We start from the raw sequence: 113,211 nt of genomic DNA, 5'->3' as shown, positions 1-113,211 counted from the left end.
TGCGGTCCCAGCCGGTAGGTCACCGCCTCGATGAGGGTCGCCCCCTCGCCCGCCCGAGCACGCCGGACGGCGTCGCCGACCGTCTGCCGGACGGCGACGAGATCGTTGCCGTCGACCAGGTCGCCGTGGATGCCGTACCCGGGTGCGCGCGACGCGAAGGTCTCCGCGGCGGTCTGCCGGGATCGGGGAGTGGAGATCGCCCAGCCGTTGTTCTGGAGGAGGAAGACCACCGGAGCTTTGACCACCCCGGCCAGATTGCATGCCTCGTGGAAGTCGCCTTCGGACGAGGAGCCCTCGCCGAAGAAGGCCAGCACGACGCCGTCGGTGCCGTTCAGCCGCTCTCCCCAGGCGAGCCCGACGGCATGCGGGAGTTGCGCGGCCAGCGAGATCTGCACCGGCAGCATGCGCACACCCTCTGGAATGGCATCGCCGGCGGGATTGCCCAAATAGTGGCAGAATACGTTCGCGAGTGGAAATCCATGGCGGGTGAGGGCGGTGAGTTCACGGTACTGAGGCACCACCCAATCCCGCCCCGGATCGAGCTCCAGCACGGCTCCGGCAATCGCCGCTTCCTGCCCGTGCGCGATGGAAAGGGTCCCGAGTCTTCCTTGGCGCTGCAGGCTGGTCGCCTTCTCATCAAAGCGCCGCATCAGGGTCATAAGGCGGTACGCCTCGACCAGGTCGTCCCGCATGTCTAGGTCAGTTGACTGACGCATTACTCAAGCATACCAGTTTGTATGCAAGATTGTACACGGGACGCCCGCCCTTTTTACATCGGCTTGGACAGCATCGTGTCCCGCGCCTCCTCTATGTGCTCACGCATCAGCCGCTCGGTACGCTCGGCGTCCCGGGCCAGCATCGCGTCCACTATCGCCTGCTGACCACGAATCGACTCCAGCAACTCCTCGTCGGTATACGTCCCGGCAAGCCGGGTGTTGAAGTAGTATTCGCGGCTCTGCTGGATCAACGCGAGCAGGCGCTGGTTCTTGCACGTCGCCAGAATGTGGTCATGAAACGACCTGGTCAGCTCCACGGCACGCGCCCGCAGTTCCTTCACGTCGAGGCGGGCGGCCTCGTCATGAACGCTCCGGACGACCTTGAGCTCCTCGTCGGTGGCCCGCATGGTCCCGAGTCGGACGGCCCATCCCTCCAGCCCAGCGCGTACGTCGTAGATCTCGCGGATCTCCTCGGGGGTGTGCTCGTGCACCACCCACCCGCGGCGCACCCGGCGCACGAGTCCCTCGGCCACAAGGCGCTGCAGGCACTCGCGGACCGGCGTGCGACTCACACTGAGAAGCTCCGCAAGGTCGGCCTCGACCAGCCGCTCATTCGGCCGGAACTCCCCGGTTATTATCGCCTCTCGAAGCCGCTGATGAAGCTCCTGGAACCGATTGGACTCGCTTTTCTGCGAGGCTTCGGAACCCATTCCGATAACCCTCTCCTCACAACTATAATCTGTATTAACCGAATCGGCAGGCACCGGCCCGCTTGGCAGAAAAATCTGCGAGTCGGCGCTCCGCCAACCGATAGGCCGCGCCGAGCGGCGTGATTCTCTCGGCGTCCGCCACCTGGAAGGTCTGCCTGATTCGATCGCCGATGGCATCGACCTTGGCGAGCGCCCGCCTGGCCACAAAGCCTCCCTTTCGCAGGCGATCGGCATCGTAGATGGCACCACCGGCGTTGGCAATGAAGTCCACGCCGTAGATGATCCCACGATCCACCAACTCGTGCGCATGCCGATCTTCGGCGAGCACATTGTTGGCCGAGCCGACCACCACCTTAGCTTTGATCTCACCGATCGTGTCGTCGTTGACAACGGCACCCAGCGCAAACGGGGCGAAGACGTCGACGTCCTGCCGGTGTATCTCCTCCGGTGCGACCGGCCGGGCCCCCGACTCGCGGGTCACCCTCGCCACGCGGTCGTCGTCGATATCGGCGATGATCAGTTCAGCGCCCTGGTCCGCCAGCATGCGGGCCGCCTTCTCACCGACCATCCCCAGCCCCTGCACCGCGATCCGGCGGCCGCGCAGGTCGCCGCGCCCCCATGCGCGTTCCGCGCACGCGCGCATCGCGGCCACGGTGCCGCGTGCCGTCGCGTAGGAGATGTCGCCCACGCCGCCGAGATCTTCCGGCAGCGTGTTGACGTGGTCGGTCTCGGTGAAGATGTGCTCCATGTCGTCGAGCGTCGAACCGACGTCGGCCCCGATGCGGAAGCGGCCGCCCAGACTCTCGACGACCCTGCCCACCGCACGCATCCTGGCTTCGCCCTCCACGGGGCCCAGCGGCTTGCCGACGAGAACCGCCTTGCCCCCGCCGAGGTCGACGCCGGCGGCGGCGTATTTCAGCGTCATCCCCTGCGCCAGCCGCATCGCGTCGACGACGGCGTCCCGTTCTGAGGCATAGGGCCAGATGCGAAGCCCTCCGGCGGCCGGCCCCAGCGCGGTCGAGTGGATGGCCACCACCAGCCTCATCCCGGCGGCGGCGTCGCTGGCCACGACGATCTGCTCGAAGCCGCCGGCCTCCAGGTCGGAGAAGCCCAGCCCGGACGACAGGTCGGAGGATTTGTTCAAGGTCGTGAATTCCATGTCTTCCCTCTAGATAGCGGCGGCCGCGGTGAACGCGTCCTGCACGGCGGACTCGACACGCCGGGGACCGAGCACGTCGCCGACGAGCAGGACCTCGGTGTGCTCCTTGAGCCGGTAGGCCAGCGAATCGTCCGGCCGGGCGCCCGTGGTGACCACGGCATCGACCGGACGCGAGCTCTCCGCGGACGTGAACACGTTGCGCAACCGGAGGACGGAGGAGCCGTTCCCCGCGCGGAGATCGACCGGGGCCCATCCGGGCAGCAGCTCGGCGCCTCCGTCCAGCAGGTCCTTGTACACGTCCTCCAGGGTGTGGTGTTCGAGGTCGCCCCCCACCACCGGACGCGAGGAGGTCACGGCGACGGTGGCGCCCTTGGCCTGGAGGTGGGAGGCGACGAACAAGGCCTGGCCGCGGTGGTCCTCGTCGACGACCACGACACGTCCGGACGGCGGCTCGGGCATGGCCATCACCTCGGCGGCGCCGAGGGCGCCCAACCTCCCCCAGTCACCGGACGCCGACACGGCGCCGGTCGCCACGACCACGACAGCCGGATCCAGGTCGAGCACCGTGGCGACGTCCGCCGAGACACCGGTCCGGACGTCCACCCCCAAGCGGTCGATCTCCGAGACCCACCAATCCCTGGCTCTGCCGAACTCCCCACGTCCCGGGGCCGCCGCGCACGCGGAGAGCTTGCCTCCGAGGTGCTCGTCACGCTCCAGCAGGACGACCTCGTGGCCGCGGGCGGCGGCGACCCTGGCCGCCTCCAGCCCCCCGGGTCCACCGCCGATCACCACCACGCGGCGCGCCGTGGCGGTAGGGGTGGTCTCCACCTCGGCACGCTCGCGCTCGTGCCCCGTCACCGCGTTGTAGACGCAGCCGATGGACCTGCCCTTGTGGAGTTCCCCGACGCACATCTGCACGCAGCCGATGCATGGGCGAATCTCGTCCCTGCGCCCCTCAAGGGTCTTGCGAACGATGTGCGGGTCGGCGATATGGGCCCTCGTCATCCCGACCACATCGGCATGGCCTTCGGCGAGGACCTGCTCCGCGTGCTCCGGGTCGACGATGCGCCCCACCGCGAACACCGGAAGCGACACCCGCCGCTTGACCATGCTCGCGTACGGCACCATCACACCGTGCGGGTGGTGCATCGTCGGAATCGGCGAGTCGAAGAATCCGGCTGACACGTTGACGTAGTTCGGAATTCCGGTCTTCACGAGCAGGTCGATGACTTCGAGCGCCTGGGGCTCGTCCATCCCGCCCTCGATCTCGTCGCTCGCGTTGACCCGGATTCCGATGATGTGCTGGTCACCGATCGCGTTCGCGATCGCCTGCAAGATCTCGCGAGCGAAACGGGCTCGCCTCTCGGCCGTCCCCCCGTACTCGTCGGTACGCCGATTTGTCAGCGGCGACAGGAAAAGGTTGACGAGCTGGCCGTGCCCGCAGGAGAGCTCCACGCCGTCCATTCCGCCCCGGATGGCCCGCGCGGCGGCGGCTCCGAAGGCCTCGACGACCTCGCCGATCTCGCCGACGGTCATCTCGTGGGGAATGCGCCCCTCTCCCTGCACCGAAACCGGCGAGGGAGACCATGCGGGTTCCGGCCTGTCGTAGATCCGCTGCGCGAGGTGCCCGAGCTGGGCCTGGACGAGGCCGCCGTGCTCGTGAACCGCATCGGCGACGGCTCGATACCTGGGAATGATCTCGTCATCGACGTTCCGGTACACCCCGTACGGGAGCGGCGAGCTGGAATGCACGATCGACGTGCCCATGGTCATCAGGGCCGCGCCGCCCCGGGACCGCTCCGCGAAGTAGGCCGCATCACGTGCGCCGGGGAACTGCCGATCGTCCACATAGAGGGTCGTATGAGCGGTCACCTGAACCCGGTTGCGAAGCGTCCGGGGACCGAGATCGAGAGGTTGGAAGAGGTACTCGAACGAGGCTGGGAGCTTCTGCATACGAGACGGCATACAGAACAGTATATAACTCGTGGAAGCGGTGAGTCCAGGTATACGGGCTGTTGAGAGGCCTGCGGACCGAGGCGTACATCGCCCGGAAGTGGCGAAGGCACGCGGCTGCCGAGGCCCTGCCACGGCGGCCGCCGGAGCGCGTCTCCCCCCGACGGCCGCCACTGCATCGTTACAGCTGGATCGACTTGACCTGCAGGTACTCTTCGACACCGAAGGTTCCGAATTCGCGGCCGATGCCCGACCGTTTGTAGCCGCCGAACGGCGCCAGCGGATTGAAGCGCCCACCGTTGACGTCGACCTGCCCGGTCTCCATCTCCCTGGCGAAGTCGAGCGCCCGTTCCCGGTCCTTCGCCCAGACCGCACCGGCGAGCCCGTAACTCGAATCATTCGCGAGTTCGAGGGCCTCCTCCTCGGTCTCATAGCCGAGGACCGCGAGAACCGGGCCGAACACCTCCTCCCGAGCGATCCGGGAATCGGGTGGCACGTCGACGAACACCGTCGGCCGAACATAAAACCCCCGGTCCAGACCGTGCGGCCGGTCCACTCCCCCGATCAGGAGCTCGCACCCATCGCTGACTGCGCCGTCGATATACCGCAGCACCGATTCCCGTTGACGCGCCGACACCACGGGGCCCATCCGGGTCGCGGGGTCCATAGGGTCACCGGGTTCGTTCGCCACCGCGTATTTCGCTATCAGTTCGCGGGTCACGTCCAGCCGGGACCGGGGGACCAGCATCCTGGTCCAGGCGCTGCAGGTCTGGCCCGCGTTCATGAAGGCGTTCGCCACACCCACCTTGACCGCGACCGGCAGGTCCGCATCCTCCAGGATCACGTTCGCCGACTTACCGCCGAGTTCCAGGGTCACCGGCCGGACCAGGTCGGCCGCCAGGGATCCGATCCGCCTGCCGGCATCCGTGGAACCGGTGAACGACACCATGTCGACGCCCGGGTGGCGCACCAGCGCCTCGCCGGACTCCGCGCCCCTGCCGATCACGAGGTTCACGACACCGTCCGGCAGGCCGGCCTGCTCGATGATCTGGCACAACGCGTACGTGGAGAGCGGCGCCTCCAGGCTCGGTTTCAGGACCACCGTGCACCCCGCGAGCAGGGCCGGGGCGAGCTTGGCGATGATCTGGTGCAGCGGGAAATTCCACGGCGTGATCGCCGCGACGACGCCGCGAGGCTCTCTCACCACCAGCGAGTTGCCCACTTCGGTGCTGAACCGCAGCGAGTCGGCGATCGTCCGGTGCGACTCGAGGACGGAGATGGGCAATCCGGTGTGGACGCCGCGCCCCAGCCTCACCGGAGCGCCCATCTCGGTGGCGATCAGTCGGACCAGCTCGTCCTGCCGTTCCCGCATGCCTTCGGCGATCGCCAGGATGTGCGCCAGGCGCCGTTCCACGGGCACTGTGCGCCATCCGTCGAACGCACGGCGCGCCGCGGCCACGGCATCGTCCAGATCCTTGGCGGAACTCGAGACCACGACCCCGGCCGGTTCCTCCGTGGCGGGGTTGACGACCGCGATCTCCGCACCGGACGCTCTGACCCACTGCCCGCCGATGTACAGATCTTTCCAGCTGATCATGTTGCCCTTCATGTCGGTGTAGGGACGTCACACGACGGATCACAGAAGGTTCGGCTTCCCGACGTCGGCGGAACTCTCCGGAAGGCCGTACTTCTTCAACGCGCGCGCGATGACGCCCTCCTGCCGGAGCGAGGCGATGTCCTCGTTGAGTGCCTTGGTCATCGCGTCGTTGCCCTTACGGTGCGGCCATCCCGCCTGACCTGGCGAGCTGGTCGCCGCCACTCGTGGATCCGCCGGCGGCACCCGCATTTTCAGGTTCTCTTTCCGGGTCGTCTTGATCATGTTCGTCGCTCCGGCCGCTCCATCGATGGCGACCTGCAGACGCCCCGCGGCGAGATCCTGGAACATCGCCGCCTCGGTGGGGAAGACCTTCAGGTTCCCGCCCAGCAGCTTCTTCATGTCCTCGTTCCAGAGGTTGCCCTCGAAGGTGCCCACCTTCTTGCCGACCACGTTGTCCACGGTGGCGACGGTTCCGCCCTCCGACACCAGCACCATCGCGTCGCTGTAGAGCGGGTCGGTGAGGTTCAGAGCCTTCGCGCGCTCCCTGGTGCGGTACCAGTCACCGGCCGCCAGGTCCGCGCGTCCCGCTTGCACCGCCGGGATCACGCCTGCCGCCGCCTGCTCGATGAGCTTGATCTCCAGGCATTCCAGCTTCGCCACCTCGCGCAGCAGTTCCCCCTCGACGCCTTCCAGAGTGTCGCCGCGGACGATGGTGGCCGGGGAATAGGTGTACGAGGAGACCGTAAGGAAACCCTTTTCAAGGGTCTCGAATTGGTGTTTCGCCTTGCAGTCCGAAGGAACCGAGCCACTCCCGGCACCGCAACCGCTGACTGTCGTGGCAAGCACCACTGCTGCGAGCAGCCCGCCGCCAATTCCTCTACAGTTCATGAAGACTCCCTGGTTGGAGGGTCAGAAGACTAGGAAGGATGAGCGAGACGACGCTCCAAGGCGCGCACCAGGGCGACGCCCGGCAGAGTGACCGCGGCGAACAGCACCGCTGCGAACCCGAGGGACTGCGCATAGTGGAAGGTCCGGGACCCGATCGCGTACGACTGGCTGAGCAGTTCCGGCACCGCGATGGTGAAGCACAGGGTGGTGCCCTGGAAGATGAGGATCGCGAAATTGATCAGCGGCGGCATCGCGATGCGCAGCCCCTGCGGCAGGATGATGAAGCGGAACTGGTCCACCTGGCTCAGACCGGCCGCCTGGGCGGCCTCTCGCTGTCCGGCGGGGACGGCCTGGATACCCGACCGCATGATCTCACTGGTATACGCCGCGGTCGTCAGCCCCAGCCCCGCCACGGCCGCGACGAAGGATTCCAGTTTGAGGTCGACCTGTGGCAGCCCGAAGTAGAGGAACTGCAACAGCACCAGCGCCGGAGTGCCCCGTCCGACCTCGACGACGGCGATCGTCGAGATCCTGAGAAGAGCGTGCGAGGACGAAGCCAGTACCGCAAGGAGCAGGCCGAGGGGGAGTCCGACCGCGAGACTCGCCACCGTCAACTCGACATTGACGAGAAGCCCCTTCAGAAGCGTGGGAAACTGTTCCGCCCAGTCGGCGAGTAGCCCGCTCATCGCGCGAACCCCACTCTGAAGCGACGGTCCAACCGGCGTGAGAACAGTGCGAGCGGGACGCTGAGCGCGACGTACAGGACGGCGGCGATAGTGAAGATCGTCAGCCCCTCGAAGGTCAGTTGGGTCTGCGTGTTCGCCAGGTAGGTGATCTCCACGACGCCGATGATCGAGACGATCGAGGAATCCTTCAGCAGGGCGATGGCGAAACTCGTGGCGGGTGCGACGACGGCGCGCATGGCCTGCGGGGCGATGATCTCGGCGAAAACCCGCGCCTCACTGATTCCCAGTGCACGCGCGGCTTCCCACTGCCCCTTGTCGACCGCCAGAAGACCACCGCGGTAGACCTCTGCCATGTAGGCGCAGGAGACCATGCCGAGCCCGAGGATCCCGGCTGTGAACTTCTCCAGCTTTATAACGTCCTGCGCGAGTCCGTAGTAGATGAAGAACAACCATGCGACCGGCGGGACCGCACGCAGCAGGTCCACCACGAACTGCACCGGAGCGCGGACCAGAAGAAGACGCGAACGCCGCAGCAACATGAGCGGGACGCCGCCGACCACACCGATGAGAAGCGAGCCGAACGTGATGAGGAGAGTGCCCGGGATGCCCTCCGCGAGGACCGTGAGATGATCCATGATCTCACCGATCCAGGATCGCCCGTAGGAAACGACGGGTCCGGGGATGAGCCGGTTCGCGGAGAAGGTTCTTCGGGGGTCCCGACTCCAGGATCCGGCCGTCGGCCATCACGACCACGGTGTCGGACACGTCCTCCGCGAAGGGCAGCTCGTGCGTCACCACGATCATGGTCATGCCATCAGAGGCGAGTTGCCGCATGACGGCCAGCACGTCCAGGCCCAACTCGGCGTCGAGCGCGGAGGTCGGTTCGTCGAAGAGCATGACGGTCGGATCCAGTGCCAGCGCACGTGCGATGGCGATGCGCTGCTGCTGACCTCCTGAGCACTGGCTCGGATGCGCGCCCGCCTTGTCGGCGAGCCCCACCTGCTCCAGCAGCATCATCGACCTGGCGTCCGCATCGGCTTGGCTTCGGCCGAGGACACGCCTCTGGGGCAGCGAGATGTTCCGCAGCACCGTCAGGTGCGGGAACAGGTTGAACGACTGGAACACCATGCCGACGCGGCGGCGCAGGTCAGCCAGATCTCTGCCGGTAAGGCAGCCCTTCGGGCCGCAGGCCTCCGTCCCGTCGACGAGGATGCGCCCGCGAGTGGGGGTCTCCAGAAGGTTGATACAGCGGAGCAGCGTGCTCTTCCCGGCGCCGCTCGGCCCGATGATCGCGACCACCTCGCCGCGGCCGATGTCCAGTGAGACATCGTCAACGACGGCGCGTCCTGCGAACTCCTTGCTGACGGACTCGATGCGCACGGTCGCGGACGAGGCCCCGGCGGCTCGGCCCGGCTCAGCGCCCGCGGCCTTGCGGGGAATGTGACCTGGGCTACTCTCGGAGGACATTGCCGTATGCTAAACAGCATGCAGCTATGCATGCAAGAGTTGGAGCTGGGATAGGACCCGCCGATTCACAGCCTGCTCCCTCGACCGAGGGCATCATTTCGAGCGCGCATCCCCCGACCACCGCATCATGCGGCACGTGGGCACGTCCACAGTCGCCCATGGGGGCGACCGTGTGCTGATCGGACAGCTCCAGCCGTTCCACCCCAGCACGCCGGCCACATCAGCGACGCAGCCGATGGCCCGGTTCCGGCCACCGCTGGCCGCGTCCCGGCGTGCTCAGGAGCCGGTGGGGAGTGGGTCCTTGGTGAGGCGGGCCGCGAGCCAGTCACGCACTTGCTCCCCGGACTCGTGCAGCGCGGGGACGGTCAGAGGGTCATTGGCGAGGGCCCCGTCCACCCAGCAGCACCGCTGCAGGACGGTCACCTCGGGGGCGTCGTCCGGCGTCAGCCGCGGACGCCGATTCCGTGCGGGTCGTCGTCACGGGCGCGGACGCCATCGGGTCCGACCTCAAGCTCTGGAGCATCGGTGGCGTGATCATTCACCACTGTGACGGCGCGGAGTCCTTGGCCGACGATCGGAAGGGTGAACCGTGTGGGTGCCCTGAGTTGCTGGCAGATCGGAAGGCCGAGGCCAAGGCTGGGCGGGGTCCCAAGCCCGACACCAGCACCAGTTTCCGTCTACTCGACGTGCCCGGCCTCGGCAGGTTCCAAATGCGGTCGGGCAGTTGGGACCTGCTCCGCGTGCTGCATGAGTATGTGAGCGACCTTGACGGCATTCGGCGGGCCGCGGCGGTGTGCGCCCTCACGCTGGAAACGGTCACGTTCGTTCCGAAGGGCGGCCCCATGGGGGACAAGATCGTGAGCTACAAGAAGCCCGCTCTCAAGGTCGACTGACCGTACGAAGGTGCATCGGAGCCGGCGTGACCCTACGTGACGAGTCTGGTGTGGACGGCGCGGGTAGTTGCGTGGGAGGCATGGCCACGACATGCAGCGGGTAGCTACTGTGTAGCGCAGCGTGGCAGGTTGCCGGGCGAACACAATCCGCTTATCCCTGCCCACCTCTTAGACCAGCGAAAACGCCCCGGAGCCCCACGGCTCGGGGCGTTGTTTTTGACGGCAACGCAGCTTCCGCGACGGCAGACGGTCATCACACATCAGCGCAAGGCCGACGAGGCGCCGCCCCGAAGCGTGGTCTCTCGCGCAGCGAAGGAGCCAGGATCACGCACCGAGGCACCCTGCAACGTCAACTTCAGAACGTGATCTGAGTATGATGGTGGCATGAGCACCGCAGCGGACGCAGTGACCTTCTCAGACTTGTCGCGCAACCCCAAGTCCGTAGCCGAGCGCGCCGCGCGCCTCGGCCGGCTGCGTGTCACCCACCGCGATGCCCCCGACTTCTACCTCACGGCCGCTGACCGGGAAGAGCAGCGCGATGAGAGTCTGACGACCGCGTCACGGATCTTTCTGGCGCTCATGAAGCATGATCCGAGCGCTCGGGCTCTGCTCCTTGCCATGCCCGACGTGTTCCCCTGGATCCGTCACCTGAGCGTTGAAGAGGTCCGCGCCTTCACCGTGGAGCTGATCGACGCCCTGTCCGACGCCGCCGAACTCGATCTCGACACGAATGCTCAAGAGGTCATCACCGGCTGGCGCGCCACCGCCCGAATCAAGGCAGATCCCACGCAACACGAGGAAGCCCTTCGGGCGACCTCTGGTGACTTCGGTCCAGTTGAGGTAACGCCTTGAGCCCCAAGCGAGGCGACAGGGTCACCGTCCCACCGCCAGACGACCAATGGGATGTCCGGTTCGGCACCAGCGAGGCGGTACGAGGCTGGGAAGAGCTATGCCGTCTCGCTCTGTCGAACACACGCCGATGCCTGGAGACCCTACGCGCGGAGCCGCGCTCCCGCGCCAACCACGAGCGCCAGCACCGACTCCGCGGAGACCTCGCCACGCACCGGCACAACGGTCGGGACCTCGAACAATGGGAGTACGAGGTCACGAGCGGCGGACGAGTCCGCTACGTGATCAACGATGACGACCGTACAGTCTGGATCGTCCACGCATCCCCGCGCCATCCCAAGGACACCGACCGGTGACGGCAACCCTGACGGCAACGACGGCAACCAACCGGCACCGCGGGCGCACGTCGGGCACCGTCTGACCTCGGTCGACAGGGCGGCCGCCGGGCGGTTGCCACTTCTGAAAGCGGAAGGTCGGCGGTTCGACCCCGCCCTGCCCACCTCTTAGACCAGCAGAAACGCCCCGGAGCCAACAGGCCCGGGGCTTCGTTTTGACAGCAACGAGCGATGCCCCACGGCGGACGGTCGAGGATCATCGCACATAGATCGCCCCCGGCCAGGGCCACCAACGGATTCGGGGCTGGACAGACTCGGTTTCGAGACTTACCGTCGATGGTATATATCATCAATCGTATGTTCGAGATCGAGATGGAGCCTGAGGTCGTCACGTGGCTGGACACGCTGACGTTCGCCCAGTATCAGCGCGTCATGCGCAACGTGGACGACTACCTGGTCGACCGAGGTGACATGCTCGATGGAGACCACACCAAGGCACTACGCGACGGAGTCCGCGAACTGCGCGTCCACCTGGAGGACACGGCCTGGCGAATCACGTACTGGCTACCGACCGGGCCTGGCCGCTTGATCGTGTTACTGACGGTGTTCCAGAAGGTTCGCAACGACGCGCAACCACGGGACGTGGAGCGAGCAGTGAACGCACGACGGGTCTGCGAGACGTCCCATACAGGACCAGCAGACCATGTCTACGAAAGGAGCGAGTGATGGCCGGGCACACCCGTTGGAAGCTTGACCGTGAGCGGCGGCTGCGCGAGGGAGCACCCAGCCACCCCGAGTACGACCTTGCCGGCCTTGACCTCCGGCTCGGCGACATGATCCGCGAGCGCCGCAGGGAACTGGGGCTCACCCAGGCAGAGGTGGCCGAGCTCGCAGGCATCACACAGCCCGCGTTGTCGCGCATTGAGGGCGGTGGAGGTGTGCCAACCCTGGCGATGCTGGACCGGATCGCCAAGGCCATGCACACCACGTTCACCATCACCGTTGGCGAGCACGCAGCAGCGTGACCCAACCACCCTCAGGACGCTTCGAGTCGGCCCGGTGGCGCAGAGCCAAGCCAGCTGACAGCAACGGTGACAGCAACAACGGCATTCGACCCCTACCGTCGGCACATCTCGCCCACCGTCCAACCTCGATCGATGCTCGCGCGGCAGGGGTGTTGTTATAGCTGAAAAGCGGAAGGTCGGCGGTTCGACCCCGCCCCTGCCCACCTGGTCCTCTGACCAGCGAAAACACCGGTAACGGGTTGATCACCGTACTATCTCCCGATGGGTACCGCCCGTACGCGGCGCCCGAAGGACCTCCGAGCAGGTACCTTCCAGCCCGCGATCAACTCGTTCACCCTCCACCTCAACGCCGAGGGGAAGTCCCCGAAGACCGTCCGCACCTACGCCGAAGCGGCGCAGTGGTTCGCGGCCGCTACACCCATGCGGGCACCGGCCGACCGACCGGACGTGGCGACGGCCGCCTCTACCTGCGCGTTCCGATCCGGGAGGAGGACGAGGCCAAGCGTCAGGTACAGGCGAGATGCGACCCCGAGCACAAGCTCTGGCATGTCGCGGCGAACGTGCCGAGGACCCGCCTGAGCCGCTGGCTTCCCGGTGGCACGTGACACACGCGCGGCGTTTCGTCACATGGCGCGGCCTTCCACCGCTCTTCGGGATGGCCGCCACCGTTCGGTGCTGTTGTCTCCCGTTGGTCCGAACGACGCACGGACGGTGGCTAAGGTGAACCTCGTCCGCGGAGCAGCGCCCGAGCCGCGCCGACCAACCAACGGCGACGACGGCGTGGCCCGGACTGGGGAAGAGATCGCGCCGACCGGGGGGATGTGATGGAGCCGCAGAACGCGAGGCCGTTCGCGCACCTCGATGCGCCGCTGTCGGACACCTACCGGCGCGTCATGGGCGTCTTCGTGGAGAACAAGCGGCGGTTCGTCGTCCATCTGAGGCCCGAGGACGTGGCCGAGGCGCTGCGCCGCGACGGTGGTTCCGGGCTCTCTCAGGAGACGGTCGACAAGGCGCTGGGCAGCCTGGCCGAGTGGGGGAACCTGCGCGCCGATCCCGACACCAGCCGGGTCACCACGGTCGAGGACTTCTACCGGGCCCGGCACCTCTACCAGCTCAGCCGTGAGGGCGAGGCAGCGGAGCGGGCGCTGGAGGTGTACGAGCAGGAGATCGGCCGCCGGGGAGAGCTCCAGGCCGTCGCGCTGGAGGATATCCGCGTGCGGTTGCGGGCCCTGCGCGATCTGCCGGGGCATCCCGACCCCGCCGTCGCCCACAACCTCCTTCTGGAGCTGATGAGCCGGCTGGACAGCCTCGCCGCGAACGCGAGCGCCTTCATGAGCGGGTTGCAGCGCACCATCGAGCTCCAGGACGTCGACGAGGAGGCATTCCTGGCCTACAAGGACCGGCTCATCGCTTACCTCGAAAGGTTCGTGTCCGAGCTGGTCGTCAAGCACCACGACATCGCCACGACCTTGCGTGCGCTGCCGCCCGAGCATGTGGCGGCCCTGCTCGCGGCAGCCGCGGGACGCGAGGCCGCCGATGCCGTGCCGGACGGGGCGGCGAGAGCGGCAGAGGAGACGCCGTCCGCCGCCGTGAGCGCCGCCACCGGGGAGAAGCTGGCCGCCTGGGAGAGCCGCTGGTCGGGGCTGTGGTCCTGGTTCGTGGGCGGGCGCGGGCATCCGTGCCAGGCCGATCTGCTCCGTACCCGGGCGCGTAAGGCGATCCCGGATCTGCTCGCCACGATCAGCGTGCTGCAGGAGCGCCGTGCCGGGCGCAGCGACCGGTCCTCCGACTTCCGGGCGCTGGCCCGGTGGTTCGCCCAGTCCCCCACGGAACAGGACGCGCACCGGCTGTGGCGGGCGGCGTTCGGGCTGTCGACGGCGCGCCACCTCACCGCGGAACCGGGAGCTCCGATCGCCGAGGTGCCCGCCGCCACGAGCTGGCTGGAGGCTCCGCGCGTCGAGGTGTCGGCACGGCTGAGGGCCGCGGGTCACTACGCCAAGCGCGGCGCGCCGAAGGGGGTGCGTGACCGTACCGCCGAACGCGAGTCGCTCGCCCGGGAGGTGGCCGCCGAGCGGGAGCAGACCGAGGCGGCACGCCGCCGGCTGGCGACCGGGCGGACGGCCCGGCTCAGCGAGATCGGCCTCCTGGACCGCCAGGAGTTCGCCCTGTTCCTGCGGCTGCTGGGCGACGCGCTCGCAGCCGGCCCGCCCGGGCCGGACGGGGCGATCCGCACGCGCACCTCCGACGGCGCGCTGGCGGTGACCCTGAGACCGGTGGGCGGCCTGGCCGAGGTCGAGACGGAGGACGGCGTGCTGCGCGGCCCCGACCACGAGCTCACCATCGTCGACCTCATGACCGGCCCGGAACCGATGGCGGTCCGCTCGTGACGGGCGCGCTGACCGACGTCCTGGAAGCCCAGCGGGACGAGGAGCGGCGCCGCGCCGTCCGGATCCTGCTGCGCACGCCGCTGCTCACGCCGCGCGACGCCGAGTACGCCCTCGTGCGCCGGCACGCCGGGTACCTGGCCCAGTGGTTCGCGCGGGAGGCAGGCTGGTCGCTGCACACCGACCCCGGTGTCGCCCGGCTCCGCAAGGTGCCCGGCGACCTGGGCGACGGGAGCCGCGCCGCCCGGGTCCGCGACGGCGGAGCGCGCGCCCGGGAGCCGTTCAGCCGGCGCCGCTACGTGCTGGCGTGCCTGGCGCTGGCCGCGCTGGAGCGCGCCGAGGCCCAGGTCACGCTCGGCTGGCTGGTGGATCGGGTCGTCGCGCTGGCCGCCGACGAGGAGATCGCCCGCGCCGGCATCGTGTTCACCATGGAGGACCGGGACGAGCGCGGCGACCTTGTCGCGGTCGCGCAGTTGCTTCTGTCGCTGGGCGCGCTGGTGAAGGTGGCCGGCGACGAGCAGGCGTTCGTCAACCGGAGCGGCGACGCCCTGTACGACGTGGACCGCCGCGTGCTGGCGGTGCTGCTGGTGGCGCGGCGCGGACCGTCGCTGGTGGAGACCCGCGGGCATGATGAGAGGCTCACCGCGATCACCGGGGACCTGCTGCCCGACACCGAGGACGGCCGCAACCGGATGATCCGCCACGCCCTCACCCGGCGGCTGCTGGACGACCCGGTGCTGTACTACTCCGACCTGTCTCCTGAGCAGCGCGCCTACCTCGACATGCAGCGCGGTCCGTTGCTGAAGCGATTGACGGAGGGGACCGGGTTCCTGGCGGAGGTCCGGGCCGAGGGCATCGCGCTGATCGACCCGACCCGGGAGGCAACCGACTTCGGGATGCCGGAGGAGGGCACTGAGGGGCACGCGACGCTGCTGCTGGCCGAGTTCCTCTCCGACCGGCTTCGAACGGGTGCGCCGACCGTGGCGGTTGAAGAGGCGGAGCGGCGCATGGTCGAGCTCATCGGCGAGCACAAGGCGCACTGGCGCAAGAACGTCCGCGATCCCGGCGCCGAACGGGCGCTGACCACCCACGCGTTGCACCGGCTGTCCGCTCTCGGGCTGGTGCGGCTGTCCGCCGAGGAGGTCGTGCCGCTGCCGGCGCTGGCCCGCTTCGGATATCTCGAACCCACCATCGTCGGGAAGAGGGAGAAGTCATGACGGCCGGCGCCAATCTTGATGCGGACGGCTCGTCCCTGGCTCCGAACGCATCGGCGGAGTTGCCGGTGGCGCGCGCCGCGCGATGGCAGCCTCTGCGCACGGGCCTGGTCGACCTGTTCTACTACGACCACCAGGAGTTCTGGTTCCGTGACGGCCGGGTGCTGTTCCGCGGCAACAACGGAACCGGCAAGTCCAAGGTGCTGGCTCTGACGCTCCCGTTCCTGCTGGACGGCGACCTGACGCCCAGCCGGGTCGAGCCCGACGGCGACCGGGGCAAGCGGATGGAGTGGAACCTGCTGCTCGGCGGCCGCTACGACGAGCGGCTGGGGTACACGTGGCTGGAGTTCGGCCGGGTCACCGAGGACGGGGAACGCGCCTACCTCACCGTCGGCGTGGGGTTGAAGGCGGTCGCGGGGCGCGGCATCGCCGACCGCTGGTTCTTCGTGACCTCGCAGCGGGTCGGCCAAGACCTGTTCCTCATCGGATCCGGAGGCGCGGCGCTCACCCGGGACCGGCTCACCGAGGCGATCGGGTTGCACGGCCAGGTCACCCAGCGCGCCGAACGGTACCGGCGGATGCTGGACGAGCACCTGTTCCATCTGGGCGAGGAGCGCTACGACGCGCTGATCAATCTGCTCATCCAGCTCCGGCAGCCGCAGCTGTCCAAACGCCCCGACGAGAAACGCCTCTCGGCGGCTCTGTCGGACGCCCTCACGCCGCTCGACCAGGCGGTGCTGAGCGACATCGCGACCGCGTTCCACGACCTGGAGCAGCAGCGCGCGGAACTGACCGGCCTGCGCGACACCCGCCGCCACGTGGCCCGCTTCGTCGACCGGTACCGCCGCTACGCCTCGGTCGCCGCGCGGCGGCAGGCCCGCGAGCTGCGCACGGCCCACAGCGCGTACGAGGCTGCGCAGCGGTCGCTCGCCGGAGTGCGCGAGGAGATCGAGCGTGCTGGCCGGGAGGAGGCGGAGGCCGCCGAACTCCTGGAGACGGCCCGCATCGAGCACGCCGAGCAGACGGCGGTCCGGGAGGAACTCGGCTCCGACCCGCGGCTGAAGAACTTCGCGGACGCTCAGCGGTACGCCGAGCAGGCCGAGCAGGACGCGGCGAGGGCCCGGCAGACCGCCGAGCGGGCCGAAAAGACACGGTCGGAGCGGAAGGCCCGGCACGACAGGGCCATGGATGAGGTCGAGCGGAGCGCCGCGGCCCTGGCCGAGGCGCGCCTTCCCCTCGACGCCGCCGCGGACCTCGCCGGGATCTCCGGCCCGCACGCCGATGTCGCCTTCGATCCGTCCGCGGAGGCGACACTGATCGCGGCGGAGCGGGAGCTGGCACGCCTCGCCGACAGCCGAGCCGAGGCCGTCGCGCACGTGACGCGGCTGGCCGGCAAGGCGGCACGCGCCGAAGCCGAACTGGCTCAGGCACGGCGCGTCCTCGGGGAGCGCGAGTCCGACCGGGACGCCGCCGCCGACGCTCTCGGCGAAGCACAGGACGCGCTGGCAGAGGAGACGGGGCGGCACATCGGGCAGTGGCGCGACTTCGGGCGCTCGCTCACCGAGCTGACCGTCCCCGACCCGGCCGACGTCGACCTGGAAGGCTGGGCGGAGACCCTGGAAGGCCCCCATCCGCTGCTGGCCGCTGTCCGGACCGCGACGGAGGAGGCGCATCAGGCCCTGGCCACCGAACGCGCGGCCGCCGAAGCCGACCTGCGGGCCGCCGAAGCCGACCTGCACGACCTGACCACTGAGCGGAAACGTCTGGAAGCGGGCGTCATCGACCGTCCGGCCGTCCCGCACACGCGCGGCGCGGACGTCCGAACCGGTCCCGGGGCGGCCCTCTGGCAGGTCGTGGACTTCGCCGCCGACCTGAACCCCGGCGAGCGCGCGGGCCTGGAAGCGGCGCTGGAGGCGTCCGGCCTGCTGGACGCCTGGATCACCCCTGACGGCGCACTTCTGGACCGCGACGCCCACGACGTGGTCGTCCAGCCGGGGAGCATCGCCGGCCGGCCGCTCACCGCGGCGCTCACCGTCGCGATCGACCCTGATGACGTCCAGGCCGTGGCACTGGCACCCGGCACCGTGTCGGCCGTCCTGGCAGGCATCGGGCTGGGCGAGCAGGACGCCCCCGGCTGGGTGGACACCGCAGGCCGCTGGGGCGTCGGCCCGCTGCGCGGAGTCTGGGCCAAGGAGGCCGCCGGGTATGTCGGAGCGGGCGCTCGCGAGGAGGCGCGGCGCCGCCGTCTGGCGGAACTCGCCGAACTCGTCGAAGCCGCCGAGCACGCCGCCGCCGGGGCCCGCGCGGCCGTCGAGTCCGTCGAACGCCGCCGGGGCGTGCTCGCCGCCGAGCTGCACCGCGAACCGTCCGACCAGCCGCTGCGCGACGCGCACAGCGCCGTCACCGGCGCTGCCCGGCAGTTGGAGAAGGCGCGTGCCCGGGTAGAGAAGGCCACCGACGACGCGGACTGGGCCCGGCGCGACCACGAAGCCGCCGCCGCCGAACGCGACCAGGCCGCGGCCGACGTCGGCCTGCCGGCCGACCCGGACAGCCTCGCCGCGGCCGGGGCGGCGCTGGAGGACTACAGGCGGGCCGCGGCGGGGCTCCTCGCGGCCGCGCGCCGGCACGCGGACCGCCTCGGCGAGCTGGCGACCTGGACCGAGGAGCTCACCTCCGCGGCCTCCGCGGCGGCGGAGGCCGGCGGCCAGGCGCGCGCGGCCGAGGTCCGCGCGGCGCAGGAGCGCGGCCGGCTAGAGGCCCTGCGCGAGTCGATCGGCGCGTCCGTCGAGGAGCTGCGCCGGCGGCTCCAGGACAGCAGGCGGCGCATCGCCGAGCTCGACGCCGAACTCCGCCGACTGGATGGCGAGCAACGCCGGGCCGGGCAGGCACACGCCAGAGCACAGGGACGCGAGGAGCAGCTCACCGAGCAGCTCACCGGAGCCGGAGGCCGCCGGGACGACGCCGTCACCGAGCTGCGGCGCTTCGCCGCGACCGGCCTGCTCGCGCTCGCCTGCGACGTGGAGATCCCCGGCACCGGCGACGCCTGGGCGGCCGACCCCGCGGTCCGGCTCGCCCGCCGCGCCGAGGAGCGCCTGCGCGACGTCGACGACGGGGATGAGGCGTGGCGCCGCGTCCAGGACGAGATCACCCGCCACTACTCCGACCTGTCGGAGGCGCTGTCGCGGCACGGGCACCACGCGGTGGCGGGGCTGGACGACTGGTTCGTGGTCACCATCCAGTTCCAGGGCCGGGAGCGTGCCCCGGGCGAGCTGACCGAGCTGCTGGACGGCGAGATCGGCTACCGCGAGCGGATGCTGACCGCCAAGGAACGCGACCTGCTGGAGGAACACCTGATCAACGACGTCGCCGGCCATCTCCAGGAGCTCATCACGGAGGCGGAGGCGCAGGTCGGGTTCATGAACGCCGAGTTGGAGGAGCGTCCCACCTCCACGGGCATGCGGCTGCGGCTGCGCTGGGAGCCGAGCCCGGACGGCCCCGCCGGGCTCGCCGAGGCCCGCGCCCGGCTGCTCCGGCAGAACGCCGACCTGTGGTCGCCCGCCGACCGCGGCGCCGTCGGCGACTTCCTGCAGCGCGAGATCGAGCGGGTCCGCGCCGAGGACGAGCACGGCACCTGGCAGGAGCACCTGCGCCGGGCGCTGGACTACCGCTCCTGGCACCGCTTCGTCATCGAGCGGTACCAGGACGGCCGATGGCGCAGCGCGGTCGGACCGGCCTCCGGCGGTGAGCGCGTGCTGACGGTGTCGCTGCCGCTGTTCGCCGCCGCGTCGGCGCACTACCGGTCCGCCCACCCGCACGCGCCGCGCATGGTGGCACTGGACGAGGCGTTCGCCGGCGTGGACGACGACGCCCGCGCCAAGTGCCTCGGTCTGCTCACCACCTTCGATCTGGACGTGGTGATGACCTCCGAACGGGAGTGGGGCTTCTACGCGACCGTCCCCGGCCTGGCCGCGCACCACCTGGTCCGCCGCGACGGTGTGGACGCCGTGCACGTCACCACCTGGGAATGGGACGGGCGCGAGCCGGTCCGTGTCGAACGCCGCGCCGCGATCAGGCCGCCCGCGCCGCGCGCACCCGAGCCCAGTCCGGATTCCGAAGGGCTGTTCTGACGGTGTCCGCGGCCGTCGATCTTCCCCGGTTGCGCCGGACGCTCGGCGATCCGGACTTGGCCCGGCTGGTCGCGGCGCTGGCCCGCAGGATCGAGCTGGGGCGTCCGCTGACCGGGCGGCTGATCCTGTCGCGGCCGTCCGAGGCCGAACTGCGCGCGATCCGCGCCCTGCTGGGCTCCGGCCGAGCCGGAGTGCGAGGCGGCTCGGTCACCGTCCCCCTGGACAGGGTCGCCGCGACGCTGGCCCAAGCCGCGATAGCACCCGACCTGCATTCCGCCGTCCAGGCCCTGGCGGGGCCGATCACACCGCGAGCCGTGGCGGCGGCCGCCGAGGAGACGGCACGGGACGCGGCGGAACAGGCACTGGCGGCGGGACGACACGCCGGAACAGCCTGGTACCGGGCGTGGGCTGAGGCACTGACCACCGACGGGACGCTCACTCGGCTGGTCCACCGTGGCGAAACCACGCTTCTCGGCGCGGCCGTCTCCGTCCTGGATCTACTGCCCGCCCCCGGTAGCCCGCTGCCGGTCATCGCCGAACGCGCCACCGGAGACACCAAGGCGCTGTCCGGCACGCCGCTCGCCGGGCTGGTCCTGCGGGCCCTCGTCCACCGCGCGCAGGCCGAGCAGCCGCGCGGCGCGGAAGCGGAACGGGCCCTCTGGGAATCCGCAGGCGTCATCATCGACGACCTCTCCAGCCAGGTACTGGTTCTCGGCCTCGCCGCGGACGGCGAAGGTCCCCTGGCCGATTGGCTGACTCAGGCAGCCGCCAGGCGTACCCCCTTCCGGATCACTCTGCACCAGCTCGTCACCATGCCGATCGAACGGACCGCCACGGTCGTGCACGTCTGCGAGAACCCGTCGGTGCTGCGCGCTGCCGTCTCCGCTCCGGTCGCCATGCCGCTGATCTGCACAGAGGGAATTCCCTCGGCGGCCTGCAACCGGCTGCTGACGTCCATCGCCGGAACCGGTGCGCGGATCCGCTGGCGCGGCGACTTCGACTGGACCGGCCTGCGCACCACCGCCTCAGCGATCGACCGCTACGGCGCCGAACCCTGGCGAATGTCCACCGCCGACTACGAAACCGCTCTGGCCGCCGGGGACTCCGAGCCCCTGCGCGGCTCCCCCGCATCCAGCCCTTGGGACTCCGTCCTGGCCACCCGGATGCGCCAGGCGGACCGCGCTGTCATGGAAGAGCGGCTGGTCCCCCTACTGCTCTCCGATCTTGCGGAGACTGCACCAGGTGAGCCCGCCATGACCATCTCGCGACCCGAGCCAGAGGCATGACTGCCACACACAGTGAGTAGTCATCTAATAACACAGCGCGGTAGTCTGACGGAAACACAATCCGCTTATGGGGTTCTCGCTCATGAGCGACCTAGGTTTTCGCACATCAGTACAGCGCTCGGACGCTGTGACCTGAAAAGCGGAAGGTCGGCGGTTCGACCCCGCCCCTGCCCACCACATCTGACCAGCGAAAACGCCCCGGAGCCATGAGGCCCGGGGTGTTGTGTTTGACGGCAACCGACGTCATCAGGAAGCGGACGGTCAACCCTGCAGTATGAGCTAGAGGTTATATTGGTTGAGTGCCCTGGGACGTCATCCTCCTCGAACCAGCGAAAGCTGGTTCCTCAAGCTGTGTGAAACAGAGACGGAACTGCGGCCTTAGTCGAGCAGGCCATCGACAGGCTGGCCGAGGTCGGACCGACGCTGGGACGGCCACTGGTCGACACACTGGAACACAGCGAGCTACGCAACCTCGAGGAGCTGCGGCCCGGCAGCCGAGGACGGTCGGAGATCCGCATGCTGTTCGTCTTCGATCCGGACCGGGCAGCGATCTTCTTGGTGGCCGGAGACAAGGCCGGGCAGTGGTCACGCTGGTACGACGAGGCGATCCCGCTGGCCGAAGCCCGCTACGCCGAGTACCGGGCAGCGAAGGATAAGGAGAGCGGACGATGAGCACCGGACGCCGCTGGCAGGACATCAAGGCCGAAGCACACCGCCGCAACCCCGAACTGGCCGCCCCCGAGCGCCAGGCCCAGGCTCGCGCCGAACTGGACGCCTACGTCGCCGGCCACCACCTCAAGGAGCTTCGCAAGGCCATCGGCAAGACACAAGCCGAGGTCGCCCAGATCCTGGGGGTCTCCCAGTCCCGCGTCTCCCAGATCGAAAACGGCAACCTCGAAGCCATGGAGCTGGAAACGCTCCGTGCCTACGCCACCGCACTCGGAGGACACCTGGACATCACCGTCAGCGTCGGCCCCCACTCAATCAAGGTCGCCTGACAACGCCAAGCGGTGACGGCAACCTTGACGGCAACGACAGCAACCAAGCAGCACCACGGACGCACGGGCATGTTCCGTCTGGTCACGTCTCGCGCCGCCGTGCACGGCCGCCCCAGCAGCGGGAGCCCGAGACGAGAGCAAGTCAGCACACCGAGAGAACGCCGCCCGCACCTGCCGCGTAGACGAGGCAGGACTTCAGCGTATCTATGCGACGGGCAGTCGAGCGTGTGTGACTGGAGGAACCCCGTGGTTCCCCCAGACCCCTTCCTGGACCCGGGGCACTTATTCGCGCGAAATCGTCTGGCACGGGTTCGGCACGGGTTGGCTGCCGTTCGCGCGAATAAGCATCCCGGAGCGTCGTGCGTCTGTGGCGGTTGGGAGGGGGTTGGAGAGTACTTTCAAGACTTGGGGTTCGAAAGCGTCTGTGTTCGGTACTTCTACGCGCCCCGCTGCGGTTCGAACTCCGCGGTGAACTCCTCCCAAAGCCCGCCGATGTCCTCGTGCAGGCTGTCGAGGTGGCGGTCGGTGTGTTCACCGGTCGGTGTGGACTCCACCAGGCACCAGCCGGGAAGTTCGTCGCGGAGCCCCATGGGCGGGTATCCGTCGGGATCCTCCGGGTCGTGGTCGACGAAGTCGGAGTCCGCCAGCCGATAAGCCAGGTCGAAGGCGGTCGCATGGGCGACCCGACTGGCAAAGAGCGCCAACGTCCGTGGCTCGATGCCCGCAGCCTCGAACTGCGCCAGCGCGTCGGGGTTTCGCGGATCGGCGAGCACCTGCTCCACGGCGCCGGGCTGCTCCCACTGCGCCACCACCTGCCGGACGCTGCGCAGAAACAGGAAACGGGCCAGCTGCGGAATGTCCTCGTCCATTTCGGAGTCGGCCCAGACCTCCGGATCCGCCGCACCCAGAGCCGTGAAGACCCGGACCAGGTGGGCACGGCGCTCCTCAGGGTCCTGATGTTCGTCAGTCATGGGCTCAGCATGCCAGAGCCGTGGGGAACGTCCTCGGGAGTCCTATCGGCGCACACAAATTCGCCCTGGAGCTGCATCCCGACTTCAGCAGCGTTTGCGGCGTGACTGATCCGCGCGAACACGAGCAGACCAGCGCTGGTGGTGCTCCGCATCCCGGCCGACCCTGACACGACCTCGCCGTGGTAGTTGAACCATGGTACAAGTAGTACGTTGGTTCAACTATTGGGGGAGGTGTGACGAGCATGGGACAGCCGGCGCGCGCTGGGTGGCGCGAGTGGGTCGGTCTTGCGTTGTTGGCGTTGCCGACGCTGCTGCTGGGGCTCGATGTGACGGCGCTCTACCTCGTCGTTCCGCACCTGGCCGCGGATCTGGATCCGACTGCGGCCGAGACGCTGTGGATCATGGATGCCTACGGCTTCTTCATCGCGGGCTTTCTGATCACGATGGGGACCTTGGGTGACCGGATCGGACGGCGCCGGTTGCTGGTGATCGGGGTGGCGGCGTTCGGCGCAACCTCGGTCTTTGCGGCGTTCGCTCCAAGTGCCCTATGGCTTATCGTGGCGCGGGCTCTGCTGGGGGTGGCCGGCGCAACGCTCATGCCCTCGACGCTTTCGCTGATCAGCAACATGTTCACCGAGGTCCGGCAAAGGGCGTTGGCGATCGGGGTGTGGGCGACGGTGTTCGCCCTTGGGATGGCGGTAGGCCCGGTCGCGGGTGGGGCACTGGTCGCCGGCTTCTGGTGGGGTGCCGTCTTCCTCATCGCCGTGCCGGTTGCTGTGCTGGTGCTGGCCGGTGCGCCGGCGTTGCTGCCGGAGTATCGGACCTCCACGGGTCGTGTCGACCTGCTGAGCGTTGGGTTGTCCCTGGCGGCGATGTTGCCGATCATGTACGCGACCAAGCATGCGGCCGTCCGCGGCGTCGACGTCCAGGCATTGGCCGCCGTTCTCGTCGGTGGTAGCGCCGCGGTCGCGTTCGTCCGTCGTCAGTTGCGCCTGAATGAGCCGCTGCTGGACATGAAGCTCTTCACCAGCCGGGCCTTCTCCGCAGCGCTATCCGTCATGTTGGTCGGCCTGGTCGGTTTTGGTGGAGTGATGCTCCTGGTCACCCAGTACCTGCAGCTTGTCGAGGGCCTCTCGCCGACGGCGGCAGGGCTGTGGATGGGCCCGCCCGCACTGGCCATGCTCATCGGTGCCATCGGCACACCGCTCATGGCCCGTCGCGTCTCACCTGGTGTCGTGATGTCGGCCACCCTGGCGCTGTCGGTGTCCGGATATGCCCTGCTCGCCCTCGTTGGGACCGACAGCAAGGCGAGCGTGATCGCTGGATTCACGTTCGCTTACCTCGGACTCGGCGTCATCGCCGCGCTTGGTACCGACATCGTCGTGGGCGCCGCGCCTCTGGAGAAGTCAGGATCGGCGGCTGCACTCTCGGAGACCGTTCAAGAACTCGGCATCGCGGTAGGGGTCGCAGTCCTTGGAAGCCTCACCACCGTGATCTACCGCAGCCGGGTCGAGGCCCCGTCCGGGTTGTCCCCATCCGCGGCCGATACCTACAACGACAGTTTTTCCGGAGCCACCTCCCTCGCGGACCAGTTGCCGGCCTGGGCTCTCGACGACGCACGAACCGCGTTCACCAGCGGACTCAACATCGTCGCCGCGGGAGCAGGCACCGCCATAGCGGTTGCCTCGCTCACCTGCTTCATGACATTGCGTCACCTCCAGCCCCTCGGCAATGCCGACCCTGAGGCGGAGCCGGTAGCCTCCACAGCGGGAGCGACGATGACTGGTGAGCAAGATGATGGCGGCTGAGAATGACACTGCCGATGGACGCAAACTGCGGGGTCAACGCCGCCGGGCCCAGATCATCGAGGCAACGCTCGCGATCGTCCGCCGCGACGGCGCCACCGGTGTCACCCACCGCACCGTCGCCAAGGAGGCGGGGATCACCACCAGCTTGACCCTCTACTACTTCGCGACGTTGGACGACCTGTTGGTCGCCGCCCTGACCAGCGTCACGGACCAATACACCCACCGCATTCGTCAACTCATCGAATCCGAGGACGACCCGCTCGACGGTCTCGCTCACCTCATCGCCGAATCCGCCGGCCCGGGCCGGGAGCGTGCACTCGCCGAACGGGAACTGTCGACCCTGGCCGCTCGCCGACCCGTCCTACGCCCGGTAGCACGACGCTGGCGCGACAACGTCGCGGAACTTGCCCGCACACAAACGGACGACCCCGATGCGATCGAAGCCGTCGTCGCCCTGTCCGACGGCCTGTGCGCAGCCATCCTCCTCAACGACGACGAGGCCGACCCACACCACATCCGCACTGTCCTCAGCAGAGCACTACAGCGAACTCACCCATAGGAATTACGCCTCGGAGCCGCGACGCCGGGACCGTTGTCGTTGACGGCGGACGGTCGAACTCACCAGCACCGTCGGCGAGCACGCGGCACGCAGCGAGAGTTCTGCTCCCCACCGACCCGTGCGCGACGTCGGCCACCAGCCACTTGCGGTTGCGGACGGTCACGAGCTGTCCCTGTCGACGATGACCACGGTGTTAGCACCGGACTCGCAGTACTTGTCACCCTTGAAGGCGCAGCAGCGGGGCATGTCGCGGGCAGTGTCTATCCCACGCTTGCGGGAAAGGCACTGTGCTCGGACGCGGTTGATGCAGGCCCGGACGTCGCGCACTCGCAATTGCGGATCTTGTCGGTTGTTTCTGCCACGATGTCGGCATGCAGCAACCGACGCGGACGGTGGAGGAGCCGGTGTGGTTTGCGGCCGCAGACGGATACGAGATCAGGCTCGAAGGCACGGAGTTGGTGTGCCGTGACGACCAGGGGAGAGTGTGTGAGCCGATCCCTCGGCAGGTGCTGGAGAGCAGGTTCTATCCGGCCTGGGCGCTGATCCACGACCCGGGCGACGCCGAAGCGGCACTCGGTATCGTCGCCGGCCTGGAGCGGGCATCGCGCAAGAAGTCCAGCGACGCGGCGTCCTCGTACGAATGGATGGCCCGTGATCTGCCCGCTTCGCACCTGCCGGTCTTCTGGGAGCACGTCGGCCGCGCTTTGATCACGGCGGGTGATGCCAAGCGTGCCGCCACCGCGTTCGGCCGGGCGCGCGAGGCGGAGAAGGCGCAGGCACTACCGGTCGATGGGACGGTCTGGTTGGAGGCGCACCTGGAGTTCGCCGCGGCCGGGGCGTTGAGCGCCAAGACGGCCGGCGGATTCGTGGCCGGCCTGCGCGACCGGTTCGAACCAGAACATGCCCTGGAGGCGCTGGTCGAGCTGGCGATGGTGCGTACGCGGAACGGGTCGCCGCCGTGGCCTGAGCTTGCCCGGCAGCTCACCTCGCTCGCGCGGGCGGCCGGCCGTGACGCGACCGCAGAGCAGCAGAAGCTCATCGAGCGGCTGCTGCCGCTGCCGGCGGTCCGCGAGGCCCCGTTCGCGCTGTGGAAGGCGTGGCGGCCGGCGCTCGTCCCACTCGCCAAGTCCTCACCTCGAGTGCGGGCCCTGCTGCTCGACCTGTTCCCGAGGGTTGACGACATCGACGGCTGGTGGCTGGAGCTACTCGACGAAAGTACGGCGCTGGCCGCCCTGACCGGCGAAGCCGCCGCAGACGGCGTGGAACCCCTCGACGGCGCAGCCGGCTGGCTCACGCGTGCTGTCGTGCATCCGCAGCGTGTTACGCGCAACCGTGTCGGTCGGCCTATACCGAGGCAGCTCACGGCGCTCATTCCCAGGATGAGCGCCCGGCTCGCCGCCGAGGGAGTTCCCGTACGGCTGGACGGCCCGGACCGCTGGGACGGTCCACACGGGTGGGATCGCTACCTGCGTGTGATCAAGGTCCGGGTGCTGGAGGCATGCCTTGCACACGGCGTGCCGGTGGCGGCCCCGACCAAGGAGGCGTTGCTCGGCCTCGCCGATTGGATGCGCGACCGTGATCCCGATGAGGACATCCCCGCGCTGGCCGCCCACCCCGACTTCGCACCCCTGCTGCGCGAAGCGTTGGACCGCTATCGGGATAAGGGCGACCTGGCACGGGTCCCCGCGCTGCACTCACTGCTTCAGACAGCGGCCGGTGAGCGGCGAACAGGAGTCGATGGGATTCCTCGGCACCCGCTGGACGATGCCGAGGTTGAACGCGCGTTGTACGGGCTGGCCCCTTATGGCTTCGGTAATACCGGGATGCTCCATGGCGTCCAGATCACCGGCGGCCTCCTGGACGGCTCACTGGACCCCAACGACCTTGAAGCGGACTGGTTTCCGGTAAGCAGCCGCTCATGGAGGTATTTCATCGGCCGGATCGGGGCCGTGGCGCTCAGGGCAGTGGCCGCCTCGACCCGGCACGAACGTCGTGAGCGTCTGCTGGCTCTGCTGGAGGTTTGGGCCGAGACGCCTTTTGCCGCCCCGGACGCTCGACTGCGTGTCGGTGTGGCAGAGACCGAACCAGCCGACCGGACCGTCGTCCACGACGAGCACGGGGTGGCCGTCAGGCTGGACTGGGCCGGTGAAGGCCGGCATCACTTCATCGGCCTGCGCACCGGTGCTGCTGAAGCACCGGCACCAGGACCCATCGTCGAGGTGGCCGGCGTCCCACAGGGGTGGGGCGGAGCCGGCCGGCTGCGCCACCTCGTCTCCCTCGTCCGGGACCGTGGTCCCATGCCGTGGGACCGCGAGGCCGTGGCCCTGCTCGCGGAGCGCACCGGACTGAGCCGCGCCGCGGCGACGCTCACCCTCGCCGGCATCCCCGGCCGAGACAGCTACAGTCCACCCTTTCTGGACGCGGATGAACGCAAGATACTGCGGATCACGGCTGCGGAAGCCGATGACGCCTGCGGGGAGCTCCGCAAGCTCACCACTGAGCAGCGCCTCGACCTGCTGGCCGATGTGCTGCCCGCCGACCCGGCCGATCTGTGGAAGCCGGGCGCGCTGCGTGATGTGGCCGAGCGGGTGGCAGAGAAGTGGGTCACATGGTTCGGCCGCAAGCCCCGCGTGCCGGAGGAGACCCTGACCGCGGCCAGGACCCTCACCACGACCATGTCCGCCGCCGAAATGTGCGCGACCCTCTCCGCCCCTCATACCGTCCCCGCTCTCACCACCGACCTGAACACTTGGCTCCAAGAGACGGATCATTACGGGTGCGAGACCACCAGCGGCAACACGCAGGCTTCGACGTTCTACGTCTTCCTCACCGACCTGGGAGTGGGTGTCCGCTGGGCTTACGCCGAACTGCCGGCCGGTGATCCGGTCCGAAACGGCGCTCCCGAAGCGGTGGAGCTCCTGCGTGCGCGACTCGACCATCCAGGACTCCTGCTGAGTGCTGGCAGCCTCGATCACGGCCAAAGAACGATCGAGGATCTGCGCGGTCGATTCGGGGACAAGCCCTACCGGGGTCCGTCGCCGCTCGGCGTGGACAGCGTCGACGATGGACTGACCATCGCCACCTTCGACAAAGACCGGCGGGGCGATCTCGACCCCTCGCTGTTCTTCCGGCCCTCGCTTTTCGGCGACGACGCGCGTTCCCGGCTTCTGCTCGCCGCGCTTTGGTGCAAGTACGCGGATCTCAGGGCTGTCGAGTGGCTGCGCAGCGGCGGCTGTACACGCATGATGGAGCGGATAAGGGCCAATGACCTGCCCGAGGGCGCGTACGAGGCGAACCCGCGGGCCAGCGTCCCCGACCTTGTGGCGCAGGTGGGCGAGCGGTTCGGCCTGGAGCCCGATCCAGCCGCCCTCTACCTTCAACTTTTGACGCTCCTGGAACCCACCGACCGGAACGTACGCCGCTGGAACGGATGGAAACCGGACCGGCATAAGAACGCGATCACCGCACTGACCGGACGCGGCATGGTCATCGAGGCCAAGCGGGCACGCGCCGGACGCGGGGTGTTCCTGCCAGGTACCTGGGCCAAAGGAGACAAATCCCATCTCCCGATGGAGGCATGGAAGGCGCAGTTGTACGGGCTGTCGCTCTCCTTTGACGGCGACAAGGTCTGGGGCGACTTCCAGCTGAGCAGACCATTGCCCGATCTCTACGCCGACGCCTGGCAACGCATCCTGGACGGCGATCAACCAGGATGAACCTGGACATCGGGCCTCGCCGCCGCGCAGCCCCACACCGACTTTGTGAAGGCGTTAGGGCTTGTTGGGGGTGGTGATTTTGGCTTGGGCGTCAGCGATCAGGTTGGCGGCGTGGGAGCCGGCGGCGTAGCGGGCCGCGTTGATGGCGTCGGTGGCCGCGGCTAGCGGATCCGGGTTGGTCGCGTGGTGCAAGGCGAGCCAGACCCAGCGGTGTTCGCCGTCGCTCAGTTGGGAGCGGCGGGCGCGTAGGTGCGCGTCAGGGGTCAGGGTGCGGGCCGCGACGCTGGCGGTTATGTCGGGGTCTTCGCCGAGTCCCCCGTAGCGGGCGGCCTCCGCGACGGCCTCGATGCGGGCCAGGTCCTCGGCGGTGATGCCGTGGCCGGTGAATCGCTGCACGGCGACCATGCCCATCATGGGCTTGCGGCGATGGTGGTCGCCGAAGTCGAGGCCGTCGAGCGTCGCGGTGAGGTGTGGTGGCGCGCCGAGGTCGCCGAATGGTTCCTCCGACAGCAGCACTTCGCCGTGCTCGGCGAACAACAGCCGGGTCAGCATATTGACGTTCCAGTACATGCTGGCGGCCCGCCCGCCGGCGGCCCGCCCCTGGCCGGACGCCGGAGCGTAACCGAGCCACGGCGTGGAGCCCGAAGGCCGGTCCATGGACTGGCCATGTGCCTTCGATGGTTGCCCGCAGCCGACCGAGTTCGGCCGCCGGTGTCTTCGGAGTGCGGGCAACGACCAGCGGAATCGCCGCGGCGACCGACTAGGCCAATTCGTCCAGTACCGCATCAGGAACCTCGACCACAGCACCCCCGGCCGCCAGCATGCATGGCTCCCTTCACCAGCACCTGCCCGGCCGCGGGCGACGCATCGGGACGTCCTCGACCCGCAGCACTGCCTCGCATCACCCAGCAGTCAGAGAACACTGCTGGTACCCGATCCTCCGTCTTGCCAGAGCGGAGGTCCGCGACGCCGTCCGCGAGCGATTCACCCAGGTTTTCCGGGAGGACCCCTGGTTCGGCCTGGGGCACAATAATTCGGGATTGACCTAGCGTCGGCAGATCACCGGGCGCCGATTCTCGCTGCGGCTCACCTGGTCTGACGGAGGGTGCGGGTTTGCGGCAGCTGTTGGGGTGCCTTGCGGCGATGGTGCTGCTGGCGTTGTTCGCTGCGGCGGTGTTCGGCATGTCGTGGGCGATCGCCGACGGGCCGGACGGCATACAGAGATGGGCGCTGATCCTGGTGTTCATCGTTGCCGGTCTGGTGGTGATGGGGCTGTGGATGGCGCTCCTGTTGGCCGGTGCCGGCGCGCGCACCGTCGGACTGGGCATTGCCGTGGTGGCCGGAGTCGTCGCCTTGATCTTCGCCGGTACAGTTCCGGCCTGGTACAGCGAGCGGCTGCTGCACGAGCGCGGACGGGTCGCCACCTGCCGGGTGGTGGCCATCACCGAGGTCGAGACCATGAACGGGTCCGGCACCGCCTACCGGTACCGGTTGGCCTGTGACGGCAGTGGCACCTTCTGGGTAACGCGATCCGACCGCACTCTGCGTGTGAACCAGGGCGTCCCCGTGCGCCACGACCCAGAGGGAAGGTCGGACGAGGCCGAGCTGGTCGGCGACACTGCACGCATGAAGCCGCAGGACATCGCCTGGACCGCCGGTGCCGAACTCGGCTTGATGGCCCTCGCGTCCCTCGTCGTGATCGCGACCGGCCGACCTGAACCACCGGAAGGGACCGACCCCGCCGATTGACCGAGCGGCCGAGTGCTGCCGGGGGCTGCATGCCCCGAGTCATTCGGGCAGGGAGTGGAGGTAGGTCATGAGGGCCTTGCCGCGCGGGGAGAGGCGGTAGCCGGTCTCCAGACTTTCGGTGAGGCCGAGGTCTTTGAGGCGGCGGACGTCGGCCTTGAGGGGGAGCTTGTCGCGGTCCAGGCGTTCGGCCAGGTCCTGGGCGCGCAGGCCGGGGTGCTCCTCGATGAGGCCGAGGACCTCGCGGGTCCAGGGGCCCCGGCGGCCGCGGTTGTCGATGGTGTCCAGGGCGGATTTGATGTCGGCCAGTTCCTGGTCGGTCAGGTCGTCGTCCGCGGCCAGCTCCGCTCGGGGGTCGGGGCCGCCCAGATGGAGCATGACCCGGTGGTAGCCGCCCTGCTTGGTGCTCTTGGACAGGGCGGTGAGCAGGGCCGCGCGGTTCTTGAAGCCCGAACGCCGGGCGTCCTCCTCGGTGATCTCCTCGGGGGTGACGGCCGTGACCGAGTCGATGACGATGATCCCCGCCCACGTGCGCTGGGTGCTCCCCGCCCTGACCGGCGGCTTGGCCCACACCCGGAACACCCGGTCGATCCGCCCGCCTGCGATCCCCTCAAGGACCTCCCGCCTGAACAGCATCGTCCCCTCCCAACACGACTCCTGTTCTGCATTCTTCTCGCAAGCGGCACCGATCTCCTGCCCCACAGAGACGCGAGGTGTCCAGTTGAGGCCCGACGTGGACCCGGGTGACCTGGTGAAGGCCTCTACTCCGGCGCTGAGCGCGCATGACCAGGCCGCGGGCGTAGGTCGTGGGGTTGGAGGTCTGCTGGGAGGAGTTGTTCAGTGAGCAGGCGCCGGAGACGGGCGGGGCCGTTGCACCAGGTGCGCACGAGTCGCCAGCCGTGGAAGTAGGCGAGGATGTAGACGTTCATGCCGGGGGTGGCCAGGATCTTGCGGGCAGCGGCCAGTTCGGTCTGCCGAGTAGGGCCCAGCGTGACAGGTAGTCGGCGATCTGGTCTTCGGGGCGGCCGTCGGCCGCCATGAAGGCCGCGTTGGCCCAGACTCCCCACAAGATCGTTCTTGCGTGGTGGATGGTGGCGAGGTCGGCGCCGTCGGGCCGCATCGTCGAGGCGGCCATCGGGCTGCTGGACGCCGAACGACAACGACGACTTCGACGGCCAGTTCGCCCTCGCGCTTCAGATGATTCTCGACGGAATCGAAGGCCGACTCAGCTGAAGGTTCGCCGCGGTCGAGGGGTTACTTGGTCTCTTCGGCCAGTGCTACGAGGATGCCCGCAGGGCCTCGGACGTAGCAGAGCCGGTAGCTGTTCTCGTACTGCACCAGTTCGCCGAGGAGTTCGGCTCCGTGGTGCCGCAGACGGTCGAGGATGTCGTCGATGTCCCTGACGGCGAACATGATGCGATGTGCGCCCAGCATGTTCGCGGGAGCGTGCGGGTCACCCTCGTGGACCGACGGCGCATGGTACTTGGTCAGCTCGATCCGGCCGCTGCCGTCCGGGGTGCGCAGCATCGCGATGTCCGTTCGGACTCCTTCGAGCCCGAGGAGGCGCCCCCCTGCCCTCCAGTGTCGCCTCGCCTTCCAGCTCAAGGCCGAGCTCGGCGAAGAACGCCGTGGCGGCCGCGAGGTCGTCGACGACGATGGCGACGTTGTCCATGCGCTGGATCGTGGCCTGCCGGCCGGTGTCCTCCATGACGGTCCTTTCCGGGTTCAGGCGCGCTCGCTCTGGCGCGCCATGAGCTCCTCGATGGCGGTGGGCAGCGTGGTCTCGAAGTCGATCAGCTTGGCCCAGGTCGGCTTCACGACGATCCGGACCATGCCGTCGTAGAGCGACTGCACGCCCTGCTCCCACTCGGCCCGCTGCTCCGGCGTCATCTCGTACGTGCCGTTCCACTGGAGGTACTCCTCCGGGATGCCGTCGACGACGTCCAGCTCCGCCGTGCCGCGCAGGAGCAGGACCTTCGGCGGGTGCGCCTCGGTGTCGATGGTCAGGGCGACCGCGGGGTTGCGGCGCAGCGCCGGCAGTTTGCGCGCGTTCTTGGCGGTGCACATGACGATCTCCGTGCCGTTCCAGTGGATCCCGATCGGGATCGAGCGGGGGGTGCCGTCCAGCGCTACGTACGCCAGCCTCGCCAGGTCGCGGGCCAGCAGTTCCTGGCTGTATGGACGGTTCAGTACCTCGTCGATGGCGTTCTGGTCCATGGTCGAGCTCCTCAGTTGTAGTAGCGGCGGGCGCTGGACCCGACGCGGGAGATGTCGGTGCCGTAGATGTGCAGGCTGATGGCGGTCTCGTCGCCGACGTTGCGGATGCGGTGGATGTCGCCGGGCGGCGCGAAGCCGCTGACCTCGCCGGGCTGGTTGTCCCGTGTACCGATGGGGTCGAGCGCTTCGTCGAACAGTTCCTCGTGCTCGATGCCCGACAGGACGCCCACGACGCACCAGGTGATGTGGTCGTGGATCCGGGTGCTCTGCCCGGGGCGCCAGACCAGGCCGAGGACGGAGAACGCCCCGTCCGGCTCGACGTGCAGCAGGTGGCCCGCCACCCGGTCGGGCAGGCCGAGACGCTGCTCGGGCGTCAGGATCTCGGGGCCGGGCAGGTGCGCGCGGAGCCGGTCGGCGACCAGGTCCGCAGTGTCCGTCCAGCCGGCCCGCAGGTCGACCGCCCGGCGCACGGCCGCGACGAGATCGGTGATCGCCGATGTGCGGATCATGGCGCGTCCTCCTTGGCGGAACGAGTTCGTCCCGCTCAGCGTCCCGCGGCCCGACTCATACGTCTAATGACAATGCTTGGGCCAACTCATGCATATTCTTGATGCATGCTGGATATCGTGCGGCTACGGGTTCTCGCGGCGATCGCCGCGGAGGGATCGGTCACCAAGGCCGCCAAGCATCTGAACTACTCCCAGCCCGCCGTCAGCCGCCATCTGGCCAGGCTGGAGGCCGAGACCGGGGCCAGGCTCGTCCAGCGGGTCGGCCGGGGCATCCGGCTCACCCCCGAGGGCGAGCACCTGGCCCGCCGCGCCACCGAGATCGTCGGCCGGGTCGACACCGCCGCCGCGGAGCTGTCCGCGCTGGTCGGCCTGCAGACCGGCCTGGTCAGGGTCGCGGGTTTCCAGTCGGCGCTGGCCGCCCTGGTACCGCACGCCGCCGGCATCCTGCTCCGCGAGCACCCCGGCCTCGAACTGCGCCTGATCGAGTCCCACCCGCGCGTGGCCCTCGACCTGCTGCGGGCCGGGGAGGTCGACGTCGCGGTCGCCTTCCGCTACGACGACCCGGCCCCGGACGACATCCGCGCCGCGCACCTGTTCGACGACCCGATGTACCTGCTCAGCCTTGACCCCGGCCAGACGCTGGAGGGCAACCGCGACTCCGCCTGGATCGCGGGCTGCGAGAACTGCCGCCGCGAGTTCCTGGAGGCCTGCGACAAGGCGGGTTTCACGCCGCCCATCGCCTACACCGCCGACGACATCATCGTGAACCAGGCACTGGTCGCGGCGGGCATGGGCGTGACCACCATGCCGGGGCTGGCGCTGCGCACCCACCGCGCGCCCGGCATCGAGGCCAGCGTCCTCCGCGACTTCCGGCGGCACGTCTACCTCGCCACCTACGGCGATCCGCCGGACCCGCCGGCGACCACGGCCTTCATCACCGCGCTGCACCACGCCGTCGAGCAGATCCGCCCTGGCGAGCCACTCCCGCCCGCGCCTCGCCCAGCTCAGGCGGAGTGACGTCACAGGCCGTTGACCGCCAGCCCCGAGCCACCTCGCCCTGGCAGCCCACCTCGGCACCGGAGATCGACACGTTCTTCTTGCAGAGCACCCCGATCACGCCCGCGCAGAGCAGGAAGCGCACGACCTGGTCCTCCGTCAAGCTGACGGAAAAAAGCCCCAGCTCCATCGCACGATCATTTATCCCGCCGCCTGGGCAAAGACATTTACGGGGCCCGACGTCGGGCGAAGGGCTCACATGTCGCCTGCCCCTGTCGAGCGTCGCGCCCCGCCCGGAGACGCGAGGAGCTCTCGAAGAGATCTTGAACCTCTTAGAGTTTAGGGTTGTCTAAACATTTAGGAAGAGCTAAAGTGAGTATTGCCCTCCGAGACAGAGGAGATGAAGATCATGGTGTTCCGAAGCCGGCGCGACGGTGCAGAGGGAAGTCCCGACATGCACACCCAGAGCACCCTCACGGACACTGTGATCAACGAGGTCATCTGGTACATGCGCGAACACCAGATCCAGCGTTCTCAACTCGCCCAGAAGATGCATGTCTCGCCGGGACGAGTCAGCCAGATCCTGTCCGGTGGAGAGAACGTCACCCTCAAGACCCTGGACAGCATGGTGACCGCACTCGGAGCGCGCATGGAGGTGCAGATGCACCCGTGGAACGACGGAGTGCTGCCGACCTCCTTCGAGGTCAGGTAGAGGCCGTCTCCACGTCCGACCCGGGACCTGCCTCCTCCCCCGGAGCCCAGCGAGACCGTGCTGATGAAGGCGACGGCGTCTCCGCGGAGCGGCCAGAAGAGGAGGCAGGACTCCAGGAGAACTGCTCCAGCGAATACCGCCTGCGGTAGGCATACAAGATCATGTCTTGAAGATCCTGCATCGCATCGGAGCAGAGCTTGCGACCCAACCGGCTCAGTTCGCCCTGGGAGGCGAGGCCGTGATAATTGCCCTCATTGAGCAACCCGTGTTGCCGCAACTCTTCGATCACCTGATCACGGCTCGCGGGAGGATCCTGGTAGCACAATGACGCCACATGGATGCGGTTGTGTATCGCCTCCTCCAGGCGGATCAGATCAGCACGGCGTCTTGAGGGTGATTCATCTTCGCCGGCCTGCCGGATGATCATGGCGAAGAAGTGACTGGCCGCTGCTTCGATCTCGTCGGGCTCCTGCACCTTCCCTAGCCATTTGGGGTCGTTGAACCACTGATCAGCCCAGGCCAGCCGATCCCCCCGGAACGAATTCTCGAAACGATGAACCAGCAGCGCGATCCCCACACTCGCGATCATCACGAGATGTGTAGGAGGGGCATTGGTCACCTGTTTGGCCTGAACGCTTCGCTTGACCTCGCCGGCCAGCAGGGCTCCTACGAGTGCCACGGACGCCCCGATTCCCCAATAGAGCGGCGGCGCCAAAGCAGTGACGTTGCCCAGCACCGTGGCCACTGTCGCAGTGCTGAGGATGATCGCGATCGCCCACCAACGGCTTGATCGCCCGAACAGCTTGTGCTGCTCGTCGCGGCACCGTGCCTCAAGGCACAAGAGGGCCGCGATGCCGGACACGATGAAGGATGCGCCGTACCCCGCGGCGGCTGCGCCTGATGGCTGTAGCATCCCCGTACCTCCCGCCGTCCCCGTAATGATCGTCATTGGCGGGTCGTAGCGATCATTCGGTCTTCGATCACCTGCTCTGTTCCATCCGCACACCCCTGATGTCGTTCATCTTTACTCTCCTAATGCCCCAAAAGTACAGAGAGTCGTTGAACTTGGGACCATCTGGCCCCGCAAGCAGCCGAGCGCTCTCGATACTTGCGCTCCTACCAGCGAAAACAGCACTAAAGCAGCGTTTGCGTACTTTTACCTATAGGGCACTCGTGGATTTCAACGCGCGAAGACAGCGAGGACTGCCTGCGGAGTGCGGCGGGCTGGTGGGTTCGGTCGCGCGTCGGGGATGCTGGGTGTGTGGAGTATGTGTCGAGGGTGCCGCGAGCGCCGCTGGACGAGCTGATCGACGACCTCTACTACCTGGAGGGCGTGCCGCCGTACTTTCGGCTGCACCCTGTCGGTGGGCGTGCACTTCAAGCCATGGGGGGCCGCGCCCTTTCTGCCGATGCCCGCGGCCGAACTGTGCGACCGTCCGGTGACGGTGGAACAGGTCTGGGGCCGCGCCCGCATGGCCGAGCTGCGGGACCGTCTGGCCTCGCAGGCCGGGCCGTGCGAGATGCTGGCGCTCCTTGAGGACGAGCTCATGCGGCGGCTCCGCGAGACCGCCGGCCTGGGGCTGGTCCGTCGCACGAGCGGCGTCATCGCGGCGGCCACGGGAGCGGTGGCGATCGGCGACCTGGGCGCGGCGGCCGGTGTCAGCAGCACCCACCTGGCGCAGCGGTTCAAGGAGCTGATCGGCGTCACGCCGAAGCGGCTCGCCCGCACCTACCGCTTCGCCGCCGCCGTCAACGCGATCGACCCCACCGGGCCGGTCGACTGGGTCGACCTCGCCGGTCGCGCCGGCTACTTCGACCAGGCGCACTTCGGGCACGAGTTCCGGGCCTTCACCGGTCTGACGCCGACCCGCTACGTCGAGCTCCGGCGGCGGTTCCTGCGCGAGCATTCCGGCCATGCGCTCGACGTCGGGCTGCTTCCGGCCGTTTGATTCCTTACAAGAGCCGGCGATTCCCGCCAGGCCATGATGGGCACTTCCCGAGCGGAGGAGGGCCCATGGGCAAGGTGGTCATGTACGGCACGGTGTCGGTGGACGGCTTCATCGCGGACGGTGACGACCAGGTCGGACCGCTCTTCGACTGGATGTCCAGCGGTGACGTCCCGTTGGACGACTCCGGGGTGGTGAAGGTGTCGCAGGCGTCCTACGACTACGTCCGTCCGTACTGGGACGAGATCGCGGTGACGATCGTCGGCCGTCACGTCTTCGACCTCACGGACGGCTGGGGCGGCACGCCGCCGGCCGGGGTCGACCACATTGTGGTCGTGTCGCACCGGCCCGCGCCCGAGGGCTGGGACGCTGGAGCGCCGTACCACTTCGTCGACGGCGTCGCGGCCGCCATGGCCACCGCGCAGAAGCTCGCGGGCGACCGCACGGTCGAGGTCGCCGCCGGCGACGTCGGCGGGCAGCTGCTGGCCGCGGGGCTCGTCGACGAGGTCGCCATGGAGGTCGCGCCCGTGGTGTTCGGGTCCGGCAAGCGCTACTTCGGGCCGGTCGACGCGCAGCACCTGCTGGAAGACCCCCACGTCGTGATCCAGGGCGACCGGGTGCTCCACCTGCGCTGTCGCGTGCGTCGCTGAACGGAGGATCACGGCTCTCCGAGCGCCGCCCCCGCGACACGGTCTGACTTTTGCGGGCATCTACCGCAAGGGTTAACATCCGTCTAATGTCTAATATTAGTTAGACTGTCCACCACGGTGCGGGAGCGGTGTCACTGATGCGAGAGATCGCGTTCATCGGCGTCGGCACGATGGCGGCGCCCATGGCCCGGCGGTTCGTCGAGCGCGACCTGCGGGTCCGGCTGCTCGATCCCGCGCCGGAGGCCACCGCGCCCTTTCGAGGCGAGGCGCTGGTGTCGATCCACGAGGACGTGGGAGACCTGATCGACGGGGTGGACGCCGTCCTGCTCAGCCTGCCCACGCCCGCGGCGCTGCTGGACGTCGGTGAGCGGATCGCCGCCGGTACGGCGGCCGGCACTCTCGTCATCAGCACCTCCACCACCGGGCCCGCCGCCGTGAAGAAGGTCGCCTCCACGCTGGCCGCCGCGGGGGCAAGGTTCGTGGACGCTCCGGTCAGCGGCGGTGCGGCCGGCGCGCGCAAGGGCACTCTGACCGTCATGGTCTCCGGGCCACCGGACAGCGTCGCCGGATGCGCTCCCGTCTTCGACGTCATCGCCGAGCATGTGGTCCCCGTGGGCGCCGAACCCGGGCAGGCCCAGGCGGTGAAGCTCGCCAACAACCTCCTGTCGCTGGGGGCTCTGGCGATCACCGCGGAGGCGACCGCTCTCACCGGCGAGGCCGGGGTCCCGCTGGACGTCGCGCTCGGCGCGCTGAACCTCGGCTCCGGACGCAACTCGGCCACCGCCGTGAAGTTTCCCGAGTACGTGCTGACCGGGAGCTTCGACTTCGGCTTCCCCGTCGAGGGTGCCCTCAAGGACGTGACGCTCTTCGGCGACCTGGCCGCCCAGTTCGGGCTTCCCGTGCCGCTGGCGCGGGCGGTGGCGGACTGCTGGCGGCTCGCCGTGGAGCGGGGTTACGGCGACCAGGACTGCACGCGCATCGCGACCATGTACGAGGAGATGGTCGGGACGCCGGGCGAGAAGGACGAGCGGTGACGGGCACGGACGGCGGGCCGGCGGCGGCCGTCCCGGGGGTCGGCGACCCGGTCGAGGATCCCTGCCTGACGTTGTGGCGATGGGCCCGCGACAGCGCCGAGGCGGCCGACGGTGCCACGCTGGAACGCGCCGCGGGGTGTGTGGCGGCCGCCGTCACCGACATGGTGCTCTCCGCGCGCGTCTCGCGCCACCGGGCGGCCGCGGCGGCGCTGGCCGGCGCGCCCGGCGCCTGCACGGTGAGCGGCCTGCCCGAGCGCGCCGCCATGGCCGGCGCGGTCCTCGCCAATGCCTACCTGATGCACGCGCGGCTCACCGACGACTCGTTCCGGGTCGCCGCGCATCCCGGCCTCGCCGTCGTGCCGGTGGCCTTGGCGGCGGCGGAGGACACCGCCCACCGGACGGGACGGCCGGTGGACGGGGCGCGGCTGCTGCGAGCCGTCGTCGGTGGGTACGAGTGCGCCTGCCGGCTGGCCGACCGGCTGCTGCCCGAGGTGTCGCACCGGGGCTGGCGGGTCACCTCGATGATCGCCCCGGCAGCGGCGGCCGCCACGATGGCGCTCACCCTCGGTCTTCCGGACGAGGACGCCACCGCCGCGCTGGGGCTGGCGTCCTCCGCCGGCGGCGGGCCGCTCGGCGTCGTCTCGGCCGCGGGCGACGCCTGGCGGCTCCAGCCGGCGCTCGCCGTGCAGGCGGGCGTGTCGGCGGCCGTCGCCGCGATGGCCGGCCTGCGGGGCGGGACGGGAGCCCTGGCGGGGCCCCATGGCCTGTACGGGTTGTTCGGTGACGGGGCGGAGGCATGGCCGCGGGCGCGGGGGGCCGCCGTCCATCACGTCACCTTCAAGCGGTATCCGGTCGCGATGTACGGCCAGTCGATCTTCGATGCGTTCCGGGGGCGGTCACCGGTCAGCGGGTCGGCCGAGCGGGTCACCGTCCGCGTCGCGCCGTTCGCGGCCGGATACGGCGGCGGCCAGAAGGCGTCGGCGGACTCGATCTCCAGTGTGGAGGGGATCGTCCTCGCGGCGGTCCGGGAGTTCCATCCGGATCTGCGGACGAACGCGGCCTCGATCGCGGTCATCGGCGACCCGGCGCTTCCCGATCTGACCGCGCGGATCGATGTCGTGCTCTCCGACGGCCGGCGGCTCGCCCTCGTGGGCGACGGCGACACGAGCGGCTGGGAGCCGGCGGATTTCGAGCGTCATTGCACCCGGTCGCTCGGGGACGCCGGCGCCTCGCTGTGCCGGTCCGCGGCGGCGCTCCCGGAACAGGGCGACGTGTCCCGGCTCTTCGCCTCGTGGCGCGCGGCCCGCTGAGCGGAGCAGGGTCAGGGGGATGGCCCACCGCGCACAGCGGAGGGGGCTCAGGGACGGAGCGCCCCTGAGCCTCCCGCACGCCGTGCGCGCCGGTGCCCGCCGATCAACCGACGCGAAGCTTCTCGATGTAGCCGATCGTCTCGTCCACGCTGACGACGTCCGCGTACTTCATGTGCATGTCGAACAGGTTGACCTTGTGCGAGATCTGGCTGCGGTCGGCGCAGCACTCGAACGGGAGGACGACGTGGAAGTTGTACTGGAAGGCGTCCAGCACGGTGGCCCGCACGCATCCACTGGTCGTCATGCCGGTGACGATGACCGTGTCGCATCCGGCCTGGATCAGGTAGGAGGCCAGCGGGGTCCCGAAGAACGCGCTGGGCCGCGCGCCCTTGGAGATGACGATCTCACCGGGTAGCGGAGCGATCCCGTCGGCGATCACGTCGCCGGGCGGTGTTCCTTCCGGGAGCGGCTCGGGGTCGGAGGCCAGTTTCCAGCGCCCGCGCTCCAGGGGCAGCGGCTCGTGGTCCGGCTCAGCGTAGGCCTTGGTGAAGAAGACCGGCAGCTCCGCCTCCCTGGCGGCGGCCAGGAGGCTCGCGTTGGCGTCCACGGCCGGGTAGCCCGTCGGGCTCCAGCCTGTCCGGTAGGCCGAATCGACGAATGCCCGGGTCATGTCGACGACCACGACCGCCGGGCGGGCGCCGGCCGTCAGCGGGCGCTCCACTCGATCGAATTCCCGTCCGAAGCTCGCAAGGTCCTCGTCGGGGATGACACCGTCCCATGGTTTGTTCGCTGGACTCACGTCGCTCTCCTCGTCGCAGCCGGTGGCCGAGGGCGGGCCAGGCCGGGCCTGGATCCTCAACCTGACCTCGTTTGAGCTGGTCGCTATCTGTTCGACATTAGCCTCGATGCATTCCTAGGTCAATAGATTCCGTGGCTACCCCTGCCGTCATTGACATTATCGCCATGCCTGACTAATGTTCGACTTTAATCAACTGTCATCCTGGCCGCCCCCAGCTCTGCCCGACCCTCGGGAGCTCGACGGGCGCCGGGTCGAAGGAGAAGCGATGACCGACCACACCACCGGCGGTGCGGCACCGCACGCCATCCGCGGAGGCGTCTGATGGACCTCGGCATCGGTGGACGGTCGTACCTCGTGACGGGCGGCACCCGAGGCATCGGCCTCGCGACCACCCGGCTGCTGCTGGAGGAGGGCGCCGCCGTCACGGTCGCGGCGCGGACCACGGAATCGATCGAGAAGGCGACCGCGGAGCTCGGCGAACATCCGCGCGCCGCGTTCGTCCAGACCGATCTTCGCGACCCCGGCGCGGGCGAGGCGGCGGTGACGGCCGCCGCCGAGCGGTTCGGCCCGCTGGACGGAGTGGTCAACAACGCGGCGGGCTTCGGCGTCCACGAGGACCACCCGGACCGGACCGCGTGGACCCGGCTGTTCGAGCTCAAGCTGCTCGGCTACGAGTCCGTCGTCCAGGCGGCCCTCCCCCGCATGCGCGACGGCGGCGGCATCGTCAACATCTCGGGGATCGCCTCGATGCGGTACATGCCCCGGTCGCCGCACGTGGCCGCGATCAACTCGGCCGTGGAGGCGCTGTCGCGCCACTACGCGGCCCAGCTCGCCGAGCGCCGGATCAGGGTCAACACCGTCGTTCCCGGGGTGACGGCCACCGACCGCTACGAGCGCCGCGCCGAACGCCTCAGCGAACGGGACGGCTCCGGCATCGAGGCGGCGCGGAAGGCGCTGGACGAGCGGGTCCCGCTGGGCCGGGTGGCGCGCCCGTCCGAACTCGCCGCCACGATCGTGTTCCTGCTCTCGGACCACTCCGCGAGCACGACCGGCGCCACCGTCGTCGTCGATGGCGGCACCGTGGCCGTGCCGGACGCGCAGATATAGCCCGGCGGGGGCCCGTCGTCCGGGCCCCCGCCGCACCCGTCGCGGCGTTCCGCGGTTCAGCGTTCCGGCCAGATCCGCCCGTCCGGCAGCGGATCGAGCGACGGGGCGCCGAGGGCGCCGGGCGGCCGGCGAAGGGCGGGATCCACCGGGAGCGGCAGCGCGCCGACGTCGAACCCGTCGCCGACGAGCCGATGGTCCGAGTCGGTGTCCACCAGCCCGGCCGCGGCGGCCTCCTCGAAGGTGGCCACCACGACCGAGCACACGTCCTCGCCGTCGAACAGTTTCCGCCAGTGCTCGGCGGGACGTGCCCCGATGAGGCCGCCGATCACCTCGATGACCCTGCTCTCCTGCCCGCGCTCGTCCAGGTACTCGGCGGGCAGTTCCAGCAGGCTCGCGAGGCGTTCCCAGAACTTCTGCTCCAGAGCGGCGACGGCGACGTGCCGGCCGTCCGAGGTCGCGTACACCTGGTAGCGGGGGCTTCCCCCGGTGAGCAGTTCCCTGCCCGGCACGGGCCAGCCGTCACCACCCTGGTACGTCGCGAAGTAGCCGTAGGCCATGAGGTGCAGGTTGCGGGTCATGGAGATGTCGAGATGGCATCCGGTGCCCGTCGCGTCGCGCTGCCGCAGGGCGAGAAGGATGTTCATCACCGCCGGATAGGTCCCGCCGGCGATGTCGGCCAGCACCGTCGGGGGAACCGGGGGCTTTCCGGCACCGTCCACGACCACGCCGAGCAGGCCCGTCTCGGCGAGGTAGTTCAGGTCGTGTCCGGCTCGGCCCGCGTCGGGACCGTGCTGCCCGTACCCGGTGATCGAGCAGTAGACGACGCCCGGGTTCAGCGCGCGCACCCGCTCGTAGCCCAACCCGAGCCGGTCGGTGACGCCCGGACGGAACTGCTCGACGACGATGTCGGCCTCGCCTGCCAGGGCCAGCACCCGATCACGCTCGGCCGGGTCCTTCAGATCGGCGGCGAAGGCGCGCTTCCCCCGGTTCAGCACCGCGTAGTTCGCGCTGGCCTCCCCGAGGACGGGCCGGTAGGTGCGCATCTCGTCACCGCGCCCCGGCCGCTCGATCTTGACGACGTCGGCGCCGGCCTCCGCGAGCAGCAGGGTGGCCAGCGGCCCCGGCAGCAGGGTGGACAGATCGAGCACGCGCACTCCGGACAGCGGACGGGCGGATGTCATGGCGTGTTCTCTCCCGACGTGATGAGTTCGCGGAGCCGGAACTTCTGGATCTTGCCGCTCTGGGTCGTCGGGAGCTCGTCCAGCACCATCAGCCGTTCCGGCAGGTAGTGCTTGGAGAGGCCGCCGGCCAGCAGGTACTCGCACACCGCCGGCAGGTCCAGGCTCGCCCCCGGTCGCGTCACGAGGACGGCGCAGGACCGCTCCCCCAGCCGCTCGTCCGGATAACCGACGACCGCCGCGTTGAGCACGTCCGGATGGTCGAACAGCAGGGTTTCGACCTCGGTCACGGGGATGTTCTCCCCGCCGCGGATGATGATGTCCTTGCTCCGCCCGTGCAGGGACAGCCATCCGTGTTCGTCCACGCCGGCGGTGTCGCCGGTCTTGAACCACAGGCCCGGCAGGAAGGACTCCCGCGTGGCGTCCGGACGGTCGAAGTAGCCGACGGACACGCCGGGCCCGCGCATCAGCAGGTCGCCGACCGCTCCCGGCGGCACCTCGGCCCCGGTCGCGTCGACGACCCGCACCTCGGAGCCGGCGAAGGCCGACCCGTCGGTGCGCTGGATCTCCTCCGCCTCGGCGGGCGTGGCCGACGTCATGATGCCGCACTCGGTCATCCCCCAGGCCGGGGCGATGTAGGCGCCGAGGGCCTCGCCCGCCTTGGCCGGCAACGTCCTCGGCACCGAGGAGCCCGCGATGACCAGGCACTCCAGGGGGCAGTCCGGATCGCCGGCGAGTTCCGTGCGCAGCATGTCCTGCAGGAACGTCGGCGCGCCGAAGAACGCGGTGGTCCGCTCGGCGCGGATGATCTCGACCGCCTGGACCGGGTTCCAGGACTCCATGTGCACCCCGGTGCCGCCGAGGTGGACGGTGAACAGGACGCCCCAGGCGAAGCCGGAGTGGTGCCCGACGGGAGAGGCGACCAGTTGCACCATCGGATCGCCGAAGGTCTTGGGTCCGAGGTGGTCGGCGAGGGCTTCGAGCGGATAGACGAGCGTGTCGTGGGTGTGCATCGCACCCTTGGGCTCACCCGTGGTGCCGGACGTGAAGCCGAGGTAGCACAGCGCCTCCGGCGCCGGCGGGGCGAACGTGCCGGGGGGCGCATCGAGGAACGAGGTCCACGCGTGCTCGCCCTGCCGGAGCTCGGCCCCGTCCTCCTCGAACACCACGAGGTGTTCGAGGGTGGGGATCTCCTCCCGCAGGCGGCGCGCCATCGCGAGGAGGTCCGTGCCCCGCCACTGCCGCGGAACGACCAGCACCTTCGCCTTCGAACGCCGGACGATCGCGGTCACCTGGCGCTCGCCGTAGGACACGGGCACGCCGGTGTAGACCGCGCCGATCTCGTTGACGCCGAAGATGAGCGAGGCGTACTCCACCCAGTTGGGGAGCATCAGCGCGACGGCGTCGCCGCCGCGCACGCCGATGGCGGCCAGCGCCGAGGCCACCTTGCCGGCCGCGCGGTCGAACTCCCGGTAGCTCATCCGTACCGGCGGGCCGGAGGCCCGGTAGCCGACCAGCGCGACACGTTCGGGATACTGGGCCGCCGCGTCGGTCAGCAGGGAGCGGAGCGTCCTGCCCTGCCAGAAGCCCGCCGTCCGGAACGCCTCGGCGTCGGCCTCGGTGAGCGGGGTGTACTGGCCGCGCAGTCCATTCTCCAGCGAGCCCGTCATGACGGCCTCCTCTCAGAGTCGGTCGGCGAGGGGCCCGCCAGGGCCGCCGCCGCCGTGCGTCGGGCGGTCGCCACATCGCAGGCCGCGCGCAGGGACAGCGCGTCCCGGAGCATGCGCTCTACCTGATACTCGGTGAGATATCCGTATCCCCCATGGGACTGGACGGCCGCCGCGCACGCATCGATCGCCTGCTCGCACGCGGAGGCGAGGACCGCGGTGGCCTGCCAGACCGAGCGGTCCCACGGCCGCAGCACCTGGAGCCACGCGGTGGTCACCGCCTGGGAAATGGAGAACAGGGCGTCCCGCACGGTCGGCAGGGCCGTGAGAGGGGCGCCGAACTGCACCCGCTGCGCGCTGTAGGTCAGCGCGGCCTCGGCCGCGGCCTCCGCGATCCCGGTGGCGACCGCGGCGGCGCCGAGGCGGAGCCGGACCCGCGCCGCGTCGGTGTCGACCCCGGCGATGAGCGCGCCCGCCTCCCGCACCGGTCCGACGATCTCGGCGGACGCGGTCAGGGCGCCGTCCAGGCCGGTGCGCCGCAGACGTTCGAACCGCAGCGCCTCGGCGGGGAGCACCAGGACCGAACCGTCACCGACGACCACGACGCGGGGCCGCTCCCCGGCCGGGTCGATGCGGTCGATCCGCCCTGAGATCATCCCGTCCCTGAGCGTCAGGCGCACCACGTCGGAGTCCTCGTCGACCACCGCCACGGCCGTGTCCCCCGCCTGGACGGCCACGGCGGCCTGCGTGCCGTCCAGGATTCGTGCCGCGACACCGGCCTGGACCGACGCCCAGGCGAGCGCGGGCCAGCTCCGCGCGAGGCAGGCGAAGGCGACGGCCGCGAGAGCGTCCACTCCCTCGCCGCCGCCCGCGCCACCGGTCTCCCCTGACGCGTCGCCGGCTGCCAGCGTCCACACCCCCAGCTCGGCGAGCCGGCGGCGGACGGCCGCGACCTCGTCCGGACGCTCGTCGGACACGCGTTCCCTCGCCCCGGCCACGACCGCGCCGACCATGTCCGCGAGGTCGGCCTGCTCGGCGGTCAGGGCCGGCGCGTGGCGGGTCATGACCAGAACCTCCGCGGGTCGGGCTCGCGGCGCTCGGCGAAGGCCGCGTTGGTCTCGTGCGCCTCGTCCGTGGTCAGGTACACGCTGAGGTACTGGTCGTGCGCCATCCTGGCCTGCCCGGCCACGCCGTTGTGCCGGCCGGAGAACGCCGACTTCAGGGCGCCGAGCGCCATCGGGCTGCGGGCGGACAGCTCGCGCGCCACGGCGGCGGCGCGGGCCCGCAGCTCGGCGGCCGGCACGACCTCGTTGACCAGGCCCATCTCCAGCGCCTGCGCCGCGGAGTACTTGCGGTTCAGGTACCACATCTCCTTGGCCCGCTTGCGGCCGATCGTGTCCTCCAGGTACCAGGTGCCGTAGCCGGCGTCGAAGCTGCCCACCATCGGGCCGACCTGGCGGAACACCGCGCTGTCCGCGGCGATGGTCAGGTCGCACACGGTGTGCAGCACGTTGCCGCCGCCCACCGCGAACCCGTTGACCGCGGCCACGACCGGCTTCGGGATCGTGTCGATCGCCTGGTAGACGTCGACGATCGGCAGCACCTGCGACTGGTCGAGCGAGGTCGCCTCGTCGTGCTCTCCGCCGATGCAGAAGAACTTCTCGCCGGTGCCGGTGAGCACGGCGGCCCGCAGTCCCGGGTCGAGCCGGAGACGCTGCAGCGCGTCGAACAGTTCGAGGCAGGTCTGGTGGCGGAGCTTGTTGCCCTTGTCGGGCCGGTCGATGCCGATCTCCAGGACGGGGCCGTCGCTCCGCACGACGATGTCGGTGTAGCCGGTCATCGGACGTCCTCCCCGCCGGTACGGAAACCCTGGCCGCTCTTCCTGCCGAGGTGACCGGCGGCGACCATCTGCCGCAGTAGGGGCGGCGGCGCGAACCTCGGATCGAGCGTGGCCTCGTACGCGCTCTGCGTCGCGTGGAGATGCACATCGAGCCCGATCAGATCGAGCAGCTCCAGCGGCCCCAGTCTGTGGCCGAGCCCGAGCCGGACGGCCGTGTCGATGTCCTCGGCGTCGGCGAGCTCGCCGTCGTACTCGGCGATCACATCGTTGAGATAGGGCATCAGCAGGTGGTTGACGAGGAAGCCCGGACGGTCCTTGACGATGATCGGCTCCTTGCCGAGCGAGCCGACGAAGGCCACCAGCCGTTCGACGGACTCGGGGGCGGTCTGCAGGGCGCGGACCACCTCCACGACCTTCATCAGCGGTGCGGGGTTGAAGAAGTGCAGGCCGGCGAACCGCCCGGGACCGGGCACCGAGGCGGCCAGATCGGTCACCGACAGCGCCGAGGTGTTGGTGACGAGCAGCGCGTCCTCCGCCACCACCGCCGCCACCGCGCCGAACAGCTCGCGCTTCACCTCCGCCCGCTCGGTCACCGCCTCGATCACCAGGTCGCAGCCGGCGAGTTCCGCGGCGTCGGTCACCGGCCGGATGCGGGCGAACGTCCCGTCCCGCTCGGCCTGCGTGATCTTGCCGCGCTCGACGCCGCCGTCCAGGAACGTTCCCAGCGCGGCCAGGCCGGCATCGAGCCTGCTCCGGTCGGTCTCCAGAGCCGTGACCTCGTAGCCGGACGCCGCGGCGACCTGGGCGATGCCGGAGCCCATGGTGCCGAGCCCCAGCACGGCCACCCGTCCAATGTCAGACATGCGCAATCTCCCCGCTCAGGAGCCGAAAAGCCGGTTGTCGTCATAGGTGTAGAAGCCGCGCCCGGTCTTGCGTCCGAGATCGCCGGCGGCGACCATCCGGTCCACCATGGGCGGCGGGAAGAAACGCGGATCGCGCAACTGCTCGTACAGCCTCGTGGCGACCTGCTGGTGGATGTCCAGCCCGACCACGTCGAGCAGCCGGAACGGCCCCATCGGGTGGCCCAGCGCACCGGTCACCGCCGCGTCGATGGACTCCCTGGTGCCGAGGCCCGACTCCAGCGCGCTGATGCAGCTGTTCTCCCAGGGGATGAGGAAGCGGTTGACGATGAACCCCGGCCGGTCCTTGGTGACGACGGTGGTCTTCCCGAGGCCGGCCAGGAACTCGACGGTGGCCTCGTGCGCCCAGCCGGCGGTGTGCCGTCCGTCGGCGACCTCCACGAGCTTCATCAGCGGCGCCGGGTTGCAGTAGTGGGTGCCGACGACCCGTTCCGGACGCCTCGATCCGGACGCGATCGCGGTCACCGACAAGGTCGAGGTGTTGGTGTGGAACAGGGTGCGCTCCCCGACGATCCCGTCGAGCTCCCCGAACAGCTCCCGCTTCGCGCCGAGGTCCTCGTAGATCGCCTCGATCACCACGTCCGCCGCGGCGATGGTCTTCAGGTCGGTCGTGCCCTCGATCCGGGCGGCCGCCTCCCTGGCCCGCTCCTCGGCCATCTTGCCGAGCCGCACGCTCTTGTCGAGGAATCCGCGGACCGCTCCCACGCCCCGTTCCAGGTTGCCCTCGTCGCGGTCGTGAATGATCGTCCGGTGGCCCGCCCGTACGGCGACGGTGGCGATCCCGGACCCCATGGTCCCCGCCCCCAGCACTGCCACGGTGCGTCCCTGCGTTGTCACGTCGTGCCCTCCTGTCCGAGGTGTGGCGTAGTCATCGGACGATCTGACCGCCGTCGATGACGATCGTCTCTCCGGTCATGAAGTTCGAAGCGTCGCCCGCGAGCAGCAGCAGCCACGGCGCGAGCTCGCCGGGCTCGCCGAACCGGCGGGCCGGAATCGCCTTGTACACCCGCGCCGCCTGGTCCGGGTCGGCGCGCAGCTCGGCGTTCATGGGGCTCGCGAAGTAGCCCGGGGCGAGGGCGTTGACGCTGATCCCGTACCGGGCCCACTCGATCGCCATCGTCTTGGTGAACGCGATGACGCCGCCCTTGGACGCCGCGTAGGCCGCGAAGCCGGCGACGCCGATCAGCGCGTGGTTGGACGCGATGTTCACGACCTTGCCGAACCTCGCCGGGACCATGTACCGGCCGGCCGCCCGGGTGGCGAGGTACACGCCGCGCAGGTTCGTCGCGATGATCCGGTCCCACTCGTCCGGCTCCTGCTCCAGGAGGGGCGTGGTGGCGACGATGCCCGAGTTGTTCACCAGGACGTCCAGCCGGCCGAAGGTCTCCACCGTGGTGTCGACGAGGTGGTCCACCGCCTCGGCGTCGGTGACGTCCGTGGGGCATGCCAGGGCCTGCCGCCCGAGTTCCTTCTGCTCCTGGACGAACGCGTCCAGCTCGTCGCCGGACCGCGCGGCCACGCAGACCGTGGCCCCGGCATCGGCCAGTGCCGTGGCCATCGCCCGTCCGAGGCCGCGCCCCGCCCCGGTGACGATGGCGACCCGGCCGTCCAGCGGCCGTTCCCGCGCCGTGGTCATGGTCATGTCCGCTCCTCAACTGCCCGCGCGGTGTCGCGGGCGATCAGCAGCCGCTGAATCTCGTTCGTGCCGTCGTAGATCTGGGTCACCTTCGCGTCCCGGAGGCAGCGCTCGACCCCGAGTTCGGCGAGGTCGCCGTAGGGGCCGAGGATGCGCATCGCCTCGCGGGCGGCCTGCCAGCCGAGATCGGTGCAGGACTGCTTCATGATTCCGATCTGCCCGGCCGGTGGAGCCGCCGCGGCGTCCACCTGGCGCGCCACGCTGTAGAGCAGGAGCCGCCCCTGCAGGATCCGGCCGCGCAACGCGGCGAGGGCGGACGCGGCCTCGGCGGGCGGGCGGGGGCCGTGCAGCGCGGTGAGGGCGCGCAGCGTCCGTGCGTACGCGGCGCGGGCGAGTCCCACGCCCTGCGCCGCCGCGCTGATGCGCGACTTGGTGACCGAGTTCATCACGATGCGCCAGCCCCCGCCGGGCTCACCCAGCAGATGATCGGCGGGCACCTCGACCTGGTCGAAGAACAGCTCGGCGGTGGTCGACCCGTGCATGCCGAGCTTGTCCAGCGGGCCGCCCCGGGACAGTCCGGGCCACCGGCCGTCGAGAACGAACGCGGTGATGCCGTCCCGCCCGCGCGACCGGTCGACCGTGGCGAAACAGATGATCACGTCGGCCCGGTCGCCGGTGGTGATGAACGTCTTGCCGCCGGACAGCCGGTACCCGCCGTCGTGCGGGACGGCGGCGGTCCGCAGGCTCGCCACGTCGCTGCCCGCGTCCGGCTCGGTGATGGCGAGCGCACCGTAGGCCCGCCCGCTCAGCAGTCCGGGAATGTAGCGCTCGGCCAGGTCCTCCGTCCCGGCCATCATGATCGGGTACGCCGCGTGCATCTGCGTCATGTAGACCAGGCTGGTGGCCGCGCATCCGGCGGCGATCTCTTCCACGGCCGCGGCGTAGGCGACGTTGCCGTCCCCGGTTCCCGACAGTTCCTTCGGGAAGAGCAGGCCGGCCAGGCCCGCTTCGGCGAGGGCCTGGTAGCTCTCGTGCACGAACGCGTGATCCCGGTCCGCGGCGGCGGCCCGGGGGGCGACGTCCCGGGCCACCACCTCCCGTACCGCCGCGCGGACGGAGAGCTCCCGCGCGTCCAGGAGCGCGTCCGCCGCCGACTCGTCGAGAGCGCGGTGGAAAGCGAGGTACGCCGCGGGGTCGTCGTCCAGGTCGAGCGTGAGAACCGCGGGACTCATGGCGCACCGCCTTCGTTTCCGGGCCGTGCCCGGCCGAAGGACGGCGGCCGTTTCTCCCGGAACGCCGCCACCCCCTCGGCCGCCTCGCTCCCGCCGATGGCGAGGGCGGCCAGGCGGGTCTCGAAGGCGAGGCCGGCGTCCAGCGGGGTGTCCATCCCCGTGTCGACGGCGTCGATGATCGCCCTGCGGGCGGCCGGGCCCCGGGAGGCGACCCGGCGCGCGGTGTCCAGCGCGAGCGGCAGCAGCGCCTCGCGTTCGACCGGCGGCAGGACCGTGATGCCGAGCTGGTGGGCGCGCTCGGCGTCGATCCGGTACCCGGTGAGCATGACGTGCCGGGCCACGGCGGGCCCCGCCACGCGGGCGAGGCGCTGGGTCCCGCCGTAGCCGGGGATCAGCCCGAGACCCGCCTCCGGCAGTCCGAACGCCGCACCGGCCGAGGCGAGCGCGAACGAGCAGGCGAGGACGAGCTCGAACCCGCCGCCGAGGGCGAGCCCGTTCACCGCGGCGATCACCGGCACCGGGCACCGCTCGATGCCGCGCAGGACCGCCTGCCCGGCCCGCATCACCGGGGCCGCCTCCTCGGCGCTCAGCCCCGCCAGGTCCGCGAGGTCGGCGCCCGCACTGAACGCCTTCTCCCCGGTTCCGGTGAGGACGATGGCGTGCGTGGTTCCGGACGCGGCCAGTGCGGCGATCTCGTCCCCGAGGCGCCGCAGGGTCTCGGCGTTCAGCGCGTTGTGCACCTCCGGGCGGTCGATCCGGACCGTGGCCACCGTGTCGTCGCGTTCCACCACGACGGACTCCCCGCTCATCGCACCGCCTCGTCCCGCGCGCCCCCGACCTCGATGGCCCCGCATCCGGCGAGCCGGGCGATGTCGGCGGGGCCGAAGCCGTGCTCGGCGAGGACCTCGGCCGTGTGGGCGCCGAGCTCGGGGTACCGCGCGTTCCGGGGCCGCGGCATCGACGCCAGCCGGAAGGGGCTGTGCACCGTGCCGGCCCCCGCCGTGCCGGGGACCGGCAGCAGGGACCCGCGGGCCACGACCTGCCGGTCGGTGACCACCTCCGACACCCGCTGCACCAGGGAGCAGGGGATGCCCGCGTCCCCGAGCACGCGCTGCCATTCGGCCGCGGTGCGCTCGGTCGTCCGTCCGGTCACCAGGTCGATCAGCTGCTCGCGATGGGCGCGCCGGCCCGCGTTGTCGGCCAGGTCGGCGCGCTCGGCGAGTTCGGGCAGGCCGATCGCGACGCAGAACCGCCGCCACATCGCGTCGTTGCCGATGGCGATCACGAGGTCGCGGTCGGCGGTCGGGAACGACTGGTACACCGCCAGCACCGAGTCGGTGCCTCCGCTCGGGGAGGGTTCCGGCTCACCCGCGAGATGGGCGGCGACCCGGGGCGCCATCACCGCGAGGGTGGAGTCGAGCAGCGACACGTCGATCAGGTCGCCGACGCCCTCCGAACGCTGCCGCACCACCGCCGCGTTGATCGCCAGCGCGGCGCACATCCCGGTCACGATGTCGGAGAGCGCGGTGGACACGCGCTGCGGAGGACCGCCCTTGGCGCCGGTCACCGACATCAGCCCGGAGCGGGCCTGCGCGGCGAGATCGTAACCGGGCAGGGTGCGGTCCGGTCCGTCCAGCCCGTACCCCGACATGGCGCAGTAGATCAGCCGGGGGAAGTCCGCCCGCAGCCGCTCGTGGTCGATCCGTAGGGCCTCCAGCTTGCTGGGATTGAAGTTCTCCATGAACACGTCGGCCTGGCCGATGAGCGTGCGCAGTGTGGCCAGCCCTTCGGGGACGCGCAGATTCACGACCACCGACCGCTTGTTGCGGTTGGCCGACGCGAACCAGGCGGAGTCCGCTCCGACGAAGGGCGGGCCCCACGAGCGCGCGTCGTCGCCGGTTCCCGGGCGCTCGATCTTGATCACGTCCGCGCCCAGGTCCGCCAGGTACATCGAGGCCGTGGGGCCGGCGTACGAGGTCGTCATGTCCACGACCCGGAGACCGCGCAGCGGTCCGCCCGCCGGTTCCGGCTGCTGAGGGACTTTCATGAACACACCTTATAATGTCCGACATTTCCGCGCATCAGAGACCCTTCGCGGGAGCGCGAACGGCGCCGGCCCTGCCTCCCAGGCGGGAGTCGTTGACGATGTCGTCCCGGTAGGTCTCCCGGGCCGAGTAGATCGCCACGAACGACAGGAGGGAGGGGATGAGCATGTACAGCGACAGCGGCCAGGCGTCCCCCGCCCAGGCGAACAGCGCCGCCGAGACGAACGGCACCGGCCCGCTCCACATCATGCTGCCGACCTGGTAGCTGATCGCGGATCCGCTGTAGCGCAGCCGGGTCTCGAACAGTTCGGACAGGAAGCTGGCGATCGGCGCGTACGTCAGCGTGTGCACGACCGGGATGGCGATCACCATCGCCACGATGATCGCGAGCGTGTTACCGGTGTTGAGCAGCCAGAAGAACGGGAACGCCTCGAGAACCGCCAGCAGGCTCCCGGCGAGCAGCACCGGCCGGCGTCCGAACCGGTCGGCCAGGGCCGCGGCGAACGGGATGGTGAAGACCTGGATCACCGCGGCGATGCAGACCGCCAGCAGGATCGTCCCCTTGCTCGCACCGCCCTCCTCCACGCCGTAGCGCAGCGCGAACACGGTGGGCATGTAGAAGGGGATGCTGTTGGCCGCCATCGCGAGCACACCGATGACCACGGCCTTGCCGTTCCGGCGCACCACTTCGCTCGCGGGGAACCGCGCCTCCCTGCCGCGGTCGCGCACGGCCTGGAACGCGGGCGACTCGGTGATCTGGACCCGGATGTACAGGCCCACCACGAGCAGGACCGCGCTGGCGAGGAAGGGGAGGCGCCAGCCCCAGCTCATCATCGCGCTCTCCGGAAGCAGCCCGATGAGGTAGAAGGACCCCGTGGCCAGGACCAGGCCGACCGGAACGCCGCACAGCGGCCAGCTGGCGTAGAACGCCCGCTTGCGGGCCGGCGCGTGCTCGGCCGCCATCAGGACCGCGCCACTCCACTCGCCGCCGATCGCCACTCCCTGCATCAGGCGGGCCAGCACCAGGAGCACCGCCGCCCAGATGCCGATCTGCTGGTACGTCGGCAGCAGGCCGACCACCGCCGTCCCCGACCCCATGATGGCCAGGCTCAGGACCAGCATGCTCTTGCGCCCGAATCGATCACCGAAGTGACCGAAGATCACCCCGCCCAGAGGGCGCGCGGCGAAACCGACCCCGAAGGTGGCGAACGCGGCCAGGGTGCCGGCCAGCGGGTCCAGCGAGGGGAAGAAGAGCTTGCTGAAGACCAGGGCCGAGGCCGTTCCGAAGATGTACATGTCGAAGAACTCGATGCAGGTGCCGATGAAGCTCGCGAACGCGACCTTCCAGACCGGCACGCCGAACGACGGGGCTGGAGTGACCATGCCGACGCCCTCCTGAGGTTGTCCCATGCGCGTTGTGGCTGGTAACCCGGAACCGTAGGTCATTTTACCTGTCTGTACAAGGTCCAACTTTTACGCGACAGAGAAGAAGCCGCCACGGTGTACCCGTGACGGCCTCGGTGCGGACGGACGTGTCAGTCGCTCACATGGGTGGCCAGATGCCCGCGCAGGTAGGTCAGATGCTCGACGATGGCGGCCTCCGCCGCGTCCGGGTCCTTCGCCGCGACGGCCTCCACGATGGCGCTGTGCTGGCGCACCGTCGTCCGGCCGACTTCGGGAGAGAGATCGAGGTAGTGGACAGGCTCGGTCTCGTGATGGAGGGCCGCGACGAAGGAGGAGAGCACGCGGTTCCCCGAGGCGTGGGCGATCAGCGAGTGGAACTGCTCATCGAGCTTGGGGACGTCCGGAGAGTCCACCGACGCCGACTTCTGGCGTCGCACGATGTCCCGGAGGCGCTCGAGATCCTCCTCCGTGCGGTGGACCGCCGCGAGCCGGACGGACGGGACTTCGAGGTACTGCCGCACCTCGGCGACCTCGGCGAACTCGATGCTGCCGAGCTTGAGCAGGTTGTGCACCGAGTCGATGACCACCGTGCCGAGCGAGTGGTGATCCACCGACTGGACGAAGTTCCCGCCGCGAGATCCGGGGATCTTGTAGATCAGCCCTTGCGTGGTCAGCGACCTCAGCGCCTCCCGTAGGGTCGTCCTGCTGACGTTGAACTGCCGGGCCAGCTCGGCTTCGGGCGGCAGCATGTCGCCGCTCTTGAGCTCCCCGGACAGGATGGTCATCCGGATGCGCTCCTCGACCTGCTCCCTGGGGCGGAGCACCTTCTGGCCGATGACCCGCGTCCCGGAGTACCGTTGACCAGCCACGATAAAGTCCTACCCATCCTCGATCATTATATGATCAGTATACAAGGTGTTTGTCGGACAGAGACGCAGCTGTCAAGACGCGGCTGGACGGGCATGGGACGCGGGTCGATCCGAGCGTCGCCTCTCTCTTCCTCGCACTATCTGCTCGTGTGACCGGGCTTCCCGCTTGGAAGGCGGCATCGTGCTCGAACGGTGAGGGGCCGCCCTCTGTGAGGGCGGCCCCTGAAGGGTGGTCGTCGGTCAGACGGCCGCGGGTTCGGCGATCTCGCGGTCCTTGGGGGCGGGCTGGTCGCCCGGGGCGCCGCGCAGCGGGGTCTCGCGGATGAACCAGGCGGCGACGATGGCCAGCAGGGTGAACGCGGACGCCCAGAGGAAGACGTTGTGGACGCCCGAGGCGACCGCCTGCTCCACCGCGTCACGGACGTCGGCCGGCATCTGCTTGAGCAGGGCCGGGGTCAGCTGGCCGCCGCTGCCGGAGAGCGACCGTCCGGCCTGCTCGCCCAGGCGGTCGGTCAGCCCGCTGGTCAGACGGTCGCTGTAGACCGCGCCGAGGATCGACACGCCGAGCGAGCCGCCGATCGTGCGGAACAGGGTGGCCGCGCCGCTGGCGGCGCCCATGTCCTTCATCTCGACGCTGTTCTGGGTGATGAGCATCGTGTTCTGCATCAGGAAGCCCAGCCCGGCGCCGAGCACGAGCATGAACAGGCCGGTGGTGAGACGCGTGGAGCCGACGGTGAGCTGGGCCAGCAGCAGCATGCCCGCGGTCATGGCCACCCCGCCCAGGATGGGGTAGACGCGGTAGCGCCCGGTACGGGTCACCAGCTGGCCGACGACCATGGTGGTGACCAGCATGCCCATCATCAGCGGCAGCAGGAGCAGGCCGCTGTTGGTGGCCGAGGCTCCCTGCACGAGCTGCTGGAACTGCGGCAGGAAGGTCACCGCGCCGAACATCGCGAAGCCGACCAGGAAGCCCAGCACCGAGGCCAGCGTGAAGTTGCGGCTGCGGAACAGGTTCATCGGCAGGATCGGCGAGTCGGTGCGCAGCTCCCACAGCACGAACAGGGTCAGCGAGACGGCGGCGCCGGCGCCCAGGCCGATGACGGTGGCGGAGGACCAGGCGTACTCGGTTCCGCCCCAGCTGGTCATCAGCGAGAGGCAGACGATGCCGGTGGTCAGCAGGACCGCGCCGATGTAGTCGATGCGGGACGTGCCGCGGGGACGCTTGGGCAGGTGCATGGTCAGCCCTGTGACGACCAAGGCGAGGGCGCCGAGCGGCAGGTTGATGTAGAAGGCCCACCGCCAGCTGAGGTGGTCGGTGACCAGGCCGCCGAGCAGCGGGCCCCCGATGAAGGCCAGCGGCATGACCGCGGCCATCAGCCCCTGGTAGCGGCCGCGCTCTCGCGGCGGGACCAGGTCGCCGATGATGGCCATCGCACCGACCATCAGACCGCCCGCGCCCAACCCCTGGACCCCGCGGAAGGCGATCAGTTGCGTCATGCTGTGCGCCATGCCGGCCAGTGCCGACCCGATCAGGAACAGCACCACCGCGGCCATGAACATGCCCTTGCGGCCGTAGATGTCACCGAGCTTGCCCCAGATCGGTGTCGCCGCGGCGGTGGCCAGCGTGTAGGCGGTGACCACCCACGACAGGTGCGCCAGGCCGCCCAGCTCGCCGACGATGGTGGGCATCGCGGTGCCGACCACCATGTTGTCCAGCATGGCGAGCAGCATCCCGATCATCAGGCCGCTCATCACGATGTAGATCTGTCGTCTGCTCTGGGAGGGCGCCGCCGCCGGGCTCTCCACGGGTGTCGTACTCATCGCGTCCTCACTTACCTGCCGTCCGGCTAGTTTGCTTACCTGCCGTACGGTAAGCTGAGAACTAGCCGGGCGTCAAGTAAGTTCAAGGAGGACGCGATGACCCGCCGTCGAGGCGACACCCGCGAGCAGATCCGCAAGGTCGCGCTGGAGCTGTTCGCCGAACAGGGCTACGAGAAGACCTCGCTCCGCGAGATCGCCGAACGCCTAGAGGTGACCAAGGCGGCGCTGTACTACCACTTCAAGACCAAAGAGGACATCGTCGCCAGCCTCTTCGAGGACTTCCACGCCGAGGCCACGGAGCTGCTGGAGTGGTCCCGCGGGCAGGAGCCGACCCCGGAGGCCCGGCGGGAGTTCGTGCGGCGCTACGCCGAGATCTTCCAGGGGCCCGGCCGGGAGATGATCCGCTTCATGCAGCAGAACGAACCCGCCGTACGGGAGCTCAAGGGCGGCGCGAACATGCGCACGCTCTTGCAGTCGTTCGCCGAGTTCCTGACGGAGGAGGAGGCGCCCCTGCAAGACCAGATCCGGGCCCGCCTGTCGATCTTTACCCTGCACATGGCGCATTTCGCGATGCGCGACACGGTCTCCGACGAGAACGAACTCCAGGCCGCGGCGCTCGAAGTCGCCCTCGACCTGATCCCGGACGCCTGAGCGCTCATGAGATTGCCGACCAAAATCACCCCCGATCCCGACGCAGAAAAAGCATTCGCCTGATCTCGATGGCCTGAGGCAGCATGGAAGCGCGGCGGTCCAGAGGGGTGGGTGGCTGTGCGTTCGACCCGGCGCAGAGCGGTTCTGCTGGCATTGCGCTTTTACTGCGGGGAGCTGCGCCGGCAGTGGCGGATCTCGCTTCCGGCGCTGCTTTTGCCGCCACTCGGAAACACCTGCCTGTTCTACCTGACGCCGCTGGTGGTGGCCGCTCTGGTGGGACATCTCGCCGGCGGCGGGAAAAGCGATCTCGCCGCGCTCCTGCCCTTCGTCCTCGGATTCGCCGGGCTGGGGCTGGTGGGCGAGGCGCTGTGGCGCGTGGGGCTCCACTACCTCAACCGGACGAACGGCCGGGGCATCGAATGGCTCGGCATCGCGGGCATGGACGAGTTGTTCGCCAAGGACGCCGCCTTTTTCCATGACAACTTCGCCGGTTCACTGACGAAACGGATACTGAGTTTCTCCGGCGGGTTCGAACACTTCGCCGACACCCTCACGTTCTCGGTCATGGCGAACGTGATCCCGCTGTCGTTCGCCTCGGTGATCCTGTGGCGGTACGACCCGCTTCTGGTCGTCGTCCTCCTGGGACTGATCGTCCTCACGGGCTTCGCCGCCTCCCCGCTCATCCGCCGCCGCCAGGCGCTGGTGGACGAGCGCGAGGCGGCCAAGGTGCGGGTGTCCGGCCACATCGCCGACGTGATGACCAACATGGAGACGGTGCGGGCGTTCGCCGCCGAGGATCGGGAGGCGGCCGAGTTCCGCGGCCGGGCCGCCGAGCAGCACCGCCTGTCGCTGCGGTCCTGGGACTACGGGAACCTGCGGGTCGACATGGTCGTCGCCCCGATGTCGGTCCTGACCAGCGCCCTGGGGCTGCTCGTCGCGGTGGCGCTCCGCGGCGGGCTCGGGGTGGAGGCCATCGTGGTGACGTTCTCCTACTACACCAACGCGACGCGGATCATGTTCGAGTTCAACCAGGTGTACCGGCGGCTGGAGAGCACGCTCACCGAGGCCGCGCAGTTCACCGAGCTGCTCCTGACGCCGCCGTCCGTCGTCGACCCGCCCGATCCGCAGCCGTCGCGCCCGGCCGACGCGTCGGTCTGCTTCGAGCGGGTGCTCTTCGCCCACGGCGACGGCCCGCCCCTGTTCGACCGGCTGGACCTCGACATCCCGAGCGGCGCCAAGATCGGCCTGGTGGGCCGGTCCGGCGGCGGCAAGACCACCCTCACCCGCCTGCTGCTGCGCCTCATGGACGTCGACGGCGGCAGGATCCTCGTCGGCGGCCAGGACATCGTGCGGCTGCGGCAGAGCGACCTGCGCGAACTGATCGCCTACGTCCCGCAGGATCCCGCGATGTTCCACCGGTCGGTGCGCGACAACATCGCGTTCGCGCGGCCGGGCGCCACCGAGGCCGAGGTCCTCCAGGCCGCGCGGGCGGCGCACGTCACCGAGTTCGTCGAGAGCCTCCCGGACGGGTTCGACACGCTGGTCGGCGAGCGGGGCGTCAAGCTCTCCGGCGGCCAGCGGCAGCGCGTCGCGCTCGCCCGCGCCATCCTGCGGGACGCCCCGATCCTGCTGCTGGACGAGGCGACCAGCGCCCTGGACTCCGAGAGCGAGCTTCTCGTCCAGGAGGCGCTGTGGCGCCTGATGCGCGACCGCACCGCACTGGTCGTCGCGCACCGGCTGAGCACGGTCGTCCGCATGGACCGCCTGATCGTCCTCGACCGCGGCCGTGTCCTTGAGGACGGCTCCCACCGGGAACTCCTCCAGGCCAAGGGCCCGTACGCGAGCCTCTGGCACCACCAGTCCGGCGGTTTCCTCACCGACGAGGCCACTCCCGGCATCGTGCCCGATCCGAGATCGCAGTCGCCGATCGGCTGACGCGGTCGCCACGGAACCGGCTGCTCGACGGTGGCCTGACCGACCGGGGACGTAGCCTTGGGCGGTGTTCTCCACTCAAGGGCCTTCCCTGCGGGAGCTGACGGTACAGGCGCTGTCCTCGGTCGAGAGGGGCTACGACCTGCTCGCTCCGAAGTTCGACCGCACGCCCTTCCGCACCCCCGAAAGCATCCTCGGCGCCACCGCCGACGCGCTGCGCCTGTTCGGGCCGTTCGGCCAGGGAGTGGACGTGTGCTGTGGGACGGGTGCCGGCATGCAGGTCCTCGAACCGCTGTGCCACGGACGGATCGCGGGCGTCGACTTCAGCGCCGGGATGCTCGCGCAGGCGCGCCGGGCGCACCCGGACGCCGAGTGGATGCGCGCCGACGTCCGGGCGCTGCCCTTCGCCGAGGACTTCGACCTCGCGGTCACCTTCGGGGCGCTCGGGCACTTCCTGCCCGCCGAGCGGTCCGCGGTGTTCGCCGGGGTGTACCGCGCGCTGCGGCCCGGCGGCCTGTTCGCGTTCCCGATCGGCGCGCCGCCGCGTGTCGGGTCGGCCTGGTACTGGGCGCTGCTCGGGTTCGACCTGGCCATGCGCATCCGGAACGCCGTGTGGCGTCCACCGTTCGTCATGTACTACCGGACCTGTCCCCTGCGCGCGCTCCGCGACGACCTGACCGAGGCCGGTTTCACCGTGACGACGACTCCTCTGCCCACGCTCGGCCGGCGCGAGGACGGCAGCCCCCGCTTCCGCCTCCTCCTCGCCCGCAGACCGACGTCCGACTAATTCCCAGAGCCGGCGGTCATGCCGAGGCTGTGGACGGTGGTTCGGGCGGCGAGGATGTGGGAGCGCATCACGGCCTCGGCCCAGTCGCCGTCGCCGGCGGCCAGCGCCTCGATCAGCTCGTCGTGGTGGAACATGCTGGCGCGCAGCCGGTCCGGCGCGTACCGGCGGAACGTGCGGTGGACGAGCGGCACGTCGATGAACCCGCGGATCAGCGTCTCGATGTGCCCGTTCCCTCCGGCGGCGGCGATCGTGAGGTGGAACTCCCCGTTCAGCTCGGTGAGCCGGTCGGCCGCCGGACCTGCGGCGAGCGCCTTCATCTCCGCGGCCAGCTCCCGGAGCCGGGCGAGCTGCTCCCGCTTGATGCGGGACGCCGCGAGCTTCGCCGCGTAGCTCTCCAGCAGGGCGCGGGCCTCGTACAGCTCGTCCAGCTCCCGCTCGGTCCACGCGGTCACCCGGGCGCCGCGGTTCGGGACGAAGTCGACCAGCCCCTCGGAGTCCAGCCGGCGCAGGGCCTCCCGGATCGGCGTCCGGGAGACGCCGACGCGCTCGGCGAGCTCGGCCTCCCGGAGCCGGTCGCCCCGGGCGAACTCGCCCGACACGATCCCGGCGCGGATCACCGCGTACGCCGTCTCGACCGCCTTGGCCACGTCCCCACCTCCTGACGCGGTCCACGATGTCACGGCGCCCGGCCGCGGGCGGACGGCAGCGGCTCCCGGGAAAGTGGGTATGCCGGTTTTGCGGGGATCGTCGTTTGGGGGCGGTTATGCCGGTTCAGGTCGGCGGCATCGAGTTCCATGCCGGGCCCGCGGTGCTCGGCGGGCCCGACGACCTGGACGCCGTCATCCGGGACTTCGTCGCGGGCGCCCGGCACACGCTGCGGGTGGCGGTGCAGGAGCTGGACTCCCGCTCGATCGCGGAGGCCGTCCTCGCGGCGCGGGCGTCCGGGGTGCGCGTCCAGATCATCCTGGAAGGCGACTACCTGCGGGAGGAGCGTCCCGCCGCGGACCCGTGGGCGGCGGCCGGGGCCAACGAGGAGAACCGGCTCATCCACGCCGCGCTGCTGCGCGCGGGCGTGGACCTCGTCACCGACCTCAACCCGGCGATCTTCCATCAGAAGTTCATCGTCCGGGACGCCGGCGAGCCGACGGCGGCGGTGCTGACCGGCTCGGCGAACTTCACCCTCACCGACACCGGCGCCAACCCGCGCGGCGGCGGGGGCGGGAAGGCGGGCAACAACCTCAACCACGTGCTGGTCCTGCGGGGGCGGCGCGCCGCCGACCTGTACCTCGCCGAGTTCCTCCGGATGCGCTCGGGGACGTTCGGCGCCCTGCACGAGCGCGTGGAGCCGACGCCCGCGGAGTTCCGGCTCGGCCGGGTCCGGGTCAAGCCGCTGTTCGCGCCCCGGCACGGACCCGAGATGGAGATCATGAAGCAGATGCTCAAGGCGGCGAGCAGTGTGGACTTCGCGATGTTCACCTTCGCCCGGTCCTCGGGCATCGACGACACGATGATCCGTCTCGCGCCGTCACTGTCCCGCCTGCGCGGCGTCCTCGACCGTGGTCAGGGCGCCCAGGCGTGGGCCGCCACCGGCCCGCTGAAGGCCGCCGGGGTGGAGCTGTTCGCCAACAAGCCGGGCACCGGCGTGCGGAAGGTGCACCACAAGCTGATGGTCATCGACGAGCGGCTGGTGATCGCCGGCAGCTTCAACTACACCGCCCCGGCCACCACGCTGAACGACGAGAACATCATCGTCCTGGGCGACCTGGAGGAGACGCGCGAGGACGCCGAGGCCGCCCAGCGCGAGATCGCGTCGTACGCGCTCCGGGAGATCTCCCGCATCGTCACCGACCTCTCCCACCCGGTCTGATCATGGGACAGGACGGTGACGTGTGGTCCGCCGGCGACGCGTACGAGAGGTACATCGGCCGGTGGAGCCGCCTGATCGCCGAGGCGTTCGTGCCCTGGCTGGGCGTCCCGCCGGGCCGGCGGTGGCTGGACGTCGGCTGCGGCACCGGCGTGCTGACGGCCGTCGTGGTGGCGATGGCCGATCCGCTCCAGGTCGTCGGCGTGGATCCCTCCGAGGCCTTCCTCGACCGCGCGCGGGAGCAGGTCGAGGATGAGCGGGCGGTCTTCCGCCATGGTGACGCGCAGGCGCTGCCGCTGGCCGATGGGAGCGTCGACGCCGTGGTGAGCGGGCTGGCGCTCAACTTCGTGCCCGACCCGGAGCGCGCCGTCGCCGAGTTCGCCCGGGTCGTGAACCCGGGTGGTGCGGTCGCGGCGTACGTCTGGGACTACGCGGGCGGCATGGCGATGCTGCGCCACTTCTGGGACGCCGCCGCGGACCTGGCTCCCGAGGCGGCCCGCCTGGACGAGGGCCACCGCTTCCCGATCTGCCTTCCCGAGCCGCTGACCCGCCTCTGGACGGACGCCGGGCTGACCAAGGTCACCGTCCAGGCCATCGAGGTGCCGTCCGTGTTCCCGGACTTCGACCACTACTGGCAGCCGTTCCTGGGGGGCCAGGGCCCGGCTCCCGGATACGTCGCGTCCCTGAGCGAGGAGCGGCGGCGCGCGCTGCGCGAGCACCTGCGGGAACGTCTCCCCTCCGCCCCGGACGGGTCCCTCACGCTCCCCGCGGCGGCATGGGCGATCAAGGGCACGCCCGTCTAGGCGCCCAGGTAGTCGCGGGTGTAGTCGAGCATGTCGTGTACTTGCTCGGCGACCCGGCGGGGGCAGAGTTCGCCGCGCTCGTCCGGCGCCTCGGGACGGGGCGGGGCGGCGAGCTTCACGCCCCGATGACCCTCGCCGTGCGGGCAGGACCTCTCGCGCGGCGCGAGGTCGACGGTCGCCAGCGCCTCCCGGTAGAGCGCGACGATGCCGGGTGCCGTGGAGCTCCAGTAGCAGTGCTTGGCGAGCAGGCAGACCGCGATCGCCAGGCGGGGCCGTTCGGCCTCGGGAGCACCGGCGAGCAGCCGCCGTGCCGACCACATCGCCGCGTTCTGCGCCTGAAGGTCGACCTGGCTGTACCGCTGCCGTTCCAGGTCGCCGATCAGGGGGTCGAACGCGGTGCGGCCGTCGGCGGTGAGGTACCGCGCGTCGAGGTGCTCGGTCCCGGGAGCGGCGAACCGTTCGCTGAGGGTCGACCGCAGCGTGGCGGCCGTGTCGGCGGCCAGGGGCGCGAGATGGCCCGGGCACGCGGCGGCCTCCCGGCCGTCCGAGCCGCCGATCATCTCGATCAGGGCGGCCATCCCCTCCGGGTCGGAGGCGTCGGCGGGAACGGGATGCTCGTGCCCGCCCGGGCAGCCCGCGGCGGTGAGAGCCGCCTCGGCGCGCTCGGCCGCCTCGGCCAGTGCCGTGACCAGTCCGCGGTCGTTGATCTTCCAGTGCACGAACCAGCGGCTCGCCCACAGCGCCGCCAGCATGGCGCGGCCGTGCGGGCCCGCCGGGTCGGCGCTCGCCTCGTCGCCGATCCGCGCGAGCAGCTCGGGCGGCTCGGGCGGCTCGGCGTAGGGGTAGCCGTGCACCATGGAGGCGATCTCGTCTGCCAGGCTCGGGTAGTCGGCGGTGTCCATCGGGGGGCTCCGGTTCGTCGCGGTGGTGAATCGATCTTGAGACGGACCGGGCGGGCATCGGGTTTCGGTCGATCGCCCGGCGCCGGGCGGGGGTGCCCAAAGGGCGGCCAGGGTTACCTCAAGGCGGCACCAAATGGGACGCGGTCACGGTTTGTACATAGTGCGACAAAGGGGATCTCTCGGTATGGCGACGTGATCGGATCCCGACGAGGGGAGGTCTCATGACGACGAGGATGGCGCACGGCTCGGACACGGCCGGGACCCATCGCGAGGTCCGGACGTCCGGGTGGTTGACGTTCGCCGGGACGCTGGCGTTCGTGGTGGGCGCGTTCAATGTCATCGACGGCCTGGTGGCCCTGTTCAACGACGATTACTACCTCGTCGGCGACAACCAGATCCTGGTGTTCGACTACACCGCGTGGGGCTGGTTCTGGCTGTTCCTGGGGATCATCCAGATGGCCGTCGGCGCCGCGATCCTGTCCGGGAAGATGTGGGCCCGCGCCACGGGGGTCTTCTTCGCCGTCCTCGCCGCGATCGGGCACCTGGCGTTCCTGCAGGCGTTCCCGCTCTGGTCGGTGCTGACGATCGCGATGTGCGTCCTGCTGATCTACGCGCTGACCGCGCCCCCGGCGGGCGCGAAGGGAGCCTGAGCCGGGTCAGCCGCCGGGCGGGCGGAGGTCGGCCGGCGTCGCGGGACGGAACCGGACCGCCTGGCCGCCGCTGCGTGCCAGCGCGGCGGTGAAGGTGCCGTCGCGGGTGACGAGCGACCGGGTGACGTCCAGCGCCTCGGGTGCCGTCGCGTAGTCCGTCCGGCGCGCGTCGGTGTAGGCCTCGGCGACCCAGGTGCCCCCGCCGAGGAACGAGAGCGGGTAGCGCAGGGTTCGCGCGCGGTCGCCGGTCATCGCGCCGACGTACCAGTCGGCGCCGGACCGGCGGGCGATGACGAGGTGGTCGCCGACCTCGGCCGCCAGCACCTTCGTCTCGTCCCAGGTGGACGGCACGGCCTCGATGAACGCGAGGCCGGGCGACCCGGCGTAGTGCTCGGGGAGGTCGGCGGCCATCTGGACGCCGGAGGAGTAGGTCACGTAGTAGGCGAGCTGCTTGGCGAGCGTGGTGTGGACGCGGCGGCCCGCCTTCCGCGGGTCCCAGCGGACGTTCATGATCCCGGGCGTGTAGTCCATCGGGCCGGAGAGCATGCGGGTGAACGGCAGGATCAGCGTGTGCTCCGGGGAGTTGCCCGCGCTGAAGGCGTCCCATTCCTGGCCGCGGACGGCCTCGCGGGCGAGCGCGTTGGGGTAGGTGCGGGTCTCCCCCGTCCCATGGACGCACTCGTGGCAGATGACGTTGATGCGATGCTGAGCGGCCTTTTCGAGGACGAGGCGGAAGTGGTTCACCATGCGCTGGTCGTAGTGGTGGTGACCGGGGATCTTCCCGACGTAGCCGGTCTTGAGGTAGTGGATCCCCAGCCGCTCGTAGAGCGCGAACGCGGCGTCGAGCTGCCTCTCGTAGTTGTCGACGCCGGAGCCCGTCTCGTTGTGGGCGATGAACTCGACGCCCTTGCTCTTGCCGTAGGCGACGACCCCGGGGAGGTCGAAGTCCGGGGTGGCGGCGGTGAAGTCCTGGTCGGCCCAGGAGCCCTCCCAGCCGCGGTTCCAGCCCTCGGCGAGCAGGCCGCCGATGCCGTGCGCGGCGGCGAAGTCGATGTACTGCCTGGCGCGGGCGGTGGTCGCGCCGTGCCACCGGCCGGTCTTCCACGTCGCCCTGCGGTGCTGGATCAGCCACCAGATGCCGGCGTACTTGGTCGGCTTGATCCAGGAGGTGTCGGCGCCGCAGATCGCGCAGGGCGGGTTGAGGTTCTCCAGAAGGTGGGACTCGATGAGCCCGCCCGCGTCGGGGGTGACGGTCAGCGCCCGCCATGGCGTGGCGCGGCCCGTCCGGGTGACGACCGCGGCCGTCCTGCCCGGGGTCGGCACGAGCGCGGCGCGCAGCCGTCCCGGCTCCGGGACGACGGTCATCGCGGCGTAGTCGTAGAGGTCCGCCTCGTGGATCGACAGGTACGGCCCGGTCCCGTACCGGAACGTCACCGGCGTGTTGCCGGGCCCCATCGCGCTGTAGGCGGACGCCCGCCAGGCCTTCTCGTCGGAGTCGAAGTCGCGCGGCGTCCACCAGGCCGCCGGGTCGCCGGCGAGGGCGAACTCGGTGGCCTCGTCCACGATCTCCAGGGACCGCAGCCCGGCCTGCGCGGGCACCTCGTAGCGGAAGGCGACCCCGTCGTCGTAGGCGCGGGCGATGACGTTGAAGATCCTTCCGTCCGCCTGCCGGAGCCGGACGGTCAGCTCGCGGTAGCGGTCGCGGACGGCGGCGTCGCCGCCCCACGGCGGCCGCCACGTGCGGTCGCCGGACGTCCTGCGGATGCCCGTGATCCGGACGTCCGCGCCCAGTGTGGAACCGCCGACGAGCCGCAGGCCCAGAGCCGACGGCCGGACGAGCATGGCGCCGGCCCTCTCGACGGAGTAGCGGAGGAGTCCGCCCTCGGCGGACACCGCCAAGGACAGCGCGCCGTCCGGTGACGTCACCGCGGGTTCCCTGGGGAACGGCGTGCCCGCGGCCGTCGCCCCGGAGAGCAACGCGAGGGACACGACCGCCGCGGCGGCTCGCAGCGCGCGGCGCGCGGATCCCGGTATCACCATGGTGATCCACATGCTGCCCGGTTTGACCATGTTTCGGCGACCCCCGGCGACCTGCACATACCCGGCCCGTGCGCGGGCAGTAGTCGGTCGTGACGCCGGCGTGGACCCCGCGGCCGTGAGTCGGGCGCACACCGCTCCCGGAGGCGGGCACGGCGGGGGACGCCGGGCCCGTGTCATCGTGCTGCTGGCCTGCGTGCTGGCGCTCAACGCCGCCGACACCGGGGTGATCGGCGCGATCGTCCACGAGCTGCGGCATTCGCTGCACATCGGCAACACGCAGGTCGGAATCCTGACCGCCGCGCCGGCGGCGATCGGCGCGGTCGCCACGGTGCCGGTCGGGCAGCTGACGGACCGGGTTTCACGGGTCCCCCTGCTCACGGGCAGCGTGGTGCTGTGGAGCCTCGCGATGGTCGTCGGCGGGCTGGCCGAGTCCTTCGCGTGGCTGCTGGCGTCCAGGGTGGCGCTCGGGGCGGTCACCGCGACGGCGGGGCCCACGGTCGCGTCGCTGGTCGGAGACCTGTTCCCGCCCGAGGAGCGGGCCGCGATGTACGGCCGGATCCTCGCCGGTGAACTGGTCGGGGCCGGGTTCGGGCTGCTCGCGGGCGGGAACATCGCGGCGTTCGTCGACTGGCGGGTCGCGTTCTGGTTCGTCGCCGGGCTGGGCTTCGTCCTCGCGGTGCTGCTGTGGCGGATGCTGCCCGAGCCGCGACGGGGCGCGCAGCAGGCCGCGGGCCGGGGCGAGGAGCTCGCCCAGCGGCAGGTGCATCAGGCGGGCGTGAAGCCGAACCGGGAGGCCGTCCTCGACGCCGACCCCGCGACGATGAGCCTGCCGGACGCCGCGCGGCACGTCCTGCGGATCCGGACCAACGTGATCATCATCGTGGCGTCCGCGATGGGCTACTTCTTCTTCGCCGGGCTGCGCACGTTCGCGCTGGTCCTCGTGCTGGAGCGGTACGCGGTCGGCCAGGGCGAGCTGTCGGCGTTCCTGGTGGTGATCGGGGTGGCGGCGCTGGCGGGCGTGCTCGCGGGCGGGCGGCTCGCGGACGGGCTCGTGCGGCGCGGCGTGCTCGCCGCCCGCGTGAACGTGCCGGGGGTGGCGTTCGCGGCGTCGGCGCTGCTGTTCCTGCCCGGCCTGTTCACCACCGAGGCGCTCATCGCGCTGCCGCTGTTCACGCTCGCCGCCGCCGCGCTCGCCGCCGCGAACCCGCCGCTGGACGCGATCCGGCTGGACGTCGTCCACTACCGGCTGTGGGGCCGCGCGGAGGCCATCCGGACGATCGTGCGGATGGCCGCGGAGGCGGCGGCGCCGGTGCTGTTCGGCTGGCTGTCGGGCCTGCTCGACTCGGGCCGGGGCTCGGCGGGCGGCCTCCACGAGGTGTTCCTCCTGGCGCTGGTGCCGCTGCTGGTCAACGGGCTGCTGCTGCTCAGGGCACGGCACACCTACCCGCGGGACGTGGCGGCGGCCCTGGAGTCCGAACGCCGCTTCGCCGACGGGCGGTGATCTCCGGTGGCTCTCAGCGGGCGCTCATGGAATTTTGAGACTCGTCGGATAGACCGGCACGCATGAGCCTCACTCGCCGCCGCTTCCTGCTGTCGGGCCTGGTCGGAGGCGCGGCGCTCGCCAGCGGCGCCGCGGCCCGGCGTCCACCGGGCGACGCCGGAACGCGGGACGAGGGCTACCTCACCCTGCCGGGCGTCCGGCCGCCGAACCTGCGCGCGCGGCGCCTCGGCCGGACGGCGGAGGGCCTGCTGTTCCTCGCCCCCTTCCGCGGAACGGGCGCCGCCGACGCGCTGATCGTCGACGACACCGGTGAGCCGGTGTGGATCCACCGGTCGGACCGGCTCATCACCGACGTGCGGGTGCAGAGCCACGACGGACGGCCGGTGCTGACCTACTGGGAGGGCGACCGGAAGGAGGGCGGGCACGGGGAGGGCGTCGGCGTCGTCCTCGGCCAGGACTACCGGCGCGTCGCCGAGGTGCGTGCCGGCGACGGCGTCCACGGCGACCTGCACGAGTTCACGCTCACCGACCGGGGGACGGCGCTGGTCATCGCGTACCCGGAGGTCACCGCCGACCTGCGGCCGATCGGCGGGCCGCGCAGGGGGCGCGTCCTCGACGGACGGATCCAGGAGATCGACGTCGCCACCGGCCGGATCCTGCTCGACTGGAGCGCCCTCGACCACCTCGACATCACCGAGACCCGCACCGCGCTGCCCGAGAAGGGAGGCGCGGCGTTCGACCCGATCCACATCAACTCGGTCCAGGACGACGGGGACGCCCTGCTGGTGTCCGCCCGCAACACCTGCGCCCTCTACCGCATCGACCGCCGGACCGGCGCCGTCCGCTGGCGGCTCGGCGGCCGGCGCGGCGACTTCGCGCTCGGGAAGGGCGCCGCGTTCGCGTGGCAGCACGACGCCCGCCGCCGCCCGGACGGGATGATCACGCTGTTCGACAACCACATCGGCACCGTGGGCGACGGCCCGTCGCGGGGCATCGTGCTGGCCGTGGACGAGACGGCCCGCCGCGCGACCCTGGTGCGCGAGTACGCCGACGGGACGACGTACGGGCAGTACATGGGGAACGTCCAGATCCTGCCCGATGGGAACGCGGTCGTCGGCTGGGGCTCCACCCCGAAGCTGACCGAGTTCGCCGCCGACGGGACGCCCGTCCTGGAGATCACGGGCCTGGGCGACGGCTCCTACCGCTCGTACCGCTCCCCGTGGACCGGACGGCCCGAGGCGCGTCCGGCCGTGGTGGCGCGGCCGCTCGACGCCGGGCGCATGCGGGTCCACGCGAGCTGGAACGGTGCGACGGAGGTGGCGGCGTGGCGCTTCCTCACCGGCGCGGCCCGGCTCACCCAGGCCGCGATCGTGAGACGGACCGGTTTCGAGACCGCCGTGACGCTCCCCCGGGCCGAGAACGCGGCGGCCGAGGCGCTGGCCGCCGACGGCACCGTCCTCGGCCGCTCGCCGTGAGCCGGCCCGCTACTCGTCGTCGGCGGGCGGACTGTTCAGCGTGCGGTAGCGGTCCAGGATGCGCTCCAGCTCGCGGCGGTCGCGCTTGGTCGGGCGGCCCGCGCCGCGCTCGCGGCGGCCGACCGGGATGAGCGCCTCGCGCGGCGGCGGGGGCGGGCTCTTGTCGATCAGGCATTCCTGCGCGGCGGGGGCGCCGACCCGCTTGCGGACGATCTTCTGCACGACCACGATCCGCTCCCGCCCGTCATGGCGGAGCCGCACCGTGTCGCCGGGCTTGACCGCGGTGGACGGCTTGGCGCGCTCGTCGTTCACGCGCACGTGGCCCGCTCGGCAGGCGGTCGTCGCCATCGACCGGGTCTTCAGCAGCCGCACGGACCAGATCCACAGATCGACCCGCACGGACCCCTCGTCGCCCATCCGTCCATGATGTCACTTCGGCGCGGTCTCCTGATGCGAGCCGATCCAGGCGTCGGCCCGCTCCCACTGGTCGTACAGCCAGGCGACGCGGGCGTCCCGGCCGCCGGGCACGTCCGCGGCCGGGACGCGCCACCAGCGGGCGCGCACGGCGCCGGTCAGCGGGACGCGCCGCCAGATCTCGCCGGCCGTGGTCATGCCTTCGAGCCCGCAGTGCGCGACGAACACGACGTCGGCGGACGGGGCGGCGTCGAGGGCGGCCAGCACGCCGCCGGGCCGCGGCGGCATCAGGTGGGGCATCGCGGCGGCGCGGGCGGCCTCGTCGCGGCGCCGCAGCCGGACCAGCCGGCGGATCGCGCGGCGGCGGCGCTCGGGGGTGAAGTTGCCGCCCTCCGGGAAGATCAGCAGCGCGTCGCGGGGGCCGAGGCCGCTCGCGAGCCGGCCGATGTCCTCGGCGGCGCCGCCGCCGGGCGTGACGAACACGTTCGGCATCCGCCCCGCGGCGATGTCGATGCACGGGTCCAGCTGGAGCAGCGCCTTCATGACCACGCGGGGCCGCCGGCCGTAGACCGACAGCAGGTGGTGGACGAGGAGCAGCGCGTCCCCCGGCCCGGCGTGCCGGCTGAGGACGATCAGCGGGCGGTCGGCGTCAGGCCCGTCCCGGGAGCCGTCGACCTGGACGCGCAGGCCGAGCCGGCGCTGCGCCGTGGAGTACAGGCCCGCGATGTAGCGGCGGATCACGTCGTAGTGCCGGTCGTCGCGGGCACGGCCGCGGAGCCACAGCCATCCGCATTCCACGACGGCGGCGGACTCCCGCGTCCCCCACGCCAGCGCGAACCACAGCAGCCGCCGGGCCCGCCGGCGCTCGCGCCCGGTCAGCGACGTCACCAGGTAGGCCGCCGGGAACAGCACGACGACCAGCGCGGTCAGCAGGAACAGCAGCGGCGTGAAGACGAGGCGGCGGACGATTCGGGGCGGCACCATCTCACGATCGCTCCTTCAGGTACTTCAACGATGCCTGATAGGCGCGGTCGATGTGGCCCTGGATGCCGCCCCCGTTCCGGTAGCGCATCTGGGCGAGGTCGACGCCGGCCCGCTGCGACCGGTTCCCCGCGGGCAGGACGTGCACGGTCAGGCCGTCGGGGAGGGTGGCCATCTCCTCGAAGAAGCGGTGCCGGCGCGCGATCTCGAACGCGACCAGGCCGACCTCCCACGGCCGGCGCGGCGGCGCGAGGTCACGCTCGATCCGCCCGACGTGCAGGACGTAGATGGTGGTGGCGCCGAGCATGACGGCCCGGCTGACCGGGATGCTGTGCACGAGCCCGCCGTCGTAGAAGTGCCGGTCCCCGATCCGGACCGGCGGCAGCAGCCCCGGCGCGGCGCACGAGGCGAGCACCGCGGGGACCAGCGGGCCGCCGGTGAACCAGTGCGCCATCGCGGTCTCGATCCCGGCGGCGACGCACTGGTACGGCACGTCCAGTTGCTCGAACGAGGACACGGGGAGCAGCTCGTCGAGCATCCGGCGCAGCGGCTCGCTGGAGTGCAGGTGGGTGCCGGACCGGGCGAGCGTCCACAGCCGCGCGAGCACGCGGGAGCCGAACACCTCGCGGACGGACTCGTCCGACCACAGGCTGGTGAGCCGCTCGACGGCGCGGCCCGGCTCGGCCGCGACGAACACGCCGTTCAGCGCCCCGATCGACGTCCCGACGACCAGGTCGGGCCGGACGCCGGTCTCCTCCAGCGCCCGCAGCATCCCGACCTCGTGCGCGCCGAGCACCCCGCCGCCGCCGAGGACGAACGCCACCCGCGGCTCCCGTCCCACCCGGGCCTCCCTTCACGCGCTGGAGGCAGCCTCACCCGTGGGAGCCGGGATAAACGGGCCGGCCGCCCGCACGCGGCGGGCGGCCGGCCCCCGGAATCAGTGGTGGCCGATCAGTGGTGCCCGCCGTGGGTCCGCAGGCCGTAGCCGTAGGGGAACAGCGGCTTGTAGTTCCGGTCGCCGACGTTGATCGGCTCCTGGTCCTCAGTGCGCGGCCACGTCACCGGCAGCTTCCCGGTGAAGGGGCGCTTGCCGAACAGGACGTCCGCGACGCCCGCGCCCTCGCTGCCCGGCAGCCAGGACATGACGAACGCGTCCGTCTTCGCCAGCTGGTCGGTCACGATCTGCGGGCGTCCCGCGACGTCCAGGACCACGCAGGTCTTGATCGCGGAACAGACCTTGTCGACGTTGGCCTTGTCGGCGTCCGACAGGTTCAGCGTGTGGCCGTTGCCGACGTCGCCGACGCCCTCGGCGTACGGCTTCTCGCCGACGACCACGATGCCGACGTCGTTGCCGGACGTCGGCGCGGACGCGTCCTCGCTGTAGGTGACGTGCGACGAGTTCTGCTTGATGCCGTCCAGGATCGTCGTGCCGGGGATGATGTCGCCGGACGAGCCCTGCCACGTCACCGTCCAGCCGCCCGCCTGGTTGCCGATGTCGTCGGCGTTGGTGCCCGCGACGTAGATCCGCGCGTTCCTCTTCAGCGGGAGCGCCCGCTTGGAGTTCTTGAGCAGGACCTGCGACTTCGCGACCGCCTCGCGGGCGACCGCGCGGTGCGCCGGCGACCCGATCGTCTTGGCGTTGCTCCGGTCGGTGTAGGGGTGCTCGAAGAGGCCGAGCTCGAACTTCGCCTTCAGGATGCGGCTGACGGCGTCATCGATGCGCGACATCTTCACGCGGCCGGCCTTCACCTCCGCGATCAGCGTCTGCACGAACTGCGGGGCGCTGTACGGCTCCATGAACATGTCCATGCCGGCGTTCACGGACGTCCTGACCTGTGTCGCGTAGTCGCCGGGGATCTGGTGGATGGCCTCCCAGTCGCTGATGAGGAAGCCGTCGAACCCGATCTTCCGCTTGAGGACGTCGGTCAGCAGTTCCTTGTGCGCGCTCATCTTCAGCGGATCGCCGACGCCGTCCTCCTTCCAGTCGACGCTGGAGAACGACGGCATGATGCTGCCGACGCCGTACTTCTGGACGGCGACGACGTACGGCGCCAGGTTGATCTTCGCGAACGTCCTGCGGTCGGTGACGGTGACGCCCTGGTCGATCGTGTACGTCCCGCTGGTGGACGACCCGAACACCGTGTCCCCGTCGCCGGCGTAGTGCTTGGCCGTCGCCAGCACGTGCCGGTTGGTGGCGAGGTCGCGCTTGTGGCGTCCCTGGAAGCCCTCGATGCCGGTCTCCATCTGGATGACCAGCCGCGGGTCCTCGCCGTAGCTCTCGTAGGCGCGTCCCCAGCGCAGGTCGCGGGTGACGCACACGCACGGCGCGAACACCCACTGGGGCCCGGTCGCCTTGGTCTCGACGGCCGTGATCTGCTCCTCCTTGCGGACGAGCCCGGGGTCGCGCGTCGCGCCCATCGCGATGTTGTGCGGGAAGACGGTGGCGCCGACGAGGTTGTTGTGACCGTGCACGGAGTCGATCCCGTAGATCAGCGGGATCTTCAGGCGGGTCGCGAGCGCCTTGGACTGGTAGGCGTCGACCATGTCCGCCCAGCCCGCGGGGCTGTTGTCGGCGGGCACCGAGCCGCCGCCCGACAGCACCGAGCCGAGCGCCAGCCCGGTGATCTGGTCGCGGTCGCCGTCGATGGCGCCGCGCTCGGCCTGCGTCATCTGGCCGACCTTCTCTTCCAGCGTCATGCGCCCGAGCAGGTCGCTCACCCGCTTCGCGACGGGCAGCCGCGGGTTCAGGTACGCGGCCTGCTGGGGGGCCTCGGCCAGGGCGGGCTGCACCGCGATGGCCGAGGGGAGGGCGGCGATGGTCGCGAAGGCGACCAGTGTCCGCCCGATCCGGGTGGCGATGACACGTCTGTGGGGGTGTCGCAAGTCGTCCCTCCTGGGTCGTCCGAGGACGCCCACGCGGCCCGGCGGACCGCGCGCGTGACGGGGCGCCGGGGTTCATGGCTCGCCCGGACGGCCATGACCCCGGCGCCGCCGGCGTCGTCACCCAGGAACCTCCCCCGCCTCCCGGCTACCTGTCAACAAACCTGCCTATTACAGACCGGACCGTGGCCGGGAACTGTGGAAGAGGGCTTGACGACCACTAAATTCACACGTTGAATCATGGGCCAAACAAAGCCGGTCGGACGGGTGGGCGATGATCGGCCCACCCGTCCGGCCGGCGTGCGGTCACGCGGCGGCCCGTCCGCCCCCGCGAATCCGCTGGCCACACTCGGCCACTCGCGCCCCCTCCGAGCGGGGCCGGAGCGGGCCTCGCGGTCAGGTGGCCGGACGGTCCCGGTCGCTGTCGCGATCGCGCCCGCGCTCGCCGCCGGCGCGCGTGCCGTCGTCGCGGGTGACCTCGACGCGCTCCTTGCGGATCTCGCCGCGGATCGTCTGCTCGTCCTGCACCTGCTCGGTGCGCAGCCGGACGCGCTCGACCGGCACCGTCTCCTTCGCGATGACCGGGCGCTCCTCGTAGAGGATGATCTCCTGGTCCTCCTCGGCCATGGTCACCTTCGGATCCGGCCGGCCGCCGGTGATCGGCTCGCGGTCCACCCTGAGCTCCTCGTGCGAGACCGGGATCGTCCGCTCGACCGTCTCCGTCTCGACCCACTTGTGCACCCGGACGCGGCCGGCCTCGTGCCGCTCGGTGCCGATCCGCATCTGCTCCTCGAACCGGGTGATCTCCGTCATCGGCGCCTCGGCGCCCTCGCGCGGCGACTGCGCAGGCATCGTCCTGCCGCCCTGCTGGGCGCCCGTCTGCCGGCCCGTGCCCGTGGCCGGCTGACCCGTGGCCGACTCGCCGGTGGTCGACTGGCCCGTGGCCGGCCGTCCCGTGCTCGCCTGGCCGGGCTTGTCGGCCGTCCCGCGCCGGTTCTTCTCGGGGTGCACCGCCATCCCGGGGGCGCCCGCCATGCCGGCGGTCCCCGCGGCGCCCGCCGGACCGCCCGCGTCCTTGGTCTCGGACGTGCCGGCCGTGCCCGCGGCCTTGCCCTCACCGCTCTCCTCACCGGCCGTGCGGCGGTCACCGGACGTCTCGGACTCGGACGTGCCCGCTTCGCCGCCGGAGCGGCGGCCACCCGGAGGACGGACGCCGTAGTGCCGGTACAGGTCGACGATCTGGGCATGCGACAGGTGTTCGTCGGCGTCGACGTTCGGAGCGCCCTTGATGGTCTCCTTGTCGTACGGAACCTGGAGGGCGTCCTTGCTCTTGCGCGCGCCGGACAGGGGGACGAAGCTCTCGCGCATCCCGAACCACCCGGTGTGGACGGTCACCCACTCCGGCGAGCCGGAGTCGTCGTTGAGGTAGACCTGCTTGATCGTGCCGACCTTCGTGCCGTGGGTGTCGGTCACGCTCATGCCCATCAGTTCCCGCACCTGCGTCTGCGTCTCCACGTTGAGCACCTCCGCTTCCGTGAACGCTCCCGGACGGCGGGGGGCAGGGGGAGGTGGTGCCCGCCACTCGGTCGCGGTTGTTCTGTTGATCCCGAGTTGCCGGATTACCTCCTGCTTATCCCTGCGTGCCAGCGATAAACGCGTTTACGGGATTATAGAAAACGATTTACCGAATACTTACGTCCACCCCCGAACGACCCCCGTCGACAATTCTCGACAAACAGCCACGACTTCCCCCATTCGCGAATGGCGCGCTTCCCAAGATGGTGATCATTTTAGTCGGCATCGGTTTTCCCTTCCCCCGCCCGTGCAAAGACTGCGAGGGTACGTTCCGAACATTGGAGAACTGGAATGCGCGACTTCTCAACGGCGGCCCGGCGGGCGGGCGCCGTGACCGCCGCGGTCACCGCGGCCCTCGCCTGCACGGCGCCCAGCGGGACGGCCACCGCGGCCGCGGCGCCGCGACCACCGGCCTGGTGCAAGGCCGTCGGGGCGCTCGCCGTCCGGACGCTGCCGCACACGATCAGGATCGACGACTGCGACCTGCGCGGCCGGACCGTGCGCGGCAACGGCCTCGCGGCGGTCGTGCCGACCGACGGGACCTCGCTGGTGGCGCAGCAGCTGCACACCAACGGCGGATCCGAGCTGGCCATCCGGGTGGACCGGCGGACCGGCAAGATCACCATCCGCACCCGGAGCGGGCGGGTGCCGCAGGGCAGGCCGCGGATGGCCCGCGCGGCGGTGGCGGCCTGCCAGGACGGCACGTACCGCCCCGAGCCCGCCAGCTGGCCGCGGGGCCACACCGTCCAGTGGCACTACCACTCGGGGGGTGCCGGGCTGCCGCAGGCGCCCATCGCCAAGGGCGTCTCGAACATGGTCAACGCCCGGACCGACTGCGTGGGCGGGGGCCGGTTCACGCCCCAGCCGAACGTCCACGAGAGCTACGCCGGGCAGACCAACCGGCCGCCGAACCTGACCAGCGGGGCCGCCTGCGGCGCCCGCGACCGGGCCAACACGTTCGGCTGGCTGGCCATGCCGGGTGCGAGCCGCAACGTGCTCGCCGCGACCTGCATGTGGTTCGCCGGCACGACGATGGTCGAGACGGACATGGCGCTGCAGACGCAGGGCAGGCGATGGTGGACGGCCGGGTCGTGCCGCCCCGGCTCCTACTCCGCCGAGGCGGTCGCGACGCACGAGACGGGCCACGTCCTCGGCCTCGACCACGTCAGCGGGTCCCAGCACTCCGACCTCACGATGGCGCCGTCCATCGCGGCCTGCGACGACGGGGCCGCGACGCTCGGCAAGGGCGACCACGCCGGGCTGATCTCGCTCTACGGCGGACGCTGACCGGCGGCGGGCCGGAGGCGGCGGGCCGTTCGGTGCTCGGTTCCGCGGCTCAGCGCTTCGTCACGATCGCGCCGACGACGACGAGGCGGCGCCGGTCCGACCCCTTCGGCGTGCAGGTGATCAGCGTGACGTACCGGCCGTGCGGGGCGCTGCCGCGCCGGAACGGCACCGGCTCCAGGGCGCGCCGGTCCCGGGGCTTGATGACGCGCTTGAGCCGGACCCGGTACACGTAGGTCCGCCGGCCCACGCGCAGGACGATCCGGTCGCCGCGCCGCATCCGGTCCAGCTCGCCGAAAGGGTGCCGCCAGGTCGTCCGGTGGCCGAGCAGGACGGTGTTGCCCTCGCGCCCGGGGAGCGCGGTCCCCGGGTAGTGGCCGACGCCGCGCCGCAGCACCGCCTGGCCGACGCCCTGCCTGACCAGGGTCTTCAGGCCCATCCGCCGGATCTGGAGACGTGCGATCACCGTGCCCGTCCGCGGCCGTGCCGCGGCGGCCGCGGCGGTCGCGACCGCGGCCGTGCGGCCGGCGGGGGCGGCCTGCGCGGGCGGGACGGAGACGGCGGGCAGGGCGCAGAACGCGGCGACGGCGACCGCGCACAGGGACTTCCGGCCGAGCATGGTTCTCTCCTCCATCTGGGGTACCGCGGGCACGGGGAAGGGGGCGGCACGTCTGCCGCCCCCTTCCGCCGTCCTCCGGCCGCGGGTCGTCACCCCCGGCCGGCCCATGTCAGGTCAGGAGATCGGCGACCCGAGGTTGACGGGCACGCTGCCCTTGGCCAGGCGCGGGGTGATCCGCCCCACGCCGGACGACGTGACCGGCCGCTTGAGCGTGTCGAGGAAACCCGGCACGCCGGGCAGGGCGTTCGCGCTGCGGTAGCCGGCGTCCGGCCGCGCGATGCGGGAGCCGTCGGCGCGCATCGTCGAGGGCAGCTTGGTGTGCTTGGCCGCAGGGCGGTGCTTGGACGGCTTGTAGGGCTTCGGCTTCTTCGGCGTCCGGTAGGTGGGCGGCGCGGACTTGTGCCCGTTGTCGACGGTCGCGCCGCCCTTGCACTGCGCCTCCGCGGCCCCGAGGGCGCCGACGGCGTTCCCGCACGCGTTGACCGGAATGCTGATCGGCGCGAACACCTGGTTGCCGTTGCCGATCCCGAAGTTGCCCGCGCTCTTCATCTTCACCTTGCGGCCACCGGGGTTCTTCACGGTCGCGCCGCCCTTGCACTGGGCCTGCGCCGCACCGAGGGCGCCGACGGCGTTCCCGCACGCGTTGACCGGGACGCTGATCGGCGCGAACACCTGGTTCCCGTTCAGGATGCCGAAGTTGCCGGCGCTCTTCATCTTCACGTTGCGGCCACCGGGGTTCTTGACGGTCGCGCCGCCCTTGCACTGGGCCCGGCTGATCCCGGCGATCGCGATGGCGTTGCCGCACACGTCGACGGGGATGCTGATCGGCGCGAACACCTGGTTGCCGTTCAGGATGCCGAAGTTGTGCGAGGTCTCCATGCGGACCTTGCCGTCGTGGCCGCCGCCGTAGCCACCGTGCATGGTGGCGGCGCCGGCGGGTCCGGAGCCGAAGGCGGCTCCGATGGCGAGGGCTCCCGCGGCCACCAGGGCCGCGCGGCTCGTGCTCTTCGCCCACTTGCGCATGAGTTTCTCCTGTCGTTGCTTCGATCTCGGTGGTGAACGCTGCGCTGCACCGTCCGGGTGGGCGCAGCCCGGCAGCGGCCGCTTGTCGGCCGTCGCCTCAGAGGAAGGTCTGGTGAAAGGGAGGCGGCGTGCTTCGCGCACGCGGCCGTGCCGTGCCCGGCCCTCTACGGCCGGACGGCTGTGGGAACCCCTAGTCGGGGACGACGGACGGGCCGCCGGGCGCGGCCACGTCGGACAGCGCCGTGCGGTGGAACGTCCCCGCGTCCGCGGCGGAAGGCGCCGCAGGATACTGCCGCGTCAGCAGGTCGGCGAACGGCACGAGCGGGTACCCGCCGCCGGAGCCGGTGCTGCGCGGGCCGTCCTGCCCGGACGGCAGGGCGGGGTCGCGCACCGGGGCGCGGTCGCCGCCGCGGCAGGCGGCGCAGCGGCCGCCATCGCCGTCCGGGGCGGCGCCCGCGAACGTCTGGGGCGCGGCGGTGCGACCGTCGCGCGCGGTGGCGGGCTCGCCCTTCTCGGGGGCGTCGCCGGCGCCGGCGTCCTGGTCCGGAAGCGCACCGGCGCTCGCCGGCGCGGCGTGCTCGGGACCGGTCATCTGCTGGACGAGCTCGCCGATGACGGGGCGGTCGGGCCGGACCTCGGGCGCGGGCAGCCGCGGGACGCCCGCGGCCGCGGCCAGCTCCTCGATCCGGTGGACGGCCCGGTCCTTGTCGTCGAGCACGTCCTGCTTGCGCGACCCGAGGTAGTGCACGGGGTCGTCGCCGGCCTCCCGGAGATCGGCGGAGAGCCGCTCCGCCGGGCCCGCCGCGTCGCCGCCGTGGCCGGGCGAGAGGCGCCGGAGCGTGGACAGCTCGCCGGGCTCCATGGCGCCCTCGCCGAAGACCGCGTCGTGGACGGCCTGCTGCGGCCGGGGCGCCGGCTCGGCGGCGAACGCCGCCTCGGTGAGCGCGGAGAGCGCGATCCAGCCGGCGAACGCGAAACCCGCGACGGCGGCGACGCGCAGGAGAACGGGGACGATGGCATACCGGCACCGATCCTGCGGGCGAATCGCCCTGCATTGGATCGGTACGGAGCGCATTGCCAGTTCTCCTTGTCGCCGCAGCCGGTGTTCACATCCGGTCTCTGGTTCCGGTCGGCATGAAGGTAGCACCGCGGCGGCACTGATCACGGAACGATTTCGAATTATCCCTGCGTGTCCCCGGATCGTTTACCGGCGCATTAGTTCCGCTTTTACCGTGGACGGGTTTCCGTCGCCTGGCATTCCTTTTTACGAGAATTCTCCGTTTCGTCGGAGGTCGGGGGCTTCGCGGCACTCTCGGGGGCCGCGGGACACCGGCCGGGCCGTCCGAGGGCCGGGGGAAGCATGGCGGACGGTATCGGGTGCGCTACATTCGGTGAGCAGGACGGCCGCGGCGGCCGTCCGAGCGAGGAGCTTCCGATGCCCGACCCCTCGTCCGCGATCGCGCGGCTGCTGCCCGCGCGCCACCACCGCCCCCGTCGCCAGACCCACCGCTTCGTGACCCGCGACGAGGCCCAACTGATCGTCCTGTCCCGCGTCTCCGCCGGTCAGAGCACCTTCACCAAGCGCGGATGGTCCTCGGCGTGGACGCTGTACTCACGCTGGGAGTGGACCAGGGCCACGGCCAGGGACGAGCGCGCCCTCCGCCGGGCCCGGCCGCCCTGGGGAAGAACCTTGACCGCTGGGTGACGAACTCCTACCGCCGGGGGACGTCCGTCTCCAGGACGCTCTCCGCCCGCACGGGCGGCATGCTCGGGCGTGCCTTCCGCCGGGCGATGTGGTGCGCGATCCGCCCGGCCGCGAAGCCGGCGCCGTGCACGAACCGCATCACCGGCCCGAACGTGAGCGCGGCGGCGAGCCCGGCGAAGTAGAGGCCCGGCACCGACGCCTCGAAGTCGCGGGACAGGACCGGCGCGCCCGCCCGGGTCCGGATGCGGCCGCGCAGCTCGGGCGCGAGCAGCGAGAGCCGCTCCACGTCCGGGACGAACCCGGTCGCGGCGATCACGTGCTCGGCCTCGGTGACGAGGCGCCGCCCGTTCCGGTCGACGGTGGTGACGGCGATGCCGTCGTCCAGCTCGACCGCCTTCGACAGGTACCGGCCGGTCGAGACGCGGACCCGGTCGTCCAGCCGGTCGCGCAGCCACCACGCGCCCGCCGGCGGCAGCGTCTCCCGGACGATCTTCCGCCGGGTCCGCTCCGGCAGGTAGCGGACGATCCCCGGCCGCTCGGCCCACAGCCACGTCCGGTACCCCGTGCCGAGCCCGGACCGCGGTCCCTCCAGCAGCACGGAACGCCGGGACCGGTGCTCCTCCGGGACGGTGTTCCAGTCGAGCTCGCGCCTGCGGGCCAGCAGGTGCGGGTGCGCGCCCGCGTCGGCCAGCAGCACCGCCGTCTCCAGCGCGGACTGCCCGGCGCCGACGACCACGACGTCCTTGCCCGCGAACAGGCCGAGGTCGCTGTGCGCGCTGCTGTGCGAGACGAGCCAGGACGGCATGCCCGCCAGCTCGTCCGGGATGTGCGCGAACGGCCCGACGCCCACGGCGAGCACGACGGTCCGCGCGGCGATCCGCTCGCCCGTGGACAGCCCGACGGCGAACCCGCCGCGGCCGCCGCGCTCGACGCTCACGACCTCCGCGTCCTCGGTGCCGCAGACGGCCTCGGCGGCGAACCAGCGCCCGTACTCGACGAAGGTCTCCAGGGGGATCGGGTGCCCGACCCGCCAGCCGCGGTGGCGGTCGGTGAAGCGCAGGCCCTCCTGCGGCGCCCCCAGGCTGGAGGCGAAGGGCTCGGACTTCAGATACATGCCCTGCGGCATGTTGGCGTCCCAGAAGCGCATCGGCTCACCGATGATGCGGACGTCCAGTCCGAGGTACCGCAGGTGGGCGGCGGTCGACAGGCCGTAGGGCCCGGCGCCGGCGATGACGACGTCGCATGCCGAGTCGCTCATGTTCCATTCCCCCGTGTGTTCGTGGTGTTACCCGGTGCGGAGCCGCCCGACCGCGCGCAGCGCGGACTGCCGGCCCATGGCGAGGAAGGGCGGGAGGTCGTCGCCGGCGTACCAGGCGAACTCGTCGGCCCTTCTCAGCGGGCGGAGGGTCTCCCGCAGGTCCTTCGGGCGCGGCAGGGGGCGTCGCGCCGAATGCCGGAGGTAGTGGTTCTCCACCAGCAGGTGCCGGCCGGTCGCCGGCCGCGCGGCCGGGACGGGGCGCCCCGACTGGTCGAGGTGCAGGACGCGGGCGAGGTCGAGCCCGGCCCGGTCGGTGAACAGCCGGAACTGGGCGCCGATCCGCGGGTTGAAGTCGAGCAGGTGGTGGACGCCGCGCTCGGCGTCGAACCGGAAGTCGAGGTCGACCAGGCCGCGGCAGCCGAGGCGCCGGACGATCCCCGCCGCGAGCCGTTCGAGCGCCGGGTCGTCGACCCACTCGCCCGCGACGGTGTGCCCGGCGTGCGGCGGGTGCGCCAGGTGCTTGCGGCCGACCCCGGCGAACAGGCAGCCGAGGTCCTCGTCGAAGTACCCGTGGAAGAACCAGTCGCCGCCGGACGGCGGGATGCGCCGCTGCAGGATGAGCGGGCCCGCCCCGCCGCCGGCGGCGGCGTCGTCCGGTCGGCGGTCGCGGGTGGCGGCGAACAGCCGGTGCAGCTCGCCGGCCGTCCGGACGAGGGTGGTGCTGCGCAGGCCGGGGCGGAGCCGCCACGGCCGCGCCCACTTGGCGATCAGCGGCAGCCCGAGGTCGGCGGCGGCCTCGTCGACCTCCGCCGACGACCGCGGCATGCGGCTCGGCGGGGACGCGACGCCGTGCCGCTCGCAGGCCTCCAGCAGCCGGGCCTTGTCGGCGACGCCGCGGGGGACGCCCGGGTCCTGGCGGGGGAAGACGAAGTGGGACGCCAGCGCGTCCGCGTGCTCCGCGATGAAGATCGCGCCGGCGTCGTCCATCGGGAGGAGCAGCACCCGCCGGCCGATCCGCTCGCCGGCCCCGAGCAGGTGGTCCAGCAGCTCGCCGGGGCGGCCGGGGGGCGGTGCCCAGGGGTGCGCGCGGAACAGGTAGCGGGACCGGGACGAGGGGTTGGCGTCCCCTTCGAGGATGGCGTGCACGGGGACGCCGGCGCGGCCGAGGCTGCGGATCGCCGCGAGCGTCCCGTGGTGGAACGGGTTGCGGTCGGTGCGCAGCAGCAGCACGGGAAGGCCGGGATCGAGGCGCGTCATTTCGTTCGGTCTCGATTCCACATAGTGCGGTGCACGACGTCCCTTTCCCGGTGGTAAATTTTGCCATCGCCCGCTCCGGCGGATTTTTCACGGCGGACGTCCCAGGGCATACGATACGCATGAGCGGCGACATTATCCATCCAGCCGGGCGCCCCTCCGGGCGCCGCCGGAAAAGGGCATCGCTTTTTTGTCCGCTCCCTCCCATATTGGCCGCGTCCGTCATGCTGGCCGCTCTGATCGCACCGGTATTCGCATCCTTGCCGCACCTTCGCTCGACCCAGAAAGACGCGCCCTATGTGCCGCTGGGGGCCTTTCTGGGCTCGGGCGGGGAGGGCGTGGCCCGGCTGGGCCCGTTCGAGCGCTGGCTCGGCTCCACCGTCACCGTCGGCCGCACCTATCTGCCGGGCGACGACTGGGACGAGGTCGAGGGGCCGCCCGAGATGCTCGCGGGGTGGGCGCGCTGGAAGGAGGCCGACCCGCGCAGGATGCTGGTGGTCAACGTCCCGATGATGGCCCCGAACGAGACGTGGCTGCCGCGGCCGGTGCTCGCCTCGCTGCTGCGCGCGGGCGCGCGGGGCATGTTCGACGGGCACTACCGGACCCTCGCGCGGCGGCTGGTCTCGGTCGGGGCCGGCGATGCCGTGCTCGTCCCCGGCTGGGAGATGAACGGGGAGGCCTACGCCGGCCGGTGCGCGCCCGATCCGGACGCGTGGAAGGCCTATTGGCGGCGGATCGTCGCCGTGATGCGCGACGTCCCGGGCACGCGCCTGCGTTTCGACTTCGCGCCGTCGCGGGGAAGGGACGCGATTCCGTGGACGGAGTGCTATCCGGGCGACGACGTCGTCGACATCATCGGATCGGACAGTTACGACCAGCCGTCGGGGAAATCTTTCCAAAGTTTCGTGGACGAGCCGTACGGGCTGCGCGACCACGCCGATTTCGCCGCCGCGCACGGCAAGCCCATCTCGTTCCCCGAATGGGGGCTGTTTCGTAATTCCGACAACCCGGAATATGTTCGCGGAATGCATGACTGGATCATGTCGCACGACGTCGCCTACCAGTCGATCACGGACTACTGCCCGCACGGCGTCTGGTCGTGCGGCGGCAACCCGCGCTCGGCCGCCGCCTACCGGGAGCTGTTCGGCGGCGTGACGGCTCCGTCCACGTCCCCGGCCGGGCCGTTCGTCCCGGCGCCGTCCCCGGCCCGGCCGCCGGTACCGGCACCGACGCCGGCCAGGCCGGAGCCGCCGGCCACCGCACGCGTCCCGGCCGCGGGCTCGTCCGGGACGCCGCCGAGCCCGGCCACGTCGCGGGTGACGGCGGCGAGGAGCGCCACCGTCCCGGAGACGTCGTAGGCCTCGGCCGCGGAGGCCGCCGCCAGCCCCTCCCCCTCCGCGGTGCCGGGGGACAGCAGCCGCGCGGCGACCTCCTCGGCGAGCGCGGCGGGGTCCTCGGCGGGCACGAGCGCGCCGAGTCCCGGCCTGAGCAGCTCGGTGATGCCGGGGACGTCCGTCCCGACGAGGGGACGTCCGGTGGCGAGCGCCTCCAGCGCGGTGAGCGGCAGCCCTTCCCACCGCGACGGCAGCACGACGACGTTCGACGCCGCGAGCCAGTCGCGCGGGTCGTCGACGGCCGCGACGAACGACACCCCGGCGACCCGCTCGCCGCGCAGCGCGTCGAGGTCCTCGCCGTCCCCGACGAGGGCGAGCCGGGCGGACGGGCAGCGGGCGGTGACGCCCGGCCAGGCCGCGAGCAGGACGTCCTGCCCCTTCTGCCGGGTCAGGCGGCCGACGCAGACGGCGAGCGGGACGGACGCGGGCAGCCCGAGCCGGGCGCGGGCGGCGAGCCGGGCGGCGCCGTCGGCGGGCCGGAACCGGCCGCGGTCGACGCCGTTGCGGACGACCCGGTACTCCGCGCGCACGCCCGCGCGCATGCCCTGCTGGAGCTCGCCGATGCCGACGCAGACGAGGGCGTCGGTCCAGCGGGCCGCGAGCCGCTCCCACAGCCGGCTGAGGATCTCCTGCCGCCCGGTCGCGGCGAGCCAGGACCAGCCGTGCGGCTGAAAGATCACAGGCGTGCCGCGCGGGCGGCGCGGCAGCCGCCCGGCCAGGCCCGCCTTCGCGGAGTGCAGGTGCACGACGTCCGGGGCGAAGGTCGCCACCAGGCGGCGGAGGCTGCGCGCCTCCAGCAGGGTGCGGGGGCCGGGGGCGCGGCCGGCGTCCCACGGGAACCAGGGGACGCCGGCCGCCGCGCACCGTTCCGGCAGGTCGCCGCCGCGGGGGCAGGCGACCGCCACGTCCCAGCCGCGCCTGCGCTGGTCGCCGGCCGCCTGCCCGACGTAGACGGCGACCCCGCCGCCGTTCGGCTGGCTGACGTGCAGGACCCGCAGCGGGCCGCGCGCCTCCCCGTCAGCCATCGCCGACCGGCCGGCCGCCCCGCGCGCGCCGCCGCTCCGCCAGGTGCGCGCGGGCTCGGGCGAGCCCGGCGAACGCGGCGGCCGGCGCGGATCCGCCGAGGATGATCCGCTCGTTGCGGATGGGCACCGGCCGCCATTTCAGCTTGTAGGGCTCATCGCCGCGCAGGAGGCTGACGCCCTGCCGGTGGCGTTCGCGGGCGAGCGCGAGGTCCTGGCGCAGCATCATCAGCGTGACGTCCACGCACGACCGCAGGTCGGGGATCGCCCCGTACAAGTAGGCGCCGACGTACTGGTGGCCGATGAGGAGGAGGTCGCTGGCGACGAGCCGCCCGTCCCACCGGTACTGCAGGACGGCGGCGCGCCCGTCGCGGACCATCCCGTCCACCGCCTCGGCCAGGTGGCGGCGGAACCGGTCGCGCGTGTGCTCGGGGTTGACCGGGCGGCCCTCCCACTGCCACAGGTGCAGGTCCAGCAGCGCGTGGACGGCGTCCAACGCCCGCTCCGCGGGGACGCTCTCCACCGCGATGTCGCGCACGTCGATCTTGCGGAGCTTGGCGCGCATCTTGCCGGCGGTGCGGCGCGGCAGCCGTCCGAGCACGTCGTCGATGCCGGCCGCGGGCAGTTCGAGGCAGACCGACGACGGCGTCCGCCAGGTCCGCCGCGGCCACCGGTCGGCGACCAGATGGGCCGCCGAGCGGGGCCGCACCTCGCGGAGGTCGATCGCGCACCATCCGCGCTCGTCCAGGAGCGCGCGGGTGAGGTGCCGGACGGCGCCGTCCGCGTAGACCGGGTCGAGGAGGAAGTCGGTGAAGTCGCTCTGGTCCGCCGCGAGCGGGACGAGCACCGGGAAGCCGTGCCGGGCGGCCGCCATCAGCGGCGCCGCCGCGACGAGCCGGCCCCGGTGGCGGACGGTGACGAGGCGGAGCCGCCCGCTTGTTCCGTACCAGCCCCACCACGACCTGATCCACTCGTAGGTCTGGAAGGGCGTGGCGGCCGGGCTGCGGTCGTAGAGGTCGCGCAGCTCGCCGGCGAGGCCGACCAGGGACTGCTCGTCCCGGTGCACCTCGGCGGACCACTCCGCGGCCGGGGCGGCCGGCGGCGACGGAGGCGCGATCGTGGTCACGAGCCCACCTCCGCCCGCTCGGCCGCGTGCCCCGGCACGGCGGCGCCCGGCGCCTCCGCGCCCCGCGCCTCCGCCCGCACGCGCCCCCGCCCGCGGCGACCGCTGCCGAGGGCGGCGCCGAGACCGGCGAGCAGGACCCCGGACGCGGTGCCGACGGCGACGCCGAGCGGCAGGTTCGGCGACGAGGGCTCGGCGGGCCGCGTGGCGAGGTTCATCAGCGCGACGCGGACGCCGGTCTCGGAGTGGTGGGTCCTGCCGTAGCGGACGAGGGCGTCGGCGGCGGCGTTGGCGTACGCGGCGGCGTCGCGGGGCGTCCGGGCGCTGCCGGCCAGCTTGATCAGCGGCGTGTCCGGCGAGGTCGACGCCTGGATGTGCTCGCGGGTGGCGCCCGCCGCGCCCTTGGGCAGCGGGATCGAGGAGTACTGGAGCGTCTCCGGGAGCGGCGCGAGCCGCCCGAAGGCCTGCGCGAAGCTGACCGCCGCCGGGCCGGCGCCGCCCTCGCGCTCGTCCACGACCATGACGAACGACGTCGCGGTGTAGGTGCTGGGCGTGAACACGGCGTAGCCGAGGCCGCCGAGCCCTCCGGCGAGCACGAGCGCGGCGGGCGGGCCGGCGCGCCGGGCGAGCGCGGCGAGCCGCCCGCCCAGGCGCCGGGCGTTCCCGGCCCGCCTTCCGGTCTCAGGCTTCCTGTCGGCGTCACGTGGCGGCATCACGAACCCTCTCTCGTATCGGTGCGGCTCCGCGGACGGGCGGCTCGGGGCGGTAGAGCCGGGCGAGCTCGGCGGCCCGCTCGGCGACGGCGTACCGGGCGACGGCCGGCGGCACGCGGGTGCGGTCGCGGGGGCCGCGCAGGACGCGGCCGAGCTCGGCGCTCCAGATCCCGGCGTCGGTGGGGAGCCGGCGGGCCTGCGGGGCGGCGCCGGGCGGGAGGCCGTCGAGGGCGGGGCAGACGGTGTAGCGGACGGGGAGCCCGGCGGCGAGCGCCTCCAGCACGCCGAGGCCGAACGTCTCCTGGACGGACGGCGCGGCGAGGACGTCCATCGCGGCGAGGGCGCCCGCGACGTCCGACGTCCCCCCGGCGAAGATCACGCGGCCGGCGACGCGCGGGTCGCGGGCCAGCCGTTCCAGCGCCGCCCGCTCCGGGCCCGCGCCGACCAGCAGCAGCCGGACGCCGCCGAGCCGCGCGACCGCCTCGATCACCAGGTCGAACCGCTTGGTCGGGACGAGCCGGCCGACCGCGCCGACGACGGGCTCGTCCGGGCCGATCCCGAGGCGGCGGCGGGTCGCGGCGCGGCGGGCGGCGTCGAACGCGAACGCGGCCGCGTCGATGCCGTTCGGGACGACGACGATCCGGCCGGGCGGCACGCCCCAGCCGCGCAGCCGGGCCGCGACGGCGGGCGACACCGCGACCGTCGCAGACCCGAGCCGTTCGGTCGCCCGGTAGAGCGCCCGGACGCCGCGGGTCGTGGGCCGCCCCTCGATGTGGCCGTCGCCGAGGGAGTGCTCGGTGGCGATGACGCGGGGCACGCCGGCCATGCGGGCGGCGATCCGGCCGTACACGCACGCCCGGTACAGGTGCGTGTGGACGACGTCGTACCGTCCGCGCCGGATCAGCCGGACGAGCCGGGGCAGCGCGGCGAGGTCCCGGTTGCCGCGCATCCCGATCTCGTGCACGGGGACGCCCGACCGGCGGATCTCCGCGCCGAGCGTGCCGGTCCGGGTCATGGTGGCGACCTCGCAGGCCACCGGCAGGTGGCGCAGCAGCAGCGCGAGCTGGCGTTCGGCGCCGCCGTGCTCCAGCCCGGTGATGACGTGCAGGACCCGGGTCACCCGCGCCCCCGCCGGCGCAGTTCGTGGCGGACGAGCTTGGCGCGCAGCCGCAGCGGGCCGTCCCGGTCGCCGACGTAGGTGCGGGCGAGCGCGTGCCGTCCCGGCCGGTCGGGGCGGATGTGGCAGGCGTAGTCGTATCCGGCGGCGCGCGCGGCCTCGGCCTCGCGGGCGCCGGCGTGCCCGTAGGGGTAGGCGAAGCCGGTCACCGGGCCGTCGATGAGGTCCTCCAGGACGGCGCGGCTCTCCTCCAGCTCCTCGCGCAGCTCGGTCTCGTCGGTGGCGGGGAGGGAGACGTGGTGGCGGCCGTGCGAGGCGATCTCCATGCCGGCGTCGGCGACCATCCGGATCTGGTCGGCGGTCATCAGCGGCTTGCGCGGGCCGTCGTCCCACGCGTTGAAGGAGCCGATCCGCCCGGACACGATGAACGCCGTCGCGCCGAACCCGTACCGCACGAGGACCGGGAGGGCCCGCGTCGCGAAGTCGGCGTACCCGTCGTCGAAGGTGAGCCCGACGAGGCCGCGCGCCCGGCCGGCGGCGTGCGCGGCCAGCAGCTCGCCCATGCCGGCGCCGCGCAGGCCCCGCGCCCGCAGCCACGCCATCTGCCGCTCGAACCGGGCGGGCGACACCGTGACCAGGTGCGGGTCCTCATCGAAGTGGTCGACCGAGTGGTACATCAGCACCAGCGGGGCCGGCCGGATCTCCCCGGCCGGGGGCGCCGGCTCGGTCGTCCGTGCCGTCTCCGTCAGGTGCGCTGGTTCTGTCGGCTGGCTCACTGGTATCCCCCGATTCGGTGCGGCCGCGCCGGGCACGCGCGCGCAGCGGCCCGGACGCGGTCCATGGAGCGGCGAGGCCGGGTCTCGCCAGGACGGCGAGGACGGCGAAGGCCGAGGTGGTCACGGCTCCGCCCGCGGCGATCTGGACGAGGTCGGAGCCGTCCAGCGCCCCGGCGGCGAGGCGGCCCGCCGCGCAGGCGCCGGCGGCGGCGAGCGCGAGCCGGGACACGTCGGCGGCGACGCCGCGCAACGGGACCGGCGCGACGCCGCGCCGCAGCCCGGCCAGCAGGAGGACGGCGGCGAGCGTGATCCCGGCGGCGTTCGCGGCGGCCAGCGCGATCGTCCCGGCGGACGCGGCGAACGCCCCGCCGACGGCCGCGGTGACCGCCAGGCCGGCGGCGAGCACGGCCGCCGGGCGCCAGGTCGGGCGCCGCTGCGCGAAGAACGCGCGGGCGGCGAGGCCGACGGCGGTCTGCCCCCACAGGCCGAGGGCGTAGACGCGCATGATGGACGCGGTGCCCGCCGTGTCCGCGGGCCCGAACGCGCCGTGCTCGAACAGGACCCGGACGATCGCGGGCGCGAACGCGATCAGGAACGCGGCGGCGGCCAGCACCATCGCGCTCGCGATGACGAGGTCCTGCCGGATGCGTCGGGCGACCTGCGCGGTGTCCCCGTCCGCCGAGGCGCGGGCGAGCCTCGGGAACGTGACCGTCACGATCAGCAGCGACAGCACCATCGGCACCTGCGCGACCTTCTGCGCGTAGTTCAGGTGCGAGATGGACCCGGCGGGCAGCTCCGACCCGAGGAACCTCTCCACGAAGACCTGCGCCTGCCGCGTCACCGTGTACACGACGACGGGCGCGACGGCCGCGAGCCCGAGGCGGATGTCCGCGCCGGCGTCCGGGGAGGGGGACGGGGCCGGGACGGCGTCCGGGGCCGGGGTGGCCCGGAGGCAGCGGGCGAAGGCGGGCGCCTGGACCGCGACCATCAGCACGCTGCCGCAGGCCACGCCGATCGCCGCGCTGGTGACGCCGATCAGGCCGGAGAAACCCCCGATCAGCGCGAGGATGCCGAAGTTGTAGGCGAGGTAGATCGCGGCGGGCGGGCCGAACGTGTGGTGGGCGCGCAGCACCGCGCTCATGAAGCCCGCGACGCCGAACGTCACGACGGTGACGGCGGTGAGCCGGACGCACAGCACGGCCGGGCCCCGCTCGGGGAGCCCCGGCGCGAGGACGTCCACGACGAGGGGCGCGAAGACGGCGAGGGCGGCGGTGACCAGCGACAGGCCGAGCACCATGCGCGGCAGCGTCGTGGCGGCGAGCGGGCGCAGGCCGTCGCCGCGGGCGAGCAGCCGCGTGACGGCGGGCACCATGAGCAGCGCCATGGCGTCCTCGATCAGCAGCGGCGAGACGGTCTCGGGGATCGTCCAGGCGACCAGGAAGGCGTCCGTGCTGCCGCTGGCGCCGAACAGGTGCGCCATCGCGAGGTCGCGCAGGAACCCGAGCCCGGTGCCGGCGGCGATGAGCACGCCCGACAGCGCGGCGGCGCGGCCGACGGAGCCCGTCCCGGCCCGGGTCATTCGCGGACCGCCCCGAAGGCGCGGGCGGCGGCGATCCCGAGGACGACTGCGGTGAGCGCGCAGGTCGGGCCGCCGAGATCCGCGTACAGGAAGTTGACCAGCAGGAACGCCATCAGCCCGACGCTCGCGAGCCAGAACGGGTCGCGGACGCGGCGGCGCCGCCACAGCCCGGCGACGATCGCGCCGAGCAGCGTGAGGAGCCCGGCGAGGCCCACCACTCCCTGCTCGGACAGGAACAGCAGGTACTCGTTGTGCGGCGACAGGAGCGGCTGCCGGACGTACCCGTTCACCCGGTCGGCGGTCTCGCTGCCGGACGACAGCTCGATCGAGGCGTAGGTGTCGCGGTAGGCCGGGAAGTTCTTCACGCCGACGCCAGCGACCGGATGGTCCTCCCAGATGCGGACCGCGGCGGCCCACAGCTCGTACCGGTCGTCCACGGACCGGTCGGGATGGACGATCGAGCCCACCATCGACCGCGACCGCTCGACGACGGCCTGCGACCCGCCGCCCGCCACGCCCGCCAGCACGACCACCAGCGCGCCGCAGCAGGCCAGCACCTTCACCGCCGTCCACCGGTCGAAGAGCACCAGCATGAGGACGGCGGCGGCGCCGAGCGCGATCCACGTCCCGCGGCTGAGCGCCAGCGCCAGTGCGGTGGCCAGCACGCCGAGCCCCGCCAGCGCGGCCGGGACGGCGGCGGCGCCGCGCCCGGGGGCCGACAGCGCGAGGGCGGCCAGGACGAGGAACGCGAACCCGGCGACGATCGACATGGCCATGACGTCGAGGGCGCCGAACGTCCCGACGGCCCGGATGTTCTGGCCGTCCATCGAGGCGCCGTTGCCGGTGCCCGCCTGCCAGATCCCGTAGACCGCCTCCACGAGCCCGAGGCCGAGCACCGCCGAGCAGACGATCGCGAGGTCGCGCCGGTCCCGCAGCAGCAGCACGACCGCCAGCGGCACCAGCACGAAGATCTGCAGGTCGCGGACGAACCCGGCCAGGCTGGCGCCGATGTCGGCCGAGTGCACGGTGCTCGCGCCGAGCGCGGCGATCAGCGGCCCGAACGCCAGCGGGGCCCGGCGCGGCATCGCGACCCGCCCGGTGGCCAGCAGGAACGCGGCGGCCAGGACGAGCCCGCCGCCGGCCACGTCCCCGGCCGTGACCTGCACGCCCGGTCCGAACGCCGCGTCGCCGGGCGGGATCCCGACGCAGGCGACGGCCGCCGCGACCAGCCAGCTCGGGCGCCGCGGGACCGCCCTCGCGACGAGCGGCGCCGCCGGTGCGCAGACCGTCATCCGGAGTCCCGGCAGAGCATCGCCCGCGCCGTCAGCAGCAGGATCCGGAGGTCGGCGGTCAGCGACCAGTGGTCGATGTAGTGGTTGTCGAGCCGCGCCCGCAGCTCGATGGAGGTGTCGCCGCGGAACCCGTGCACCTGCGCCCAGCCGGTCATCCCGGCCGGGGCGCGGTGCCGCAGCATGTAGCCGGGGCAACTGCGGGAGAACTGCTCGACGAAGTGCGGTCGCTCCGGGCGCGGGCCGACGAGGCTCATGTCACCGCGGATGACGTTCCACAACTGCGGGAGCTCGTCCAGCGACGTGTTCCGCAGGAAGCGGCCGACCCGTCCCATCCGCCCGTCGTTCTTGACCGTCCAGCGGGTGTCGGACTCGTGCTCGTCCGCCGGTTTCAGCGTGCGGAACTTCAGCAGGACGAACTCCTCGCCGCCGAGGCCGATCCGTCGCTGCCGGAACAGCACGCCGGAGCCGCCCTCGATCCGGACCGCCGCCGCGCACACCGCGAGCAGCGGCAGCACCGGCACCAGGACCAGGACCGCGATGACGACGTCGAGGGCGCGCTTGGCGCGCCGGGCCACCGGGTCGTGCAGCGGCCCGCCGACCCGCGCGCACGGCAGCCCGGCGAGGTACTCGCGCCGCGCCGGCACCACCGGGACGACGTCCGACGGCGGCTGGACGAGCAGCGTCTCGCAGGGCAGCCCGAACGAGACGCGCAGCACGGCGTCCAGCCGGTGGGGGTGGACGTCCTCGGCGACGACGACCAGCGTGCCGATCCGGTGCTCGGTGACGATCGCGGGCAGGTCGGAGGTGTCGCCGAGCAGGGGCGCGGCGCCGGGGTGCCCGGGCGGGCGCCCGGCGGTCACCTGCCCGACCGCCGCGAGCCCGTACTCGCCGCGTTCCCGCAGGACGTCCAGGACGTGCTCGGCCATGGCGCCCGTGCCGACGACCAGGGCGGGCCGGGCCTTGGAGCGCCGGCACCGGTAGGTCCTGACCGCCGCGTTCACGCAGGCGCGCCCGCCCGCCTGGACCGTGAGGGCGACGGCCGTGATCCACGGCCAGGCCGCCGGGTCCGCGAGCAGCGCCGCCGCGCCGGCGCCGACGAGCGCCGCCCGGGCGAGCAGCGGCGGCAGGTCGGCCAGCAGGGAGGGGCTGCGGCGCATCCGGTACAGCCCGCCGGACGCGTTCAGGAGCGTGATCGCCAATGCGGCCGGCCCGGCGAGGACCCCGCCCCGGGCGAGCACCACGGCGGCGGCCATCGCCCAGCCGTCCAGCAGGGCGAGGCAGACCGGGCACAGCCCGGCCAGTAACCGCGGGCCGGCGCCCCCGGACGGGACGGCCGCCCCGTCCGCCGTCGCGGCGAGCTCTGGAGGAGCCGCACCCGGTTCGATGGCGGAGGTCAGCCCCTGGGCTCTCATCGCGCGTCCCTTTCACAGGCAAGAACTCACGTCGCGGGGGCCGTCACCTGCGGCCACGGAACAGAATCGCAGCAGGTCACGGCGCAAATCGCCGCCTTTAACAGGTGCCGCCACAGACTTGAGGAGAAGATCGACAGGCCGGTTCGGGAGCGCGAAAGGGACCGAGAAAGATCCTGCGAATCGGCCCCGGGAGGCGCACCTTCGCGGGACCATGGACGTCTAGAGAGTGCGTCGGTCCCGGAGAGCCGGCCGTCACGCCTTCCGGGCCGGACGGGAACACGGGCCGTTCCGCAAGCGATCTTGATGCCGTCCCGCGTCACGCGGGCCAGGCGGGCTGTTAAGGGAGAACGGTGCGAGGTAAGGCGTTGGCGATGGCGCTGGTCCTGGGACTGGCGGCCGCGTGCGGTGGCGGCGACGGCGGCGAGGGCGCCGCCGGGACCACCGCGAAGAACGGGGACGGCGCTCCCCAGGTGACGATCACCCCGGCGAACGGCAGCGGCCGGGCCCGCCCCGACCAGGGCGTGACGGTCACCGCGGCCGGCGGCACGCTCGGCGCCGTGTCGGTGAAGCTGCGCGGCGCGGCCGTCCCCGGCACCCTGTCCGCCGACAAGACCATGTGGCGCTCGAAGTGGACGCTGCGGCCCGGCGGCGCCTACCAGGTGTCGGCGACGGCGACGTCCTCCGGCGGCAAGTCCACCACCGCGAGCAGCGCCTTCCGCGCGAGCCGCGCGACGGCCGCCACCCGCGTCAACAACGTGGTGCCGAGCCAGAACGAGACGGTCGGCACCGGGATGCCGGTGTTCGTCCAGTTCAACAAGGCCGTGCCGGAGAAGGCCAGGCCCGCCGTCGAGCGCGCCATCGAGATCTCCTCGACCACCCCGACGGAGGGCGCCTGGCGCTGGCTGAGCGCCGGCGAGTCGTTCAACGGCCTCCCCTCGGTCGTGTTCCGCCCCAAGCAGCCGTGGAAGCCGCGCCAGAAGGTGACCGTCACGGTCCACTACGCGGGCCTGAAGATCGGCGACAACGTGTTCGGCGACCGGGACGTCGTCCGCACCTTCAAGATCGGCGACTCGCACACCGTCAACATCAACGCCAGGACCCACCGGGCCGTGGTGAAGAAGAACGGCCGCACGGTCCGCACCTGGGGCGTGAGCCTCGGCTCGGGCGGCGACGTGCAGGCCGACGGCGTCGACCACCTGCTCACCACCAGCGGCGTCCACCTGACCATGGACCACGTCCGGCTGGAGCGGATGCGCCCGCCCGGCAAGAAGAAGGGCGACCCGGGCTGGTACGACGAGAAGGTCCCGTGGGCGACCCGCATCTCGAACAGCGGCGAGTACATCCACCAGAACATGGACGACCCGTCCTGCCTCGGACGGCGCAACTGCAGCCACGGCTGCGTCCGCTCCCCCGCGAGCGACGCGCAGTGGTTCTTCCACTGGTCCTACCGCGGCGACCTGGTCACCATCAGCGGCACCAAGCGCAGCCTCCAGTGGACGAACGGCTGGGGCTACTGGCAGATGCCCTTCGCCAACTGGGCCAAGGGCAGCGCCCTCAGCACCTCGGTGACCACCACGCCGCTCGCCTGACAGGTTCCGCGAACCCGTGCTGAGCAGCGGTTAGTCTGCTGGTTCCAGCGGCCTTGCGAGCACGGGGTGGGCGGTGGCCTCGAAGATCGTCCTGCACATCGGTCTCCAGAAGTCGGGGACGACCTTCCTGCAGCGCGTGCTGCAGGCGGGCGGCGAGGCGCTCGCCGAGGCGGGGGTTCTCTACCCCGTCCCGCCGGACTGGGAGCGCGGGAAGCGGACCGTGGCCAACCACGAGTGGCCGAGCTACGGGCTGCTCGGAACCGAGTTCCCCTGGGTGTCGCGGGAGCGGGCGGCCGAGGAGGCCGGTTCCTGGAAGGCGCTGCTGGACGAGGTGGACGCCTGGCCGGGCACGGTGCTGCTGTCGGCCGAGGCCCTGTCGGTCGTCCGCAGGCCCGCCGTCGACCGGCTGATGGACGCGCTCGGGACCGGCGACGTCGAGGTGGTCGTCACGGCGCGGAGCCTGGGGCGGTCGCTGCCCTCCCTGTGGCAGCAGCACGTCCGCAACGGGCGGAGTGTGAGCCTCGCGGGCTATCTCCGGACGCTGGCCGAGCAGCGGAGGGCGGGCTGGGAGCGCATCGAGGAGGACCCCGCGCTGCACCTCTGGCGGGCGTTCTCGCTGAGCCGGCTGGTCCGCCGCTGGTCGGAGGCGGGCGCCGCGCGTGTGTCGGTGGTGACCACGCCCGGCAAGCCCCCCGGGCTGCTGTGGCGGCGGTTCGCGGAGGCGGCCGGCCTGCCCGAGCTGGACGGGCTCCCCGCGCTGACGGGCCGGCAGGCGCACACCGGTCTCACGGCGCCGGAGACGGTGGTGCTCTCGTCCATGAACGCGGCCATCCGGGAGAGGTCGTGGAGCGGGCAGAACGCCGACTGGGTGCGGCAGGTCGTCACGGAGCGGTTCCAGGCGCGCGGAGACCGCGGCGGCAGGGCCGTCATCCCGCCCGAGTGGCGGCCCCGCGTCGCCGGGTGGAGCGACGAGGACCTCCGGGGGCTGCCCGGAACGTCCGCGCGGATCGTCGGGGACGCCGGCGACCTGCGGTACGACCCCGGCTTGGAGGCGGGGTCCGCGCCGACCGCCGAGGAGGTCGGGGCGGCCGGCGCTGACGCGGCGGTCGCGCTCGCGGAGGCCGCCCTCGACGAGTCGTTCGTGCGGCGCAACGTCCGGCGCGTCCGGCGCAGGCTGCGCTGAGCCCTTCCAGTCGGGCCCGGCCGGTCGGGCCCGGTCAGTCGAGGCAGAACTCGTTGCCCTCGGGGTCGGCCATCACGATGTGGCCGAAGGCGAGCGGCGGCGCGGGCTCGTGGCGGTTCAGGCGGGTGGCGCCGAGGGCGACGAGCCGCGCGGCCTCGGCCTCCAGGGCCTCCATCCGGGCGTCGCCCTCGAGACCGGGCGCGGCGCGCACGTCGAGGTGGACGCGGTTCTTGGCCTGCTTGCCCTCCGGCACGCGCTGGAAGAACAGCCGCGGCCCCGAGCCCTCGGGGTCGACCACCGCCGAGGCGTCGTTGCGGCGCTCGGGCGGCACGCCCATCGCCTCCAGGGCCTCGTCCCACGACGCGAAGTCCCCGGGTGGATCCTGCAGCCGGTAGCCGAGGACCTCGGCCCAGAACGCGGAGAGCGCGGCCGGGTCGTTGCTGTCGAAGGTGATCTGGACGTCGCGGGCCATGTCAGCTCGCCTCCCGGTGCGTGTGCAGGTAGAGGTCCCGCAGCAGGCAGACCTCCGACAGATGATGGATCAGCTCGCGGTTGATGTGCAGGACCAGCGCCGACATCGGGTACTCCGCGTACGCCCCCTCCGCCTCGCCGCACGGCTTGGCGAGACCCGCCTCGCCGAGTGACTCGACGCCGGCCAGCCACGTGGCGTACTCCGCGGCGAGCTGGTCCAGCGCCTCGGCGGCGGTCGCGGCGAACTCGAACGCCCCGTAGTCCGCGGGCGCGCGGCCGAAGTGCGCGGCGCTGCGCATCGCGAGCACGCCGACGATCACGTGCCCGAGCCGCCAGGCGATCGTGGTGAACGGGGCCGGGTCGGGCGGGGGGAACGCGAAGTCGATGGTCATCGCGCCCGCCCCGGCCTGGATCGGCGCGGTACCGGTGCCGCGCGGGCGGACGCTCCAGCAGTCCGGCACCGGCTCCCAGAAGTACTCGTCGTCGGTCAGCCCGTCGAGACGGTCGCGCAGCTGGGTCGTCCAGTGCCGGTCGATCTGGTCTCTGAGCTGCTCGTTCCAGTTCTGATCGCTCATGGGACCAGCGTTCCCCATATCGCGGACAGGATCCTTCCGCGATCCGTGGGACGATGACCGCGTGACCGTCGAGGCGACGACCGAGCGGGTGCTGCGGCTGCTGGCGCTGCTCCAGCGCAGGGCGTCCTGGACGGCCGCTGAACTGGCCGCCGAGCTGGGCGTGACGGACCGCTCGGTGCGCCGCGACGTGGAGCGGCTGCGCGCGCTCGGCTACCCCGTCCAGGCGGCGTCGGGCGTCGGCGGCGGCTACCGGCTCGGCGCGGGCACCCGGCTGCCGCCGCTGCTCCTGGACGACGCGGAGGCGATCGCGACCGCGGTCTCGCTGCGGATGGCGTCCGGGGGCACGGTCGCGGGCGCGGGCGAGGCGGCGCTCCGGGCGCTCGCGAAGCTCGACCAGGTGATGCCGCCCCGGCTGCGCGCCGAGGTGCGGGCGGTGCACGGCGCCACCGAGACCCTCGTCGGCCCGGGGGTCCAGATCGACGCGGAGCTGCTGGTGACGCTCGCGCGGGCCTGCCGCGACGCCGTCCGGGTGCGGTTCCGGTACGCGGGCCGGGACGGCGGGGAGCGCGAGCGGTCGGTCGAGCCGGTGCGGATGGTCGCGACCGGCCGCCGCTGGTACCTGATGGCCCGGGACGTCGACCGCGACGGCTGGCGCACCTTCCGGCTGGACCGGATGCGCGAGGTGGCGGAGACGACCTGGCGCTTCCGGCCGCGGGAGCATCCGGACCCGGTCGCCTACGTGCAGCGGTCCGTGACCGCGGCGCCGTACCGCCATGTCGCCCGGGTGCGGCTGCACGCCCCGCCCGACCGGGTGCGGGAGCTGGTGCCGCCGCAGGTGGGGCGGGTCGAGGACGAGGGCGGCGGGCGGTGCGTGCTCGTCGCCGGCGGCGACGACCTCGACTGGCTCGCCGTGCACGTGGCCCGGCTGGGCTTCGACGCGGAGGTGCTGGAGCCTCCGGAGCTGCGGGAGGCCGCCGCCCGGCTCGCCCGCCGCCTCGCGGCGATGGCCGCCGGCACCGGCTGACCGCCCGGTGGGACGGGCCAGGCGGGATCGCGGGCCGAGCACATACACTTGCGGTATTCGCTGACTTCACCTGTTCGCGTTTGTGAGGAAAGGTTCGACGCCATGACGGCAGCCGTGGGGCCGACGCCCGCCGAGGAGCTGCGCGGTGCCGGGCTGCGCGTGACGGCCGCCCGCGTCGCGCTGCTGGAGACCGTCCGGGTCGGTGACCATCTCGGCGTCGAGGCGATCGCGAACGGCGTGCGCGACCGGGTGGGGCACATCTCGCTGCAGGCCGTCTACGAGGCGCTGCACGCGCTGACGGCGGCCGGGCTCGTGCGGCGGATCCAGCCGGGCGACAGCCCGGCCCGGTTCGAGGGGCGCGTCGGCGACAACCACCACCACCTGGTGTGCCGCGACTGCGGCGCGCTCAAGGACGTCGACTGCGCCAAGGGCGAGCCGCCCTGCATGCATCCGGTGGACGACGGCGGCTATCTGGTCGACGAGGCCGACGTGACGTTCTGGGGGCTGTGCCCCCGCTGCCGCCCGGAGGCCTGAGACGCGGGCGGCCCGGCCGTCCGGGTGTCCGGACGGCCGGGCCGCGGAGTCCCTCCGGGCCGGCCCCCGCGAGAGCCGGCCCGGACGAGAGGATCAGATCAGGTCGTACCGGTCGAGGTTCATGACCTTGTCCCACGCCGCGACGAAGTCCTTGACGAACTTCTCGCGGGCGTCGTCGCTCGCGTAGACCTCGGCGAGCGCGCGCAGCTCGGAGTGCGAGCCGAAGACGAGGTCGGCGCGGCTGCCGGTCCACTTGACCTGGCCGGAGGCGTCCCGCCCCTCGAAGGTCTCCTCGTCGGAGGACGTCGACTTCCACGTGGTGCCGAGGTCGAGCAGGTTCACGAAGAAGTCGTTGGTCAGGACCCCGGGGGTCTCGGTGAGGACGCCGAGCTGCGAGCCCTTGTAGGTGGCGCCGAGGACCCGGAGGCCGCCGACGAGGACGGTCATCTCGGGGGCGGTGAGGGTGAGCAGGTTCGCCTTGTCGAGCAGCAGGTACTCGGCCCGGAGGCGCAGGCCCTTGCCGAGGTAGTTGCGGAAGCCGTCCGAGGTCGGCTCCATCTCGGCGAACGACTCCTCGTCGGTCTGCTCCTGGGAGGCGTCGGTGCGCCCGGGGGTGAAGGGCACCTCGACGGTGTAGCCCGCGTCCTTGGCGGCCTTCTCGACGGCGGCGCAGCCGCCGAGCACGATCAGGTCGGCCAGGGAGACCTTCTTGCCGCCGGTCTGGGCGCCGTTGAAGCTCTCCTGGACGCCCTCCAGGGCGCGCAGCACCACCGCCAGCTGGTCGGGCTCGTTGACCTCCCAGCCGTTCTGCGGGGCGAGCCGGATGCGGGCGCCGTTGGCGCCGCCGCGCTTGTCGGTGCCGCGGAACGACGAGGCCGCCGCCCACGCGGTGGCGACCAGCTGCGACACCGACAGGCCGGTGCCGAGGATCTGCTGCTTGAGGGCGGCGATGTCGGCGGCGTCGACGAGCTCGTGGTCGACGGCCGGCACCGGGTCCTGCCACACCAGCACCTCGGACGGGACCTCCGGGCCGAGGTAGCGCTGGATCGGGCCCATGTCGCGGTGGGTCAGCTTGAACCACGCGCGCGCGAAGGCGTCCGCGAACTCCTCGGGGTTTTCCTTGAAGCGGCGCGAGATCGGCTCGTAGATCGGGTCGAAGCGCAGCGACAGGTCCGTCGTGAGCATGGTCGGGTGGGTCCGCTTGGACGGGTCGTGCGCGTCCGGGACGGTGTCGGCGCCCGCGCCGTCCTTCGGCCGCCACTGGTGCGCGCCGGCCGGGCTCTTGAACAGCTCCCACTCGTACCCGAAGAGGATCTCGAAGAAGCTGTTGTCCCACTGGGTGGGCGTGTTCGTCCAGATGCCTTCGAGGCCGCTGGTGATGGTGTCCCCGCCCTTGCCGGTGCCGTAGGCGTTCTTCCAGCCGAGGCCCTGCTGCTCCATCGGGGCGCCCTCGGGCTCGGGGCCGACGCTCTCCGCCGGGCCGGCGCCGTGGGTCTTGCCGAAGGTGTGGCCGCCGGCGATCAGGGCGACGGTCTCCTCGTCGTTCATCGCCATCCGGCGGAACGTCTCGCGGATGTCGCGGGCCGCCGCGATCGGGTCGGGGTTGCCGTTCGGGCCCTCCGGGTTGACGTAGATCAGGCCCATCTGGACGGCGCCGAGCGGATTCTCCAGCTCACGGTCGCCGGAGTAGCGCTCGTCGGCGAGCCAGGTGGTCTCCGGGCCCCAGTAGACGTCCTCGTCGGCCTCCCAGACGTCCGCGCGGCCGCCGGCGAAGCCGAACGTCCTGAAGCCCATGGACTCCAGCGCGACGTTGCCGGTGAGGATCAACAGGTCGGCCCAGGAGAGCGCCTGGCCGTACTTCTTCTTGACCGGCCAGAGCAGCCGGCGGGCCTTGTCGAGGTTGCCGTTGTCGGGCCAGCTGTTGAGCGGCGCGAAGCGCTGCTGGCCGGACCCGGCGCCGCCGCGGCCGTCGTGGACGCGGTAGGTGCCCGCGCTGTGCCACGCCATCCGGATCATGAACGGGCCGTAGTGGCCGAAATCGGCCGGCCACCAGTCCTGCGAGGTGGTCAGCACCTCGGCGACGTCCCGCTTCACGGCGGCCAGGTCGAGGCTCTGGAACGCCTTGCGGTAGTCGAAGTCCTCGTCGAGGGGGTTGCGCTCGGCGCTGTTCTTCGCGAGGAGCTTCAGGTTGAGCTGGTCGGGCCACCAGCCGCGGTTGCCGCCGCCCTGCGTCGGGTGCGGGGCGCGCTCGTGCGCGACCGGACACTCACCCGCGCTCGCGGTGTTGGTGTCGTAGACGTCGGCCTGGCCGTTGTCAGCCATGTCGATTCCTTTCCGGGCCGTCTGTGGGTGAGCCTGTATCTGTGGCGGTGGAGCAGTCGGGGCACAGGCCCCAGTAGACGACCTCGGCCTCGTCGATCGTGAAGCCTCGGTCGTCGGAGGCGGTCAGGCACGGCACATCGCCGACGGCGCAGTCGACGTCGGCGATGGTGCCGCAGGACCGGCACACAACATGGTGGTGGTTGTCTCCGGTCCGTGACTCGTAGCGCGCCACGGAACCGGAGGGCTGGATGCGCCGCAGCAGTCCCGCCGCCGTCAGCGTGTGCAGCGAGTCGTACACGGCCTGGTGCGACACCGTCGGGAGCTCCGTGCGGACGGCTCGGATGATCGAGTCCGTGTCCGCGTGCGGCCGCGCGTGCACCGCACCGAGCACGGCCACCCGCGGGCGGGTGACGCGGAGGGCGGCGCCGCGCAGCATCTCTGGGAGGTCCGGGGGCGTCGACACGGAGGACAGCTTGGCCCACTTTCTGGAATGAGTCAAGAATACGGGCGAATCCAGTGAAGCCGGGCGGGCGACCGGTCGCCGCGGGGGCCCGGTGGTCCGGAGAAGGAGGTGCGAATCAGGACGTTTCACTAGGATGCTCGCGTGCGCGAAGATCAAGGGGTCTGGCCGGACGCGGCCGGTGACGACGTCATGACCGCGCCGCTCCGGCTCCCGGCGGGCGGGCCTGGGGACCAGCAACCGGCGGAGGCGGTCGTGGAGCGCAGCAGCGAAGTCGATTCCGTGCCGGTGCACGCGTTCGGCCGGGACGTCGAACTGCTCGGCGAGCTGGTGGCCCAGCTCGCAGCGACGGCCGGCACGCTCGGCGAGCGGCTGGACGGCGAGGTCAGCGAGGTGCTCGGCAGCGCCGAGAAGGCCCTGGCCGAGGCGCGCGGCGCGCGGCAGGAGGCCGCCGAGGCCGACGCCCGCGCGGCGCAGGCCGAGGCCCGCGCGGAGGCGGCCCGCAAGGAGGTCGCCGAGGCGCAGGAGGAGCTGCGCAAGGGCCTCGCCACCGCCAAGGCGAGCGTCGCGGCGGCGCAGGAGAGCGAGGCCAACGCGTGGAAGGAGGCCGGCGCCCACCAGCAGGCGCGGGCCACGTCCGCCAACGAGGCCGCCAACGCCGAGGGGCTCCGCAAGCGCGCGGAGGCGGCGTGGAGCACCGAGCACCAGGCCCGCATCGACGCCGAGCGCGAGCGCGACGACCTGGCCACGCGGCTGTCCGCCGAGCAGGCCGCGCTGGCCACCGCGCGCACGGACCTCGCGGACGCCCGCGGTGAGCTGGAAGGCCTGCGCGCCAGGCTGGAGGAGGCCGCCGAGGCCGAGCGGCGGCTGCGGGCCGAGCTCAGCGTCGTGCAGGGCGAGGTCGCCGGGCTGACCGTGGAGCGCGACGCCGCCGCGGCCCGGGCCGTGGAGCTGGCCTCGCGCGCCGACCGGGCCGAGCAGCTCGCCGACACCGCGGACGCGCGCATCGACGCCGAGCGGAAGCGCGCCGACCGGGCCGAGCAGCGCGCGGACGCGGCCGAGGCGCGCGCCGACGCCGCCGAGATCCGCATCGACCGCGACGCCGCGACGGTCCGCGCCCTGCAGGACACGCTGCGGGCGGCGCTGGACCTCCCGTCCATGGAGGACGTCACCGGCGGCCGGCGCGGGGTGCAGGTGGGCGGCACGGGCGCGGTCACCGTCCAGCCCGGCGGGCTCATCGGCGTCGACGAGGTCCCCGAGCTGATGGACGGCGAGCTGGCCGGCCGGTTCGCCCGCGCGATCCTCGCCGTCCGCGTCCACCAGGCGACCCGCCGGAGCGCCCACGAGCCGCCCGCCGAACCGGCCGCGGAACCGCCCGCGGAACCGGAGGCCGAGGCCGAGGAGACGGCCTCGGACGACGCGTAGCGCCGCCCGCCCGCGTCACCTGAGCGCGGCGGGGGCGCCCTCCGGGACGACCGGCCTGCCGGGCATGACCCGCTCGACGCGCTCGTAGGTGGCGCCGGGCTCGGGCCGCGGGTCCTTCTGCCCCCGGTTCGGCCAGAACGCCATCGCGCGCTCGGCCAGGGCCGTGATGGTGAGGGACGGGTTGACCCCGAGGTTCGCGGTGACCGCCGAGCCGTCCACGATGTGCAGGCCGGGATGGCCGTGGACACGGTGGTAGGGGTCGATGACTCCGGCCTCCGGGGTCTCCCCGATGACGCAGCCGCCGATGAAGTGCGCGGTCGTCGGGATGTTGAACAGGTCGAACCACGTCCCGCCCGGGGTGGCGTCCAGTTCCTCGGCGAGCATCCGGACCGCGTCGTGCGCGACGGGGATCCAGGTGGGGTTGGGCTCCCCGTCGCCCTGGCGCGCGACGAGCCTGCGGCGGCCGAGGCGCCCCCGCTTCTCGCCGAGGGTGATGGAGTTGTCGGCGGTCTGCATGACGAGGGCGATGACGGTCCGCTTGGCCCAGTCCCGCAGGGACAGGCCGCGCAGGATGACCGTCGGGTGCCGGGCGGCCAGGCCGAGGAACTTCAGCCAGCGGGGCGGGCCGCCGCCGTCCACCAGCAGCGTCCGGATGGCGCCCATGGCGTTGTTGCCCGCGCCGTAGCGGGTCGGCTCGATGTGGGTCCTGTCGTCCGGGTGGAAGGACGAGGTGATGGCGAGCCCGGTGCTGTGGTCGACGTCCTTCTTGCGGTGCCACACGGTCATGCGCTCGACGCCGAGGAGCGCCTCGGAGTTGGTGCGGGTCAGCTCGCCGAGCCGCGGCGACAGGTGCGGGAGGCGGCCTTCCGCGCGCATCCGGTGCAGGAGGCGCTGCGTCCCGTACGTCCCGGCGGCGAGGACGACGTGCTCGGCGGTCAGCGTCTTCCGGCGCCTGCGCAGCGGCGCCGTGCGCTCGGTCGCGACCTCGTAGCCGCCCCCGGTCCGCGGCGCGAGACCCGTGACGGTCGTGTCGGGGACGACCTGCGCGCCCGCCTTCTCCGCCAGGTACAGGTAGTTCTTGGTCAGCATGTTCTTCGCGCCGACCTTGCAGCCGATCATGCAGGACCCGCAGCCGGTGCACGTCGTCCGGCGCGGGCCGGCGCCGCCGAAGTACGGGTCGCCGGCGTCCTCGCCCGGCTTCTCGCCGAAGAGCACGCCGACCGGCGTCGGATGGTAGGTGTCGCCGACGCCCATCCGGTCCGCGACGCGCTTCATCGCCTCGTCGGCCGGGGTGACGAGCGGGTTCGTGGTGACGCCGAGCATGCGCCGGGCATGGTCGTAGAACGGCTTCAGCTCGTCCTGCCAGTCGGTGATGTGGCCCCACTGGCGGTCCTTGAAGAACGGCTCCGGCGGGACGTACAGGGTGTTCGCGTAGACCAGGGACCCGCCGCCCACACCGGCCCCCGCGAGCACCAGCACCCCGGCCTTGCCTCCCACCAGGTGGACGCGCTGGATCCCGCGCATCCCGAGGCGCGGCGCCCACACGTACTTGCGCAGCCGCCAGGACGTCTTGGGGAGCGTGTCCTCGTCGAAGCGGCGTCCGGCCTCGATCACGGCGACCCGGTAGCCCTTCTCGACCAGCCGCAGCGCCGACACGCTGCCGCCGAACCCCGAACCCACCACGATCACGTCGAAGTCGAAGCCGTCCTCGGCCACCGTGCACACCACCTTCGTCGGGGGAACGAAGGGCCCGAGTGTGGCCTTCCGGACCATCGCACACCATGCACGCAACGCAACGATTCGCCGGCGCGTCTGTCACCTGATTGACAAACCGGACCTTGTGGCTTGGGCAGAACCGGCCGCACGCCCCCGACACGTCACTGCGAGCCGGGGCCCGCGCGGCACGGCCGTCAGACGATGTCTTCGGGGAGGAGAGTGGTGAGCTGGTCGGTGGTGAGTTCGGTCCCGGTGTTGGCGAGCCGTTCGGTGCGTCGGGCGTGGGCGGTCACGGCGGCGCGGAACAGCTTGTCGACCTCGCGGCCGTTGCCCTGCCGGAACCGGTCGCGGTTCGCCTCCAGGTGGGCGGCCAGGGCCTCGCGGGTCGGGTCCGGGACGCGGTAGTCCGCCGCCTTGGCCTTGCCCTCGAAGATGGAGATGAGGCCGTCGACGGGATAGGGCGCGAAGGTCAGGGTCCGGGCGAACCGTGAGGCAAGGCCCGGGTTGGTGGCCAGGAACCCGTCCATCTCGGACGTGTAGCCGGCGGCGATGACGATGACCTCGTCGCGGTGGTCCTCCATCAGCTTGACCAGGGTGTCGATGGCCTCCTGGCCGAAGTCGTTGCCGCCCCCTTGACGGGACAGCGTGTACGCCTCGTCGATGAACAGCACGCCGCCGCGGGAGCGATGGAACACCTCGGTGGTCTTCTGCGCCGTCTGCCCGACGTACTGGCCGACCAGGTCCGCCCGTGCCGTCTCGACGACCTGCCCCTGCGCGAGGACGCCCAGCGCGGCCAGCAGCTCCCCGTACAGGCGGGCCACGGTCGTCTTGCCGGTCCCTGGCGGGCCCGCGAAGATCAGGTGCCCGGTGAACGGCTCGGCCTCCAGCCCGGCCGCGCGCCGCCGCCGGGCCGACGCGATCAGGTCCAGCAGATCGCCGATCTCGCGCTTCACCTCGTCCAGGCCGGTCATCGCGTTCAGCCGTTGCTGGACGGACCGGACCTGCCCGGCGTCGCGGGCCTCCCCGAACCGCGCCGCCAGACCGGTCTCGACGTCGAGATCAGCGGCCACCAGCAGGGACAGCTCCTCGGCGGACGGCAGCTCGTCCAGGTCGGCGAAGCGCTGCGCCTGCCGCTCCACCGCCGCCTCGAACACCTGCCGCGCCGCCCGCCCGTTGCCGAACGTCGCGTCCCGCTTCACCGACGTGAAGTGCTCCAGGATCGCCTGCCGCGCGTCGTCGGCGAGCCGGAAACCGGCCTTCTCCGCCCGCGCCTCGACGATCTGGACGAGCTCCCCCGGGCTGTAGTTCTCGAACTCGACCGTCCGGGAGATCCGCGACTTGAGCCCGGGGTTGGCGGCCAGGAAATCGCGCATCTCCGCCGAGTACCCCGCCGCGATGACGACGACCTCGTCGCGGTGGTCCTCCATCAGCTTGACGAGGGTGTCGATGGCCTCCAGCCCGAAGTCGGTGCCGGACGCCGTGCGCGACAGCGTGTACGCCTCGTCGATGAACAGCACGCCGCCTTTCGCGCGGTCGAACGCCTCGGTCGTCCGCAGCGCCGTCCCGCCGACGTTCTCCGACACCAGGTCGGCCCGGCTCACCTCGACGACCTGGCCCTTCTCCACCACACCGAGCGCCGCCAGGATCCCGCCGTACAGCCGCGCGACCGTGGTCTTGCCCGTCCCGGGCGGACCCGCGAACACCATGTGGCGGCCGATCGCCGGACCCGGCGGCAGCCCGGCGGCGCGCCGCCGCTCGGCGACCTTCTGCAGGTTCGTCAACTTCCGGATCTCGCGCTTGACCCCGGCGAGGCCGATCATCGCCTCCAGCTCCGCGAGCAGCGCGTCCGCCTTCGTGCCGCCCTTTCCCTCCGGGGCGGGCGCGTCGGCCTTGGGCCCGGCCGGCGCCTGGACCGCGGGCTTCTTCGCGGGCGCCGGTTCGGGGGCGTCCTTCTTCTCGGCGGTCTTGACGGGGACGTCGAACCGGTCCGGCCGCCCGTTGCGGACGCTCGTCAGATCGCTCACCACCACCTTCGCCTCGACGGAGGCGACGATGCCGCGGCCGAGGTTGTCGGTCAGCGAGCAGCCCTGGACGCTGAGCTGGGTGCCAGGGTCCGCCGACACGCCGGCGAGCTTGTTGGCGCTGACCGTCACCCCGTCCAGCACGCCGAAGCCGCCGGAGCCCAGCCCGACACCGCACTTCTCCGCCTCGGCGACACGGCCCCGGCGGAGCATGACCTTCGCCTTCTCGATGACGGAGACGCCGTTGGCGCCGGCTCCGACGATCTCGCAGTCCTCCAGGACCGCCTCGCTCTTGCTCGCGATCATCCCGGCCCGCGCGGACGCGTCCACTCTGGTTCGCCGCGCGGCCAGAAAGGCGCCGTTCAGCACCCATATGCCGTCGATCCCCGCGTCCGAGATCCGGATGTCCTCCGCGTCCACCTTGCCCTTGTCCCGTACGACCAGGGCCGTCTCACCCGAGTTCTGGATCGTCGAGGTGCGGAGGGTCACGGTCCCGTGGTCGTCGACCACGATCCCGGACTTGCCCGGACCGCTGATCGTGCACTGCTCGATCACGGGCCGGGACCCGTCGCTCACCCAGATGGCGTGCTTGCCCGCGTCCTCGACGCGGCACGACCGCAGCATCACCGAACTGCCACTGCGGATCGCGACCGCGTTGGCGTTCGCGCCGGTGAGAACGGTGTTCTCCAAGGCCCCTGTCGAGGCGCTGTAGACGACCGCGCCCTCGTGCACCGTGCAGTCCCGCAGGTAGAGCCGGCCGCCCTTCGACGTCCGCACGGCGATGTTGGACCGGGACACGAACTCGCACCGGTCCGCGATGACGGACCCCTCGTCGAGTTCCACCGCGGTGCCCTTGTCGCTCCAGTTCCGGACGATCAGCCCTTGCAGCACCACATTGCCGGTGACCTCGACTGTGGCGACGGTGCGGCCGTCGAGCGTGACCGAACCCAGCCCTTCCACGGCCTCCAGGACGAAGTCGCCGCTGCTGCGAAAGCCGGTGTTCGGGTACGAACCCGGCTCGATCAGGATGTGGCGTCCGGGAGGCGCGTTCGCGGGCAGCGGCGCCTTGAGCGCCTCCAGCACGGTTCGATACGCCCCGGGGGAGGTCTGTGACACGACCAGACGATGCAAGCTCGGCTCCTCACAATCACCGCAATCGTGCCATGACGTGCCGCCAGATCATGCAGTCGTGCCAGGTGTCGTGGTCGGGGTCGGTCGCGGTCCAGGTACGGCAGTGGCGTGGGAGACGTTGTTCGTACTGGTAACCGGCGCGCTCGGCCAGACGCAGCGAGGGGGTGTTGCCGGGCTCGATCTCGAGCCAGACCCGGTGCAGGCCCAGGTCGTCGTGCGCCCAGCGGGTCAGTGCGGTGACACCGCGCAGGGCGAGTCCCCGGCGGCGGTTCTCCGGCCGCACCCAGTAGGCGAGTTCGGCGCTGCGCGGGCCGTCGATCATGAGCCCCAGTGCGCCGAGCAGGCGGTCGTGCATGAGGAGTCCATAGGACACCTGGCTTCCCGCGGCCGGATCCCAGTCGTCCAGGGCGGCACGAGCGTCCCGAGGCGTGTAGGGCCCGGCCGGGTGCGGCCCCCAGAGTGCATGAGCCGTCTCGGTGCCGGTGGCCTCGACCACGAGGTCGACGTCCTGCGCGGTCAGGGTGCGCAGCCGCAGTCCTTGCCCCAGGTCGATGTCGGCGATCATCTCACCCGGCCTCGAATGTCCGGACGGCATCGGCGGAGCCGTCGTAATGTAGTTGGTGTTCATGTTCATGCCGCCTACTATGCGAACGAAGGAGGTAGGGGGTCAAGTGCGCTACGTCGCCTACATCGGCAATCTGACCCGCCTGGCCGTCGAACTGGTCAACGCCGACGAGCCCAGCGAGCTGCGGCGGGAGTTCTTCCGCCAGCACCACATAGCCGACCCGGACCCCGGCGAGCTGGAAGGTCTGCTCGGCTCGCTGCGCGAGGCGGTCGCGGCCGTCGCGGGCGCCGGACCGATCGCTCCCGTCAACCTGCTGCTGGAACGTTTCCCGCCCGCGATCCACATCAGCGAGCACGACGGGGAGGGTCGGCCGCACCTGCATTTCGCTCCCGACGGAGAGGAGCCCGTCACCTGGCTCGGCCGCAGTTGCGCCGCGGCCCTCGCGCACGCGATCTGCGGAGACCCGGAGGTGGCCGTGGGCCGGTGCCGGGCGGAGGGGTGCGCGCGCTTCTACGTCGACGACTCCCGCAACCGCAGCCGCCGCTTCTGCTCCAACACCTGCGCGAGCCGGACGACCGTCGCCAGCCACCGCGCCCGCCGCAAGGCGGGCACCACCCGCCGAGCCGCGCCGGCGGAAACCGCCTCGGGCGACATGTAGCCATCATAGCCAGCTTGACCACCTACACCCCGCGCTCCTAACGTAGGCAGCATGAGCGCTAATGACACCTACACGATCCTGGATACCGCCCGCCGCCTGCATGTGCTCGGTGACTGGGACCACGCCGCCGCCCTGCTGGCCGGAGAGCAGAGCACCGAAGCGCTCGAACTGAGGGCCGAGATCCTGTACGAACGATTCCTGTTCCAGCTCGACGGCAGCGACGCCGCGGCCACCGCGATAGCGGCCCTCGATCCGGAATCACCGCGGGCTCGCCTGCTCGCCGCCCGGCTCGCTTACACCCGTCTGGTCTTCAAGCTGGACTCGCTGCCGGAGGACTACGAGACCGCGGAAGGCGGGTACCGGTTCGCCTCCGCCGACCCGGCCATGCACGGGTGGGCCGAGTTCCACTGGGGAGCGCTCCTCGACAACGTCCGCGACGACGGTGATGCCGCGAAGCCGCACTACAGCAAGGCCCTCGAAGCCGCCGACCGCGAAGGCGACCCGATCCTCGAATCGATCGTGCTCCGCCATCTGGCCTGGCGTGTGATCGAGGGCGGCGACCGCGAGGAGGGTCTGCGCATGCTGCGACGCTCGCTCCATCTGCGCTGCGCGGTCGGCCTGCGTCCGCAGATCGCCGCGGCCCAGCTCCTGCTCGCCGCCGAGCTGCCCGAGGACGATCCCGAGCGCGCCACCCTCCTCGAGGCCGCCCGGACCACCGCCGACGACCTGGGCCTCACCTGGGTCCGGACCGGCCTCGATCAGCTCGCCGCCTGACATCCGCCGCGGTCGGCTCAGGCGAGGACGGCGCGGGCCGGTTGACTTAACGTCGACATTAAGTCGCAGCATGGCGCGCATGTCGAACGAAACGATCGAAGCGCTCATCCCTCAACTCGATGCCGTCGACGCGAGTCCCGGCGCCGCCGAGCTGCGCACCCGCACGTACGAACTGCTGCGCTCCGCCCCGGGCTCGCTCGTGGTCGACGTCGGCTGCGGTGCCGGGCGCGCCGTCGCCGAGCTGGCGGACCAGGGCGTCCGGGCGATGGGGATCGACGTGGACGACACGATGATCGCGCTGGCGCGGAAGCGCTGGCCGGACGGCGAGTTCCGCACCGGAGACGCCTACGCCCTGCCGCTGGGGGACGGGGAGGCCGCGGGCTATCGGGCGGACAAGGTCGTCCACACGCTGGCCGACCCCGGGCGGGCGCTCGCCGAAGCACGCCGCGTTCTCGCTCCGGGCGGGCGCATCGTGCTGTGCGGGCAGGACTGGGACATGTTCGCGGTCGATTCCGCCGACCCGGAGCTCACCCGCACCATCGTGCGGGAACGCGCCGACCTGGTCGCGTCGCCGCGCGCCGCCCGCCGGCACCGCAACCTGCTGCTGGACGCCGGCTTCCGCGAGGTGACGGTCGAGGTGCACACGGGGGTGTTCACCGACGACTCGTTCCTGCCGGTCCTCACCCGCCTCGCCGAGACCTGCCGCGAGCACGGCGCGATCACGGATGCGCAGGCCGGCGCGTGGATCGCCGACCAGCGCGAACGCGCCCGGACCGACCGCCTGTTCGCGGCCGTGCCGTTCTTCCTGGCGGCGGCGACACGCCCCTGAGAAAGGCGGCGAGTCAGCGCTGCGGGGCGGGGACCTTGCCTATGCCGAGGGTGTTCTGGGCCGGCATCAGGCCGGTCTCCAGCACCTTCACCAGGATGGGCATCGTGAGCTGCGCGAGGCGGTCGGCCTTGGCGGCGCCGAGGGCGCGCCACGGTTCGTAGGCGAGGTCGTCGGTCAGCCGCTCGACGGAGTCGCGGAGCTCGCGGCCCGCGGCGGTCGCGGTGCCCTCGGTGTCGACGAGGCCGCGGGACGCGAGGCGGTCGCGGGCGGCGGACCACTCGGCGTCCGTCCAGCCGCGGCTCGCGAACGTCTCCACGGGCGCGGCCCCGATCGCGGCGAACGACACCAGCGCCTCGGCCGGGTCGAGCCCGTGGGCGAGCAGTGCGGCGACATGCCCGTCCCCGCGCTGCTCGCGCAGGATGCCGACGGCGTGCCAGAGGACGAGGTGCGGCTCGTCCGGCCAGGGCAGGTCGGCGTTGGCGGCGGCGATCGGGCGCCCGGCGGTGCTCGCGGCCTCGGCGGCGGCGCGGGCCAGCTCGGCGGCCTCCGCGAGGTCCGGGTCCGCGATGCCGTCGCCGAGCAGCGCGCGGTACATGGCGTCGACGGCGCGCAGGCGCGCGTCGAGGACGCGTTCGGGCGGCGCGACCGCCCACGCCGCGGGGACGTGCTCCGCCACCATGCGGGGGCTGAAGCTGTAGAAGGCGGCCGAGACCAGCTCGGGGCCGGCGGCGCCGAGGGGGGCGGCGCGCCAGGCGAAGTAGCTCGGCCAGCGGGTGCGGGTGTCGTACCCGAGACGCTCCGCCTCGGCGAACACCTCGGGCGAGTACCAGAACAGGGCGTGCACGGCTTCGAGCTGGTGCCACATCTGCCGTGCCAGGCCGGGGTCGTCCGTCATCGGCGTCTCCTCTCTCTCGTCGACACCACTCTATCTTGACACTGACTAGATTGGAACGGCGGCCGGCCGCGCGTGGTTCCTCTCACATCCGCGCCACCGAGGCCGCCACGTCGCGCCCGCACGCACGGAGCACCCTCATCTATGTGGTGAAGTGAGCAATGTGCTGGTCGTTGTTTACTTTTTCCGTGATGCGGGAGCTCTGTGGCAACTCCTACCGTAAGCTCCGCCACCGAAGGTGAGGCTGTCCCGGAAAGGCCAAGATCAATGCGTCCGTTGCGTTGCCCGGTCACTCCTTGCAGGTGAATGATTGCGGTGCGCTTCCGAGAGTCCGAGTGGTGATGCAGTGACCGTAGGGATGGAACGGCTCGGTGAACCGTTCGGCTTCACTGGCGACGGCGACGGCGGGCGGCGCGCCCGCCGCCTCGTCCGCGAGCGTGCCGCGAAGGTCGTCGCGGACCACGCGCTCCTGGACGACGTCGAGCTGATGGCCGCCGAGGCGGTCGCCAACGCCATCCTGCACGGTTCCGGGCTCGTCACCGTGGACGTCGCCACCGACGGCGAGCGGCTCCGCGTGGAGGTCGCCGACGACGGCCCCGCCCAGTGCGATCCGCACGGGCGCCCCCGCCTCGACCACGGCCGCGGCCTCACCGTCGTGGACGCGCTCGCCGACGAGTGGGGGCTCGACCAGACCTCCCGCCGCACCCGCCTCTGGTTCGTCGTCGACGCCCGCCGCACGGCCGCCGACGCCTGACCCGCGCCCGCCTCAGCCCGCGTCCGGGACCAGCGCGCGGCGCAGCACCTTGCCGGTGGCGTTGCGCGGCAGGGCGTCGACGAACGTGACGTCGCGCGGCACGGCGAAGCGCGCCAAACGGTCCCGGACGTGCGCGCGCACGGCCTCGGCGTCCAGCGCCGCCCCCGGCCGCAGGACGACGAACGCGGCGGGCCGCCGCCCGAAGTCCTCGTCCGGGACGCCGACCACCGCGACCTCCCTGACCTGCGGCAGCCGCTCCAGCACCTCCTCGATCGCGCTCGGGAAGACGTTCTCCCCGCCCGAGACGATCATGTCGTCGTCGCGCCCGTGCACGAACAGCCGCCCGTCCCCGTCGAGGTGGCCGAGGTCGCCGAGGCTCAGCAGGCCGTCCCGCGTCTCCCGGGTCTCGCCGCCGGTGTAGCCGGCGAAGAGCAGCTCGTTCGCGGCGAAGATCCGCCCGGTGACGCCGGCCGGGACGGGCTCGCCCGCGCCGTCCAGGATCGCGACCCGCGTGCCGGGCGGCGGGGTGCCCGCGGTGTCCGGGCGGGCGCGCAGGTCGGCGGGCGTCGCGATGGTCACCCACGACGCCTCCGTGGACCCGTACAGGTTGTAGAGGACGTCGCCGAACTCGTCCATGAAAGCGGTGGCGAGCGTCGCGGGCAGCGCGGAGCCGCTGACGGCCGCGATCCGCATCGAGGACGTGTCGTGCCCGCGCCGGATGTCGGCCGGGACGTCCAGGACGCGCTGGAGCATCACCGGGACGGCGACCAGCGCGGTCGCGCGGGTCGCCTCGATCGTGCCGAGCGTCCGGCGGGGATCGAAGCGGGACCGCAGGACGACCGTGGCGCGCAGCGAGACCGCCGTCTGGAGCATCGCGTATCCCCAGGTGTGGAACAGCGGCGCCTCGATGAGCATGCGCTCGTGCACCCGGTAGGGGATGCGGGACAGGATCGACGCGAGCGGCGACAGCCCGGGGCGCGAGCGCCGGTCGGCGCCCTTCGGCCGGCCGGTCGTGCCGGAGCTGAGCACGATCGTCCGGCCCGCCCTGGCCGGCGGCCGGACCGCCGCGGCGGGCGTGGCGTCGATGAGCCTTTCCAGCTCCGACTCCGGCCCGCCCGCGGTGATGACGTGCACGCGCTCGGGCACCGCCGCGAGGAAGCCCCCGAACTCCTCGTCGGCGATCACGACCTCGACGCCCTGCTCCCCCACCACGGTCACGAGCTGGTCGGTGCTCATCCCCGTGTTGAGCAGGACGAGGTCGCAGCCGCCCTTGCCGCACGCCG

General features: G+C 71.7%; 100 protein-coding genes and 3 pseudogenes (2 of these 103 cut by a window edge). 41 read left to right on the top strand and 62 right to left on the bottom strand.

What is annotated here, in order from left to right; genetic code table 11:
* The 10 genes from ABGB11_RS18720 to ABGB11_RS18675 all read right to left on the bottom strand — a co-directional run.
* Positions 1-692, bottom strand: the 5' portion of a protein-coding gene (locus tag ABGB11_RS18720) for a thiamine pyrophosphate-dependent enzyme (protein WP_347634406.1). The gene continues 292 nt to the left of window position 1, outside the view; the window shows 692 of its 984 coding nt (coding positions 1-692); its start codon is at positions 690-692; its stop codon lies beyond the left edge, outside the window.
* Positions 693-769: 77 nt separating this feature from the next.
* Entirely contained in the window at positions 770-1,426 is a 657-nt protein-coding gene (locus tag ABGB11_RS18715; protein ID WP_347634404.1) for a GntR family transcriptional regulator, read from the bottom strand.
* A 34-nt stretch (positions 1,427-1,460) separates the two neighbouring features.
* A complete protein-coding gene (locus ABGB11_RS18710) occupies positions 1,461-2,585 on the bottom strand; it encodes a Glu/Leu/Phe/Val dehydrogenase dimerization domain-containing protein (protein WP_347634402.1) in 1,125 nt (374 codons plus the stop codon).
* A 9-nt stretch (positions 2,586-2,594) separates the two neighbouring features.
* Complete coding sequence (locus ABGB11_RS18705; protein ID WP_347634533.1) at positions 2,595-4,538, bottom strand: FAD-dependent oxidoreductase; 1,944 nt, start codon at positions 4,536-4,538, stop codon at positions 2,595-2,597.
* Between the two features lie 181 nt (positions 4,539-4,719).
* Complete coding sequence (locus ABGB11_RS18700; RefSeq protein WP_347634400.1) at positions 4,720-6,147, bottom strand: aldehyde dehydrogenase family protein; 1,428 nt, start codon at positions 6,145-6,147, stop codon at positions 4,720-4,722.
* 27 nt (positions 6,148-6,174) lie between these two features.
* Positions 6,175-7,023 carry a transporter substrate-binding domain-containing protein gene (locus ABGB11_RS18695; protein WP_347634398.1) on the bottom strand — a complete coding sequence of 283 codons (849 nt, stop codon included), beginning with the start codon at positions 7,021-7,023 and terminating at the stop codon, positions 6,175-6,177.
* 29 nt (positions 7,024-7,052) lie between these two features.
* Positions 7,053-7,709: an amino acid ABC transporter permease gene (locus tag ABGB11_RS18690; RefSeq protein ID WP_347634396.1), complete on the bottom strand. Its 657-nt coding sequence runs from the start codon at positions 7,707-7,709 to the stop codon at positions 7,053-7,055.
* Positions 7,706-8,344 carry an amino acid ABC transporter permease gene (locus tag ABGB11_RS18685; protein WP_347634394.1) on the bottom strand — a complete coding sequence of 213 codons (639 nt, stop codon included), beginning with the start codon at positions 8,342-8,344 and terminating at the stop codon, positions 7,706-7,708. The genes ABGB11_RS18690 and ABGB11_RS18685 overlap by 4 nt, the downstream gene beginning before the upstream one ends.
* Before the next feature lie 4 nt (positions 8,345-8,348).
* Positions 8,349-9,176 carry an amino acid ABC transporter ATP-binding protein gene (locus ABGB11_RS18680; protein ID WP_347634392.1) on the bottom strand — a complete coding sequence of 276 codons (828 nt, stop codon included), beginning with the start codon at positions 9,174-9,176 and terminating at the stop codon, positions 8,349-8,351.
* Positions 9,177-9,452: 276 nt separating this feature from the next.
* Entirely contained in the window at positions 9,453-9,599 is a 147-nt protein-coding gene (locus tag ABGB11_RS18675) for a hypothetical protein (RefSeq protein ID WP_347634390.1), read from the bottom strand.
* Positions 9,600-9,640: 41 nt separating this feature from the next.
* Between ABGB11_RS18675 and ABGB11_RS18670 the strand changes: the two genes are divergently transcribed.
* The 10 genes and pseudogenes from ABGB11_RS18670 (at position 9,641) to ABGB11_RS18625 (ending at position 22,287) form a co-directional block, all read left to right on the top strand.
* On the top strand, positions 9,641-10,069 hold the full coding sequence (locus ABGB11_RS18670) for a hypothetical protein (protein ID WP_347634388.1): 429 nt from the start codon (positions 9,641-9,643) through the stop codon (positions 10,067-10,069).
* Between the two features lie 384 nt (positions 10,070-10,453).
* Positions 10,454-10,921: a hypothetical protein gene (locus ABGB11_RS18665; RefSeq protein ID WP_347634386.1), complete on the top strand. Its 468-nt coding sequence runs from the start codon at positions 10,454-10,456 to the stop codon at positions 10,919-10,921.
* 689 nt (positions 10,922-11,610) lie between these two features.
* Entirely contained in the window at positions 11,611-11,979 is a 369-nt protein-coding gene (locus ABGB11_RS18660) for a type II toxin-antitoxin system RelE/ParE family toxin (protein ID WP_347634384.1), read from the top strand.
* Positions 11,979-12,278, top strand: a complete 300-nt coding sequence (locus ABGB11_RS18655) for a helix-turn-helix transcriptional regulator (protein WP_132199239.1) — start codon at positions 11,979-11,981, stop codon at positions 12,276-12,278. The genes ABGB11_RS18660 and ABGB11_RS18655 overlap by 1 nt, the downstream gene beginning before the upstream one ends.
* An 824-nt stretch (positions 12,279-13,102) precedes the next feature.
* Entirely contained in the window at positions 13,103-14,665 is a 1,563-nt protein-coding gene (locus ABGB11_RS18650; RefSeq protein WP_347634380.1) for a TIGR02677 family protein, read from the top strand.
* Entirely contained in the window at positions 14,662-15,879 is a 1,218-nt protein-coding gene (locus ABGB11_RS18645; protein WP_347634378.1) for a TIGR02678 family protein, read from the top strand. The genes ABGB11_RS18650 and ABGB11_RS18645 overlap by 4 nt, the downstream gene beginning before the upstream one ends.
* Positions 15,876-20,003 (top strand): TIGR02680 family protein, encoded by a 4,128-nt coding sequence (locus tag ABGB11_RS18640; RefSeq protein ID WP_347634376.1) that lies wholly within the window; start codon positions 15,876-15,878, stop codon positions 20,001-20,003. Before ABGB11_RS18645 ends, ABGB11_RS18640 begins: the two co-directional genes overlap by 4 nt.
* A gap of 2 nt (positions 20,004-20,005) precedes the next feature.
* Positions 20,006-21,289: a TIGR02679 family protein gene (locus ABGB11_RS18635; protein WP_347634374.1), complete on the top strand. Its 1,284-nt coding sequence runs from the start codon at positions 20,006-20,008 to the stop codon at positions 21,287-21,289.
* A gap of 299 nt (positions 21,290-21,588) precedes the next feature.
* Positions 21,589-21,961: pseudogene (locus ABGB11_RS18630) on the top strand (type II toxin-antitoxin system RelE/ParE family toxin).
* Positions 21,958-22,287 (top strand): helix-turn-helix domain-containing protein, encoded by a 330-nt coding sequence (locus tag ABGB11_RS18625; RefSeq protein WP_021591249.1) that lies wholly within the window; start codon positions 21,958-21,960, stop codon positions 22,285-22,287. Before ABGB11_RS18630 ends, ABGB11_RS18625 begins: the two are co-directional and overlap by 4 nt.
* Before the next feature lie 437 nt (positions 22,288-22,724).
* Here ABGB11_RS18625 and ABGB11_RS18620 read toward each other — a convergent pair whose 3' ends face one another.
* On the bottom strand, positions 22,725-23,258 hold the full coding sequence (locus ABGB11_RS18620) for a hypothetical protein (protein WP_347634371.1): 534 nt from the start codon (positions 23,256-23,258) through the stop codon (positions 22,725-22,727).
* A 242-nt stretch (positions 23,259-23,500) separates the two neighbouring features.
* On the opposite strand from ABGB11_RS18620, the gene ABGB11_RS18615 reads away from it, so the two are divergent.
* The 3 genes from ABGB11_RS18615 (at position 23,501) to ABGB11_RS18605 (ending at position 29,341) form a co-directional block, all read left to right on the top strand.
* Positions 23,501-25,066 carry an MFS transporter gene (locus tag ABGB11_RS18615; protein ID WP_347634369.1) on the top strand — a complete coding sequence of 522 codons (1,566 nt, stop codon included), beginning with the start codon at positions 23,501-23,503 and terminating at the stop codon, positions 25,064-25,066.
* Entirely contained in the window at positions 25,053-25,625 is a 573-nt protein-coding gene (locus ABGB11_RS18610) for a TetR family transcriptional regulator (RefSeq protein WP_347634531.1), read from the top strand. Before ABGB11_RS18615 ends, ABGB11_RS18610 begins: the two co-directional genes overlap by 14 nt.
* Positions 25,626-25,996: 371 nt before the next feature.
* On the top strand, positions 25,997-29,341 hold the full coding sequence (locus tag ABGB11_RS18605) for a hypothetical protein (protein WP_347634367.1): 3,345 nt from the start codon (positions 25,997-25,999) through the stop codon (positions 29,339-29,341).
* A 54-nt stretch (positions 29,342-29,395) separates the two neighbouring features.
* On the opposite strand, the gene ABGB11_RS18600 is transcribed toward ABGB11_RS18605, so the two are convergent.
* A complete protein-coding gene (locus ABGB11_RS18600; RefSeq protein WP_347634365.1) occupies positions 29,396-29,998 on the bottom strand; it encodes a hypothetical protein in 603 nt (200 codons plus the stop codon).
* 486 nt (positions 29,999-30,484) lie between these two features.
* Between ABGB11_RS18600 and ABGB11_RS18595 the strand changes: the two genes are divergently transcribed.
* Positions 30,485-31,090: a hypothetical protein gene (locus ABGB11_RS18595; RefSeq protein ID WP_347634363.1), complete on the top strand. Its 606-nt coding sequence runs from the start codon at positions 30,485-30,487 to the stop codon at positions 31,088-31,090.
* A gap of 39 nt (positions 31,091-31,129) precedes the next feature.
* On the opposite strand, the gene ABGB11_RS18590 is transcribed toward ABGB11_RS18595, so the two are convergent.
* From ABGB11_RS18590 to ABGB11_RS18575, 4 genes are all read right to left on the bottom strand, one after another.
* Entirely contained in the window at positions 31,130-31,723 is a 594-nt protein-coding gene (locus tag ABGB11_RS18590) for a hypothetical protein (protein ID WP_347634361.1), read from the bottom strand.
* A gap of 618 nt (positions 31,724-32,341) precedes the next feature.
* Complete coding sequence (locus tag ABGB11_RS18585) at positions 32,342-32,614, bottom strand: VOC family protein (RefSeq protein ID WP_347634358.1); 273 nt, start codon at positions 32,612-32,614, stop codon at positions 32,342-32,344.
* Positions 32,615-32,812: 198 nt separating this feature from the next.
* The gene (locus ABGB11_RS18580; RefSeq protein WP_347634356.1) at positions 32,813-33,304 is read right to left on the bottom strand and encodes a pyridoxamine 5'-phosphate oxidase family protein; all 492 of its coding nucleotides are present in this window, start codon (positions 33,302-33,304) and stop codon (positions 32,813-32,815) included.
* Positions 33,305-33,315: 11 nt separating this feature from the next.
* A complete protein-coding gene (locus tag ABGB11_RS18575) occupies positions 33,316-33,813 on the bottom strand; it encodes a cysteine dioxygenase family protein (protein ID WP_347634354.1) in 498 nt (165 codons plus the stop codon).
* A gap of 105 nt (positions 33,814-33,918) precedes the next feature.
* On the opposite strand from ABGB11_RS18575, the gene ABGB11_RS18570 reads away from it, so the two are divergent.
* A complete protein-coding gene (locus tag ABGB11_RS18570; protein ID WP_347634352.1) occupies positions 33,919-34,830 on the top strand; it encodes a LysR family transcriptional regulator in 912 nt (303 codons plus the stop codon).
* A 31-nt stretch (positions 34,831-34,861) separates the two neighbouring features.
* On the opposite strand, the pseudogene ABGB11_RS18565 reads toward ABGB11_RS18570, so the two are convergent.
* Positions 34,862-34,966: pseudogene (locus tag ABGB11_RS18565) on the bottom strand (L-serine ammonia-lyase, iron-sulfur-dependent, subunit alpha); the annotation flags it as partial.
* A gap of 243 nt (positions 34,967-35,209) precedes the next feature.
* Here ABGB11_RS18565 and ABGB11_RS18560 point away from each other — a divergent pair.
* Positions 35,210-35,521, top strand: coding sequence for a helix-turn-helix transcriptional regulator (locus ABGB11_RS18560; RefSeq protein WP_347634350.1), 312 nt, complete (start codon positions 35,210-35,212; stop codon positions 35,519-35,521).
* Here ABGB11_RS18560 and ABGB11_RS18555 read toward each other — a convergent pair.
* Positions 35,514-36,470 carry a hypothetical protein gene (locus ABGB11_RS18555; protein WP_347634348.1) on the bottom strand — a complete coding sequence of 319 codons (957 nt, stop codon included), beginning with the start codon at positions 36,468-36,470 and terminating at the stop codon, positions 35,514-35,516. The two genes, ABGB11_RS18560 and ABGB11_RS18555, sit on opposite strands and share 8 nt — an antisense overlap.
* 460 nt (positions 36,471-36,930) lie before the next feature.
* Between ABGB11_RS18555 and ABGB11_RS18550 the strand changes: the two genes are divergently transcribed.
* The 4 genes from ABGB11_RS18550 (at position 36,931) to ABGB11_RS18535 (ending at position 40,461) form a co-directional block, all read left to right on the top strand.
* Entirely contained in the window at positions 36,931-37,470 is a 540-nt protein-coding gene (locus ABGB11_RS18550; RefSeq protein WP_347634346.1) for a helix-turn-helix domain-containing protein, read from the top strand.
* 65 nt (positions 37,471-37,535) lie between these two features.
* On the top strand, positions 37,536-38,117 hold the full coding sequence (locus ABGB11_RS18545; protein WP_347634344.1) for a dihydrofolate reductase family protein: 582 nt from the start codon (positions 37,536-37,538) through the stop codon (positions 38,115-38,117).
* Positions 38,118-38,254: 137 nt separating this feature from the next.
* A complete protein-coding gene (locus ABGB11_RS18540) occupies positions 38,255-39,151 on the top strand; it encodes an NAD(P)-dependent oxidoreductase (RefSeq protein ID WP_347634342.1) in 897 nt (298 codons plus the stop codon).
* Positions 39,148-40,461 carry an MmgE/PrpD family protein gene (locus tag ABGB11_RS18535; protein WP_347634340.1) on the top strand — a complete coding sequence of 438 codons (1,314 nt, stop codon included), beginning with the start codon at positions 39,148-39,150 and terminating at the stop codon, positions 40,459-40,461. The genes ABGB11_RS18540 and ABGB11_RS18535 overlap by 4 nt, the downstream gene beginning before the upstream one ends.
* 103 nt (positions 40,462-40,564) lie before the next feature.
* On the opposite strand, the gene ABGB11_RS18530 is transcribed toward ABGB11_RS18535, so the two are convergent.
* Positions 40,565-41,260: an isochorismatase family protein gene (locus ABGB11_RS18530; protein WP_347634338.1), complete on the bottom strand. Its 696-nt coding sequence runs from the start codon at positions 41,258-41,260 to the stop codon at positions 40,565-40,567.
* Between the two features lie 321 nt (positions 41,261-41,581).
* Here ABGB11_RS18530 and ABGB11_RS18525 point away from each other — a divergent pair, with 321 nt between their 5' ends.
* Positions 41,582-42,367, top strand: a complete 786-nt coding sequence (locus ABGB11_RS18525; RefSeq protein ID WP_347634336.1) for an SDR family oxidoreductase — start codon at positions 41,582-41,584, stop codon at positions 42,365-42,367.
* Between the two features lie 56 nt (positions 42,368-42,423).
* Here ABGB11_RS18525 and ABGB11_RS18520 read toward each other — a convergent pair whose 3' ends face one another.
* The 13 genes from ABGB11_RS18520 to ABGB11_RS18460 all read right to left on the bottom strand — a co-directional run bounded on the left by ABGB11_RS18520 (position 42,424) and on the right by ABGB11_RS18460 (position 56,979).
* A complete protein-coding gene (locus ABGB11_RS18520) occupies positions 42,424-43,548 on the bottom strand; it encodes a CaiB/BaiF CoA-transferase family protein (RefSeq protein ID WP_347634334.1) in 1,125 nt (374 codons plus the stop codon).
* The gene (locus ABGB11_RS18515) at positions 43,545-45,215 is read right to left on the bottom strand and encodes an AMP-binding protein (protein WP_347634332.1); all 1,671 of its coding nucleotides are present in this window, start codon (positions 45,213-45,215) and stop codon (positions 43,545-43,547) included. The genes ABGB11_RS18520 and ABGB11_RS18515 overlap by 4 nt, the downstream gene beginning before the upstream one ends.
* Positions 45,212-46,276, bottom strand: a complete 1,065-nt coding sequence (locus ABGB11_RS18510) for an acyl-CoA dehydrogenase family protein (RefSeq protein ID WP_347634330.1) — start codon at positions 46,274-46,276, stop codon at positions 45,212-45,214. Before ABGB11_RS18510 ends, ABGB11_RS18515 begins: the two co-directional genes overlap by 4 nt.
* Positions 46,273-47,052 carry an enoyl-CoA hydratase-related protein gene (locus ABGB11_RS18505; protein WP_347634328.1) on the bottom strand — a complete coding sequence of 260 codons (780 nt, stop codon included), beginning with the start codon at positions 47,050-47,052 and terminating at the stop codon, positions 46,273-46,275. Before ABGB11_RS18505 ends, ABGB11_RS18510 begins: the two co-directional genes overlap by 4 nt.
* On the bottom strand, positions 47,049-47,915 hold the full coding sequence (locus ABGB11_RS18500; protein WP_347634326.1) for a 3-hydroxyacyl-CoA dehydrogenase family protein: 867 nt from the start codon (positions 47,913-47,915) through the stop codon (positions 47,049-47,051). Before ABGB11_RS18500 ends, ABGB11_RS18505 begins: the two co-directional genes overlap by 4 nt.
* 15 nt (positions 47,916-47,930) lie before the next feature.
* Complete coding sequence (locus tag ABGB11_RS18495; protein WP_347634324.1) at positions 47,931-48,809, bottom strand: 3-hydroxyacyl-CoA dehydrogenase family protein; 879 nt, start codon at positions 48,807-48,809, stop codon at positions 47,931-47,933.
* A gap of 31 nt (positions 48,810-48,840) precedes the next feature.
* Positions 48,841-49,614 carry a 3-oxoacyl-ACP reductase family protein gene (locus tag ABGB11_RS18490; RefSeq protein ID WP_347634322.1) on the bottom strand — a complete coding sequence of 258 codons (774 nt, stop codon included), beginning with the start codon at positions 49,612-49,614 and terminating at the stop codon, positions 48,841-48,843.
* Entirely contained in the window at positions 49,611-50,840 is a 1,230-nt protein-coding gene (locus ABGB11_RS18485) for an acyl-CoA dehydrogenase family protein (protein ID WP_347634320.1), read from the bottom strand. Before ABGB11_RS18485 ends, ABGB11_RS18490 begins: the two co-directional genes overlap by 4 nt.
* Entirely contained in the window at positions 50,837-51,649 is an 813-nt protein-coding gene (locus ABGB11_RS18480; protein WP_347634318.1) for an enoyl-CoA hydratase-related protein, read from the bottom strand. Before ABGB11_RS18480 ends, ABGB11_RS18485 begins: the two co-directional genes overlap by 4 nt.
* Complete coding sequence (locus ABGB11_RS18475) at positions 51,646-52,887, bottom strand: CoA transferase (RefSeq protein WP_347634316.1); 1,242 nt, start codon at positions 52,885-52,887, stop codon at positions 51,646-51,648. Before ABGB11_RS18475 ends, ABGB11_RS18480 begins: the two co-directional genes overlap by 4 nt.
* A gap of 34 nt (positions 52,888-52,921) precedes the next feature.
* The gene (locus ABGB11_RS18470) at positions 52,922-54,268 is read right to left on the bottom strand and encodes an MFS transporter (protein ID WP_347634314.1); all 1,347 of its coding nucleotides are present in this window, start codon (positions 54,266-54,268) and stop codon (positions 52,922-52,924) included.
* A gap of 152 nt (positions 54,269-54,420) precedes the next feature.
* A complete protein-coding gene (locus ABGB11_RS18465) occupies positions 54,421-55,158 on the bottom strand; it encodes a FadR/GntR family transcriptional regulator (protein ID WP_347634312.1) in 738 nt (245 codons plus the stop codon).
* Between the two features lie 240 nt (positions 55,159-55,398).
* Positions 55,399-56,979 (bottom strand): MDR family MFS transporter, encoded by a 1,581-nt coding sequence (locus ABGB11_RS18460; RefSeq protein ID WP_347634310.1) that lies wholly within the window; start codon positions 56,977-56,979, stop codon positions 55,399-55,401.
* 96 nt (positions 56,980-57,075) lie between these two features.
* Between ABGB11_RS18460 and ABGB11_RS18455 the strand changes: the two genes are divergently transcribed.
* The 3 genes from ABGB11_RS18455 to ABGB11_RS18445 all read left to right on the top strand — a co-directional run bounded on the left by ABGB11_RS18455 (position 57,076) and on the right by ABGB11_RS18445 (position 60,349).
* Positions 57,076-57,630 (top strand): helix-turn-helix domain-containing protein, encoded by a 555-nt coding sequence (locus ABGB11_RS18455; protein ID WP_347634308.1) that lies wholly within the window; start codon positions 57,076-57,078, stop codon positions 57,628-57,630.
* A gap of 117 nt (positions 57,631-57,747) precedes the next feature.
* Positions 57,748-59,565 (top strand): ABC transporter ATP-binding protein, encoded by a 1,818-nt coding sequence (locus ABGB11_RS18450; RefSeq protein ID WP_347634306.1) that lies wholly within the window; start codon positions 57,748-57,750, stop codon positions 59,563-59,565.
* A 64-nt stretch (positions 59,566-59,629) separates the two neighbouring features.
* Entirely contained in the window at positions 59,630-60,349 is a 720-nt protein-coding gene (locus ABGB11_RS18445; protein ID WP_347634303.1) for a class I SAM-dependent methyltransferase, read from the top strand.
* Here ABGB11_RS18445 and ABGB11_RS18440 read toward each other — a convergent pair.
* Positions 60,346-60,996: a GntR family transcriptional regulator gene (locus ABGB11_RS18440; RefSeq protein WP_347634301.1), complete on the bottom strand. Its 651-nt coding sequence runs from the start codon at positions 60,994-60,996 to the stop codon at positions 60,346-60,348. The two genes, ABGB11_RS18445 and ABGB11_RS18440, sit on opposite strands and share 4 nt — an antisense overlap.
* A gap of 116 nt (positions 60,997-61,112) precedes the next feature.
* On the opposite strand from ABGB11_RS18440, the gene ABGB11_RS18435 reads away from it, so the two are divergent.
* Together ABGB11_RS18435 and ABGB11_RS18430 are read left to right on the top strand one after the other, a co-directional pair.
* Entirely contained in the window at positions 61,113-62,216 is a 1,104-nt protein-coding gene (locus ABGB11_RS18435) for a phospholipase D-like domain-containing protein (protein ID WP_347634299.1), read from the top strand.
* Between the two features lie 2 nt (positions 62,217-62,218).
* Positions 62,219-63,016: a class I SAM-dependent methyltransferase gene (locus ABGB11_RS18430; protein WP_347634297.1), complete on the top strand. Its 798-nt coding sequence runs from the start codon at positions 62,219-62,221 to the stop codon at positions 63,014-63,016.
* Here ABGB11_RS18430 and ABGB11_RS18425 read toward each other — a convergent pair.
* Positions 63,013-63,918, bottom strand: coding sequence for a hypothetical protein (locus ABGB11_RS18425; RefSeq protein WP_347634295.1), 906 nt, complete (start codon positions 63,916-63,918; stop codon positions 63,013-63,015). The two genes, ABGB11_RS18430 and ABGB11_RS18425, sit on opposite strands and share 4 nt — an antisense overlap.
* A 221-nt stretch (positions 63,919-64,139) precedes the next feature.
* On the opposite strand from ABGB11_RS18425, the gene ABGB11_RS18420 reads away from it, so the two are divergent.
* Entirely contained in the window at positions 64,140-64,568 is a 429-nt protein-coding gene (locus ABGB11_RS18420; protein ID WP_347634293.1) for a hypothetical protein, read from the top strand.
* A gap of 6 nt (positions 64,569-64,574) precedes the next feature.
* Here ABGB11_RS18420 and ABGB11_RS18415 read toward each other — a convergent pair whose 3' ends face one another.
* Positions 64,575-66,608, bottom strand: coding sequence for a glycoside hydrolase family 97 protein (locus tag ABGB11_RS18415; RefSeq protein WP_347634291.1), 2,034 nt, complete (start codon positions 66,606-66,608; stop codon positions 64,575-64,577).
* A gap of 115 nt (positions 66,609-66,723) precedes the next feature.
* Between ABGB11_RS18415 and ABGB11_RS18410 the strand changes: the two genes are divergently transcribed.
* Complete coding sequence (locus tag ABGB11_RS18410) at positions 66,724-68,109, top strand: MFS transporter (RefSeq protein WP_347634289.1); 1,386 nt, start codon at positions 66,724-66,726, stop codon at positions 68,107-68,109.
* 62 nt (positions 68,110-68,171) lie between these two features.
* A complete protein-coding gene (locus ABGB11_RS18405) occupies positions 68,172-69,584 on the top strand; it encodes an arylsulfotransferase family protein (protein ID WP_347634287.1) in 1,413 nt (470 codons plus the stop codon).
* Positions 69,585-69,593: 9 nt separating this feature from the next.
* Here ABGB11_RS18405 and ABGB11_RS18400 read toward each other — a convergent pair whose 3' ends face one another.
* The 5 genes from ABGB11_RS18400 to ABGB11_RS18380 all read right to left on the bottom strand — a co-directional run bounded on the left by ABGB11_RS18400 (position 69,594) and on the right by ABGB11_RS18380 (position 75,374).
* Positions 69,594-70,001, bottom strand: a complete 408-nt coding sequence (locus ABGB11_RS18400) for an RNA-binding S4 domain-containing protein (RefSeq protein ID WP_347634284.1) — start codon at positions 69,999-70,001, stop codon at positions 69,594-69,596.
* A 12-nt stretch (positions 70,002-70,013) separates the two neighbouring features.
* Positions 70,014-70,982, bottom strand: a complete 969-nt coding sequence (locus ABGB11_RS18395) for a 1-acyl-sn-glycerol-3-phosphate acyltransferase (protein ID WP_347634282.1) — start codon at positions 70,980-70,982, stop codon at positions 70,014-70,016.
* A 1-nt stretch (position 70,983) separates the two neighbouring features.
* Positions 70,984-71,820 carry a patatin-like phospholipase family protein gene (locus ABGB11_RS18390; RefSeq protein WP_347634280.1) on the bottom strand — a complete coding sequence of 279 codons (837 nt, stop codon included), beginning with the start codon at positions 71,818-71,820 and terminating at the stop codon, positions 70,984-70,986.
* Positions 71,821-71,930: 110 nt separating this feature from the next.
* Entirely contained in the window at positions 71,931-73,862 is a 1,932-nt protein-coding gene (locus ABGB11_RS18385) for a glycoside hydrolase family 3 N-terminal domain-containing protein (protein ID WP_347634278.1), read from the bottom strand.
* 393 nt (positions 73,863-74,255) lie between these two features.
* Positions 74,256-75,374 carry a PRC and DUF2382 domain-containing protein gene (locus ABGB11_RS18380; protein ID WP_347634276.1) on the bottom strand — a complete coding sequence of 373 codons (1,119 nt, stop codon included), beginning with the start codon at positions 75,372-75,374 and terminating at the stop codon, positions 74,256-74,258.
* Between the two features lie 351 nt (positions 75,375-75,725).
* Here ABGB11_RS18380 and ABGB11_RS18375 point away from each other — a divergent pair, with 351 nt between their 5' ends.
* Positions 75,726-76,721, top strand: a complete 996-nt coding sequence (locus tag ABGB11_RS18375) for a matrixin family metalloprotease (RefSeq protein ID WP_347634274.1) — start codon at positions 75,726-75,728, stop codon at positions 76,719-76,721.
* 49 nt (positions 76,722-76,770) lie between these two features.
* Here the strand turns inward: ABGB11_RS18375 and ABGB11_RS18370 are convergent, their stop codons facing one another.
* The 3 genes from ABGB11_RS18370 to ABGB11_RS18360 form a co-directional block, all read right to left on the bottom strand.
* Complete coding sequence (locus ABGB11_RS18370; protein ID WP_347634272.1) at positions 76,771-77,337, bottom strand: class E sortase; 567 nt, start codon at positions 77,335-77,337, stop codon at positions 76,771-76,773.
* 114 nt (positions 77,338-77,451) lie between these two features.
* A complete protein-coding gene (locus tag ABGB11_RS18365) occupies positions 77,452-78,360 on the bottom strand; it encodes a chaplin family protein (RefSeq protein ID WP_347634270.1) in 909 nt (302 codons plus the stop codon).
* A 190-nt stretch (positions 78,361-78,550) separates the two neighbouring features.
* Positions 78,551-79,435 carry a hypothetical protein gene (locus ABGB11_RS18360; protein ID WP_347634268.1) on the bottom strand — a complete coding sequence of 295 codons (885 nt, stop codon included), beginning with the start codon at positions 79,433-79,435 and terminating at the stop codon, positions 78,551-78,553.
* A gap of 360 nt (positions 79,436-79,795) precedes the next feature.
* Here ABGB11_RS18360 and ABGB11_RS18355 point away from each other — a divergent pair, with 360 nt between their 5' ends.
* Complete coding sequence (locus ABGB11_RS18355; RefSeq protein ID WP_347634266.1) at positions 79,796-80,065, top strand: hypothetical protein; 270 nt, start codon at positions 79,796-79,798, stop codon at positions 80,063-80,065.
* Positions 80,066-80,072: 7 nt separating this feature from the next.
* Here ABGB11_RS18355 and ABGB11_RS18350 read toward each other — a convergent pair whose 3' ends face one another.
* Complete coding sequence (locus tag ABGB11_RS18350; RefSeq protein WP_347634264.1) at positions 80,073-81,323, bottom strand: FAD-dependent oxidoreductase; 1,251 nt, start codon at positions 81,321-81,323, stop codon at positions 80,073-80,075.
* Positions 81,324-81,350: 27 nt separating this feature from the next.
* Positions 81,351-82,580: an ATP-grasp domain-containing protein gene (locus ABGB11_RS18345; RefSeq protein WP_347634262.1), complete on the bottom strand. Its 1,230-nt coding sequence runs from the start codon at positions 82,578-82,580 to the stop codon at positions 81,351-81,353.
* A gap of 119 nt (positions 82,581-82,699) precedes the next feature.
* Between ABGB11_RS18345 and ABGB11_RS18340 the strand changes: the two are divergent.
* A pseudogene (locus tag ABGB11_RS18340) lies at positions 82,700-83,449 on the top strand (glycosyl hydrolase); the annotation flags it as partial.
* A gap of 257 nt (positions 83,450-83,706) precedes the next feature.
* Here ABGB11_RS18340 and ABGB11_RS18335 read toward each other — a convergent pair.
* Genes ABGB11_RS18335 through ABGB11_RS18300 form a run of 8 tightly spaced genes read right to left on the bottom strand, consistent with a single transcriptional unit; the run spans position 83,707 to position 93,005 of the window.
* On the bottom strand, positions 83,707-84,996 hold the full coding sequence (locus ABGB11_RS18335; RefSeq protein ID WP_347634261.1) for a glycosyltransferase: 1,290 nt from the start codon (positions 84,994-84,996) through the stop codon (positions 83,707-83,709).
* A complete protein-coding gene (locus ABGB11_RS18330) occupies positions 84,989-86,119 on the bottom strand; it encodes a GNAT family N-acetyltransferase (protein ID WP_347634259.1) in 1,131 nt (376 codons plus the stop codon). Before ABGB11_RS18330 ends, ABGB11_RS18335 begins: the two co-directional genes overlap by 8 nt.
* Positions 86,116-86,829, bottom strand: a complete 714-nt coding sequence (locus ABGB11_RS18325; protein ID WP_347634257.1) for a hypothetical protein — start codon at positions 86,827-86,829, stop codon at positions 86,116-86,118. The genes ABGB11_RS18330 and ABGB11_RS18325 overlap by 4 nt, the downstream gene beginning before the upstream one ends.
* A complete protein-coding gene (locus ABGB11_RS18320; protein WP_347634255.1) occupies positions 86,816-87,949 on the bottom strand; it encodes a glycosyltransferase in 1,134 nt (377 codons plus the stop codon). Before ABGB11_RS18320 ends, ABGB11_RS18325 begins: the two co-directional genes overlap by 14 nt.
* The gene (locus ABGB11_RS18315; RefSeq protein ID WP_347634253.1) at positions 87,946-88,623 is read right to left on the bottom strand and encodes a polysaccharide deacetylase family protein; all 678 of its coding nucleotides are present in this window, start codon (positions 88,621-88,623) and stop codon (positions 87,946-87,948) included. Before ABGB11_RS18315 ends, ABGB11_RS18320 begins: the two co-directional genes overlap by 4 nt.
* Complete coding sequence (locus ABGB11_RS18310) at positions 88,595-90,301, bottom strand: lipid II flippase MurJ (protein WP_347634251.1); 1,707 nt, start codon at positions 90,299-90,301, stop codon at positions 88,595-88,597. Before ABGB11_RS18310 ends, ABGB11_RS18315 begins: the two co-directional genes overlap by 29 nt.
* Entirely contained in the window at positions 90,298-91,593 is a 1,296-nt protein-coding gene (locus ABGB11_RS18305) for an O-antigen ligase family protein (RefSeq protein ID WP_347634249.1), read from the bottom strand. Before ABGB11_RS18305 ends, ABGB11_RS18310 begins: the two co-directional genes overlap by 4 nt.
* Positions 91,590-93,005, bottom strand: a complete 1,416-nt coding sequence (locus ABGB11_RS18300) for a sugar transferase (protein WP_347634247.1) — start codon at positions 93,003-93,005, stop codon at positions 91,590-91,592. The genes ABGB11_RS18305 and ABGB11_RS18300 overlap by 4 nt, the downstream gene beginning before the upstream one ends.
* Before the next feature lie 371 nt (positions 93,006-93,376).
* Between ABGB11_RS18300 and ABGB11_RS18295 the strand changes: the two genes are divergently transcribed.
* Positions 93,377-94,594, top strand: a complete 1,218-nt coding sequence (locus ABGB11_RS18295) for an Ig-like domain-containing protein (RefSeq protein WP_347634245.1) — start codon at positions 93,377-93,379, stop codon at positions 94,592-94,594.
* Positions 94,595-94,667: 73 nt separating this feature from the next.
* The gene (locus ABGB11_RS18290) at positions 94,668-95,777 is read left to right on the top strand and encodes a hypothetical protein (RefSeq protein ID WP_347634243.1); all 1,110 of its coding nucleotides are present in this window, start codon (positions 94,668-94,670) and stop codon (positions 95,775-95,777) included.
* 34 nt (positions 95,778-95,811) lie between these two features.
* Here the strand turns inward: ABGB11_RS18290 and ABGB11_RS18285 are convergent, their stop codons facing one another.
* Together ABGB11_RS18285 and ABGB11_RS18280 are read right to left on the bottom strand one after the other, a co-directional pair.
* The gene (locus ABGB11_RS18285) at positions 95,812-96,249 is read right to left on the bottom strand and encodes a VOC family protein (RefSeq protein WP_347634241.1); all 438 of its coding nucleotides are present in this window, start codon (positions 96,247-96,249) and stop codon (positions 95,812-95,814) included.
* 1 nt (position 96,250) lies between these two features.
* Positions 96,251-96,823, bottom strand: a complete 573-nt coding sequence (locus tag ABGB11_RS18280; protein ID WP_347634238.1) for a DinB family protein — start codon at positions 96,821-96,823, stop codon at positions 96,251-96,253.
* Between the two features lie 61 nt (positions 96,824-96,884).
* Between ABGB11_RS18280 and ABGB11_RS18275 the strand changes: the two genes are divergently transcribed.
* Together ABGB11_RS18275 and ABGB11_RS18270 are read left to right on the top strand one after the other, a co-directional pair.
* Complete coding sequence (locus ABGB11_RS18275; RefSeq protein WP_347634236.1) at positions 96,885-97,847, top strand: YafY family protein; 963 nt, start codon at positions 96,885-96,887, stop codon at positions 97,845-97,847.
* A gap of 102 nt (positions 97,848-97,949) precedes the next feature.
* Positions 97,950-98,381, top strand: a complete 432-nt coding sequence (locus ABGB11_RS18270) for a Fur family transcriptional regulator (protein ID WP_347634234.1) — start codon at positions 97,950-97,952, stop codon at positions 98,379-98,381.
* Between the two features lie 93 nt (positions 98,382-98,474).
* On the opposite strand, the gene katG is transcribed toward ABGB11_RS18270, so the two are convergent.
* Together katG and ABGB11_RS18260 are read right to left on the bottom strand one after the other, a co-directional pair.
* Complete coding sequence (gene katG / locus ABGB11_RS18265) at positions 98,475-100,703, bottom strand: catalase/peroxidase HPI (protein ID WP_347634232.1); 2,229 nt, start codon at positions 100,701-100,703, stop codon at positions 98,475-98,477.
* Entirely contained in the window at positions 100,696-101,139 is a 444-nt protein-coding gene (locus ABGB11_RS18260) for a Fur family transcriptional regulator (protein WP_347634529.1), read from the bottom strand. Before ABGB11_RS18260 ends, katG begins: the two co-directional genes overlap by 8 nt.
* A gap of 168 nt (positions 101,140-101,307) precedes the next feature.
* On the opposite strand from ABGB11_RS18260, the gene ABGB11_RS18255 reads away from it, so the two are divergent.
* On the top strand, positions 101,308-102,588 hold the full coding sequence (locus ABGB11_RS18255; protein ID WP_347634230.1) for a hypothetical protein: 1,281 nt from the start codon (positions 101,308-101,310) through the stop codon (positions 102,586-102,588).
* A 15-nt stretch (positions 102,589-102,603) separates the two neighbouring features.
* Here the strand turns inward: ABGB11_RS18255 and ABGB11_RS18250 are convergent, their stop codons facing one another.
* The 3 genes from ABGB11_RS18250 to ABGB11_RS18240 all read right to left on the bottom strand — a co-directional run bounded on the left by ABGB11_RS18250 (position 102,604) and on the right by ABGB11_RS18240 (position 108,090).
* Positions 102,604-104,304: a GMC family oxidoreductase gene (locus tag ABGB11_RS18250; RefSeq protein WP_347634228.1), complete on the bottom strand. Its 1,701-nt coding sequence runs from the start codon at positions 104,302-104,304 to the stop codon at positions 102,604-102,606.
* A 194-nt stretch (positions 104,305-104,498) separates the two neighbouring features.
* Complete coding sequence (locus tag ABGB11_RS18245) at positions 104,499-107,441, bottom strand: right-handed parallel beta-helix repeat-containing protein (protein WP_347634226.1); 2,943 nt, start codon at positions 107,439-107,441, stop codon at positions 104,499-104,501.
* Positions 107,442-107,472: 31 nt separating this feature from the next.
* The gene (locus tag ABGB11_RS18240; RefSeq protein ID WP_347634224.1) at positions 107,473-108,090 is read right to left on the bottom strand and encodes a GNAT family N-acetyltransferase; all 618 of its coding nucleotides are present in this window, start codon (positions 108,088-108,090) and stop codon (positions 107,473-107,475) included.
* A 37-nt stretch (positions 108,091-108,127) separates the two neighbouring features.
* Here ABGB11_RS18240 and ABGB11_RS18235 point away from each other — a divergent pair, with 37 nt between their 5' ends.
* The 3 genes from ABGB11_RS18235 (at position 108,128) to ABGB11_RS18225 (ending at position 110,282) form a co-directional block, all read left to right on the top strand.
* A complete protein-coding gene (locus ABGB11_RS18235) occupies positions 108,128-108,679 on the top strand; it encodes a CGNR zinc finger domain-containing protein (RefSeq protein WP_347634222.1) in 552 nt (183 codons plus the stop codon).
* A 51-nt stretch (positions 108,680-108,730) separates the two neighbouring features.
* A complete protein-coding gene (locus tag ABGB11_RS18230; RefSeq protein WP_347634220.1) occupies positions 108,731-109,453 on the top strand; it encodes a hypothetical protein in 723 nt (240 codons plus the stop codon).
* Between the two features lie 79 nt (positions 109,454-109,532).
* Positions 109,533-110,282, top strand: a complete 750-nt coding sequence (locus tag ABGB11_RS18225) for a methyltransferase domain-containing protein (RefSeq protein WP_347634218.1) — start codon at positions 109,533-109,535, stop codon at positions 110,280-110,282.
* 13 nt (positions 110,283-110,295) lie between these two features.
* Here the strand turns inward: ABGB11_RS18225 and ABGB11_RS18220 are convergent, their stop codons facing one another.
* A complete protein-coding gene (locus tag ABGB11_RS18220; protein ID WP_347634216.1) occupies positions 110,296-111,177 on the bottom strand; it encodes a hypothetical protein in 882 nt (293 codons plus the stop codon).
* 343 nt (positions 111,178-111,520) lie between these two features.
* On the opposite strand from ABGB11_RS18220, the gene ABGB11_RS18215 reads away from it, so the two are divergent.
* Positions 111,521-111,928 (top strand): ATP-binding protein, encoded by a 408-nt coding sequence (locus ABGB11_RS18215; protein WP_347634214.1) that lies wholly within the window; start codon positions 111,521-111,523, stop codon positions 111,926-111,928.
* A gap of 12 nt (positions 111,929-111,940) precedes the next feature.
* Here ABGB11_RS18215 and ABGB11_RS18210 read toward each other — a convergent pair whose 3' ends face one another.
* Positions 111,941-113,211, bottom strand: the 3' portion of a protein-coding gene (locus ABGB11_RS18210; RefSeq protein ID WP_347634212.1) for an AMP-binding protein. 337 nt of this gene lie beyond the right edge of the window; the window shows 1,271 of its 1,608 coding nt (coding positions 338-1,608); its start codon lies off the right edge, out of view; the stop codon is at positions 111,941-111,943.

Origin of the sequence: Actinomadura sp. B10D3, from assembly GCF_039871695.1 — a bacterium.
GTDB classification, from domain to species: domain Bacteria; phylum Actinomycetota; class Actinomycetes; order Streptosporangiales; family Streptosporangiaceae; genus Spirillospora; species Spirillospora madurae.
The sequence above is the reverse complement of the archived record's forward strand: the minus strand, read 5'-3'. Positions and strand labels throughout refer to the sequence as shown.

Bases quoted from the DNA above. Each gene is read 5' to 3' on its own strand.
- ABGB11_RS18715 (WP_347634404.1), bottom strand. From the start codon at position 1,426: ATGGGTTCCGAAGCCTCGCAGAAAAGCGAGTCCAATCGGTTCCAGGAG.
- ABGB11_RS18710 (WP_347634402.1), bottom strand. From the start codon at position 2,585: ATGGAATTCACGACCTTGAACAAATCCTCCGACCTGTCGTCCGGGCTG.
- ABGB11_RS18705 (WP_347634533.1), bottom strand. From the start codon at position 4,538: ATGCAGAAGCTCCCAGCCTCGTTCGAGTACCTCTTCCAACCTCTCGAT.
- ABGB11_RS18700 (WP_347634400.1), bottom strand. From the start codon at position 6,147: ATGAAGGGCAACATGATCAGCTGGAAAGATCTGTACATCGGCGGGCAG.
- ABGB11_RS18695 (WP_347634398.1), bottom strand. From the start codon at position 7,023: ATGAACTGTAGAGGAATTGGCGGCGGGCTGCTCGCAGCAGTGGTGCTT.
- ABGB11_RS18690 (WP_347634396.1), bottom strand. From the start codon at position 7,709: ATGAGCGGGCTACTCGCCGACTGGGCGGAACAGTTTCCCACGCTTCTG.
- ABGB11_RS18685 (WP_347634394.1), bottom strand. From the start codon at position 8,344: ATGGATCATCTCACGGTCCTCGCGGAGGGCATCCCGGGCACTCTCCTC.
- ABGB11_RS18680 (WP_347634392.1), bottom strand. From the start codon at position 9,176: ATGTCCTCCGAGAGTAGCCCAGGTCACATTCCCCGCAAGGCCGCGGGC.
- ABGB11_RS18665 (WP_347634386.1), top strand. From the start codon at position 10,454: ATGAGCACCGCAGCGGACGCAGTGACCTTCTCAGACTTGTCGCGCAAC.
- ABGB11_RS18660 (WP_347634384.1), top strand. From the start codon at position 11,611: ATGTTCGAGATCGAGATGGAGCCTGAGGTCGTCACGTGGCTGGACACG.
- ABGB11_RS18655 (WP_132199239.1), top strand. From the start codon at position 11,979: ATGGCCGGGCACACCCGTTGGAAGCTTGACCGTGAGCGGCGGCTGCGC.
- ABGB11_RS18650 (WP_347634380.1), top strand. From the start codon at position 13,103: ATGGAGCCGCAGAACGCGAGGCCGTTCGCGCACCTCGATGCGCCGCTG.
- ABGB11_RS18640 (WP_347634376.1), top strand. From the start codon at position 15,876: ATGACGGCCGGCGCCAATCTTGATGCGGACGGCTCGTCCCTGGCTCCG.
- ABGB11_RS18625 (WP_021591249.1), top strand. From the start codon at position 21,958: ATGAGCACCGGACGCCGCTGGCAGGACATCAAGGCCGAAGCACACCGC.
- ABGB11_RS18620 (WP_347634371.1), bottom strand. From the start codon at position 23,258: ATGACTGACGAACATCAGGACCCTGAGGAGCGCCGTGCCCACCTGGTC.
- ABGB11_RS18615 (WP_347634369.1), top strand. From the start codon at position 23,501: ATGGGACAGCCGGCGCGCGCTGGGTGGCGCGAGTGGGTCGGTCTTGCG.
- ABGB11_RS18610 (WP_347634531.1), top strand. From the start codon at position 25,053: ATGATGGCGGCTGAGAATGACACTGCCGATGGACGCAAACTGCGGGGT.
- ABGB11_RS18605 (WP_347634367.1), top strand. From the start codon at position 25,997: ATGCAGCAACCGACGCGGACGGTGGAGGAGCCGGTGTGGTTTGCGGCC.
- ABGB11_RS18600 (WP_347634365.1), bottom strand. From the start codon at position 29,998: ATGGACCGGCCTTCGGGCTCCACGCCGTGGCTCGGTTACGCTCCGGCG.
- ABGB11_RS18595 (WP_347634363.1), top strand. From the start codon at position 30,485: ATGGTGCTGCTGGCGTTGTTCGCTGCGGCGGTGTTCGGCATGTCGTGG.
- ABGB11_RS18590 (WP_347634361.1), bottom strand. From the start codon at position 31,723: ATGCTGTTCAGGCGGGAGGTCCTTGAGGGGATCGCAGGCGGGCGGATC.
- ABGB11_RS18585 (WP_347634358.1), bottom strand. From the start codon at position 32,614: ATGCTGCGCACCCCGGACGGCAGCGGCCGGATCGAGCTGACCAAGTAC.
- ABGB11_RS18580 (WP_347634356.1), bottom strand. From the start codon at position 33,304: ATGGACCAGAACGCCATCGACGAGGTACTGAACCGTCCATACAGCCAG.
- ABGB11_RS18575 (WP_347634354.1), bottom strand. From the start codon at position 33,813: ATGATCCGCACATCGGCGATCACCGATCTCGTCGCGGCCGTGCGCCGG.
- ABGB11_RS18570 (WP_347634352.1), top strand. From the start codon at position 33,919: ATGCTGGATATCGTGCGGCTACGGGTTCTCGCGGCGATCGCCGCGGAG.
- ABGB11_RS18560 (WP_347634350.1), top strand. From the start codon at position 35,210: ATGAAGATCATGGTGTTCCGAAGCCGGCGCGACGGTGCAGAGGGAAGT.
- ABGB11_RS18555 (WP_347634348.1), bottom strand. From the start codon at position 36,470: ATGACGATCATTACGGGGACGGCGGGAGGTACGGGGATGCTACAGCCA.
- ABGB11_RS18550 (WP_347634346.1), top strand. From the start codon at position 36,931: ATGCCCGCGGCCGAACTGTGCGACCGTCCGGTGACGGTGGAACAGGTC.
- ABGB11_RS18545 (WP_347634344.1), top strand. From the start codon at position 37,536: ATGGGCAAGGTGGTCATGTACGGCACGGTGTCGGTGGACGGCTTCATC.
- ABGB11_RS18540 (WP_347634342.1), top strand. From the start codon at position 38,255: ATGCGAGAGATCGCGTTCATCGGCGTCGGCACGATGGCGGCGCCCATG.
- ABGB11_RS18525 (WP_347634336.1), top strand. From the start codon at position 41,582: ATGGACCTCGGCATCGGTGGACGGTCGTACCTCGTGACGGGCGGCACC.
- ABGB11_RS18520 (WP_347634334.1), bottom strand. From the start codon at position 43,548: ATGACATCCGCCCGTCCGCTGTCCGGAGTGCGCGTGCTCGATCTGTCC.
- ABGB11_RS18515 (WP_347634332.1), bottom strand. From the start codon at position 45,215: ATGACGGGCTCGCTGGAGAATGGACTGCGCGGCCAGTACACCCCGCTC.
- ABGB11_RS18510 (WP_347634330.1), bottom strand. From the start codon at position 46,276: ATGACCCGCCACGCGCCGGCCCTGACCGCCGAGCAGGCCGACCTCGCG.
- ABGB11_RS18505 (WP_347634328.1), bottom strand. From the start codon at position 47,052: ATGACCGGCTACACCGACATCGTCGTGCGGAGCGACGGCCCCGTCCTG.
- ABGB11_RS18500 (WP_347634326.1), bottom strand. From the start codon at position 47,915: ATGTCTGACATTGGACGGGTGGCCGTGCTGGGGCTCGGCACCATGGGC.
- ABGB11_RS18490 (WP_347634322.1), bottom strand. From the start codon at position 49,614: ATGACCATGACCACGGCGCGGGAACGGCCGCTGGACGGCCGGGTCGCC.
- ABGB11_RS18485 (WP_347634320.1), bottom strand. From the start codon at position 50,840: ATGAGTCCCGCGGTTCTCACGCTCGACCTGGACGACGACCCCGCGGCG.
- ABGB11_RS18480 (WP_347634318.1), bottom strand. From the start codon at position 51,649: ATGAGCGGGGAGTCCGTCGTGGTGGAACGCGACGACACGGTGGCCACG.
- ABGB11_RS18475 (WP_347634316.1), bottom strand. From the start codon at position 52,887: ATGAAAGTCCCTCAGCAGCCGGAACCGGCGGGCGGACCGCTGCGCGGT.
- ABGB11_RS18470 (WP_347634314.1), bottom strand. From the start codon at position 54,268: ATGGTCACTCCAGCCCCGTCGTTCGGCGTGCCGGTCTGGAAGGTCGCG.
- ABGB11_RS18460 (WP_347634310.1), bottom strand. From the start codon at position 56,979: ATGAGTACGACACCCGTGGAGAGCCCGGCGGCGGCGCCCTCCCAGAGC.
- ABGB11_RS18455 (WP_347634308.1), top strand. From the start codon at position 57,076: ATGACCCGCCGTCGAGGCGACACCCGCGAGCAGATCCGCAAGGTCGCG.
- ABGB11_RS18435 (WP_347634299.1), top strand. From the start codon at position 61,113: ATGCCGGTTCAGGTCGGCGGCATCGAGTTCCATGCCGGGCCCGCGGTG.
- ABGB11_RS18430 (WP_347634297.1), top strand. From the start codon at position 62,219: ATGGGACAGGACGGTGACGTGTGGTCCGCCGGCGACGCGTACGAGAGG.
- ABGB11_RS18425 (WP_347634295.1), bottom strand. From the start codon at position 63,918: ATGGACACCGCCGACTACCCGAGCCTGGCAGACGAGATCGCCTCCATG.
- ABGB11_RS18420 (WP_347634293.1), top strand. From the start codon at position 64,140: ATGACGACGAGGATGGCGCACGGCTCGGACACGGCCGGGACCCATCGC.
- ABGB11_RS18415 (WP_347634291.1), bottom strand. From the start codon at position 66,608: ATGGTGATACCGGGATCCGCGCGCCGCGCGCTGCGAGCCGCCGCGGCG.
- ABGB11_RS18405 (WP_347634287.1), top strand. From the start codon at position 68,172: ATGAGCCTCACTCGCCGCCGCTTCCTGCTGTCGGGCCTGGTCGGAGGC.
- ABGB11_RS18400 (WP_347634284.1), bottom strand. From the start codon at position 70,001: ATGGGCGACGAGGGGTCCGTGCGGGTCGATCTGTGGATCTGGTCCGTG.
- ABGB11_RS18395 (WP_347634282.1), bottom strand. From the start codon at position 70,982: ATGGTGCCGCCCCGAATCGTCCGCCGCCTCGTCTTCACGCCGCTGCTG.
- ABGB11_RS18375 (WP_347634274.1), top strand. From the start codon at position 75,726: ATGCGCGACTTCTCAACGGCGGCCCGGCGGGCGGGCGCCGTGACCGCC.
- ABGB11_RS18370 (WP_347634272.1), bottom strand. From the start codon at position 77,337: ATGCTCGGCCGGAAGTCCCTGTGCGCGGTCGCCGTCGCCGCGTTCTGC.
- ABGB11_RS18365 (WP_347634270.1), bottom strand. From the start codon at position 78,360: ATGCGCAAGTGGGCGAAGAGCACGAGCCGCGCGGCCCTGGTGGCCGCG.
- ABGB11_RS18360 (WP_347634268.1), bottom strand. From the start codon at position 79,435: ATGCGCTCCGTACCGATCCAATGCAGGGCGATTCGCCCGCAGGATCGG.
- ABGB11_RS18355 (WP_347634266.1), top strand. From the start codon at position 79,796: ATGCCCGACCCCTCGTCCGCGATCGCGCGGCTGCTGCCCGCGCGCCAC.
- ABGB11_RS18350 (WP_347634264.1), bottom strand. From the start codon at position 81,323: ATGAGCGACTCGGCATGCGACGTCGTCATCGCCGGCGCCGGGCCCTAC.
- ABGB11_RS18345 (WP_347634262.1), bottom strand. From the start codon at position 82,580: ATGACGCGCCTCGATCCCGGCCTTCCCGTGCTGCTGCTGCGCACCGAC.
- ABGB11_RS18335 (WP_347634261.1), bottom strand. From the start codon at position 84,996: ATGGCTGACGGGGAGGCGCGCGGCCCGCTGCGGGTCCTGCACGTCAGC.
- ABGB11_RS18325 (WP_347634257.1), bottom strand. From the start codon at position 86,829: ATGCCGCCACGTGACGCCGACAGGAAGCCTGAGACCGGAAGGCGGGCC.
- ABGB11_RS18315 (WP_347634253.1), bottom strand. From the start codon at position 88,623: ATGTACCACTCGGTCGACCACTTCGATGAGGACCCGCACCTGGTCACG.
- ABGB11_RS18310 (WP_347634251.1), bottom strand. From the start codon at position 90,301: ATGACCCGGGCCGGGACGGGCTCCGTCGGCCGCGCCGCCGCGCTGTCG.
- ABGB11_RS18305 (WP_347634249.1), bottom strand. From the start codon at position 91,593: ATGACGGTCTGCGCACCGGCGGCGCCGCTCGTCGCGAGGGCGGTCCCG.
- ABGB11_RS18300 (WP_347634247.1), bottom strand. From the start codon at position 93,005: ATGAGAGCCCAGGGGCTGACCTCCGCCATCGAACCGGGTGCGGCTCCT.
- ABGB11_RS18295 (WP_347634245.1), top strand. From the start codon at position 93,377: ATGGCGCTGGTCCTGGGACTGGCGGCCGCGTGCGGTGGCGGCGACGGC.
- ABGB11_RS18285 (WP_347634241.1), bottom strand. From the start codon at position 96,249: ATGGCCCGCGACGTCCAGATCACCTTCGACAGCAACGACCCGGCCGCG.
- ABGB11_RS18280 (WP_347634238.1), bottom strand. From the start codon at position 96,823: ATGAGCGATCAGAACTGGAACGAGCAGCTCAGAGACCAGATCGACCGG.
- ABGB11_RS18270 (WP_347634234.1), top strand. From the start codon at position 97,950: ATGACGGCAGCCGTGGGGCCGACGCCCGCCGAGGAGCTGCGCGGTGCC.
- katG (WP_347634232.1), bottom strand. From the start codon at position 100,703: ATGGCTGACAACGGCCAGGCCGACGTCTACGACACCAACACCGCGAGC.
- ABGB11_RS18260 (WP_347634529.1), bottom strand. From the start codon at position 101,139: ATGCTGCGCGGCGCCGCCCTCCGCGTCACCCGCCCGCGGGTGGCCGTG.
- ABGB11_RS18240 (WP_347634224.1), bottom strand. From the start codon at position 108,090: ATGAACATGAACACCAACTACATTACGACGGCTCCGCCGATGCCGTCC.
- ABGB11_RS18230 (WP_347634220.1), top strand. From the start codon at position 108,731: ATGAGCGCTAATGACACCTACACGATCCTGGATACCGCCCGCCGCCTG.
- ABGB11_RS18225 (WP_347634218.1), top strand. From the start codon at position 109,533: ATGTCGAACGAAACGATCGAAGCGCTCATCCCTCAACTCGATGCCGTC.
- ABGB11_RS18220 (WP_347634216.1), bottom strand. From the start codon at position 111,177: ATGACGGACGACCCCGGCCTGGCACGGCAGATGTGGCACCAGCTCGAA.